Origin of the sequence: Kitasatospora sp. NPDC098663 (genome assembly GCF_044760075.1) — a bacterium.
Classification (GTDB): domain Bacteria; phylum Actinomycetota; class Actinomycetes; order Streptomycetales; family Streptomycetaceae; genus Kitasatospora.
Genome location: NZ_JBIWAP010000008.1, coordinates 167412 through 249999 on the forward strand (window position 1 = coordinate 167412; position 82588 = coordinate 249999).

Here is an 82588-nt window from a genome sequence, read left to right on the forward strand (position 1 = left end):
TGCCTTCATGATGACTGGCAATCGGATCGCCGATAGCCATCAGCACAAGTGCAGTTCAAGGCGCGATGGTCAGCGCGGTGGCCCTTGATTCAACGCAACGTCAGCCACCGTGTTCGTTGCATTGGATCGAGGGTGAACGCTAGGGTGAGGGCCTTCGGGGAAGCGTGGAGGGAGAATCGCGGTGCCGGGAGGCAGACTCACTCAGCAGGAGCGCCAGCAGATCGCGTCGGGGATGGCCGACGGCCTCGCCTACGCGGAGATCGCCAGGCGTCTCGACCGCCCCACCTCGACGGTCACGCGCGAGGTGATGCGCAACGGCGGCCCCACCGCCTACCGTGCCGACCTGGCCCACCGCGCCACCGAACGCCGCCGCGCCCAGCGGCGCGGGCCGGCCGCACCCCGGGGGCCGGAGGCGCGCCCGCAGGCCCACGGGCGCGACGCCGAGGCCGTGCGCGAGTACCAGGAGACGTACACCACCGTCCTGACGGCCTCCGGCATGCCCAGGATGGCGGCCCGGGTGCTGGCCTGCCTCACCCTCACCGACGGCGGCAGCCTCACCGCGTCCGAACTCGCCCAGCACCTCCAGGTCAGCCCGCCGTCGATCTCCAAGGCGATCGCGTTCCTCGACGGCCAGGGCCTCGTCCGCCGGGAGCGCGACGAGCGCCGCCGTGAGCGCTACGTCGTCGACGACGACGTCTGGTACCAGTCGATGATGGCCAGCGCCCGCGCCACCGCCCACCTCGTCGAGGTCGCGCGGCAGGGTGTCGGCGTCCTCGGCCCGCAGACCCCGGCCGCCACCCGCCTGGAGAACATCGCCCGCTTCGTCGACTTCGTCTCCGAGAGCATCGTCCGCGCGGCGGAGCAGGCCCGCGAGATCCTCCACACGAAGCCCGAGGCGACCCTGGCCGGACCGGCCGCTCCGCGTCCGGACCGCGGATAGCCGGCGGTCACCGGCAGGCGGCGCGGTAGGCGCGGCGCCACGGGTCCGGGTCCGCACCGAGGGCCTGGACGATGTCGGAGAGCAGTTCGACGTCCAGGCGTTGGCGCCCGCGCTGCGGAAGCAGTCGTAGACGGTGATCCGCCCGGGTGTGCGTTCCCCGGCCGAACGGGGGCGCCGGTCACCAGACGCGGCGGTCGGCGGGGGTGCCGAGGCCGGTGCGGAGGTGGCGGACGAGGCTGCGCCGCAGCTCGCGGTCCTGGTCGGTCTCGACGGGGAGGTCGAGCTGGACGATGTCCACGCCGGCCGAGCGGAGCAGGCCGATGCGGGCGGCGACGGTGGCCGGGGAGCCGGCGTAGGCGGCGGTGAGGGAGCGGCGGATGTAGGCGGCCACCTGCTCGTCGCCCCGGGACGGGTCGGAGCGGCCGCGCTCGCGGTCGCGGTCGAGCTGGACGGCCTCCGTCCAGGGCCCGCCGCCGCCGGAGGTGAGGCGGAGGGCGTCGCGGCGCAGCCGGCGGACCCGGTCGCGGGCCGCCTCGTCGGTGTCGGCGAGGACGACGGTGACGTGCCGCCAGATCCGCAGGCTCCGGCCGTGCGTGGCGGCGGCGGTGCGGACCTGGGCGATCCGCCGCCGGGTGTCCGGCAGCGGCAGCGGGCTGACGGCGTAGACCTCCGCGTAGCGGGCCGCCAGGTCGAGGCCCTGCGGTGACGAGCCGCCGAAGGAGAGCAGCTCGCCCCCGGGTCTGGGGTGCAGGCCGGGCCGGGCGGCGGAGACGGTGTAGAACTCGCCCTTGTGGTCGATGTCCTGGTCGGCGGCGAGGTAGCGGGTGAACAGGTCGAGGTACTCGTCGGCCCGGCGGTAGCGCTCCTGCTTGTCCAGGAGGTCGCCGTCGCGGGCCGTGTCGTGGTCGCTGGAGCCGATGATGACGTGGGCCGCCGCCCGCCCGCCGGAGAGGCGGTCCAGGGTCGCGAGGGAGCGGGCGGCGACGGTCGGCGCGGTGGTGCCGACCCGGTGGGCGACCGCGATGCGCAGCCGTGTGGTGGCGGCCAGGGCCCACGAGGCCACCAGCCACGGGTCGGGCCACGAACTGGACTGCACCACCAGGGCGCTGTCCAGCCCGTCCTCCTCGTTCTCCCGCGCGGTGCGGGCGACGTACGCGGGGTCGGCGGTGCGGTCGCGGCCGTCGGGGGCCCAGCGCAGGGCCTGGCGTTCCTGCGCGGTGTGGCCGGGGACGGGTGCGGCGCGGACCCCGCCGCGGATTTCGAGTGGCACGGCTCTCCTCCGGTCGTGAGCGTCGTGGGCGTCGTGGGCGTCGTGAGGGTGACAGGGGATGGGGACGGGTGCGGCCCGACGGTCAGAGGGCGGCCGGCCCGAGCCGGGCCAGGGTGTCGAGCAGCTTGGCGCGGCTGACGAACACCTCGGGCGGCAGCGACACGTACAGCTGGATGGTGGTGACCCCGGGGCGGTGGTAGGCGAGGATGCGCTCCCGGCACTCCTCCGGCGAGCCGCTGATGAACAGCCCGTCGACGACCTCGTCGGGCAGCGCCTTCTGGGCGCTCTCCGGGTCGCCGGCCGCCCAGAGCCGGTGGGTCTCGGCGAGGAGTTCGCCGTGGCCCAGCCACTCGTGGAACTTGCGGTACGGCTCGCGGTTGAGGATCCAGGCGAGGAACGGACGGCTGGCGCGGTGGGCGTAGTCGGTGTCCTCGGTGGGGCAGACGAAGACCTTGACGACCAGTTCCTTCCCGGGCGGCTGCGGGCCGACGGCGTCCAGGATCTTCGGCACGTCGTGCGGGAACAGCAGGTTGGTGATGGCGCCGTCGCCCTCGTTGAAGCCGAGCCGGAGCATGTTGGGCCGCAGCGCGCCCAGGATGACCTTGACCGGCTCGGTCGGCGGGTGCGGCAGCCGGTAGCCGGTGATGTCGAAGGTGTCGAACCCGCCGGTGACGTACTCGCCGCGCAGCGCCCGGGTGACGAAGCGCAGGACGTCCCTGGTCCGCTTGAACGGCTCGTCGAACGGGATGCCGTTGATGTCGGTGACGTGCGCGGGAACCGAGGCGCCGATGCCCAGCAGCAGTCGGCCCGGGGCGAGTTGGGCGAGCGTCGCGGCGGTCTGGGCGAGCACGGCCGGGCCGCGGGTGTGCACCGGGACGATGCCGGTGCCGATCCGCAGCGAGGGGGACCAGGCCGCCGTGGCGGCCAGCGGGGTGAAGGCGTCGGTGCCGCCGCCCTCGGCACTCCACACGTCGGTGTAGCCGAGGTCGGGCAGCCGCTCGACCAGGAACCGGTGCCGGTCGATGGTCAGGCCGGGCAGCGGGAGGGTGATGCCCCACTTGGGCGGCGCGGCGGGCGCGGGGGCGTGCGCGGAGCCGGGCGGGACGGTCCCGCTGTGGTGGTGCGGTCGGTGCGGGTCGGTCATCGGGATGGCCGTCCTTCCTGTGGTGCGCGGTGCTCTTCGGAGCCGGGGGAGAGGCGGTGTCCGCGGGTCAGCGGACCCACACGGTGGTCAGGTCGAGGAACCAGGACTGCGGCTGCACGAGCCCCTGGACCTTCGGCGAAAGGGCCCGCGGATTGCGGTCGTTGACCACGAACAGCCAGGGCGCGTCCTGGGTGACCAGGGCGAGCGCCTTGCGGTACCCGGCCTGCCGGGCGGTCTGGTCGGCATCGGCGGCCGAGGAGGCGAGCAGCTCGTCGACCTGCGGGTTGGCGTAGTGGCCGGTCCAGAACGGGCTCTTGGAGCCGATGAACAGCGGCAGCAGCGCCTCGGACTGGAACAGCGTGGTGGACTGGGCGACGGCGTCCGAGCCGAGTGCCACCTGACCCTTGGCCTCGGCGCCGATCAGCGTGGTCCAGTCGGTGGTGCGCAGCTCGACCTTGATGCCGACGGCGGCGAGATCCCGCTGGAGGGCCTCGGCGATCGGCACCGGCAGTAGGTTGCCGCTGCCGCCGGTGGGCACGGTGACGGAGGTGCTGAAGCCGTTCGGGACGCCGGCCTCGGCGAGCAACTGCCGGGCCTTGGCGGGGTCGTAGGAGTAGACGTCGCCGGCGGGGTCGTAGGCGGCGGTGGCGCGCGGCGCGGTCTGGTAGGCGGGGTCGGCGGTGCCGTGCAGCAGCTTCTCGGCGATGGCCTTGCGGTCGATCGCGTAGTTGGCGGCCCTGCGGACCAGCGGGTTGTCCCAGGGGGCCTTCGAGGTGTCCAGGATCCAGTACCAGAGGTGGTCGTAGCTGTTGGTGGCGAGCTGGACGCCGTCGGCCTTGAGGCTGTCGATGTCGTCCGGGTTCGGGTACTCGATCCAGTTCACGCCGCCGGAGCGCAGGGCGGCGGTGCGGGCCGCGGCGTCCGGCAGGGCCTTGATCACGAGCCGGTCGAGCTTGGGGGCGCCGCGCCAGTAGCTCTTGTTGGCGGCCAGCTCGATCTGCTGGCCCTCGGTCTGCGAGACGAACGAGAAGGGGCCGGTGCCGACCGGGTGCCGGGCGAAGTCGGCCGAGCCGGACTTGCGGACGGCGGTGGGGCTCGCGATCAGGACGTGCGCGAGGTCCTCGGGGAAGTGGCCGTTGGGGTCCTTGGTGACCAGCTCGACGTGGTCGGCGTCGGTCTTGCGGTACGAGGCGATGTCGCCCGCGTACTCGGCGGCGGCGGCGCCGAGGGCGTCGGTGTACTCGGGGCTCTTCTTGTCGAGGTAGCGGGCCAGGTTGAAGACCACGGCGTCGGCGTCGAACGGGGTGCCGTCCTGGAACGTGACGCCCTTGCGGAGGGTGAAGGTCCACGTCCTGGCGTCGGCGGCGACCTGCCAGTCGGTGGCCAGGGCGCCGGTGACGACCGGCGGCTTGTCGGTGTCCTTGAGCAGTTCGTACCGGGTGAGGCCCTCGTAGAGCTGGAAGGAGACCAGCCGCTTGCCCTCGAAGCCGGCGCCGCCGATCACGGTGTCGGGGTTGGGGAGTTTGCCGGTGGCGCCGATGACCAGGGTGCCGCCGCGGCCGTCACCGCCGCCCGCCCCCGCGGAGCCGCCGCCGTCGGAGCCGGCACAGCCGGCCGCCGCCGCGAGCAGAACGGCGGCGGCCGGCAGCGCGACGGCTCTGGAGCGGATACGGCTGGTGCGCGTCATGGTGATCCCTCGTCGGTTCGGTGGTGCGGAGGTTCGGTGGTGCGGGGGTTCGGTGGTGCGGGGGTTCGGTGGTGCGGGGGTTGGGTGGTGCGGGGGTGTGTCGGTACGGAGTTTCGGCGGCGGGTCACGCGACGCCGGTGGCGGCCTCCAGCAGCGCCCGGGTGTACGGGTGCGCGGGGGAGTCCCAGAGCAGGCCGGCCGGGCCCTCCTCGACCACCCGGCCGTGCCGCAGCACCAGCACCCGGTGGGCGAGGTGCCGGACGACGGCGAGGTCGTGGGAGATGAACAGGTAGGCCAGGCCGGTGCGTTCCTGGAGGTCGGTCAGCAGGTCGAGCAGGCGGGCCTGCACGCTGCGGTCGAGGGCGGAGGTCGGTTCGTCGCAGACGACCAGGTCCGGTCCGGTGGCCAGGGCCCGGGCGACGGCCACCCGTTGGAGCTGCCCGCCGGACAGCTCCCGGGGGTAGCGGTCGGCGAGCGCGGGCTCCAGACCGACCTGGGTGAAGAGCCGGGCGACGGCGGCGGCGCGTTCGGCGCGCGGCGTGCCGTGCAGGCGCAGCGCGAAGGCGACCGCCTCCCCGGCGCGCAGGCTGGGGTTGAGCGACCCGCGCGGGTCCTGCGGCACGAACTGGAGGCGGCCCCGCAGCGTCCGGTCGGCGCGGCCGCGCAGCCGGTACGGATCGCGGCCGGCGAAGCGGACGCTGCCGGCGTCGGGGGCCAGCACTCCGAGGGCGAGCCGGGCCAGGGTGGACTTTCCCGAGCCGGACTCGCCGACCAGGCCGACGGTCTCGCCCGGCGCGACGGTGAGGCTGACGGCGTCCAGGGCGGTCCGGTCGCCGTAGCGCTTGGTGACGGCGTCGGCGACCAGGAGCGGGCCCGGGCGGGTGCGGTCTGCGGCGTTCATCGGCGGGCTCCCGGTTCGGCGGCCACCAGGGCGGCGGTGAAGGCGTGTTCCGGGTCGCCCAGCACCCGTTCGGCGGGCCCGAGTTCGACGACCCGGCCGGCCCGCATGACGGCCACGGTGCCGCCGATCCGGCGGGCCGCCGCGAGGTCGTGGGTGACCAGCAGCAGGGCGATGCCGCAGTCGGCGCGCAGGGTGGTGAACAGGTCGAGGATCCGCCCGCGGATCAGCGCGTCGAGCGCGGTGGTCGGTTCGTCGGCGATCAGCAGTTCCGGGCCGCAGCAGATCGCGACGGCGATGGCGGCGCGCTGGCGCAGGCCGCCGGAGAGCTCGTGCGGGTAGGCCCGGGCGACGCGTTCCGGATCCGGGATGCCGGCGGTGGCGAGCAGCTTCGGGACGGCCGCGCGGGCGGCCCGGCGGTCGGCGGCGATGCCGTGCCGCCGCAGCACCTCGGCGAGCTGGGGGCCGATCCGGCGCAGCGGGTCGAGCGAGGCGGTCGGGTCCTGCGGCACGTAGCCGATCCGCCGGCCGCGGACGTCGGCCAGTTCGCGTTCGCCGAGCGCCCGCAGGTCGGTCCCGGCGAGCCGGACGCCTCCGGTGACGGCGGCGCCGTGGCCCGGCAGCCCGAGCACGGTGCGGGCGACGGTGGTCTTGCCGCTGCCGGATTCGCCGAGCAGCACCAGGGAGCGGCCGGCGGGCAGGGCGAGGGAGACGTCGTCGACGGCCCGGACCCCGCCGGGGTACTCGACGGTCAGGCCGTCGATCTCCAGCAGCGCGTTCATGCGCCCACCCGCTTCGCGGCCCGGGGCCGGGCCGAGCCGTCGGCGGAGCGGTCGGCCGCCCGGCCGGTGGACCGGCTCGCGGCGGCGGGGGCGGCGTGCGCCAGCAGGGCGGCGGTGTCGCCGACGCGGGTGCGCAGCGTCTCGCCGAGGGTGTTGAAGACGACCGAGACGGCGAGGATGACCAGGGCCGGCAGGACCGCCACCCAGGGGTGGGTGAGCAGCGAGGGCCGCAGCTCCTCCAGCATCGCGCCCCACTCGGCGGTGGGCGGGGCGACCCCGAGCCCGAGGAAGGACAGGCCTGCGGCGTACATGATGGCCAGCCCAACCAGCGAGGACGCGTACACCAGGACCACCGGCGCCACCACCGGGGCGACCTGGCGCAGGACCAGCGACCCCCAGCCGGCGCCGCTGACCCGGGCGGCCACCAGGTATTCGGCGGCCCGGACGCGCCGGGTCTCGGTGAACGCGACCCGCGCCACCGCGGGGGTGAGCACCACCGACAGCGCGAGCACGGTCGCACCCAGGCCGGGCGTGAGCAGCGAGGCGATGGCGATCGCCAGCAGCACCCCGGGGAAGGCGTAGAGCACGTCCAGCAGGCGCAGCAGGGCCTGTTCGGTGATCCGGCCGCCGAGCCCGGCCACGACGCCGAGCAGGGTGCCGGCGACGGCGGCCACCGCGACGGGGACGAGCCCGCCGGTGAGCGAGGCGCGCCCGGCCCAGATCAGCCGGCTGAGCAGGTCGCGGCCCTGGCCGTCGGTGCCGAGCGGGTGGCCGGGGCTGCCCGGGTCGAGCAGCCGGTCCGCCAGCCGCCCGGCGGCCGGGTCGTACGGGGCGACCAGCGGCGCGGCGAGCGCGAGCAGGACCAGCAGCGCGGCCAGCGCGGCGGGGACGGTCAGGCCGAGGTTCGCTCGGGCGAGGACACGTGACGTCACATCAGTTCCTTACTCGCGGGTCGATCGCCGCGTGCGCCGCGTCCACGAGGATGTTGACGCCGACGAACGCGACCGCCACCACCAGCACCCCGCCCTGCACCAGGGGCAGGTCGCGGGAGGTGAGGGCGTCGTACAGCAGTCGGCCGACGCCGGGCCAGGCGAACAGGGTCTCCACGAAGATCACCCCTTCCAGGAGGTAGGCGAGTTGCAGGCCGCCGATGGTCAGCAGCGCCGGCGAGGCGTTGTGCACGCAGTGCCGCAGCACGGTGGCCGGGCGCAGGCCGCGGGCGCGCAGCGAGTCGGCCAGCTCGCCGGCCAGCACGCCCCCCAGCGCGGCCCGGAACACCCGGGCGGTGAGTCCGAGCGGGACGAGCGCGGCGGCCACGGCCGGCAGGACCAGGTGGCGGGCCAGGTCGGGCAGGCCGCCGGAGCCGAACACGTCGTGGGTGCCCCCGGCGGGCAGCCAGCGCAGGCCCACGGCGAAGACGGCGATCAGCAGCAGGGCCACCGAGTACTGCGGGGCGGAGACCGCGAGGGCGGACAGCGCGCCGGAGATCCGCCCGCCGGGGCCGCGCGGGCGCAGCGCGCCGACGGCGCCGAGCGCCACCCCGCCGACCAGCACCAGCAGGAAGGCGGCCGCGGTCAGGGTCAGGGTCTGGCCGAGCGCCGGGAGCAGCAGGTCGGCGACCGGGCGCTGGCCGGAGACGGAGGTGCCGAGGTCGCCGGTGAGCGCGTGCCAGAGCCAGGAGGCGTAGCGGACGGGCAACGGCTGGTCCAGGCCGAGCCGTTCGGAGAGCTCGCGGCGGGCCTCGGGCGGTGCGCCCGGCCCGAGGAAGAGGGCCACCGGATCGCCGGGGACGAGCGTGACGGTCGCGAAGACGACGGCGGTGACGCCGAGCAGGGTCGGTACGGCCAGCAGGAGGCGGCGCAGCAGGAAGCGGGTCACCCGGCCCTCCGTGGCGTGGCGCCGGACTGGCCGGCGGCGGGCCGGTTGGGCGGGGCGGGCATGGGGCTGGTGGTCCTTCCGGGAGGGGCGGTTCGGGAGCGGGTCGGGACGGTCGCGGCGGTCACCGGCAGTCACCGGCGGCGTCCGGGGTGCCGGTGCGCCGGACCGGGGCCGTGGGACGGGCCGTTCGCCGGGGGCGGATGCCGCGTCCGGGCGGGATCGGGTGCCGGAGCACGGGTCGGGCGGTCCGTGGGACGGGGGACGTCGGTGCCGCTCCGGCAGCTGCGGCCGCTTGGAGGAGCGTTGCGGACCGGTGGCCCGGACAGCCAGTCAGCACTTGATGCTGTTACTCCTGGTCACAGCATCCGGAGTGTCAGGACCGCTACTGCCCAGGGTGCTGAGCCACGGTTCCGTCCTTGACCTGCACAAGGAACCGGACCTAGGGTTCCCCGCATGGCTATTCGGCGGACCGACATCACCCTGGTCGGGATCGGCGGCTCGTGGCACCGACGGTGTTTCGACGAGCTCTGTCGCCCGCGCGCTGCGCGCTGACCGCCCCCGTTCCCAGCCGCTGCGGTCGGCGCCCCTTCCCAGTCCCGGATTCCGCGGCCGACGCCCGTGCGCGTCCTCGACGGATCCTCGCCGCAGCACCCGTGCCCACCGGCCCGGCCCGCCACCAGCAAGGGGACCGTATCGCCATGTCGTACCTCAGACGCCCTGCCTCCGCCCCCGGGGGTGCGCGATGGCAGCAGTGAGCAAGCTCGCCGCCCCGGCCGGCCCGCGCGGCCGCCGGCTTCCCGCCCGACGCGGCGCCTGTGGCGGCGCCACCCTGGTGGACGCCCCCGCCGCGGGCGCGCCGCCGGTGCGCGCCGCACCCCCGGCGCAGGCCGAGATCGACAACCCGCTCGACCTGATCGCCGGTCACCAGCTGCTGGCGGAGACGGTGACGCCGCCACCCCCGGCGGGGCCGACCGCCACCGGGTGCGGGTGCGGCCATCCGATGTGCGTGGAGGAGGACCGCGACCGCACGGCCGACGCCCGGGTGTTCCTGGTCGAGCGGCACTCGGTGGCCAGCGCCGGGCTGCGCAGCGTGCTGACGACCGTGCCCGGACTGGCCGTGGTCGGGTCCACCGGCGACCCGCTGCGCGCGGTGGCCGCCGTGCGCCGGGTCGCCCCCGACGTCATCCTGCTCGGCCGGGGCGCGAGCCTGGAGGCCGACCTCGCCGTCGTGGTGGCGCTGCGCGGCCCGGACGCGGCGCCCGACGCCCGGGTGCTGCTGCTGCGCCGGGCCGAGTCGACCGCCGAGGCGAGCCGGATGCTGCTGGCCGGGGCCAGCGGCTGCTTCCCGCTCGACCTGGCCGAGGACCGGATCATCAGCGCCGTCCAACTCGCGGCGGCGGGCGGGTCGGTGTTCCTGCCGGCGCCGCCGCCGGCCCGCTCCCATGCGGCGGTGCCCCCGCAGCACGTCGGCGAACTGCCGCCGCAGCACGCCGGGCTGACGGAGCGTGAGCGCGAGGTGCTGGTCCAGCTCGGGCTCGGACTGAGCAACGCCGAGATCGGGCGGGAGCTCGCCCTGGCCGAGGCGACCGTGAAGAAGCACCTCACCCAGGCCATGCGCAAGATCGGGCAACCCGACCGGCTGCGCGCCGCGCTCTACGCCCACCGGCACGGCCTCGCCGGGTAGTTCGTCTCGGTACATCTTCGTCGCCACCCTCCGGAGGGCGGGCCCCGCAGCGCGCGGGGCCCGCCCTCCGTCGTGTTCCGGCCGCCTCCCGCGGGTGACCTTCGGAGCATGCGCGAGGCGACGATCGGCGCCCTGAGCGGCGCCGTTCGGGGCTACCGGGGCGCCTGGCCCGCTCCGTAGCGTGGCGGGAAACGACCACCACACGAGACGGTCCGAAGGATCGTCCAGCCGAAGGGAGATGGCCCGATGGGGGGTGTGTCCGACAGGACCGGGGGCCCGACCGGTTCCGCCGGTGCGGCGGGTGCCGACGCCGGCCCGCGCACGGCGGTGCTGGCCGCCGCGAGCCACCGGAGCCCCGGCGCGGAGCAGCCGAGGTCCCCGTACCGCGCGATGTCGGACGCCGAGCGGTCCGCGCTCTGGCGCCAGCGGCTGCACGAGGCCGAGGCGGGCCTGACGCGGTACCTGGTGTCGCGCGGGAACGGGCTGCACCTGACCGACTGGTTCGTGCTGCAGTCCGAGCTCTTCGCCGACCTCCCCGCGCCGGACGCCCCGGCCCCGGAGTGGCAGCGGGTGTTCTTCCGCGACCAGGCGCTGATGGAACGTTTCCTCGTGCGCCGCTACGGCGAGGAGGGGCTGGGGGACTGGGCCCGGTCCAACGCCGAGGTGCACCGCGAGGTCGAACCCGACCACGGCCGGGGCGCCGCCGACCCGATCCACCGGATCGCCCGGCAGGCCGAACTGTACGGCTCGGAGTACGAGTTCGACGACGAGGACCCGCCCGGCGCCGAGCACGCGGCGCTCACCATCACGCACTGTGCGATCTGGGACTACCGCGAGAAGGCCCGCCGCTCGGGCGTCCAGCTGACCCTCGCCTCGCCCTGCACCTACTGCACCGAGGCGCTGTCCGCCAACATCCGCGCCAAGGGCTACCGGCCCGCGCACCGCCTGACCAACGGCCCGACCGGCCACGGCTGCCGCTGGGAGTCGAGCGCCGCGGCCGGGCCCGCCGCCAACGACGAACCGGGGGAGTCCTGAGATGTGCGGTGTCACCGGCTGGATCGACTGGGACACCGACCTGCGCCACCAGGCGCGGACGGTCCGGGAGATGACCGCCACCCTGGCCTGCCGCGGCCCGGACGCGGACGGCGTCTGGCTCTCCCGGCACGCCGCGTTCGGCCACCGCCGGCTGTCCGTGATCGACCTGGACGGCGGGGCCCAGCCGCTCGCCGACCGACCGTGGCCCGACGCCGGCGCCGTCCTGTGCTACAACGGGGAGCTCTACAACCACCGCGAGCTGCGCGCGCAGCTGGAGGCCCTCGGGCACGTCTTCCGGAGCCGCTCGGACACCGAGGTGGTCCTGCGGGCCCACCTCCAGTGGGGCAAGGACGCGCCGACCAGGTTCAACGGCATCTTCGCCTACGCCCTGTGGGACGCCGCGCGCGAGGAACTGCTGCTGGTCCGCGACCACCTCGGGATCAAGCCGCTGTACTGGCACGCCCACGCCACCGGGGTGCTGTTCGGCTCCGAGCCCAAGGCGGTGCTCGCGAACCCGCTGTTCCGCGCCGAACTGGACGCCGAGGGCATCGCCGAACTGTTCGCGCTGCCCGCCGCGCCGAGCGCCGGCCACGGGCTGTTCCGCGGGCTGCACGAAGTCCGGCCCGGCCACCTGGTGGTCGTCGGCCGCGGCGCCACCCGCGAACTCCGCTACTGGCGGCTGGAGTCGGCCGAGCACCGGGACGACGCCGCGACCACCCGCGGCACCGTCCGGGACCTGCTCGCCGACGCCGTCGAACGGCAGCTGATCAGCGACGTGCCGCTGTGCACCCTGCTCTCCGGCGGCGTCGACTCCAGCGCCGTCACCGCGCTGGCCGCGGCCGCCCGCGAACGGGCCGGCCACGGGAAGATCGCCAGCTTCTCGGTGGACTTCCCCGGCAGCACCGACCGCACCCCGGACGCCTGGCGGACCACCCTCGACGCCCCGTACGTGCAGGCCGCCGCCGAGCACATCGGCACCCTGCACACCACCGTCCTGGTGCCCGACGACGACCTGCTGGACGCCCGGGACGCCGTCCTGCGCGCCCGGGACCGGCCCGGCTGGGGCGAGATGGACGCCTCGCTGCACCTGCTCTTCCGCGAGGTGCGGCGGCGCTCCACGGTCGCGCTCTCCGGCGAGGCCGCGGACGAGATCTTCGGCGGCTACCCGTACTTCCACGACGCGCGGGCCGTCGCCGCGCCCACCTTCCCGTGGCTGCACGGCAAGGCCGTGCCGGCGGACCTGCTGCGCCCGGACGTCCGGGCCGAGGTGCGCCCCGAGGAGTACACCGCCGCCGCCTACCACCGCTCGCTCGGCGAGGTGTCGCGCCTGCCCGGCGAGTCGGCCGCCGACGCGCGGATCCGCGAGGTCTTCCACCTCGCGCTCACCCGCTGGCTCCCCCCGCTGCTGGACCGGGTGGACCGGGTGTCGATGTCGGTCGGCCTGGAGGTACGGGTGCCGTTCTGCGACCACCGCCTGGTGGAGTACCTCTGGAACGTCCCGTGGGCGCTCAAGGCGCCGGACGGGCGGGCCAAGGGCCTGTTCCGGGACGCCGTCCGGGACCTCCTCCCGCCGCAGGTCACCGACCGGCCCAAGAGCGGCTACCCGTCCACCCCGGCCGTCCGCTACACCGAGGTGCTCACCGCCCGGGCGCACGAGCTGCTGGCCGACCCGAACGCGCCGGTCTTCGAGCTGGTGGACCGCGAGCTGGTCCGCCGGCTGCTCGCCGAGGGCCGCCCGCTGCCCAGCCCGCGCACCGCGCCGAACCCGGTCGGCGGCCTCGACCACCTGGTCCAGGTCGACGAGTGGCTACGCGCCTACCGGGTGGGGCTGCGATGAGCGGCCCCGCGGCGGCCGTGACCACGGCGAAGGCCACCGAGGAGGCCTTCCGGGCCGCCTCCCGAGGCTGGACCACCGGGGTCGCGGTGGTCACCACCCGCGCGGACGAGGAGGTCTTCGCCAAGACGGTCTCCTCCTTCAGCACCCTCTCCCTCGACCCGCTGCTGGTCACCGTCGCGGTCAGCCGCCACAGCCCGCTCGTGGCCGCGGCCCGCACCGCCGGACGGTTCGGCCTCTCGGTCCTGACGGACGGCCAGTCGGCGGTGGCCCGGCGCTTCGCCACCCCCGGGGCCGGGCGCGCGCTCGGCGGCTTCACCGCGGTGCCGATGCGGACGGCCGTCACCGGCGCCCCGCTCGTCGACGACGCCCTGGCCTGGTTCGACTGCCGGTTGCACGCCACCCTGCCCGGCGGCGACCACACCATCCTGGTCGGCCGGGTCGCCGCCGCGGACCGCGGCGACGGCGACCCGCTGCTCTACCACGACGGCCGGTACCGCGTGATCGACCCGAAACCCCTGAACCCTTGAACCCTTGACATCAAACGGAGTTGGCGCATGACACTGCTGGGCACCATCACCGGCCGCGGCGCACCCGCCACCGCCCGCGGCCTGCTGACCGGCGACCGGTACCGGGCCGAACTGGACGACGGCCGCGAGCTCTACCTCGACGGCAAGCGCATCGCGAACCCCGCCGAGCACCCCGCGTTCCGCCCGGCCGTGGACGAACTGGCCCGCCTGATCGACCTCCAGCACGACCCCGCCCACCGCGACCTGCTCACCTGGGAGGACCCGGACAGCGGCCTGCGGCTCGCCCGCGCCTACCAGCCCCCGCGCACCCTGGAGGACCTGCGGCTCCAGCGCCGCAGCGCCGAGCTGTGGCACGCCGAGGCACTGGGGCAGCAGGGCCGCTCACCCGCCTTCATGGCCTCGATCGCCGTCGGCGTCTACGACTTCCGGCACCGGCTGGCCGGGGCCGACCCGCGCTTCGGCGCCAACGCCGAGGCGTGGTACCGGCATTGCGCGAGCAACGACCTCGTCCTCTCGCACGCCCTCGGCGACCCGCAGATCGACCGCTCCGCCAACCCGCTGGACGACCCGGACCTCGCCCTGCGCGTCGTGGAGGAGAACGACCGGGGCATCGTGGTGCGCGGCGCCAAGCAGCTCACCACGCTCGCCCCGATCGCCCACGAGGTGCTGGTCTACCTCTCGGCGTCGTTCACCGAGGGCCGCGGCGAGCAGTTCGTGACCTGGTTCGCCCTGCCGCTCAACACCCCCGGCCTGATCACCCTCGCCCGCGAACCGCTCGGCAGCGCCTCCTGGGGGCACGCCCACCCGCTCGGCGCGCGGTTCGACGAGCAGGACGCGATGCTCTTCTTCGACGACGTCCTGGTGCCCTGGGACCGCGTCTTCCTGCTGCGCGACGCGAACCTGGCGCGCACCGGCCTCGGCCGGATCAACGCCTGGAGCGCCTACGTCGGCCACATCCGCTACCGCGAGCGGCTGCGGACCCTGCTGGCCGGCGCCACCCTGGTCGCCGAGTCGATCGGCGTGGACGGCTTCCGCAACATCCAGGAGGACCTGGGCCGCCTCGCCGGGTACGCCGAACTGACCGAGTACTTCCTCGACGCCGCCGAGGCGCGCGGCGGCCTCACCGACGGCGGACTGTTCGCCCCCGGCGACACGGCGGCCTCCCGGGTCTGGTCGGCCGAGGTGGCCGGCAGCGCGGTCGAGATCGTCCGCAGGATCGGCGCCTCCGGGCTGCTCATCCAGCCCACCGCCGGGGACCTCGCCAACCCCCGGCTGCGCCCGCACCTGGACCGCTACATGCGCGGCCGGGACATCGACGCCGAACGCAAGGCCCGGCTCTTCCGGATCGCCTGGGAGCTGACCGGCGACGGCTTCGGCCAGCGCCAGGACCTCTACGAGTACGTGCACCGGGGCGACCTGGCCCGCAACCGGATCAACCTCTTCAAGCGGTACGACCAGAGCGCCGCCCGCGAACGGCTGCTGCACCTGGTCGACCAGGGCGTCGCGGAGCAGCCCGCCGCCGCGGCGCAGCCGGCTGCCGACCGGCCGGCTGCCGACCGGCCGCCGACCGACCGGCCGCCGACCGAGCAGCCGCCGACCGACCAGCCGCCGACCGAGCAGTCGTCCACCGTGGAGGAGAACCAGCCGTGAGCACGTCCGCCGTCGAGATCCAGGCCCGTACCCTCGCGGGGTACGCCGACGCCAGCCGGCTGCGCCAGGTCCAGGACCGGGACTGGGTGCTCGACCAGGTCACCGGAGCCCCCGAGTCCCTGATCGACCTCGGCAGCGGGATCGGCCAGCTGCTCCAGGAGGCCCTGGAGCGCTTCCCCTCCCTGCGGCGCGCCGTCGGCCTGGAACGCTCCGAGCACCGCATCGCCGAGGCCGCCGCCCGGCTCCAGCCCTACGGCGAGCGGGTCGCCCTGCACCGGGCCGACCTCACCGTGCCCGAGCCGCTGCCGTTCCGGGCCGACGTGATCACCCAGACCTCGGTGCTGCACTGGCTGTACCCGGACGAGGAACGGATCTTCGCCTGGGCCGCCGCCCACCTCGCCCCCGGCGGCCGCTTCCTGCTCACCACCTACCACCCGGCCCGGGACGAGCGCGGCCTCGGCGGCGAGGACGAGCTGGTCCGCGACGCCCTGGTCGCCCTCGGCACCCCGTACGACGACGTGCCCGGCGTGCTGGAACGCGCCGGGGTGCTGCCGATCGCGACCCGGACCAGGACCGTCGACGAGCTCGCGGCGGTGGTGGGCCCGCACCTCGCGGTGGCCGGCCACCTGGAGCGCGACGCCGTGGTCACCGTCGACGGCGCCGCCCAGTACGAGCACTTCCACGCCGCCACCTTCGGCGACTACTACAGCCGTGCGGTGCCGGCGCAGCAGCGGCCCGCCTTCTTCCGGGCCGTCGGCGAGAGCGCCTGGCGCCGGCAGCAGGAGCGCGGCCACGTCAGCCACATGCCCGTCCGGCTGTGGCAGCTGACGTCTCGTTAACAACATGTGTAGCCCGCCGCTCACCCCTGGGGTGGGCGGCGGGCTGCGTCTACGCTGGTGGCAGCCCACACCCCCGCATTCGACGGCACCGACCAGGGCCGAGGAGCCAACCGTGTCAACTCCCCCCGCAGGCAGGGAACTCGGCGCCTTCCTGCGCGCCCATCGCGAGCTCCTCAAGCCCTCCGACGTCGGCCTCACCGCCACCACCCGGCGCCGCACCCCCGGTCTGCGCCGGGAGGAGGTCGCCTCCCTCTCCGGCGTCGGCCTGGCCTGGTACACCTGGGTCGAGCAGGGGCGGGTCACCGCCTCCCGGCAGGTGCTGGAGGCGATCGCCCGGGTGCTGCGGCTGGACGCGGCCGGGCTGCGGCACGCCATGCGCCTGGCCGGCTACCACGAGCCGACGGCGGCCGCCGCCTCGGAGGACGGCGCCGACCGGCTCGCCGAGGCCATCCGGCCGGTCCTGGACTCCTGGCCCACCAGCCCGGCCGTCCTGCTCGACCGGCACTTCGACCTGCTCGGCTGGAACGCCGCCTGGGTCGCGCTCTGGGGCTCGCCCGAGTTCGTCCCCGCGGACCGGCGCAACCTGATGTGGGTGATGGCCGCCGACCACCGGGTGCGGGCCGTGTTCCGCGACTGGGAGCCGCTCGCCATGAACGTCTTCCAGCAGTTCCGGGCGCAGGCCGGCCCCGCCCTGGCCGATCCGCGCACCGGCGAGGTCTACCGGCACCTGGACGAGGACGCGCCCGAGTTCCGGCACTGGTGGGGGTGCCACTCGGTGGCGGAGCTGACCGTCCGCACCGTCACCGTCGAGCCGGCCGGGCTCGGCCCGGTGCGGCTGACGCTGTCCTCCTTCCACCCGGTGGACGACCCGACCGCGACGGTGCTGCTGTTCACCCCGCACGGCGCCGCCGACCGGGCGCGGATGACCGAACTGGTCGATCATCCGTTGCGCGCGGTCGGCGGCGTGGAGGGGGAACGCCGGGTCGGCTGAGCCGCCGGCCCTGCCGGGCATCCCGGCCGTTCCGGCGGGGCCTCAGGCGCCCGACGCGGTGGACCGGCGCAGGCCGAGGCTGACCGCCAGCGCGCCCAGGGCGGCCACCAGCGCGAGCCCGGTGCCGATCAGCAGGGTGCCGTCCGCGACGTTGCCGAAGGTGCCGATCGCCCAGGCGCCGAGGCCGGTGCCCGCGTACATGGTCGAGGTCAGCCACGCGCTGGAGGTCGCCCGCAGCTCCGGGGCGATGGTGCCGGCCAGCGTCTGCTGGTCCGTCACGAAGCCGCCGGAGGCCAGGAACCACACCACCACGCCGGCCAGGGCGAGGACCAGACCGGGCCCCTTGGCCGCCAGCGCGACGCCCGCCGCCAGCAGCACGCCCCACAGCGGCAGCATCGGCAGGTCGGAGCGCCCGGCGGTCCTGGCCCGGTCCCCGAGCCGGCCGCCCAGCAGCGAGCCGACCAGGCTGCCCGCACCGACCAGCACGCCCACCAGGCCCAGGGCCTGCACCGACAGGTCGAAGCGCTGCACCAGCACCGCGCCGAGGAAGGTGTAGGCGCCCAGGTTGGCCGTGTTGAACACCGTGTTGACCAGCAGGGCGCGGCGCAGCGTCGGGTCGGCCCAGCCCGCCAGGATCGCCCGGACCGCCCCCACCTGCGGCGCGGCCGCCTGAGCCGAACGGCGCTGGACCTGGCTCAGCAGCAGCGGGACGGCCGCCGCGGTGCCGATGGTCAGCGCCCAGAACGCCGACCGCCAGCCGGCCAGTCCGGCGAGGAAGCCGCCGAGCGGCACGCCGATCACCTGGCCGCAGGAGAACAGCGCCATGCCCAGGCCGAGGGCCCGGCCGCGCACCGCATCCGGCGCGGTCTCGGCGATGTGCGCCCAGATCGCCGGCCCGGCCGCGGCCGCCGCCAGCCCGGCCACCGCGCGGGAGACGACCAGCAGCGTCAGCCCGGTGGAGAGGGCGGCCGCCGCGTTGGACACGACGAACAGCACGGTGCCCGCCACCAGGGTGCGGCGGCGGCCGAACCGGTCGCTCAGCAGCCCGAGGAAGGGCGCCGCGACGGCGTACACCAGCACGTAGGCGGTGACGCTGGAGGCGGCGGCCGCCTCGGTGGTGTGCACCGAGTCCGCGATGGTCGGCAGCAGCGGCGACACCAGGAAGGTCTCCGTGCCGAACAGGAACAGCAGGAGGAACACTCCCGCGTAGCGCCACCGTTCGAAGGCCTGGGCCGGCGCCAGGGGCGGGACGTCCTCGGCCTGTTCGGGTCGGGGCGGGTCGGAGATGCTGCTCACAGCGATCACCACCTTGTCGTGCGAGGGAGCGGCCGGGCCTTCGGACGGCAGGCGGAAGCGGCCGCGACGGGAGGGCAGGAGTCCGATGCGGCCATCCTGCGGACGGCCCCCGCGGCCAGCCAGACAGGCGGTCATCCTGTGACCCCAGGTCACAGGCTGCCGCCCTGGCCTGGCCGGTGACACGGTCGGTGACGCGGCCTGCCGGTGGTTTGTCGGTGGCCTGTCGGCGGTCTGGCGGTCGCTCGCCGGTCGTGTCAGCGTCCTGTGAGCGACCTGTCGGCCGCCGTGGCGAGACTGGCGGCACGACATCGACTCACGGGAGGTCCACCATGTCGAGCACCACGTCGAACAGCACCCGACCGCACCACTCGCGCACCACCTCGGTCCTGATCTCCGGCGCGGGGATCGCCGGCACCGCCCTCGCCTACTGGCTGGAGCGCTACGGCTTCCGCGTCACGGTCGTCGAGCGCGCCCCGGAACTGCGGGGCGGCGGACAGGCGGTGGACGTGCGGGGCAACGCCCTGGAGATCATCGACCGGATGGGCCTCCTGGAGGAGGTCCGGGCCCGCCGGACCGGACTGCGCGGCATGTCCCTCGTCGACGCGGACGGCCGCGAGCTCAAGCGCACCACCGAGTGGACGGCCACCGGGGGCGCCGTGGACGGCCCCGACGTGGAGATCCTGCGCGACGAACTGGCCGCCCTGCTGGCGGGGGCGGCCCGGCCCGGCGTCCGGTACCGCTTCGGCGAGTCGATCGACACCCTCGTGCAGCACGAGGAGGGCGTCCAGGTCCGCTTCACCAGCGGCGACGAGCAGTCCTTCGACCTCGTCGTGGGCGCCGACGGCCTGCACTCGAACACCCGCCGCCTGGTCTTCGGCCCCGAGGCCGACTACCTGCACCCGACCAGCATCTACATCGCCGGCTGGAGCGCCCCCAACCACCTCGGCCTCGACCGCTGGGAGGTCATCCACCAGCCCAACGGCCAGGCCGCCTGGGGCTGCATGGCGATGACCGTCCGGGACAACAGCGAGCTGCGCGTCTTCGCCGTCTTCATGTCCGACGAGCCGGTCGAGGACCTGCTGCCGCGCGACCTCGCGGAGCAGCGGCGGCTGGTGGCCGAGCGCTGCGCCGGGCTGCGCTGGGAGGTGCCGCAGTTCCTCAAGTCCCTGGGGGAGGGGGACGCCTTCCACTACGACGTGGTCGCGCAGATCCGGATGGACCGCTGGTCGCAGGGCCGGGTCGCGCTGCTCGGCGACGCCGGGTACTGCTGCTCCCCGGCCACCGGCCAGGGCACCAGCGTGGCCCTGACCGCCGCCTATGTGCTGGCCGGGGAACTGCACGCGTCCGACGGCGACCACGAGGCCGCCTACCAGGCCTACGAGCAGCGGCTGCGCGGGCATGTGGCGGCCAATCAGGCCATCCTCGACCACACCAGGGGCCGGTTCGAGACCACGGAGGCGGACCCCGAGGGGGTGGAGGGCTTCGACCGGCCCGGCCCCGAGCTGGACGAGGCCTTCCGCGCGGCCACGGTCTTCGATCTGGTCGACTACTGACGGCCCCCGTCGCCGCCGTCGCCCCGCAGGTGGTCGCGATCACCGGGGAAGTGAGGCTAGGCTAACCAAACTTGATGGATGGCCGAGGGTGAGGGCGGTGCCGGGGATGCACAGTCAGGGTGAGCCGGGGCGGGCGCGGACACGGGACGGCCGGGAGCTGTTCTACATGCGGCGGCCGGGGCCCGGCGGCGAGGGCGCGCCGACGGTCGTGCCGACGGTCGTGCTGGAGGGCGGGCTCGCCTCCAGCCGCTCGTACTGGGCGCCGGTGCAGCTCCGGCTGGACGGGGTCGCGGCGACGGTGGCGTACGACCGCAGCGGGCTCGGCCGCAGCGCGCCGGACCCGGCGCCGCGCCCGCTGAGTCGGCTCGCCGAGGACCTCGGCGACCTGCTCGACCACCTCGGCGGCCTCGGCCACGGGCCGTTCGTCCTGGTCGGGCACAGCTGGGGCGGGCCGATCGTCCGGCTCGCCGCGGCGGCCCGCCCCGAGCGGATCGCGGGCCTGGTGCTGGCCGACCCGACGGACGAGTCCTGCGACCTGGTGTTCGCGCCCTCGGTGCGCCGCCAGGAGCGGATCGGGCAGGCCGTCAGCATGCTGCTGGCCCGCACCGGCCTGCTGGCCCGGGCCTTCCGCCCGATGCTCGACGCCCTGCCGGCGGACGCCGCGGCCGAGATGCGCGAGGAGGGCTTCACCGTCTCCACCATTCGCACCCGGGGAGCCGAACTCGGCTCCGTCGTAGCGGACTTGACCGCCATGAAGGAGAATCCGCCGGCCCTCGGCGGCATCCCGCTCACGGTGGTCTCGGCCGTCCGGACCTCGGCCGGCATGGGTCCGAAGGTCCGGGAGGCCGTGAACGCCTCGCACGCCCACCGCGTCGGCCGGGCCGAGGTCGGCTGCCACGTACTGGCGGCCGACGCCGACCACATGGTGCCGACCAGCGACCCCGACGCCCTGGCGCGCGAGATCCGCCGGATCGTCGAGGGCCGCCCGCCCGCTTAGCTGGGGGTCTGATGAGGATCTTGAAAACGTGCCCGGCTTGCACCAGTTCGCCCCGATTGACATTTACCGGCAATCTGGGGTGAATCGGTCAGCCGAAGCAAGATCTTCAAGAGCCTTCTCGATGTCGGAAGGATGCTTCGTGGAGTTCGCCGCGACCACCGAGGTCTGACCAACCTCCGCTGTTCGACGGAACAGCGGTCAGCAGGTCTCGCGCACCATGGCCGTCATCCGCTCGGCGTGGTCGAAGGACATGGTGGGCCCGATCGGGGAGTAGCCCCAACTCTCGTACAACGCCTGCACCTTCGGGTGGTCGGTATCCACCAGGAGAGTGGCCCGCCGCTCCGGCCGGCCGGCGAGCAGTCCCTCGTGGATGCGCGCTGCCACGCCCCGCCCGCGCCACTGCGGGCTGACCACGAGGTCGGCGAGGGCGAAGGTCCGCAGGCCGGTCTCCTCGGTGAAGGCGGGGTCGGGCGGCGTCAGGAGGCAGCGCCACCAGGAGGTGCCGGGGGCCAGCGCCGCGCCGTGCGCGAAGCCGACCGGCACCTCTCCGTCGTAGCCGATGACGCACTCCCAACCCGCCTCCTGTGTCCAGGATTCGAGGAGCCAGGAGAAGCGGGCGCGCGGGTCGGGGCAGTTCGGGAACGCCGTCGGCGGGTGGCCGGCGTCGTGGAGGTCGAGCACGGTCCCGTGGATCCCGGCGGCGGAGTCGGGGCCGTAGCGGCGCAGCGTGATCGACACGGTTCAGGCGCTCCTTCCGGCCCCGGCCCCGACGGTGGCGAGTTGGATCAGGCTGCCCTGACCCTGGCCAGCACCGCGTCGTAGGACACCTCGGCGGCCTCGGTGGCCTGGATCTCGGTGCCGATCCCGACGAACTTCTTCCGGAGGGCGTCCTTCGCGCTGGTGGCGATCATCCGCCGCTGGACCTTGGCCCCCTCGGGCGTCCAGAGGAAGAAGAGGATCCTGTTGCGCTCCTCGCCGTCGGCCTTCGTGTAGTTGAAGTCGTACACCGCGTACCGGCATTCATCCTTGGGGAACTGGTCGGCGAAGCTCTTGTAGTCCGACTCCGTTCCGGTGCTCACCAGGATGACCTGCTTGAGATCAGCGCTCAGGCCGAAGAACGCGTAGCGGTACTTCTTGCCCAGCTTGAGTTCCTGGTAGACCTCGACGCACTTGTCGTCGATGCTGACGCCACTGGACATGTCGCAACTCCTCACGTCACCGGCGGGCCGAAGTGCCGCCGACCCCGGACAGACTGCCCAATCCCGCCGCTGCCACGCTCCGGTGACACGCTCGTTTTCCGGCCCATCCCGGTACTCACCTGTACTCGAACGCTTTTGCCGACAAGGCGACATGTGTGCGATCGAGGTCGCCCAACGCATCCTGGCCATGGCCGCGGGCAGCTGGCACAACAACAAGATCGGCGCACCAGTCACCCGCTCGCTGACCACATCGGATCTACTCGCCTAAGGATTGACTGACCGTCAGGTCTTGATGATCTCCAGACTGGCGACAGTGCCCGGAACGCCGCCGGGGTAGGTGTTGCCGCCGAGGTAGAAGGTGTGGCCGTCCGGGCCGAGCGCCAGGCCGGTGGCGAGTTCCACCTGCTGCGGGTTCACGGTCTCGGCGGGGACGAGCGCGTGGGCCTCGGTGTCGTAGGAAAGGATCGCGCTGTTGTAGTGGTAGCCGGGAGGGGTGGGCCCGCCCGGGGTGACGAAGACGGTCGACTTGGAGACGAAGTACAGGCGGCCCCCGTCCAGGCTGACGACCGGGAAGCCGAGGTTGGTGTTGCCCGGTGCGAAGTGGAAGTTCTCGGTGACGGTGTCGGTCTCGGTGTCGACGAGGTAATCGCTCTCGTAGCCGCCGATGCCGTACAGCGTGCTGCCGTCGGGGCTGAGCACCGCACCGCCGGAGGCGCCGTGCCCGGCGGTGAAGGTGCGGACGGTGGTGAGCGAGGTGGGCGTGGCGGCCAGGTGGACCAGGCCGGCTCCGGTGGTGACGTACAGGTCCTGGCCGTTGGGGCGCAGGACGATCGAACCGACGCTGAAGTCGGTGACGCCGACGGAGGCGGTGAAGGCGCCGGCGGCGTTCGAGTACGCGAGGACCCGGGCGGGCTGGAAGCCCCAGCGCTGCCGTGGCCCGTTCTGGGCCAGATAGACGCCGGCGCCGTCCGGGCTGACCACGAGGGAACTCGGCGAGCCGTCCATGTACCCGTCGGGGTGCGGCTGGACCGGGAGCGGGACGTCGGCGGCCACCGTGTCGCTGTCGGTGTCGATGGTGACCAGGTGCTGCGCCCCCACGGTCGCGTACAGCCGCGTGCCGTCGGGGCTCATCGCCAGCGCGCCGACGAAGGAGTTCGCGTCGGTGGAAAGGGTGAGTCGGGCGGTGATCGCGCCGGTCCGGGTGTCGACGACCTTGACCGCGGGCGTGCCGCGGGGGTCGTCGGTCACCCCGACGTAGGCCTTCGTGCCGTCCGGGGTGACGGCGGTCGTCGGGTACGCGTACCCCACTGGGACGACCTGGGGGGCCGTGGCGGTGGCGGGCTGTGCGGTGGCCGTCCCGGTCCCGGCGGTCAGCAGCAGGCCGACCGATGCGGCGGTGCCCAGCCAACGGGCCCTTGCCATGAGCGACTTCACAATATCCTCCCCTGTGACACACGATGCGTCCGCATCGGCGGGAGCCAGAGTATGGGGCGGGGAAGGCGAGTCGGGTGCCAATGACGCAGTCGACCATTCGGGGTAGACACCGCGCCGCCCATGCCTACGGCACATGACGGTGCGCGTGACGGGCCATCCGGCGTGGCGGCGTACGGCGGGGAGCGTGGCGGCCCGCCCGGGCCCTGGCCGGGGCCCGGGCGGGCCGGGGCGTCAGCGGCGCAGGGCGCCGTACCGGGAGGCATAGGTCGTCAGGCCGTCCGCCGTGTCCCCGGCCCAGCCCACGTATCCGTCGGGGCGGATGAGGAACACGCCGGTGCCGTAGGCCTCGTAGTCCGGGATGCGGACCACCGGGCAGGCGGCCCGCGGGAGCGGGGACTCGGTCCCGACCGCCAGCAGGGTCCAGTGCGGTCCGCGGAAGGCGTCGAAGAGCCGGACGCCGCCCCGGCGCCCGTCCGGTGCGCGGTCCCCGGCCCGCAGGGCGCCCTCCGGCAGGGTCGGGCGGGTCTCCTCGGCCAGCGACGACTCCCGGTAGCCGAGGCCGAGTTGCTGGGTCGCCCGGCCCCGGCGGGCCTCGCCGTGGTGGACCCGGGTCGACAGGTCCAGCATCGCCGCCGCAGTGGGGCGGCGCTCCTCCTCGTAGGTGTCGAGCAGGGCGTCCGGGGCCGCGCCGCCGAGCACGGCCGCCAGCTTCCAGCCCAGGTTGTAGGCGTCCTGGACGCTGGTGTTGAGGCCCTGCCCGCCGGCGGGGGAGTGTACGTGCGCGGCGTCGCCCGCGAGGAACACCCGGCCCGTGCGGAAGCGGTCGGCCAGGGCCGCCCGAGGCCGGAACTCGGAGGCCCACCGCACCCCGGTGACCTGCTCGGCGGCCAGGTGCGAGCGGGCGGCGACCACGTCGCGGATGCCGTCCAGGGACGCGTCGACGGCCGTGCCCTGCGGGTACTGCGCCACGAGCTGGAACTCGTCCGTGCCGGGCAGCGGGCACAGGGCCAGCAGGCCGCCGAGCGGTCCGCGCCCGGCGGCGCCGTCGCGAGGCGGGAAGACGTGCCAGTGGTCGCGGTCGAGGCCGGTGACCAGGACGTCCGCGACCAGCATCGGGTCCGGGTCGACGACCTGCCCGGTCATGCCGATGCCGAGCAGCCTGCGGACCGCCGACCGTCCGCCGTCGGCGGCGACCGCGTACCGCGCCCGGACCGGGGCGCCGGTGGCGAACTCGGCGGTGACGCCGTCCGCGTCCTGGGCCAGGCCGACCAGTTCGCGTCCGAAGGCGACCGAGCCGCCGAGGGCGCGCAGCCGGTCGTGCAGCACCTGCTGGGTCCGCCACTGCGGCAGCATCAGCGTCTCGGTGTGGGGCTCGGCCTCGGAGGGCTCGGTCGGTTCGTACATGCGGCGTTCGTCCTGCGGCTCGCCGTCGCGCCAGAACAGGTTCGGCGGGTAGTGCCCGGAGGCGGCGCGGATGTCGGCCAGTACCCCGAGGTCGTCCAGGACCTCCAGGGTGCGGGGCTGGAGGCCCTTGCCGCGGGAGCCGGGGAAGAGCCCGCTCTCGCGTTCGACGAGCAGTGCGGTGATGCCGCGCCGGGCGAGGTCGACGGCGAGGGCGAGGCCGGTCGGTCCGGCTCCGACGATCAGGACGTCGGTGTGCGGGTCGGTGGCGCGGGTGGCCATGAGCATCTCCTTAACGTTGTTAAGTGGTCGCTGCTGGAAGACTGCACTTAACGTCGTTAAGCTGTCAACCGTGACGCCGCAGAGAACCCCGAAGCTCGACCGCCGGACGGTCGTCGACACCGCACTGACACTCCTGAACGAGGTGGGCCTGGACGGCCTCACCCTGCGCGCCATCGCCGCCGCGCTGGAGGTCAAGGCACCGGCGCTGTACTGGCATTTCAAGGACAAGCAGGCGCTGCTCGACGAGATGGCGACCGAGATGATGCGGCGCGCGGCCGCCGGTCCGTCCCGGATCCCCCCGGCGGCGGACTGGCGGGAGGCCTACCTGGCGACGATGCGGGGGCTGCGGGCCGAACTGCTCCGCTACCGCGACGGGGCCAGGGTCTACAGCGGAGCCCGGTTCACCGACACCTCGTACGCGGCGGGGCTCGAAGCCGGGCTGCTCCTGCTCACGGGGGCGGGCTTCACCCCGCAGGCGGCGGCCCGCGCCTGGTACACGGCGTACAGCTACACGATCGGCTACGTCATCGAGGAGCAGGCCATGGGCCCCAACCCCTTCGACGGCGAGGAGGGCTACGACCTGGACGCCCGGGCCGAGCGGCTGGCCGCCCACCCGCTCGCCGCCGAAGCCGGCCGGGTGATGTTCCAGGACTTCGACCAGGGCTTCGAGCAGGGCCTGGCGGCCGTCCTGGCCGGCGTCGAGGCGACGCTGCTCGTGCGGTAGCCGCACCGACCGCGGAGCTCGGTGGCCGGGCCCGGGATCAGGGGGCGTCCGGCGCTTGCGCCGCGCAGGCGGCCAGGGCGGCCAGGCGGTCCACCTCGACCCATTCGTCGAGGTGGAGGCCGATCAGGTGGTGGCCCCGGCTCCACGGGTGGTCCGCGACGGGAGGGGCGGGCGGCAGCGCGGGGGAGTCGGCGTGGTGGAGGTACCAGGAGCTGAGGCGTTCCAGGGCGGCGCGGCGCTCGGCGGTGCCGGTCTCGGCGGTGCAGCGTTCGGCGGCGTAGAGGCGCAGGAGGTCGTTGAGCCGGTAGCGGTGGTGGTCCTCGTGGGTGAGCAGGTGGGCGGTGGCCAGGTGGTCGAGGACGGGCCGGACGGCGGCGGTGGGGGTGTCGGTCAGGGCGGCTGCCGCGCCGGAGCTGACGCCGACGGCCGGGGCCAGGGCGAGCAGCCGGAGCAGGGATCGGGCCTCGGCGGGGAGCGAGCGGTAGGAGAGGTCGAAGGCGGCGCGGACCGCCGAGGTGGCGTCGCCGTCGATCTGCAGGGCGCTCAACCGGTGCTCCGCGTCGAGGAGTTCGACGGCGTGGTCGGCGAGGCTGCGGCCCGGGAAGGCGGCGAGGCGGCTCGCGGTGATGGCCAGGGCGAGGGGCAACCGGCCGCAGGCGGCGGTGAGTTCGGCCGCGGCGTGCGGCTCGGCGCGGGTGCGGTGCTCGCCGGCGATGCGGGCCAGGAGGCGGAGGGCCTGATGGGCGGGCAGGACGTCGAGCACCAGGGGGTGGGCGCCGTTGCGGGCGGTCAGGCCGTCGAGTCGGGTGCGGCTGGTGACCACCGTGCGGCAGTCCGGGGCGCCCGGCAGCAGCGGGCGGACCTGCTCGGCGTCGCGGGCGTTGTCGAGGACCACGAGTAGCCGGCGGTCGGCCAGTAGGGAGCGGTAGAGCGCGGCCGCCTCGTCCGGTGCCGCGGGGATCCGGTCGCCGGGCACGCCGAGGGCGCGTAGGAAACGGGCGAGGACGGTGTGCGGGGTGAGGGGCGCGGCGACGGAGTAGCCGTGCAGGTCGGCGTAGAGCTGGCCGTCCGGGAACCGGTCCCGGGCGCGGTGGGCCCAGTCGACGGCCAGGGTGGTCTTGCCGACCCCGGCCGGGCCCGAGAGCGCGCACACGGGGACGGCCGCGCCGGTGGCACCGGTCGCGGGCGTCGTGAGCAGCGAGTCCAGGACGCGGAGCTCCGTGCCGCGTCCGACGAAGGTGGGCAGTGCGGGCGGGAGTTGGGCGGGTGGCGGCGGCGGTGTCTCCACCGGGGGTGCGGCTGCCGGGGGTGCGGCCGCCGGGGCCGCTGCGGGCGGCGCCGCTTCGGGGTGGACCGGTTCGGCGCGGGCCGGCTCGGTGGCCAGCAGTTCCAGGTGCAGCGCCCGCAGCTCCGGCCCGGGGTCGAGCCCGAGCTCGTCGGCCAGCCGCTCGGCGAACCGGCGGTAGGCGGTGAGCCCCTCGGGCGCGCGCCCGGAACCGTGCAGTGCGCGCATCAGCTGTCCGGTGAAGCGTTCCCGGAGCGGGTGGTCGACCACCAGCGCGGTCAGTTCGGGGACGGCCGCTCGGTGCCGGCCGAGGGAGAGCTCCAGATCGAGGCACTCCTCCCAGGCGGTCAGGCGCAGTTCGTCCAGCGCGACCGCGCCCGGGGCGTCCGCGTCCACGGCGAGTCCGTCCAGCGCGGGGCCGCGCCACAGGGCGAGTGCTTCGCGGAGCCCGTCGACCGCGGCCGGGGATCGTCCGGCGTCGGCCTCGCGGCGGGCGAGGGCGAGCCGGTCGGTGAAGGCGCGGGCGTCCAGGCGGTGGCCGGTGAGCGTGATGCGGTAGCCGCGGCCGTCGGTCAGCAGGACCGGCGGTGCGTCCGGGTCGGCCTCGGCGAAGCGGCGCCGCAGCACCCCGGCGAGGTTGCGGACCTGGCGGGTGGCGGTGGCCGGCGGCCGCTCGTCCCAGACGGCGTCCACCAGGCGGGCGACCGGGACGGAGATGTCCGCGTTGAGCAGCAGGGCGGCGAGCAGCCGCTCCTGCCGGGAGCCTTCGAAGGGGACGCGCCTCCCGTCGCCGGTCCACACCTCCAGCGAGCCGAGGATCCTGAACTCCAAGTGTCCCTCCCTGGGATCCGCGGGCCGGGCCGGACCGTCGCTGCGAGTGGATGGGCACGGGCGGTGATGGATCTATGACCAGATCATGCCAGTTGTGTGCGTCCGGTTGAGACCTTTGCTGTGCACCGGCCGAAACGAGCCGGTCGCCTGACGAGACGCCTCGAACCAGGAGCAGTTGATGAACCGTCTGAAGAAGGCCGTCGCCACCGCGACCGCCGTCGCCGCAGCCGCCCTGATCCCGCTGTCCGCGGCCCCGGCCGAGGCCGCCACCGGACCGGGCACCCACCTGGGGATGACCTGGTCCGTCGTCGCCTACGGCCCGGAGGGCACCGTCCAGGTCGGCGGCCCCGGCGGCAGCCCGAGCAACGCCTACAACGGCGACACCGCGCCGTCGGTCTCGCTGCCCGTGCTCTGCCTCAACGTCGACGGCAGCCCGGCCCCGTCCGGGATCAGCATCGGCTTCTACAACGGCTGGGCGCAGGGCACCGTCGCCCTCAGCCAGCCGGTCAAGGGCGCCCGACTCAACAGCCGGGCCGCGGCGGACAGCCTGTGCCAGGCCTCCTTCGGGGCCGGCTGGCGCGAGGCCGAGTTCCACGACGGCCACTTCGGGTCCGACCTGGCGCAGACCGGTGGCTGGACCTTCTGGGCCTACGGCAACATCCCCAACAACACCCGGTTCTGGACGGCCATCAACGACCAGGCGGCCAACCCCTGGAACTGACCGGCCCCTGGAACCTCCGGGCCTGCCGGTGGAAACCGGTGGAAAGGCGACGGCCCGCACCACGCGGTGCGGGCCGTCGCCTTGGGGTTCGCCCAGCCCAGCCCAGCCCGGCCAGGCCGTCCGGCCGCCGGTCGGCCGGGCCTCTCAGGCCTGCCGTCGTACGGCGATGACCGCCGCGCCCAGAACGCACGCGCCGGCGGCGGTGAGGTAGGCGAGGTGGTAGCCGGCGAGCTGGTCCGTGCTGGTCGCGGCGACCAGGACCATCACCGCGACGCCCGCACTCGCGCCGATCTGCTGCGCCACGACGTTCACCGCCCCGGCGACGGCGTGCTGCCGCGCCGGGACTCCGGTGAGCCCGGCGGACGTCATCGAGGGGAAGTTCAGCCCCTGGCCGATGCCGCTGAGCACCAGGCCGGGCAGCACGTACTGCACGTAGCCGCCGTCGTGCGGTGTGCCCAGCCACAGTGCGGCACCCCCGCCGATCAGGACCAGGCCGACCGCCATCAGCGTGCGCGGGGTGAACCGGGCCAGCAGGCGTCCGGTGGCGAAGTTGGCGGTGAGGAACACGGCCAGGGACATCGGCACCAGCGCGAGACCGGACTCGAAGGGGGAGTAGTCCAGCATCCCCTGGAGGTACAGCGGCGCGAAGAACAGCAGCCCGACCGATCCCATGTACTGGAGGAACGCCGCCAGGCTCGCGGCCCGGACCGACCTGATCCGGAAGAGGCCGAGCGGGAGCACGGGGTCGGCGGTGCGGTGCTCACGCACGACGAACAGCGCCAGGAAGGCCACCGCGGCGGCGAGGACGATCCACGCCGTCGCGCCGTCGCTGCTCGCGCCGACGACGAGCAGGGTGAGTCCGAGCGTGCCCGTGATCGCGCCGGGCAGGTCCAGCCGGCCGCTGTGCCCGACGCCACCGGGCAGTCCGGCGCGGGTCGCGGCCAGCACGGCGAGCCCCAGCAGCACCGAGAACCACAGCACCGAACGCCAGCCGAGGAACTGGGTCAGTACGCCGCCCAGCATCACCCCGCCGCTGAAGCTCGCGGCGCCGACCGCCGCGTACACGCTGAAGGCCCGGTTGCGGGCCGGACCGGCCGGAAACGTCTCGGTGAGCAGGGCCAGCGCCGCCGGGCCGGACAGGGCGGCGCCGATGCCCTGGACGGCGCGCGCACCCAGCAGCACCGCGGTGTCCGGGGCCAGCGCCCCGACCAGCGCGGACACGGTGAACAGGGCGACCCCGACCTCGAACACCCGCCGCCGGCCGAGGACGTCGGCCAGTCGGCCGCCCACCAGCAGGAAGCCGGCGAACGTGACGGCGTAGGCGGTCATGACCCACTGGAGCGTGGTCTCGTCCAGGTCGAAGCGCGCTCCGACGGACGGCAGGGCGGCGTTGAGGACTCCGAGACCGCTCACGTCCAGGGCGAGCGCCCCGGCCAGTACTCCGAGTGCCAGTCCCGGCCGGAGCGCCGGCTCGGCCGCTGTGCCGGGGGTGTCGGTGGTGCCGGTGGTGTCCGTGGCGTCCGTCATGCGGGCCTGCCGTCGACGTCGCGGCCGGTGAGCCCGGCTAAGGAACGGTCGGCATCGGACGACGCCGCATCAAGATTCTCAACTGCCATGGGGGTCAGCTTGCATGGGTCACTCAGCCGCTGTCTACCCCAGTCGCGCGCCGGTGGAGCGCGCCTTTCGCGGGGTCGTGCGCCTATCCCGCCCGGGGTGCGGTGACGGGGCGCGCCGCCGGGTCGAGGTGCCATTTCGGATCGCCGACGGCTCCCACTCGAACCGGACACTTGGAGATCAAATCTCGCCACTGCCTCAACCGGCCCTCGAATGGCGCTTGTCTCACCATTAACGAACTGGCACTCTGCTGTCCGCCGGTCGGATTAGCACTGACGCTCCATTTTGCCTCAATCAGCATACTCGTCGCGCTTGACCAAATGGACCTTGGAGCCCATCGACAGTAGCCGTGCAGGTGAGGATTCCGCGTACGCGATCCTGTCGTCGATGCACTCGCGGACCGGTGTGACCCGGAGAAGCCCGCGATTTCTCCCGCGATGGGAACGAGCCGCGCCGCCGGCTGAAACAGCGGTACACGAACGGGAGTTCTCGCCCGCCGTGAACGTGGGGATCGGAAACGCCGATCTCATCCGCACGCCAACCATCGGCCCCACCCAGGAACTTGATGCGGTGAAGGGGACCCTCCGCGTCATGAGCCGCCCCCTGTGTCCGGCTGCCCGGGTGCGGACCGAACCCCCCGGCCGGTCGGCCGTGAAGCTCCACCCGTCCATTCCATCCGCCCTGTTGAGGGAGTCGCCGTGCCCCGAGAGCGCGCAGCGCGAGACATTTCCGCCGTAACCGATTTCCTGCTTTCCCGTGTCGTCGAACTCTTGGACGTGTCCGCGGGCGCGGTGGACCGCTCGGCGCCGCTGCACCGGTACGGACTGGACTCGCTGAGATCGGTGACTCTCGCGGCCTCGCTGTCCGAGTTCCTCGGCTGGCAGGTCCCGGCCACCTGGATGTGGCAGTACCCGACCGTCGACGGGCTGGCGCGCGCGCTCGTCGACGGTCCGCGCGCCGCGGAGCCCGCTCCGGGCACCGAGCGCCGCCGACCGCCCTCGCACGAGCCCGTCGCGATCGTGGGCATCGGCTGCCGGTTCCCCGGCGGGCCGGACCCGTCGTCGTTCTGGCAGCTGCTGGTCGAGGGCGGCGACGCCGTCGGGCCGGTACCGGCCGCGCGGCGCGAGCTGCTGAACGACCGGGTGCGCTGGGGCGGCTTCATCGACGGCATCGACCGGTTCGATCCGCTGTTCTTCGGCATCTCGCCCCGCGAAGCCGTCCAGATGGACCCGCAGCAACGCCTGATCCTGGAGCTGTCCTGGGAGGCGCTGGAGGACGCGGGCATCGCGCCCCACAGCCTGGTCGACAGCGACACCGGCGTGTTCATGGCCTCCTGCTGGGGCGACTACGCCGCCCTGGCGCACTACCGCGGCCCCGACAGCCAGATCACCCCGCACACCGCGACCGGCATGCACGACGGCATCATCGCCAACCGGGTCTCCTACGTCCTCGGCCTCCAGGGCCCGAGCATGGCCATCGACGCCGCCTGCGCCGGATCGCTGGTCTCGGTGCACGTGGGCTGCCAGTCGATCTGGCTGGGCGAGAGCGACCTGGTGCTGGCCGGCGGCGTGAACCTGAGCTTCGTCTCCGACTACTACACCGCCATGGACGCGATGGGCGCGCTCGCCCCGGACGGCCGCTGCAAGTCCTTCGACGCCCGCGCCGACGGCTACGTCCGCGGTGAGGGCGCCGGCGTCGTCGTGCTCGCCCCGCTGAGCGTGGCGCTGGAGCGCGACCTGCCGGTGTACTGCCTGATCAAGGGCAGCTCCTCCAACAACGACGGCCTGAGCAACGGGATGACGGCGCCGAACCCCCAGGCGCAGGAGAAGATGCTCCGCACCGCGTACCAGCGGGCGGGCATCGCACCGCACCTCGTGGACTACATCGAGTGCCACGGCTCCGCGACGCCCCTCGGCGACCCGATCGAGGCCAACGCCATCGGCGCGGTGCTGGGCGGCGGCCGTACGGAGCCGCTGCGGCTCGGGTCCGTCAAGTCCAACGTCGGGCACCTGGAGGCGGCCGCCGGCATCGTCGGCCTGGTCAAGCTCGCGATGTCGATGCGCAACGGCGTGCTGCCGCCGAGCCTGCACTACAGCGCGCCGAACCCGCAGATCATGTTCGACGAGTACAACCTCACCGTCCAGGACCGGCTGACGCCGTGGCCGCGACGCTCCGACGCCCGCCGGGGCGGCGTCAGCTCGTTCGGGTTCGGCGGCGCGATCTGTCACGTCGCCGTCGAGGAACTGCCGCGCCCCGAGAGCTCGCTGCTCCTGCTGGCCGCGGACTCCCGGGAGGCGCTGGCCGAGCGGGCCCGGGTGCTGCGCGACGAGAGCGACCTGCGCGAGCTCTGCCGCCGGACGCCCGGCGACGGCCCGTTCCGGCTCGCGGCCACCGCCCGCGACATGCCCGAACTCCGCTCCCAGCTGGACGCCTTCGGCAGCGGGGCGAAGGCCGCCGGGCTCAGCGTCGGCGAGCGGACCGGACGCACGCCGCGGGTGGCCTTCCTGTTCTCGGGCAACGGCTCGCAGTGGGTGGGCATGGGCCGGCAACTGCTCGCCGCGATGCCCGTGTTCCGCCGGTCCATGATGAAGTCCGACCGGCGGATGCGGGAGCTGCTGGGCTTCTCGCTCGTCGAGCAGCTGATGTCCCCGGACGGCCGCATCGACGACATGGACGTCTTCCAGCCGCTGCTGTTCTCCCTCCAGGTCGCGCTGGCCGAAGCCTGGCGCTCGCTGGGGGTGGAGCCCGACGTCGTCGTGGGGCAGAGCGTCGGCGAGTTCGCCGCCTCCCACATCGCCGGCGCGCTCGACTTCGACGACGCCTCCCGCCTGGCCGCCCACCACGGCCGGCTCCTCCAGCAGCTCGCGGTGGGGCGCGGCGAGGGCATCGTGGTGATGACCGCCGCCGACGAGGTCGAGCCGTACCTGACCGGCCGGCTCACCGTCTCCGGCCGCAACGGCCTGAACTCCACCCTGGTCACCGGCACACCGCAGGAGATCGACGACCTCGTCCAGCGGCTGACCGCGGCGGGCGTCACCAACCACCGGGTCCGGATGGGCCACGCCCCGCACTCCCCGCTGGTCGACCACGTCCTCGCCCCGCTGAAGGTCGAACTCGACGGCATCAGGCCCCGGACCACCCGCATCCCGATGATCTCGACGGTCACCGGCGAGCGCGTCGACGGCGCCGAACTCGGGCCGGACTACTGGGCGGACAACCTGCGCCGGGAGATCCGGGTGGTCGACGCCCTGACGGAGCTGCGCGACCACGACGTCGACGCGGTGATCGAGATCAGCCCGCACCCCGTCCTGCTCAAGTCGGTGTCGGAGATCCTGACGGCGGCCACCCTGCCGTCGCTGCGCCGCGGCGCCGACGAGGCCTCGACCCTGCTCGGCTCGCTCGGCGCCCTGTACGCCGCCGGTCTCCCCGTCGCGGCCCACCCCTTCCTCGCGGGCGACCGCGGGCGGCACGTCACGCCCGGCCGCAGCGACGCCGCCGCCGACGAGCAGGTGCACCTCGTCCCCGTCACCGCCCGCACGGCCGGCGCGCTGGCCGACACCTGCCGCGAGCTGTCCAACCACGTCGAACGCGACGCGGGCCTGCGGGTCCGCGATCTCGCCTACACGCTCGCCGCCAGGCGCACCCACCACAACCACCGGATCGCCCTGTTCGCCCGCAACCGGCAGGACGTCCTGGACGGCCTCGCCCGGGTCGCCGCCGGCCAGCCGCACCCCGACGTCGTCACGGGCACGGTCTCCGGCAGCGTCGACCGGCGGGTCGCGCTGGTGTTCTCCGGCGGCGGCACCCAGTGGGTCGGCATGGGCCGCGAACTCCTGCGCTCGCACGCCGGTTTCCGCACCTGGATGAACGCCTGCGACGCCGCCGTGCGCGCGGCCGGCGGCTGCTCGGTGCTCGACCGGCTCGCCGCCCCGGCCGACGAGGCCAGGTACGAGGAGATGGACTTCCAGCAGCCCGTGCTGTTCGCCCTCCAGGTCTCGCTGGCGAAGGTGTGGCTCGGACTCGGCATCGAGCCGACCGCCGTCGTCGGGCACAGCCTGGGCGAGGTCGCGGCCGCCTGCGTGGCCGGTGCGCTGTCGCTGGAGGACGCCGCCCGCGTGGTGGTCGCCCGGTCGCACCTGCTGGAGCGCAAGGCCGCCGCGGGCGCCATGATCTCCGTCGACCTGCCGGAGGCGGAGCTGCTGCCGCGGCTGGCCCCCTACGCCGCGCACGCGGCCGTCGCCGTGGTCAACAGCCCCACCAGCGCGGCGGTCTCCGGCTCGCCCGAAGCCGTCGACGCCCTGGAGGCCGACCTCAAGCGGGACGGGATCTCGACCCGGCGGATCCGGGTCGAACGGCCGGTGCACAGCCCCGGGATGGATCCGCTGCTCCAGCCGCTGCGCGAGGGCATCGACGGCATCACCGCGCTGACGCCCGGCATCGACTTCCACTCCACGGCACTGGCCGACACGGTCAACCCGGTCGCCGACGTCGACTACTGGGTGCACAACCTGCGCAACCAGGTCCGGTTCGCCGAGACGATCGGCGCGCTGGTCGACCAGGGTGTCGGCACCTTCATCGAGATCGGCCCGCACGAGACGCTGCGCGGCGCGGTCGAGGAGATCGCGCTGACCCGTGGCGCCCGGGTGCACGCGATCAACTCCCTGCGGCGCGACGAGAGCGACGTCCGCTGCCTGCTGGGCGCCGCCGCGTCGCTGTACGTCAGGGGCCTGCCGCTGACCTTCGACCCGCTGTTCGGCGACGACGTCGAGGTCGTGGAGACGCCGCTCGTCCAGTGGCAGAAGGACCGCTACTGGATCGACACCGAGCCCCGCCCCGCCCAGGCGCCGGCCCCGGCCCCGGCTGTCGAAACCGCGGCTGTGCCCGTGGCCCGTGTGGTGGAGGAGGAGCAGCCGACGGAGATCCGGCCGGTGGCGGAGGCCGTCCTCGCCGAGCTCGCCGACGCGCTGGGCGTGCCGGTGAGCAGGTTCGACGTGAACGCCAGCATGCTCGACTTCGGCCTCGACTCGATGCTGGCGATCCGCCTCGTCAACAGGCTGCAGTCGCTGTTCGGGCACCGGGTGTCGCCGGTGGTGTTCCTGGACGGCCGGCCCATCTCCGAGGTCGTCGGCCACTTCGTCGAACTCACCGCCGGACCGGCCGCGCCCGCGACGGCACCGCCCGTACCGGCGGCCGCTCCCGTTCCCGCCCAGGCCCCCGAGGCCGAGCCGGACCGGACGTACCTCGACGAGCTGTCCGAACTGGACGCCGAGGAGCTGGTGGACGAACTGGACGCGCGCGGACTGCTGGAGGCCACCGACGCACCGGCCCTGGACCAGCTGCGCGCCGACGGCCTCGGCCTCGCCCTGGCACCGGCCTCGCACGGCCAGGCCTCGCTGTGGTTCATGCAGATGGTCGCGCCGGACGCCGTGCCCTACAACTTCATGGTGACCGCCCGGATCCGGACCGCCGTCGACGAGAAGGCCCTGGACCGCGCCGTCCGGGCCGTGATGGAGCGCCACCCCGCCCTGCGCACCCTCTTCGTGGAGGCGGGCGGCAGCCCCTACCAGGTCATCCTGGACGAACCGGTGTACGAGTTCGTCGTGGCGGACGGCACCGACCTGGACGACGAACAGGCCCGCGAGGAACTGGCCCGCTACGGGCACGAGCCGCTCGACCTGGACAACGGGCCGCTGGTGCGGATCGTCCTCATGACGCGCGGACCGGCGGACCACTACCTGCTGGTGCTCGTCCACCACATCGCGTCGGACGCGGCGTCGGCCGACGTCATGATCCGCGAACTCCAGGCGTACTACGAGGGCGCCGACCCCGCCGACAGCGCGCCGGTCGCCCCGTACACGGAGTTCGTCGCGTGGGAGCGGCAATGGCTGGCCGGCCCGGCGGCCGGCGCGGCCCTGGACTGGTGGTCGCGGAAGCTGGCCGACCCGCCCGCCCACCTCGACCTGTCCACCAAGGAGCGGCCGCCGGGCGTCACCTACGAGGGCCGCGACCTCGCCTTCCGCTGGAGCGCCGAAGAGACCCGCCTGCTGCGGGAGTTTGCGGTGCGCGAAGGCGTGTCGATCAGCACCGTCGTGCTGGCCGGGTTCTTCGCCGCGCTCAACCGCGCGGTCGGCACCGAGGACGCGGTGCTGGCCACCGCCATCGCCCAACGCGCCGAACCCGGCTGGGAATCCGCCGTCGGCTACTACCTCAACACCGTGCTGGTGCGGGCGAACCCCGCCGGTGACCGAAGCTTCCGCGACCTGCTGCGCGAGGTCCACGCCTTCTCGCTCGGCCTCCTGGAGCACATGAACTACCCCCTCGACCTGCTGGCCTCCCAGCTGCGCCCGCCGAGGGCCGAGGGCCGCTCCCCGTGGTTCGACGTGGTCGTCAACTGGCTCTCCTCGGACGCGTTCCCCCGGTCCGTCAAGCTCTTCCACGGCATCGGCGACACCATCACGCCCGACGGCGCGCTGCCGCTCGAACCGCTTCAGGTGCGCAGGCACCTCGCCAAGTTCGACCTCGAGATCTCGATGGCCGACATCGACGGCGAGGTCGCCGGCCACGTCCAGTTCAAACCGAGCTACCTGGAAAGGCAGACCGTGACGGCACTGCTCGCGCTGTACCGCACCGTGCTCTTCGACGCGATCGCCGGACCCGACCGGGCCCTCGGCGACCTCGCGCCGACCGGCCTCCCCGAGGAGACGGACCAGTGACCGAGACCCTGCACTCCGCGTTCGTCGAGCAGGCGCTCAAGAACCCCGACGCGACCGCCGTCTACTCCGACGCCGGCGTCCTGACCTACGGCGAACTGAACGAACGCTCAAGGGAGTTGGCCGAACGGCTGGTCGCCGACGGCGCGGGCCCCGGCGTCCCGGTCGGCATCTGCGTCGAGCGCACCCCCGACCTGCTCGTCGGCATCCTGGCGGCCCTGCGCGCCGGATCCTGCTACCTGCCGCTGGACCCGAACTACCCCGCCGACCGGCTGACCTTCATGGTCCAGGACAGCGGGACCCGCCTGCTGCTCACCACACCCGCGTCCCGGGCCAGTTGTCCGCCCGGACCGACCGTGGTCGTGCTCGGGGAGAACGTCACGACCGAGCCCGGCGCGAAGCCCGTCGCGGTCGTGCCCGGCGACACCGCGTACGTCATCTACACCTCGGGCTCCACCGGCAGGCCCAAGGGCGTGGCCGTCCGGCACGCCGGCTGCGTGGCGATGCTCGCCGAGATGGACCGGGTCCTCGACGGCTGCGACCTGAGCGGAGTCTCGGCGGCGAGCTCGGTCTGCTTCGACCTGTCCGTGATGGAGATCTTCAACGCGCTGTGCCGCGGCGGCGCCGTCGTGCTCGTCGAGAGCGCCGTGCACCTGCCGGAGAGCCGGTACGCCGACAGGATCACCCACCTGAACGTCGTCCCGTCGGTCATGAACAGCCTGCTCGACGCCGGAGCCCTGCCGCCGAACGTGCGCACGGTCGTGTTCGGCGGCGAGGCCCTGCGCCGCAAGCTGGTGGACCGCACCTACCGGGAGACCGGCGCCGACCGGGTCTTCAACGCCTACGGCCCCACCGAGGGGACGGTCTTCTGCTCGTTCGGGCCGGTGCCCGAGGACGGGACCGACGAGCCGACGATCGGCCCGCCGACCACCAGCGACCGGGTCTACGTGCTCGACGAGAACCTGGAGCCGCTCCCGGCCGGTGAGCCCGGCGAGCTCTACCTCGGCGGCGCCGGCCTCGCGCACGGCTACGTCAACCGGCCGCGCACCACGGCCGAACGCTTCGTGCCGGACCCGTTCCGCGACGGCGAGCGGATGTACCGCACCGGGGACGTCGTCAGGTTCACCGACGACGGCGAACTCCGCTTCCTCGGCCGCACCGACCACCAGGTCAAGCTGCGCGGCTACCGCATCGAGCTGGAGGAGGTCGAGGCCCGGCTGACCGGCTGCCCCGAAGTCCGGGAGGCCGCCGCCGTCGTCCGGGGCAACCGGCTCGTCGGCTACGTCGTGCCCGCCGCCGACGACGCGCCGCAAGGCGGCCCCCGGCTGGACGCCGCGCTCCAGAGCGCCGTCACCGGCAGGCTCGCCGTCGAACTGCCCGACTACATGGTGCCCGCGACGCTCGTGTTCCTGGCCGCCCTGCCGCTGGGGCCGGGCGGCAAGCTCGACCGCGACGCGCTGCCCGAGCCGCCGGCCGCCGACACCGGCGGGCCCCTGACGGCCGCCGGCACGCCGACCGAGGTCGCCCTGTCGGAGATCTGGGGCCAGCTGCTCGACCTCGAACCGTCGGGCATCGACGTGCAGTCCGCCTTCTACGACCTCGGCGGGGACTCCCTGCTGCTCATCCGCCTCGCCCGGCTGATGACCCGGCGCTTCGACCGCCGCGTCCGGGTGCCCGACCTCTTCAGCTTCCGCGACATCTCCTCCCTCGCCCGCTGGCTCGACGACGAGAGCGGCGCCACCCCCGAGGCGGTCCAGTCCGCCCGTGCGCGCGCCAACACCCGCCGGGCCGCGCTGCGCGGCCGCGGCGGCGCCACCGGCCGCTGAGCCGTCGGCGTACAGCGGCCGCTGAGTCACCCTCACTCGAAACGAAGCAGGAGCCTCCCCATGACCGACAACCCCGAGCAGGACTACGACCCGGGCGACGTGGCCGTCATCGGCATGTCCCTGCGGGCGCCCGGAGCCCGCACCAAGGAGCAGTTCTGGGACAACCTCGTCCACGGCCGGGAGTCCGTGTCGTTCCTGGCCAAGGACGACATCCACGTCGACGAGACCCTGATCCACAGCCCGTTCTACGTACGGGCCTGCGGCGTGCTCGACACGTACGACAAGTTCGACCCGTCGGTGTTCGGCATCAGCGACCGGATGGCCGCCGCGATGACCCCGGAGAACCGGCTGTTCCTGGAGAGCGCCTGGGAGACGCTGGAGGACGGCGGCTACGACCCGGACCGGCTCAGGGCCGAGATCGGCATGTACGGCGCCAACAACCCGCAGACCGCCGCGCTCTACAGCTCCCCGCCGGACCGGGTGTCGGTCGGCCCCGAGGCGATCGAGGCCAGCCTGGCGTGGTCGCCGGACACCATGACCTCCAACGCGCTCTACTACATGGGGCTCATCGGCGAGGCCGTCACCGTCGCCGCCGTCTGCGCGGGCTTCCACTACGCGGTGCACCTGGCCTGTCAGTCGCTGCTGCTCGGCCAGACCGACCTGGCGATCGCCGGCGGCGCGATGGTCCGCCTGCCGCACCCGCGCGGCCACCTGTGGGAGGAGAACCGCATCCTGTCGAAGGACGGCCACTGCCGCCCGTTCGACGCCAACGGCACCGGCACCGCGCTGTCCAGCGGGGTCGTCACCGTGCTGCTGAAGCCGCTGGGCCACGCCGTCGCCGACCGCGACCACATCTACGCCGTGGTCAAGGGCTCGGCCGTCAACAACAACGGCGTCAGCGCGATGGCGTACGGCCTGGCCCAGCCCGAGCGGCTGAGCGCCTGCATCGCCAACGCCATGGAGGTCGGCGGCGTCACCCCGGACACCGTGTCCATGTACGAGGCCAACGGTCTCGGCCTGCCGATGACCGACGAGCTCGAAGTGCACGCGGCGACCATGGCGTTCGGGAAGCAGACCGCGACCACCTCGATCGGCGGGGTCAAGGGCAACGTCGGCCACGGCGGCGTGGTCTCCGGCGGCTTCGGCGCGATCAAGGCCGCGCTGGCCCTGCACCACAGGACGCTCCCGGCGACGATCAACCTGACCGAGGTCAACCAGGACCTCGACTTCCCCAGCACCCCCTTCGTGCCGCAGATCGAAGGGGCAGCCTGGGAGCCGCAGGCCGGCATCCGCCGCGCGGGCATCACCTCGATCGGTGGCGGCGGCTACAACGCGCACCTGCTGCTGGAGGAGGCCCCGACGGCCGCCGGGCGCGCCCCCGAGGACGAGGGCCGGCCGCGGCTGGCCACCCTGTCCGCCCTGGACGACGACGCGCTGGCCCGGCAGCGTACGCGGCTCAAGGAGCGGCTGGAGGCCGACCCCGACCTGCGCCTGGACGACGTCTGCTTCAGCCTCAACCTCGGCCGCAAGGTGATGGCCCGCCGGTGGGCGGCCGTGGTCCGCAGCCGCGCGGAGCTGATCGCGGCGCTGTCCGACGACGCCGCCCGCGGCCCCGCCACCACGACCGCCGCCGCCCCGCAGACCGACCCGGGCTCCTTCTCCCGCTTCTCCCGCACCGACAACGGCATCGTGCCGTCCGGCCAGGACGCGCCGGCGCTGGCCGAACTGGCCGCCGCCTGGGTGACCGGCCAGCAGGTGGACTTCGAGGCCATGCACCTGGGGCAGGCCAGCCACCGGGTGCCGCTGCCCACCTACCCGTTCCAGCCGCGCCGGTTCTGGCGCACGGACTGGTGACCATGAGCACGCCGCCACCGGACACCGTGGACCTGGGCGACCCGGCCACCTTCGCGGACCACGACCTCGACGGGTTCTGGCGCACCCTGCGGGACACCGCCCCGATGCACTGGAACCCGCCCGTCGACGGCCGCCGGGGGTTCTGGGTGCTCTCCCGCCACGACGACATCATGGCCACCTACCGGGACAACGCGAACTTCACCTCCGAGCGCGGCAACGTGCTCGTCACGCTCCTGGAGGGCGGCGACGCCGGGGCCGGCCGGATGCTGGCCGTCACCGACGGGCCCCGGCACCACGAACTGCGCAAGATCCTCCAGCGGGTGCTCTCGCCGAGGGTGCTCGACGAGGTCGCGCGGACGGTCCGGGCCAACACCCGGCAGTGGATCCGCGAGGCCGTCGAGTCCGGCGGCTGCGAGTTCGCCGAGGAGATCGCGAGCCGGATCCCGATGACCACGATCTCGAACCTGCTCGGCGTGCCCGAGCAGGACCGGGACTACCTGCTCAGCCTGACCAAGACCGCGCTGTCGGCCGAGGACGAGGACGTCGACGCCGTCGACTCCGAGATGGCCCGCAACGAGATCCTGATGTACTTCCTGGACGTCGTCGAGGAACGGCGCGAGTCCCCGGGCGACGACGTGATCAGCATGCTGATCGCCAGCTCCATCGACGGCGTGCCGCTGTCCGACGAGGACGTCGTGCTCAACTGCTACAGCCTGATCATCGGCGGCGACGAGACCAGCCGGCTGACGATGATCGACTGCGTCCACACGCTCGCCGCCCGGCCCGAGCAGTGGCGGCGGTTCAAACGCGGCGAGGTCGCGGTCGAGACCGCCGTGGACGAGGTGCTGCGCTGGGCCTCGCCCACGATGCACTTCGGGCGCAGCGCCGTACGGGAGACCGAACTGCACGGCGTACGGCTGCGCCCGGGCGACATCGTCACGCTCTGGCACGCCTCCGGCAACCGGGACGAACGGGTCTTCGCGCGGCCCGGGGAGTTCGACCTCGGCCGCACCCCCAACAAGCACCTGGCCTTCGGCTACGGCCCGCACTTCTGCGTCGGCTCGTACCTGGCCAAGGTGGAGATCGCCGAACTGCTCACGGCCCTGCGGGACTTCACCACCGGGTTCGAGCAGACCGAGGAGGCGCTGCGGATCCGGTCCAACTTCCTGACCGGGTTCTCCACGATGCCGGTGCGGTTCGAGCCCGACCACCGCGGACTGAAAGAGGTCGACTGATCCGGATGAACATCTACATGTCAGGACAAGGGGGATTCGCGGTCGCGGTCGCGGAAGCCCTGCTGGACGACGGGCACAAGATCGTCGGCGCGGCCGCCCCCCGGCTGCGCAAGGGCAAGTCCGACGAGGGCGACGCGATGTGCTGGGACCGCCTGCGCTCCTGGGCGTACCACAAGGACGTCCCGTGGACGGACTCGGCCGAACTACGCGCGCGGCACATCCCGGACGGGGTCGACATCATCGTCGCCGCCCACTCGCACGCCTTCCTCGGCCGCCAGACCCGCGCCCGGGCCGCCGTCGCCACCATCGGCTACCACCCCAGCCTGCTGCCGCTGCACCGCGGCCGGGACGCCATCCGGTGGACGATCCGCGACGGCGACAAGGTGACCGGCGGAAGCGTCTACCACCTCACCGAACGCACCGACGCGGGCCCGCTCGCCGCCCAGGAGCACCTGTTCGTGCCCCCGGGCTCGACCGCGCAGAGCCTGTGGCGCGACCACCTGGCACCGCTCGGCGTGCGACTGCTCCTGAAGGTGGTCGCCGACCTCACCGCGGACCGGCGGATCGAGGTCCCGCAGGACGAGAAGCTGGCCACCTGGGAGCCCGCGATGGGCGCACCACCGCTGTTCAAACCCGAACTCATCGCGCTGCCCGGCACGGCGAAGGTCGACAGCAGCAAGTGGGCCCTGCACGAAGGGTGACGGCCGGGCTGTGCCGCCCGGGTGACCCTGGAGCCGGTGCCCCGCACACCACGCGTGTGCGGGGCACCGGACTGGACCGCCGAGCCCGTCGTCGGAACTCGACAGCGTGAACGTGTACACCGGGGACGGCGATTCCGAGCGCCCCCCGTGTACCTCTGCACCTTCACCGCGAAGGAGTCCCGACCATGCGGAAGTTCATCATCGACCTGGCCGAACGCACCGTCGCCACCTACGCCGTGGCGTTCCTCGGCCTGCTGCTGGCGGACGGATTCGACCTGACGTCGATCGGCGCGTTCAAGGCGGCGGCCGTGGCGGCACTGCCGGCCGCGCTGGCCGTGGTCAAGGGAGTGGCCGCGACCTTCGTCGGCGACCCGAACTCGGCCGCCCTGCTGGCCCGCCCCCACGACTGACCGGCCCGGCCCGGGTGCGCCAAGCCGGGAACTCCCCCTGGCGAACGGCCGCGGCGAAGGCGCCCCATGCGGCGGCGGGGAAGGCGACAAAGCCTGCCCGCTCCAGGTGCTGGACGTCCTCGCCGCCGAGCGTGACGGTCATGAAGTGCGGACTGGGCCGCTCGCTTCCCTGCACGGTCAACGACAGCATCCGCCGCTTGCGCGGGCGCTGGATCCGGGAGGCCACCGCTACCTCCACCGGGGACGGGACTTGAGCGTCACCGTGGTCATGCGACCACTGTCGGCGCGACGCTCTGCGCGAGACCACCGGTAAACTGACGCCCGATGCCGACAACCCGCCATACTTCACCGCTGCCCGCCGATGCAGACGAGGAGATCCTGAAAGGCGGTGGCTGGCTGCCGCACGGCTTTCAGCTCGATCCACACAGCCACGTCCACGGTCAGCTGGTCTACGCCGCCGCCGGCGCCTTGGTCACGGCGACGGAGCGCGGCACGTGGGTCGCCCCGGCGGACCGGATCACCTGGACGCCTCCGCGCTTTGCCCACTCGCACCGCTTCTACGGGCAGACCGACGTACGGCTGGTGTCCGTCCCACTCGACTTGTGCGCCGTGCTCATCGATCACCCCAGCGTCTTCGCGGTAAGCCCGTTGCTGCGCGAGGCCCTTCTGGCGCTCACCGACGAGCCGGAACGGCGGCCTGGCGCCCACCGGCGCCTGCTCGCCGTGATCGTGGACGAGTTGGCCGACGCCGCCGAGACCTCCCTCCACCTTCCCGAAGCGAGCGACGACCGGCTGCGCGCCGCCACCGACCTGCTGCGCGCGGACCCCGCCCGGCCTTCCACCCTGGCCGAGCTCGGCCAGGCGGTGGGAGCCAGCGAGCGCACGCTCAGCCGCCTGTTCCACGCCGAGCTGAGCATGAGCTTCCACCGCTGGCGGACCACCCTGCGCATCCACCACGCCTTGGCGCACCTGACCGACGGGATGACGGTGACGGAGACCACGGTCGCGTGCGGATGGTCCAATCCGTCCACCTTCATCGACGCCTTCACCGAAGTCGTCGGCCAGACCCCCGGCCGCTATCAGGCCGGCCTGCGCTTCCACGCGCGCTAGCCCCCACCCGGGCGGTTCGCGCTGGTCAGGTGCACAGCGCGCGACGCCAGAGCCAGCTTGGCGGGTTTCCGGTATCGGGTGTCGACTTACCAGTGGTTCGCGGCCCGCCGGGTCTTCCATAGTGGACAGCGAGCGAGCGCCGGCCCTCCGACCTCACGGCCGCCGCCGCGACGTACGCGCTCGGCGCGTACCGACCACTGCACGGATCATGAAGGGCTCGCACGCATGACTGAGACACACGACGACACGGCCGTCGTCATCATCGGGGCCGGCGTCGCCGGTCTGACTCTCGGCAACTTCCTGCTGCGCAACGGCGTCGACTGCGTCGTGCTGGAGAAGCACCCTCGCGCCTACGTCGAGAAGCGCCAGCGCGCCGGAACGATCGACACCTTCGGCGTGCGCCTCCTCCGCGAATGGGGCCTGGAGGAGGTCCTCGCAGGCGACCCCATCCCGTACAGCGAGGGCGGCTTCTACATCGACGGCCACGCGATGCCGATCGACGTGGACGAGGACGACAACGAGAGCCTGTACTGCCCGCAGCAGGTCCTGGTGCGCAACCTCACCGAGGTCTTCCTCCGCGAGGGCGGTGACCTGCGCTACGAAGCCGCAGACGTCACCCTGGAAAACCTCACCCAGGCCCAACCCGTGGTGCGCTACCGGGACGCCGACGGTGCGGCGCGAGCCATCGACTGCGACTTCATCGCCGGCTGCGACGGCTTCCACGGCGTCTCCCGCCGCTCCATCCCCGCCGCCGCGCTGACCGAGTACTCCCACGAGTACGGCTACTCCTGGCTCAGCGTCCTGGCCGCCACCGAGACCAAGCCCTCGGGCATGGCGATCCACGAACTGGGACTGGCCGGGATGATCCCCCGCGGCCCCGAAGCCAGCCGGATCTACCTGCAGTGCGCGGTCGACGACACCCCCGAGCAGTGGCCGGACGAGCGGATCTGGAGCGAGCTGGAGGCCCGCTTCGGCACGCCGCCCTCGCGCGGGCAGATCCTGTCCAAGCAGATCGTTCCGCTGCGCAGTGTGGTGTTCGACCCGATGAGCTACGGCAGCCTCTACCTCCTGGGCGACGCCGCGCACATCGTGCCGCCGATGAGCGCCAAGGGCATCCACCTCGCTCTGCACGACACCGAGGTCTTCGCCCGCGCAGTGATCCGCCACGCCAAGGAGGGCGACTCCGGCCTCCTCGACAGCTACTCGCAGACCTGCCTGCCACACATCTGGAACTACCAGGCGTTCGCGACGTGGATCACCGACACCATGCACAACGCGGGATTCACCGGCTACGAGGGCGAGTTCAAGAAGCAGATCGCCCGCGCCGAGCTCCAGCGCCAGTTCGCCTCCGAGTCGGCAAACAAACTGTTCAGCGAGCTGACCGCCGGCACCAACTAGGGCGTGAAGGTCCGGGTCGCGGGCGCGGGGGAGGAGCCGCGCGCCCGCGACACGCGGGGAACGCTACGTCGACGAACGGGCCCTTCCCGATAATGCAGGGGCCGCGCCCCCGGGCCGCGCACGTCCCCGTTCCCAGGAAGGCGCACGACCATGGAAGGCTCCTCCTCGACCGCGCTGGCCGACATCGCGACCATCCTGCTGATCGGACTCGCCCTGTCGCCGCTGCGCACCCGCCTGCGCCAACCGGTGGTGGTCGGCGAGATCGCGGTCGGGGTGATCCTGGGGCCGAGCGTCCTCGGACTGCTGCCGGGCGACCTCCCGCACGTCCTTTTCCCGCCCCAGGTCCGTGAGCACCTGTCGGTGATCGCCCAACTGGGCATCGCGCTCTTCATGTTCGCCGCCGGGTGGGAGCTCGACCTGAAGCAGCTGAACGGGCGGGTCCGCACCGTGGTGGCGGTCACCACGGCCTCCGTCGCCGTGCCCTTCGCCCTCGCGGTCGCCCTGGCGGCCGTCCTCGCGGCCAGGTGGCCCCGCCTCATCGGTACGGACGCGTCCCCCGTGCTGCTGGCCGTGTTCCTGGGCATCGCGCTGTCCGCCAGCGCGCTGTCGGTGCTCGCGCGCATCGTGGGGGAGAACCAGCTGCAGGCGACCCGTACCGGGGCCATGGCCACGGCCTGTGGGGCGCTCACCGAGATCGCCGCGTGGTGCGGCGTCGCCTGCATCGCCTCCGCGGCCCGCAGCGGCGGCTCGGACCACGTCCTCCTCGCGTTCGCCGAACTCGCCTGCTACGCGGCGGCCATGGCGTTCGTGGTCCGCCCGCTGCTGCGGCGCCTGCTGCGCCGGCCGACCCGCGCCGACGGACATCCCCTGCTCGTCCTGCTGACCCTCGGCAGCGGGATCCTGCTGTCCGCGTGGACCACCTCGTGGCTCGGCATGCACGCCGTGATCGGCGCCTTCGCCTTCGGGCTGGCCATGCCGCGCGACGCCGCCGAGGAACTGCGGCACGCCGTCGAGGCGCCGCTGCGCCACGCGGGGGCGCTGCTGGTGCCGGTCTTCTTCGCGCTCACCGGGCTGTCCGTGGACATCGGCGGGCTGGGCTTCGGAAGCCTGGTCGCGGTGGTGGTGTTCCTGGTCGTCACCTGGGGCGGCAAGTTCGCCGGCGCCAGACTGGGTGCCCGGCTGATCGGCGTGCCGCGCGGCGAGGCCACGACCGTGGCGGTCCTGCTCAACACCAAGGGCCTCAGCGAGGTCCTCATCCTGACCCTGGGCCGTGACCTGGGCATCATCGGCGACCGGCTGTTCACCGTTCTCCTCGTCACCGCCTTCGCCGCGACCCTGCCCGTCAACCCGCTCGTACGGCGCCTCATCCGCGCTCCTGGCGCCCGTTCCGGGACGGGGCCAGTCACTCTGCCCCGTCAACAGCAGGACGCCGCCGCGAGATCGGGCATCGAGGAGGCCAGCGGCGCGTGACGCACCGCGAGACCCTGAGCGCCGGCGGGGTGGAGACTCCCGGCGCCTGTCCGACCGGCACCACCGCCGAGACCACCTTCGGTGTCTCAATGAAGTCTCATTATTAACCGCTGCCTGGCGGCGGCCCTCGCGTCTCCGGCTACGTCCGCAGGTGGCGGTAGACCGTCGCCCGGGAGACTCCGAGCTCTGCCGCGATCTGCTCGGCGGTGCGGCCGGCCGCGTGCAGGCGCCGGGCGGTGTCGACCATCGCCGGGCTCATCGCGCTCGGCCGGCCGCGCCGTTCGCCGCCGACGCGCCCCGGGCCGGCCGCGGCGGGGGGTTCAGGGCCGTCCAGCAGCCGGTGCGCCCCGGCCAGGATGCAGGCGCGCAGGTCCTCGGGCGGGGCGTCGGCGAGCAGGATCACCGGGTCGGAGAGCATGGCGATCGTCTGGGCGGCGCGCACCCGGGCGACGAAGTCCGGGTGGGGCCCCGCCACCAGGACGTTCGCGCGCATCATCCCGTCGCGGAACCGCGTGAAGCCCGGGCCCGAGAGGCCCGGCGCCGCGTCGTACAGGCTCATCCGCAGCAGGGCGCGGTGGCGCAGCCAGACGTCGAGCAGCCCCTCGATCGCCGCCCAGCGGGCTGCGGCCGGATCCGGCGGGCCGGTGGGCGCCAGCGCGGCGTCCAGGTCGTCCAGCATCGGTTCGATCAGCGCGCCGAGGATGTCCGCCTTGCTGGGGAAGTGGTACAGCACCGCGGCCTTCGTCACGTCCACCCGCTCGGCGATCCCGCGTACCGAGGTGGCGTGGTAGCCGTGCGCGGCGAACTCCTCCAGGGCCACCGCAAGGATCCGTGCCCGGGTGTCGGGGTTCTCGGCAGTCATGGGGGGAGCTTAGGCCCTGTCCTGGTCGCCGCCCCTTGCCTGACCGGCGGTCAGGGCGTAGCGTCGAATTACTGACCGATGGTCAGTCCGGGAGCGCCGACGCGACCGCTGACCGGTGACGGCTGCCGCGAGTCGGCCCGACCGCGATCGGGCGATGACACGCGATCAGGCGATGACAGAAGGAGCGTCCGTGAACGCCTCGACCAAGACGGCCGATCGCACCGTGCTGATCTCCGGGGCCGGCATCGCCGGACCGACGCTCGCCTACTGGCTGGCCCGCCACGGCTTCCAGCCGACCGTGGTCGAGCGGGCCGCGGCCGTGCGCTCCAGCGGCAGCCCGGTCGATGTCGCCGGTCGCGCGATGGAGGTCGCCGAGCGGATGGGGATCGGGGACCGCCTCCGTGCGGCCGCCACCCAGGTGACCGGTGTGGGCTTCTACAACGCCGCGGGCCGCCGGGTGGGCAGGATCGACCTGCGCGGCCTGTCGGGCGCGGCCCGGGCCGACACGGTCGAGCTGCCGCGCGGCGATCTCGCCGCGATCGTCCACGAAGCGAGCCAGGACGGCGCCGAGTTCGTGTTCGGCGACTCGATCGCGAGCCTGAGCCAGGACGAGGCAGGTGTCGACGTCACCTTCGAGTACGGCCGCCCCCGCCGCTTCGCCCTGGTGGTCGGCGCCGACGGCCTGCACTCCGCCGTCCGCCGGCTGGCCTTCGGCCCGGAGCCCGGGTTCGTCCGCCACCTGGGGATGTACGTGGCCACCATGCCGCTGGCCGGGGCGGCGGGCGACCTGCGGGAAGTGGCGATCCACAACGCGCCGGGCCGCGCCCTCTGCGTGCATCCCGGATGCGGCAGGCCGCTGGCCGCGTTCATGGTCCGGTCCGCCGCCGTGCCGGACTTCGACCACCGCGACACCGAGCAGCACCGGCGACTGCTGACCGCCGCGTTCGCCGGGATGGGCTGGCGCGCGCCCGAGATGCTGGCGCAGGTGCGCGAGAGCGAGGAACTGTACTTCGACGCGGTGAGCCAGGTCCGGCTGCCACAGTGGTCGCGGGGCCGGGTCACGCTGCTCGGCGACGCCGCGTCCTGCGTGTCGCTCTTCGGCGGCGGCTCCAGCCTGGCCATGGCGGGCGCCTACAGCCTGGCCGATGCCCTGGCCGCCGATCCCGCCGACCACCGCGCGGCCCTGGCCCGCTACGAGGCCGCGCACCGGGGGCTGGTGGACCAGGCCCGGCAGTCCGTACGAGCGGCCTTCGCGCTGCTCGTCCCGGCCGGCCGCGGCGGCATCCTGGCCAGGAACCTGGCCACTCGGCTGTCGCCGGTCGTGCTCGCGACAGCCCGGGCCGGGAGTGTGCTCAAGTCCCGTGCCACGCACGGGGATCACTCGTGACCGGGCCCGGGCCTCCCTCCTCCGGCCGGCTGCGCACAGGAGGCATCGCAGGAGTGGACCTCGCCGGCCGCCCGGCCGTCGTCGACCACTTCAGGAACGCCATCACCACCGTGGCGGCAGTCGGTGTGAACCGTTCGTGGGCAGCCGGACGTATCCACCGGTGAGGTGACGAGCGGGCGGTGTCACCACGTCAGCTCCGGCCCCGTGTGGCCGTGTTGGTGGTGGGTGGCGGTGTCGCGGCACGGGACGGCGCGGTACTGCGCGTACGTCCCGTGCGGGAAAGCTCGCCACCGGCCCTCGCTGCCCGTCGATTTCGGAGAAACTCCCTTGCGCAACAGCAGGTTCACCTCGGTCCTCCTGGCCGGCGTCACGACGCTGGCGGCCCTCGCCGTCGGCGTCGGCCCGGCCGCCGCCGCCCCGTCCGAGCCGGTCGCCATCGCCGACTCCCCGGACGCCTTCCCGGGCGACCAGGACGTCGAGGTCTTCGCCGAGGACGGCGCCATCAGCCGGACCAAGGTCCCTGCGGCGTCCCCCTTCGTCGCCGAGCAATCCATGAGCGTGGCCGCCGCCGCGGCTGCCGCCGGGGACGGCGCCGTCACGAAGGTCGTCAACAACGGGAGCACGGACAGCAAGCTGGACGTGGTCATGATCGGCGACGGCTACACGGCCTCGGAGCAGGACAAGTTCCGCAAGGACGCCGCGGCGAAGTGGAAGGACATCAGCGCCGTCGAGCCCTACGCCACCTACCGCAAGCTGTTCAACGTGTGGGCCGTGGGCGCCGTCTCCGAACAGTCGGGCGTCTCCGGGGACCCGAAGCAGAACACCGTCCGCAAGACCGCCCTCGGCTCGCACTTCTGGTGCAACTCCATCGAGCGGCTGCTGTGCGTGGACACCAAGGCCGTCGACACCTACGCCGCCAAGGCCCCGCAGGCCGACCTCGTGATCGTCGTCGCCAACACCGCCAAGTACGGCGGCGCCGGCTACGGCAGCACCCAGTCGCCGCTCGGGTACGAGGGCATCGCCACCGTCGCGGGCGGCAACAGCGCGTCCGGCCAGATAGCGGTGCACGAGACCGGCCACTCGCTGGGCAAGCTCGCGGACGAGTACTGGGCCGACGGGGCGGGGCCCTACAAGGGCGCGGAGCCCGGGCAGCCCAACATCACCACCCTGAGCGCCGACCGGATGCGCCAGGACAAGACCAAGTGGTACCGCTGGCTCGGCAAGACCTCGCCCGACGGCGGCACCGTCGGCGCCTACCAGGGCGGCAGCAACTACCCGTCCGGCCTGAACCGGCCGACCGACAACTCGGTGATGCGCTCCCTCGGGCGGGAGTTCAACCTCCCCGGCCGCGAGGCGATGATCGCCGGCTTCTACCGGCACGCCTCCACCCTCTCCAGCGCCACGCCCGTCACCACCCGGCTGACCGCGACCGACCACCTCACCGTCGACCTCCCGGTCTCCGGCACCAAGCTGCGGTGGTACCTCGACGGCAAGGAGGTGACGGCCCTGCGCGACCGCAAGACGATCGCCGTCGCCGACCTCGGCCCCACCGGCCCCAAGCCCGCCGCCCACGAGCTCAAGGCCGTCGCGAACGACCCCACCTCGTCCGTCATCGACCCTGCCCTGACCCCGGCGCTCACCCGCAGCCTGGTCTGGAGCGTCACCCGCTGACCACGGGGCGTGGCCCCTCGCGTCCGGCCGGGACGGGAGGGGCCGCGCCCACGGCGGAAGCCGCACCGGCCGGAGATCGCCCCGGCCGGGCCCGTGCCGGCCGGGGCCTGTGCCGGCCAGGCCTGTGCCGGCCGGGGCCCGCGAGGCCCGGCCGGTGCTCGGCCCGACCCTCACGCCGACGGCGATCTACCATGGCTGGGAAGGCTTCGTCTCCAAGCCCGCGCCACAGCGGCAGGGAGGTCGGCATGGCGTTCGACACGACGGGGTTCGAGCAGGCGGAAAGCAACCGGTACCTGCCGATCTCCGAGCACGGCCTGATCGGCGACCTCCGGACGACCGCCCTGGTCGGCACGAACGGCACCATCGACTGGTACTGCTGCCCGCGCTTCGACGCGCCCAGCGTGTTCGGGGCCATCCTCGACGCGGACCGGGGCGGATCGTTCGAGCTGGCCGCGGACGTCCCGACCCGCACCCGGCAGTTCTACTTCCCCGACACGAACGTGCTGATCACGCGCTTCTTCGCCGCGGAAGGCGTGGCGGAGATCCAGGACTTCATGCCCGTGGCCGACGAGTCGCCCGAGGTGGCCCGGCACCGGCTGATCCGGCGGCTCATCTGCGTCCGGGGAGTCCTCCCGTTCCGGGCGCGGATCGCCCCGCGCTTCGGCTACGGTGCCGAGCTGCACACCGTGTCCCTCGAAGGCCACGTCGCGGTCTTCCGCTCCCCGTCGCTCACCCTCGCGCTGACCGCCACCGCGCCGCTGGAGACCGACGGACTGGACGTGTGGTCGCACTTCAAGCTCCTGGAGGGCGACTCCGTCGTGTTCGCCCTCGACCAGATCGGCGACGACGTCCCGGCCCGGTCGTGTCCGCGCGCCGAGGCGGAGGAGCAGTTCGAGGCGACCGTCCGGTTCTGGCGCCACTGGCTGGCCCGGTCGCGCTACCAGGGGCGGTGGCGGGAGATGGTCCACCGCTCCGCCCTGCTGCTCAAGCTGCTCACCTACGCGCCGACCGGCGCGATCGTCGCCGCACCCACCACCAGCCTGCCCGAACAGGTCGGCGGCGAGCGCAACTGGGACTACCGGTACATGTGGGTCCGCGACGCCGCCTTCTGCATCTACGCCATGCTGCGCCTCGGGTTCACCTCGGAGGCCAAGGCGTTCATGGGCTTCCTCTTCGAGCGCACGCGCGACACCGCCGCGAACGGCCCGTTGCAGATCATGTACGGCATCGACGGGCGCACCGAGCTGCCCGAGTACGCGCTGCCGCACCTGGAGGGCCACCTGGGATCCGCACCCGTGCGGATCGGCAACGCCGCCACCGGCCAGCTCCAGCTGGACATCTACGGAGCCGTGATCGACTCCATCTACCTGTACGACAAGTGGGGGCAGCCGATCAGCAGCGACGGCTGGGAGGACGTCGGCATGGTGGTGGACTGGCTCTGCGAGAACTGGGACCAGCCCGACGAGGGCATCTGGGAGACCCGCGGGGGCCGCAGGAACTACGTGTACTCGCGGCTGATGTGCTGGGTGGCGCTGGAACGCGCGATCCGGATGGCGAACCGCCGCGGCCTGCCGGCCGACCTGCCGCGCTGGCGGCAGACCCGGGACGCGATCTACCACCAGATCATGCGGCGCGGCTGGTCGAGCGAGCTGGGCGCGTTCGTCCAGTCCCTGGACGACGGCGAGCTGGACGCCTCGCTGCTGATGATGCCGATGGCCAAGTTCATCTCGCCCACCGACCCCAAGTGGCTCTCCACCCTGGACGCGCTCACCAAGGGCCTGGTCTCCGACTCCCTGGTCTACCGCTACAACCCGGCCACCAGCCCGGACGGCCTGAGCGGCTCCGAGGGCACCTTCTCGATCTGCTCCTTCTGGTACGTGGAGGCGCTGGCCCGCGCGGGCCGCCTGGAAGAGGCCCGGCTCGCCTTCGAGAAGATGCTCACCTACGCCAACCACCTCGGGCTGTTCGCCGAGGAGATCGGCCCGACCGGCGAGCAACTCGGCAACTTCCCGCAGGCCTTCACCCACCTCTCGCTGATCAGCGCGGCCTTCAACCTCGACCGCGCGCTGGGCTGAGATCGCGTCAATTCGGCCGAATCCGGCCCCTGTTCGGCTCCCATCCGGCTCCTTCCCGGCTCCTTTCCGGTTCCTGCCCGGCGGGAACGAGCAGGTCGCGGATGAGCTGAGGTGAATGGCGACATCTCGTCGGCCCACATCCGTTGACGGCCCCAGGCGGCACTGCAATGCTCATGACCAAACCTGCGCAACATCTGAGCAGTGCCATCACCCTGTCACCACGGAAAGGGCCCAACCCTCATGCGCCGTACCGCTGTTGTCATGATGACCACGCTGCTGGCCTCCGCCGCGGCACTCACCGTCCCCGCCGCCGCCCAGGCGGCGTCCACCGCAGCGCGCCAGGCCGCGCCCGTCACCGCCCAGGCGGAGCAGGCGAGTTCGAGCACCGCGCTGGCCGGCGGGTGCAACGCCCTGGCCGCCGGCGGCGGCCAGGTCATCGGAACCTGTTCGGGCATCAGCCCCCTGCAGATCTGGCGCGTGCAGGCGCAGTGCCAGTACTACGTCAACAACACCGGCCCGTACATGCGCATGGCGATCGGCGCCGCCGTCGTCGGCAGCGGGGTGAGCACCGCCATGTGCAACTTCGGCGACACCGTCACGTTCCCGCAGGTCGTCTTCCTCGGGACGGTGCCGCCGCCGGTCGCCGGGCCGCAGGGCCAGATCAGCGGCTACGCGAGCAAGTGCGTCGACGTCCAGGGCGGCGAGAACAAGAACGGCACCGCGGTCCAGATCTACGACTGCAACGGCACGAACGCCCAGAAGTGGACCGTCGGCGTGGACGGGACGCTCCGCGCCCTCGGCAAGTGCATGGACGTGCAGGGCGGCAACACCGCCAACCACACCATGGTCCAGCTCTACGACTGCAACGGCAGCGGCGCCCAGCAGTGGAAGGCCCAGGCCGACGGCTCGCTGCTCAACCCGCAGTCCGGCCGCTGCCTGGACGACCTGGGCTTCGCCACCAACAACGGCAACCAGCTCGGCATCTGGGACTGCAACGGCGCCGACAACCAGAAGTGGAACCTCCCGCACTGATCCCCCCGCATGATCGGCCCGGCCGTGAGCGCCCCCACGGCCGGCCCGACGGGCCCCGCGAATCCCACCTCCGGAGCCACGGGGTCCGGAGGTGGATTCCCGCCGGGGACATGACGGCTTCGGCAACCCGGCACGGGCTGTCGAAGAAGCCGTTCGAAGACCTGGACAACTCCGCAGAGATCACGCCGTGCTCCGGATCCGGGCCCGTGACTGACCGAGCGCCAGGACTAATGGGACGCGATGGCGTGATCCGACCAAGGACCACGCGGACGTGGCGCATTGGGTGGAGGAGAACCGCAAAGTCCTGGTCTTCACCGACGACGGCATCACCCTCACCACCAGGAGGGCCGGGAGCCGTCGCCCGGGAAGCGAGCCGACCAAGATCCTCCTGATGCTGGCAACCTCGCAGGCGCGGGGCCGACCCGCCCCCCTCACCGGGGGCGGGCCCTTTCGCAGAGCAATCCCCGCGAGCGCGGGGCCGACCTCTCCCAAGCCGTCCCCTTGGCCTTGTTCGGGGAGCAATCCCCGCGTGTGCGGGGCCGACACTGCGGCCTTCGCCTTGATGGTGCCGAAGGTGGAGCAATCCCCGCGAGCGTGGGCCGATCCGTGCCACCGAATCGGCACTGATGCTAGCGGAGAGCAGTCCCTGCGTGTGCGGGGCCGACTGCTGCTGAACGAGGAGACGCGCCGCATCACAGTTCTGCGGATCACCAGCTTGTCCTGACCGCTTGCGCAGCAGTGTCCTGGCCTGCGCGGGGAGGGCTTGGGCGGACGCGGCCGTCGGGTCGACAGGCCGGCACGGCCCCGAAGCGATGACGTGCGGCGGTCTGGTCTGTACCAATGATTGCAGCAGCCATTGCGGGCTTGGCTCGCCACTGCGCCCGGCGGTGCCCGATCGCCGTGTGGCCGCGATTGCGTTTCCGCAGGTCAGGGTACCTGTCATGGCTTCGCTGTCAGTGCGAGCCGCGCACTCACTCGGGCGGGTGAACCCCAGGTCACAACCTGGTCATGTCGATTGCGAGAATCGCAACGCGACTGTACGGTCGCAGCATGGATGCCGGACTGATTGAACGCGTGCGTCAGGTCATCGGCTCAACGGGTGAGACCCAGGCCGTCATGGCGGAGCGCATCGGAATCTCCCCAGACAAGCTGTCGAAGTCGCTTGGCGGGAAACGCCGCTTCACCTCCCTCGAACTAGCGCTGATCGCCGATTTCGGCGGCAGAACCGTTGACTGGCTGCTGCGCGGCGCTGAACCACGCACAGCGCTCGGTGCAGCCGCGCGGAAGGCGGGCGCCTGTGAGCACACCACCGACGAAGTGCGCACACTCCTGGGCCGGTACGAGCAGGTGATCGACGCCTTGGCGCGGATCGGGAGCGACCTGCCGAGGCGTGCCCACAACCGCCCAGAGGGAATCGGCGGCGCGCAGCTCGCCCAGGCCGCCCTGGCGGCAGTGGGAACCGACCCCTGGACTCTCTCGACCCAGAATCTCGCCTCAAGCTTCGAGCAGGCCTTCGGTGTGGAGATCGCGGGCGTCGATCTTCCCGACAAGCTGGACGGCCTGTCCTGGTCGACCGACAGCTTCGACCTCATCCTCGTTGCCAAAACCAATGTGTGGACACGCCAGCGGTTCACTCTTGCCCACGAACTCGGCCATATCCTCGCCGGCGACGCGCATGACGAGGCGGTCGTCGAGAAGGTGCAACCGGGCCGGTCGACCACCGCGATGGAAGTGCAGGCGAACGGGTTCGCCGCGGAGTTCCTCATGCCGCGTACCACCGTTCTGGCCGACGCTCGGGATCGAACGGTCGACGGTGACCTGGTGGCGGAGCTGGCCTGGAAGTACCGCGTGTCGCCGAGCGCGATGGCAACGCGGCTGAAGGTGCTGGGAGTCCTGACTGCTGATCAGCGCAGGCAATGGGGTGTGATGTTGACAGCTGACGGCGCCAGGATCGCCGGCGCAGCGGGGGCCCTGGAGCAACACATGGTCAACACCGAGCGCAGCCAACGTGGTTGGCATCCTCGACGACTAACAGAGCTGGCAATCAAGGCTTATGCTTCGGGTGATACGACAGTCCGGCCGCTGGCAGCCCTCCTGGACCGAGACCCGGACGTGCTCCTAGACCTCCTGGAGCCCGCCCAGCCCGAGCCCGAGCAGCAGCAGGTGGCACCGTCCGATCCCGGAACGGAGCTCGCGTTCAGCCCATGATCATCTGCTTTCCCGACAACACGGTCCTGTGCAACTTCGCGTCCGTCTCCAGGCTTGACATCCTGAAAGGCGTGCTGAGCGGCCGGGGCCGATGGACGGAAGCAGTGGCGTACGAAGCCAAGCGATCATCTCGATATCTGCCGGCCCTGGACCCACCCGACGTCTCCCGCTGGCTGGGGGATCCGATCGAAGTCGACGACCCCGAGGCCGTGGAGCGGATTCGACAGGGCGTGTTCTTCGGTAGCCCGTCGGATCCGCTCAGGCATCTCGGGGAGTCCGAGACCCTGCACATCATCAGCACCCGGGTGGAGTTCAAAGAGGCCACGTGGATCAGCGACGACAAGGCGTCGCTGGACCTGGCGCGACACAGAGGCATCCCGACGATGCGCACCAAAGACGTGATGGCGATGGCCTGCGTCGGGTTCATCATCTCGAAGCAGGAGGGGTTCGCTCTTCTCCAGCAAATGGTGATGAACGGTCAGTCCATACGACTGCCTGCCACCGCAGATGATCTGATGCGTTGAACATGCAGTTGCGCCCCACCCCGACTCTCCGGGGTGGGGCGCAGCTACGTCCGGCATTGTCACGCCGAACCCCTACTCGGATCGGTACGACAATGACTTCATAACCCCCCCGCGGGCCGCGGGGCTGACGAGCGCTGGCGGTCGCGATGCATCTCCGCCTGAGAGCAATCCCCGCGAGCGCGGGGCCGACGCGGAGGACCCCACGAACACCGAGGGGACGGAGGAGCAATCCCCGCGAGCGCGGGGCCGACGTGCAGCACGCCGGCGGGCTGAGGATCGCCTCGGAGCAATCCCCGCGAGCGCGGGGCCGACCGCGGCCCAACCCCCCACCGCCGTCACTTTGCGGAGCAATCCCCGCGAGCGCGGGGCCGACCCCATGCGGTCCGCGATGGCACGGTCGCGGTCGGAGCAATCCCCGCGAGCGCGGGGCCGACCAGCGGCTCCTACACTGCGCTGCAGCAGCTCGGGAGCAATCCCCGCGAGCGCGGGGCCGACACTTCCTGACCTGCGGTGATTCGTGTCAGGGGCTGTCAGTTGCTTCAGTTCGATTAGGTAGGCGGTGTGTGAAGGAGTTCATGTCTCTTCTTGCGCGTGGGGGAGTTGTCGGTGCTGTGTCTTGCTCGCGAAGCGTACTCGTGTGGGGAGGTTCGGGGCGATGCTTGGGGACGGTTGGTGCTGGTACCCGCCCGAGGTCAGGAGCTGGTTGGGCGGGCCGGGGATAGCCCGTTGCTGTTGTACATGCTGGACGCCACGGTGGTGGCGGAGGTCGGTTGGCATCACTTGCTGACGCCGGTGACGCCGGGGCGTTTGGACCCTCTCGTTAGGGTCGAGGTGCAGTGCCGAGCGGTAGATCCGCCGGCCGCCTCCCGTTCGCCAGTTCGCCACCTGCCGTCCCGGTGCCGGGTTCAGGGGTGTTGTCCGCTGTCCTGGAGGCTGTTGCGGTCGGTGGTGCAGGTGTCGAGTGTGGGGCATCGGTTGACGGTCCGGTGGACTCGACGGTGTGGCGGCGGGCGTCGGGTAGCACCGTGGTGTGTTACCAACGGCGCGGGCGCCGTGATCCGGGCGAGGGCGGTTTGGCACCGTCTTCGACAGACCCTGTCAGGCTCGTGTCCGCCTTGCTCGCACCCTCGATGAGACCAGCTCTCGGGGTCACCGGTGCGATGGGCTGGTCTCCTGAACCATCCCCGCGAGCACGGGGCCGACCTTTCCCAAGTCGTCCCCTTGGCCTTACTCGGGGAGCAATCCCCACACATGCGGGGCCGACAGCGCGGCCTTCGCCTTGATGGTGTCGAAGGTGGGGCAATCCCTGCGTCCGCGGGGCCGACGGCCAGTTGGACCCGCTTGCCTCTCGGGATGAGGAGCAATTCCCGCGAGCGCGGGGCCGACCCGGGGTGGACGCGGACGTCGCTGAGTCGGTCGGAGCAATCCCCGCGAGCGCGGGGCCGACACCCGGATGAAGGTCAAGGCGGCAAGCTACAAGGAGCAACCCCCGCGAGCGCGGGGCCGACGTGGGGTGGTCTGGTCAAGGCCCTGACCGGCGGGAGCAACCCCCGCGAGCGCGGGGCCGACGCGTACGGCGGGCGGGGCGGCCAGGCACATCGGGAGCAACCCCCGCGAGCGCGGGGCCGACTTCTGGCCTAGACAATCAGGACGGTACTCCGGAGAGCAACCCCCGCGAGCGCGGGGCCGACCCGGAAGGGTCGTTGCGGCAGTATGGCGAAACGGAGCAATCCCCGCGAGCGCGGGGCTGACGAGGCGTCCGCCGCTACCAGTGTGGCGGTCCAGGAGCAACCCCCGCGAGCGCGGGGCCGACAGCCGGCCGTCCTCGCCGAAAGGCCCGTGCATGGAGCAACCCCCGCGAGCGCGGGGCCGACGCAACGGTCCAATGGGACATCCCCTCTTGGGAGGAGCAACCCCCGCGAGCGCGGGGCCGACCAGGGGTGACGCAGGGGACGGGGAGGTCTCGGGGAGCAACCCCCGCGAGCGCGGGGCCGACCTCGTGCGGGACGGGGGAGGCGGGGCGGGCCATGAGCAACCCCCGCGAGCGCGGGGCCGACGCCTGCCGCAACAGGCTGCGGCGCTCGTGCTCGGAGCAACCCCCGCGAGCGCGGGGCCGACACTTCCTGACCTGCAGCGATTCTCCTCAGAGAGCGCCGATTGATTCAGTTCGATTTGGTAGGCGATCCGTAGCGGCGGTCATGTGGTGTCGTCGTCTCTTCTCACGGCCAAGTCCATTGTCGGTGCCGCGTTCTAGGCTCTTGAAGCGTACTCGCACATGGAGGTCGGGACGATGGCTGAGGACCGCTGGCAGTGGTACCCGCCCGAGGTCAGGGGCTGGCTGGGCGCGTTGTGGGGGAAGTCGGCCGGGCGGGCCGGGGGGTCTGCCAACCTCCTGCTGTCGCACATGTTGGACACTGCTGCGGTGGCGGAGGTCATCTGGGACCGCTACCTGCCGCCCGTGACAAAGCGGCGCCTGGACGCCGTCGCGGGCGGCCGGGGGAAGGGGCGGCGTCTGTTCGCCTGGCTGTGCGGGATCCATGACTACGGCAAGGCCGTCCCCGCCTTCCAACACATGGACTCCGACTTGGCGGACGCCGTTCGCCAAGCGGGCCTCTCATGGAACAAGTACGCGGTGAAATCCGAGTCCTGGCGGCACGACAAGGCCGGCGGTCTTTTGCTGCGGGCGGCGCTTGCCGACGCGGGGTGGGTGGAGGAACAGGTCGACTGGGTCTGGCCGTTGGTCGCCGGCCACCACGGTCGCTTCCCCACGCTGGGCCAGCTGCCTCCGAAGAAGGCGGACCTGCAAGGGAAGGGGCCGTCCTGGAAGCTGGCCCAGTCGGCGCTGGTGGAGGTGTTCTCCCGGGAGCTCGGCTTCGGGGGAGGGGCGCCGTTGGCCGCGGTGGAACCTGTCCTGGTGCCGGGTCGTGCGGTGCAGCTCCAGCTGTCCGGCTTCGTGGTGATGGCGGACTGGATCGCCAGCGACGAGCGGCACTTCGCCGGGGTGCCGGACCTGGCGGCGGTGACGATGCCGCAGGCGCGGCAGCGGGCCGCGGCGGCGTGGGCGCGGCTCGGTCTGCGGGGCGGGTGGGGAGCGCTGCCAGTACCCGGTCCGGAGGCGTTCCGGGACCGTTTCGGCCACGGGCCCAGGCCTTCGCAGGAGCTGGTCCTCGACGTGGTGCGCCGGATGGGCGGACCGGGACTGGTGATCGTTGAGGCGCCGATGGGGGAGGGCAAGACGAAATCCGCACTGGCTGCCGTCGAGTTGATGGCGGCGCAACACGGTGCGGACGGGGTGTTCCTGGGCATGCCGACCCAGGCGACCGCGGACCCGATGTTCACCCAGGTCCGTTCGTGGCTGCGTCAGGTCGGCGACGGGCTGGAGGACCAGGTCGCGCTGCTGCACGGCAAGCGGATGTTCAACAAGGAGTGGCGGGGCCTGCTTGAGGGCGCCGGTGAGTGGGGGCAGGACGCCGACGACTGCTTCGCATCAGTGGGCGAGGACGAGTACGGCCTGCCGGCCACCTACGCGGACGGATGCCAGGAGGCGGAGCGGAAGGTTCCCGCCGAATGGTTCCTCGGCCGTCGTCGCGGTCTGCTGAGCCCGTTCGCGGTCGGCACCGTCGACCAGCTCCTGTACGCGGCGACCCGCACCAAGCACGTGATGCTCCGGATGGCCGGCCTGGTCGGCAAGGCCGTGATCCTGGACGAGGTCCACGCCGCCGACGTCTACATGTCGCAGTTCCTCCTGGAGGGCCTGTGGTGGCTCGGGCAGGCTGGGGTGCCGGTGGTGCTGCTGTCGGCGACCCTCCCGCCCGAGCAACGCCGCCGCCTCGTCGCCGCATACCTGGCTGGTACGCGGTCCGCGGAGGTTTCGGAGGCACTGGAGCTGCCCGAGCCGCAGGGCTACCCGAGCGTGACGGCGGCCTGGACCGGGCGGGACAGCAGCACGGAGCTGTTGGTCGAGAGCACCGGGTCCTGGCGCGAGGACCTCCAGGTGCGGGTCGAGGTGCTCGACGAGCCGCCGGCACGTACCTCTTCCCACCAGGACCTGCAGCACGCACCGGAGCCGGCGGACGCCGCCGTGACCGACTACCTGCGGGAGCGACTGGCCGACGGCGGATGCGTGCTGATCATCCGCAACACCGTGGCCCGCGCCCAGAACACGTTCGACGCCCTCCGCAAGGAGTACGGCTCCGACGTCCGGCTCCTGCACGGCCGTCTGCACGCAGGCCACCGGGCGGACCGCACGCAGGAGGTGCTGCGCCTCCTCGGCCCGCCCGAGAAGGGTGTCGAGCGTCCCGGCAGGCTGATCGTGGTCGCCACCCAGCTCGCGGAGCAGTCCTTCGACGTCGACGCCGATCTGCTGATCACCGATCTCGCACCCATGGACCTGCTCCTCCAGCGCATCGGCCGCCTCCACCGCCACGACGGCGTCAAGCGCCCCCGCGCGCTGTCCCGGCCCACGGTTGTCGTTACCCGCACCGGCCTCGACGGCGAGAAGGTACCGTCCGTCCTGCGCGCCTCCGAGAAGATCTACGGCCGCTACCTTCTCCTGCGGACGGCCGCCGAGGTCGAGCGGGCGGCGGCCGCCGGAGGCGCGTGGAACATTCCGGGCCGGGTGCCGGACTTGGTCGCCCGGGTCTACGGCACGGTCCCGGTCGTTCCGGCGGCGTGGGCCGAGGCCGAGGCGCAGGGTCGGCAGGAGTGGGAGGAGCGGCAGGCCGAGCGTCGAGCGAAGGCGGCCGAGTACGTGCTGACCCGAGCGGGGGAGCACGGGTCGCCGACGCTGGCAGGGCTGCACTTCGGAGGTCACGGCACCCTCTCCGAGGGCCAGTTCGAAGCGCTCGTCCGGGACGCGGACCCCAGCGTGGAGGTGGTCCTGGTCCGGCGGGAGGAGGCGGACGACTTCCGGGCGGTGACGGGCCGCAGGCTCGGGCCGAACGGCGAAGTAGCTGCGGAGGTGGTCGACGACGTGCTCTCCGGGACGGTGCGCCTTCCCGCCCGGCTGACCGAGGCGGCGAAGCAAGCGCTCGGCCCCCTGCCGGGGTGGCGGGACCATCCGTGGCTGCGCTACAGCCTGGCCCTGGAGCTCGACGGACAGGGCGAAGCGGCCATCGGTGACTTCCGGCTGCGCTACGACGACCTGCTCGGCCTCGTGGTGAGCGGAGGAAGACCGACCCGGTAGCGGGGCGTGTGGGTGGAACAGACGGAGTGTCGCCCCGCCCACACGCCCCCAACCCCGCGAGCGCGGGGCCGACTTTCAGCCGGAACCGGCTCGAAGACAGAGCCAGGGGCCATCCCCGCGCACCAATCCTGCGGGGCCGAGGGGCAATTCAAGCATTCGCCCCACAACAGACCTTCGCCGATGCCACGATGAACCAGTAGCAAGCCAGACAAAGCCAGTTGGGAGATCGGCGCGTGCCTGGGTACAACCTTGTCGAGGAACCGTGGCTGACAGCGCGGCCCGTCGGCGGCGGCCCGCCCGTGGAGCTGGGGATCGCCGAGGCTCTGGCCCGGGCCCACGAGTTCGAGGGCCTCGTCGTCGAGTTCTCCACCCAGCTGCCGGCAGTCCTGCGCCAGGTCCTGCTGCCCGTCGTCGCCCACGCCACCGGCGCTCCCGGGACCCTGCGGGAGAAGGGTGACCGGCTCGCACAGAAGGACGGGTTCACGCAGGACGAGCTCGACAGGCTCCAGGCCTACCTCGACGAGCACCGTGCGAAGTTCGATCTCTTCGACCAGGTCGCCCCGTTCGCGCAGGTCGCCGACTTGCGGACGGCCAAGGGCGAGACGAAGGGCTCCGCTGCCCTGGTGGCGACGGCGGCGAGCGGCAACAACGTCCCGCTGTTCGCCAGCCGCAGCGACGCGGACCCGCTCGACCTGACGCCGGCCCAGGCCGCCCACTGGCTCGTGCACACGCACTGCTGGGACACCGCGGCGATCAAGACCGGTGTCGTCGGCGACGACCAGGTCAAAGCGGGCAAGACGACAGGGAACCCGACCGGCCCGCTCGGCCAGCTCGGCGTCATCATTCCCACCGGGCGCACCTTGTACGAGACCCTCCTGCTGAACCTGCCGGTCACCCCGGCCGGCGTCCTCGGAGCCCCGCAGTGGACAAGGGGTCCGCACGGCCCCGCCTGGACTCCGCGCCCGGCCGAGGGCCTGCTCGACCTGTGGACGTGGCAGGCCCGGCGGATCCGGCTCGTCCCGCATCAGGACGAGGCTGGTCGGCTGAAGGTCGCCCGGGTGGTCGTCAGCGCCGGTGACCGGCTCACGCTCCTGCCCGTGCAGGAGCCGCACACCGCCTGGACGTTCACCGCGCCCGCCAAGAAGTCCGCGTCGGCCGTGCCCGAACGCAGGCCGCGCCGGCACACCCAGGGCAAGGCCGCGTGGCGGGGACTGGACGCCCTCCTCACCCCGGCCCGCCAAGGCCCGGACGGCGTCTTCGAGACCAGCGTCCTGCTGGACGAGGCCAGTGCCCTGCGGGTACTCGGGAAGCTCGACGCCGACTACCCGCTGCAGGTCGAGACCTTCGGCATGGTCTACGGCACCCAGTCCTCCGTCGTCGAGGACGTCATCCACGACGTGATCCCGCTGCCGCTGCTCGCCCTCCACCAGGACAGCGAAGCCCACGAGCTCCTCCTGGACGTCGCCGAACAGGCAGAACGCCTCGCGAAAGCCGTCAACAACCTCTCCGCCGACCTGCGCCGAGCCGCTGGCACCGACCCCATCCCCTGGGACAAGGGTCAGCGCCCCGGCGACCTCCTCCTGCACACCCTCGACCCCCTGGTGCGCCGCCTGCTCGCCGGCGTCCGTGCCGCCGGTACCGACGACGACATCCTGGAGCGGGGCAGGCTCGCCTGGGAGGAACTCGCCCACCACCGTGCGCGGGGCACCGCGAACGAGCTCCTGCTGGCCGCCCCCGCCACCACCTTCGAGGGGCGCACCGTCAGCCCGGCCGGCAAGTCGGGCAAGCCGAAGGCCTACACGCTCGGCACAGCCGGTGCCAACTTCCGGAACCAGCTCCACGAAATCCTTCCCCGGTACGCCGACGCCCTCCGGGAAGCGGCCGCTGCCCGGGCCGCCGAGACCGGACCCGACCCCGACCCCGCCCCTGGAGCGGACCTTGACGACTGAACACACCACCCCCGCCAAACGGCGCCCGTACTGGGACGCATGCACCGCCCCCGACCACACCTGGCGCCTCGACCCCCGTAGCGGGCAACCGCGCCGCCCGCCCGGCGAAGACCTCGCGGCCCTGCGCTCCGGCCTCGGGCGCCCCGTCATGGACAGCCCCAAGATGTGGCCGCTCTACAGCTGCGAGGTCAACGACGTCCTCGCGCTGCGCGACGAGGTCTCCGACGAGCAGAAGGCCGAGCACGCCGCCCTCGCCCTCTACGGCCTGCACCAGCAGAGCCAGTCCACACCGATGCACCGCCGCGGTACCAAGCTCGGCGAAGCCCTGCGAGCCCTGCGCCGCAGCGGCAAGTTCAGCGAAGAGGCGCTCGACACCCGCGTCGCCCAACTCGCGGGCGCCACCAGCGTCTCCGCACTGCTCGTTCATCTGCGCGGCCTGATCATCCAGCTGCGCACCGTCGGGCAGCCGCTGGACTACAACCACCTGATGGCCGACATCCAGGCCTGGCACCACACCGACCGGCGCCCGCAGGTCCGCCTCAAGTGGGCCATCGGCTACCAGGCCTGGAAGGACAAGGCCCCCGCCGGCTGATCGCGCTTCGATCCACCCGGACTACCACCCATCTACGGAGTAGCGCATGACCGACCGCCTCTACATCGACGTGCACATCCTGCAGACCGTCCCGCCGGCGAACCTCAACCGGGACGACAACGGCAACCCGAAGGAGGCCTACTTCGGCGGCAAGCGCCGCTCGCGCGTCTCCTCCCAGGCCTGGAAGCGCGCCACCCGCATCCACTTCGCCGAGAGCCGCGACCGGCAGGACCTCGCCACCCGCACCAAGCGGATCGCCTCCCAGCTCGCCAAGGGCATCGCCGAGCGCACCGGCATCGAGGCCGAGGCCGCGCAGCGGATCGCCGGCGCCCTGATCAAGTCCACCGGCATCTCGGCGGGCAAGAAGGAGGGCGACACCGCTTACCTCCTCTTCTACGGGCGCCGCCAGCTGGACGGCATCGTCGACCTGGTCGCCGACACCGCCGCCGACCTCGCCGCCCTCGACGCCAAGGCCCTGGAAGAGGCGGTCAAGGCGCTGCCGGTCAAGGAACAGCTCCAGAGCGGCCACCCGGCGGACGTCGCACTCTTCGGACGCATGGTCGCGGACATCCCCGGCCTGAACGTGGATGCCGCGACGCAGGTCGCGCACGCCATCTCCACTCACGCCGCCGAGCTCGAGTTCGACTACTACACGGCCGTCGACGACGAGAACACCGCCGAGGAGACCGGCGCCGGCATGATCGGCACCATCGGCTTCAACTCCGCCACCCTCTACCGCTACGCGACCGTCGGTCTGCACCAGCTGCGCGGCAACCTCGGCGACGACAAGGCCGCCGTCGACGCGGTCGACCTGTTTGTCGACTCCTTCGCCCGCTCCATGCCCACCGGTTACGGCAACTCCTTCGCCCACCGCACCCGCCCGAGCCTGGTGGCCGTCGTCGTGCGCGCCGACCAGCCGGTGAACCTCGTCTCCGCGTACGAGAACCCGGTCCCGGCGAGCCGGGGCATCGTCGCGGAATCCGCGCGCCGCCTCGCCGGGGAGTTCGCCACCGCCACCGAGCAGTGGGGCGACACCCCGCTGTACGTCGGCATCTGCCACACCTTCACCGAAGGCGGCGACGAGACCAGGGAGGAGCTGACGAAGGCTTTCGGCGCGAACCGCACCTTCCCCGAGCTGCGCGAGGGACTGCGCACCGCCCTCACCGAGCGGGTGAACGACAACTGATGCCCGCCAACCCCACCCCCACGCAGGCCACGGCCGACGGGGAACAGGCGGTCCTCGTCCTGCGTCTGGCCGGCCCGCTCCAGTCCTGGGGCGACCGTAGCGCCTTCAACCGCCGCGACACCCCGCCCCAGCCGACCAAGTCCGGCGTCGTCGGCCTGCTCGCCGCCGCCGCCGGACTTGGTCGCGAAGCGGACATCACCGCCCTGGTCGGCCTGCGCCTGGGCGTGCGCATCGACCAGCCCGGCACGCTGCTGCGCGACTACCACACCGTCAGCGACTACCGGGGTCGGCCGCTTCCGCAGGCCGGCGTCAACGCCAAAGGCCTGCAGAAGCCGACCTCCCCGGCCAAGGACACCCACGTCACCCACCGCTACTACCTCCAGGACGCGGTGTTCGTCGCCGCCGTCCAGGGCCCGGCCGCCCTCGTCACGGCACTCGCCGAGGCGGTCCGCCGCCCCGCCTTCCCGCTCGCCCTCGGCCGGCGCTCCTGCGTCCCCACCCAGCCGATCGCCCTCGGCGAGGTGCGCGGCGGCACCGTGGAAGACGTCCTGGCCGAGGAGCCCTGGCAGGCGGGCCAGGCTGCCAAGAACGCCTACCGACGGCGGGCCGAGCGTGCCCCCGAGCCGTTCTCTCCCCACCGGATCGACCTGGCCGCGACCTTCGACGACCCGTCGGGCGGCGACACCTTCCAGGACGTCCCGCGCTCCTTCGACCCCCGCGAACGCGGCTTCTCCACACGGCGGATCCGCCACGCCTGGCTCGACGTCCCCAGCGGGCTCGACCCGATGACCACGCCCGCCGAACCGGCCGCCGCGGCCGACGGCCACGACCCGTTCGCCCTGCTGGGCTGGTGACCCGATGACCTACCTCTCCCGCGTCCGCATCAACCCCCTGCGCGCGGCCAGCCGCACCCTGCTCGCCAACCCCCGGGCCCTGCACGGCGCCGTCACGGCAGGCGTCCCCGACACCGCCCCTGGCGACCGGATCCTGTGGCGCCTGGACGCCGACCACCCGCGCCGCCCCGTGCTGCTCGTTCTCACCCCGTCCAAGCCGGACTGGACCCACATCGTCGAACAGGCCGGATGGCCCGACGCCGACGGCGAGCACTACGCGATCCGCGACTACAGCCCGCTGTTCGCCCAACTCGCCGTCGGCCGGGAGTTCGCCTTCCGCCTCAAAGCGAGCCCCGTCCAGAACACCTCCAAGCCCGACAAGGCGAGCGCGCACCGCACCAGGACCGCCGCCGAACTCCACCACCGCTCCTACCGCATGGCCCACCGCACCGCCGCCCAGCAGCTCACCTGGTTCCTGGACCGCACCGGCCGCTGGGGCTTCACCATCCCCGAGGCCCGCACCGACGGTCCGGCGCCGGGCCTCGAACCATCGGCCACCGACGCCCAGCCGGCCCGCGAGGTACGGATCACCGACCGCAGCCGCACCACCTTCACCAAGCCCGGCACCCGCACCGCCGTCACGCTCACCACCGCCACCTTCGAAGGCCGCCTGTCCATCACCGACCCGGGCCTCCTGCAGGCCGCCCTCCTCGGCGGCATCGGCCCCTCCAAGGCCTACGGCTGCGGCCTGCTCACCCTCGCCCCGCCCCCCGCCGGAGCCCGCTGACCGATGGCCGACATCTGGTGGAAAGCCCACCCCCACGACCTGCACCGCCTCGCCGACCGCGTCTCCAGCGTCTACGTGGAACGCAGCCACATCGACCGCGACGAGAACGCCGTCGTCGTCATCAACAAGCGCGAGACCGTCCGCATCCCCGCCGCCATGGTCGCCGTGATGCTGCTCGGCCCGGGCACCCGCATCACCCACGGCGCCGTCAACCTCCTCGCCGACTCCGGCACCACCGTGTGCTGGGTCGGCGAGCAGGGCGTGCGCATGTACGCGGCCGGACTCGGCCCCAGCCGTGGCGCGGGCCTGCTCAACCGGCAGGCCTGGCTGGTCAGTCGGACCAAGGAACGCCTCGCCGTCGCCCGGACCATGTACCGCATGCGGTTCCCCGGCGAGGACGTCAGCACGGCCACCATGCAGCAGCTGCGCGGCCGCGAGGGCGCCCGCATCCGCAAGCTCTACCAAGCCGAATCACGCCGAACCGGCGTCCCGTGGAACGGGCGCGTCTACAAGGCCGGCGACGCCCACGCCGCAGGCGACGACCTCAACCGCCTCCTGTCGGCGGCCAACGCCGCGCTCTACGGGATCTGTCACGCCGTCATCACCGGCCTCGGCGCCAGCCCCGGCCTCGGCTTCGTCCACACCGGACTGGCGACCTCGTTCGTCCTCGACATCGCGGACCTCTACAAGGCCGAATACACCATCCCCCTCGCCTTCGACCTCGCCAAGCAGGGCCACACCGAGGAACGCGACGCCCGCCTCGCCCTGCGCGACCGCATCGCCCAGGACAAGCTGCTGGGCCGAATCGTCCACGACGTCAAGACCCTCCTCAGCCCGGACGGCACCGACATGCCGGACGTCGAGGTCAACGAACTCTGGGACGAACGTGTCGGAACTGTCCAGGGCGGCGTCAACTGGTCGGGCACCGAAGGCCTGTCGGTGCCCGCCGCCTCCGACCCGGGAATGGGCGACGAACACCTGGCCATCATCGGCCCGGAGTTCACCCAGGACACGAGCAGCCCATGACCGTCATCATCCTCATCGCCGCCCCCGAAGGCCTGCGCGGCCACCTCACCCGCTGGATGGTCGAGGTCAACGCCGGCGTCTTCGTCGGCACCCCGAGCCGCCGCATCCGCGACCGCCTCTGGGACCTCCTCGCGACCCGCATCGGCGACGGCCAAGCCGTCCTCGTCGAACCCGCCACCAACGAACAAGGCTGGACGGTCCGCACCGCCGGCAAGGACCGCTGGAAGCCCGTCGACTTCGACGGACTGATCCTCTCGGCCCGCCCCCGCCGATAAACCAGCAGGTCACGAAGCATCGGCCCCGCACGCGCGGGGATGTTCCTAGGCGCGGGTCTTGTGCTCCAGCGGCTTGTCGATCGGCCCCGCACGCGCGGGGATGTTCCCTGACCTGACCTGCGGAAAAGGAGTCCGACATGATCGGCCCCGCACGCGCGGGGATGTTCCCCCCCGACCGGCCCGGACGCCTGGGACGCGCCCGATCGGCCCCGCACGCGCGGGGATGTTCCAGTCTGGACCGGGGGCATGGGCTTCTACGACCAATCGGCCCCGCACGCGCGGGGATGTTCCTCCGGAGTGGGACACCGAGGCAGTCGCCGCCGAGTCGGCCCCGCACGCGCGGGGATGTTCCCTCATAAGGCGTACGGCTGTTCTCTGCTACCCAGTCGGCCCCGCACGCGCGGGGATGTTCCCGAGCTGTAGGTGTCGCGCTCGACCCCCGGGAGATCGGCCCCGCACGCGCGGGGATGTTCCCCCGGAGCGCATCAACCCCCCGGATGTCGACCTATCGGCCCCGCACGCGCGGGGATGGTTGGTCCTGGAAGGGCGGGGATGTTCCCTAGGAACCGGTCCTTCGCCCGGGCTATGACGATGGAGACGTCCGGGCAGAGCTCCTGTCTTACTGGGGCCCTGCCCGTGGCGAGCTGTCAGAACTGGTGGTCGAAAGCCACGGTCACCGGCGCGTGGTCGCTCCAGCGTTCGGTGTAGGTCGATGCGCCGGCGGAACGACGCCTTTTCGAAAAAGGTCCACCCGTTCGGGCATGTGCTATTCGAGGGCGCCTGCTGGCCTGGGCGGTAGGGGACCTCCTGTGAGTGGCATGACAGCGTTGGCGCCGGTTCGGGTGGTCGTTGGTTCGTGTGTCATGCGGAAGCCGGGTTCCCGGGCGTTACGCGCGCCTGGGCGGCGAGAGCGGTCACTTCTACGCGCATTCCCTCGATGGCGAGTGCGGCGACTGCGACGCAACACCGCGCCGGATAGGGCCGTGGCACGATCTCGGCGTAGACCTCGTTGAAGATGCCGCGGTCCTCGATGTCGGTGAGGTAGATCGTCAGGTGCAGCAGTCGGCTCAGGTCGCTGTTCGCCCGCCTGAGTGCGTTGGCCAGGTTGGTGAGCGTCTGCCTGGTCTGCTCCCGCATGTCGCCCAGCTCGATCGAGCCGTCTTCGCGGTCTGGAATCTGCGTGGTGCACACAAGGCCGCCGAAGCCGGTGGCATCTGCGGACAGAGCGTCTTCGGATGCAACTGCTCCGGCCTCGGTGTGGCTGACGGTGCCAAAGCTCATGGTGTTCCGTTCGTGTCGGTACGAGTGGTGAGGAGATAGGTCGCGGTGTCAGTCCGGGCTGTTGCCGACACGGACGTTCAGGGTGTTTGGAGCGTGTGCCTGGCGCGCGGGTAGGCGTCGTTGGTCCCGGGAGCCAGGGCCGAGGTGCTCAGGGCCGAGGTGCTCAGGGCGTTGAGGGTGATATTGCCTGTGAAGGCGAGCGCGGTTGCCGTCTCGTCGCGCAGGATGTCGAGCACGGCGGTGACGCCGGCTTCGCCGGAGTGGACCAGTCCGTAGACGGCCGGCCGGCCGATCAGGCCGGCGGTCGCGCCGAGGGCCCGGACCTTGACGATGTCACTACCGCGCCGGATGCCGCCGTCGACCAACACTTCGGCCTGGCCGTCGACCGCCTGCACGATCTCGGGGAGTGCGCTGACGGTGGAGGGTTGTGCGTCGAACTGTCGGCCGCCATGGTTGGAGACGAAGATCGCGTCCACGCCGACGTCCACGGCCCTGCGGGCATCCTGCGCGGTCATCACACCCTTGATCGCGAGCTTTCCGCGCCAGCGCTTGCGGATCCGGATCACGTCGTCCCAGGTCACCGCGTCGTTCTCGGTCTCCATGAACTCGCCCATCTCGCGAATGTTCATTGCCCGGCCGTCGATGCTCTGATCGCCGAACGTAATCTTGGGGCCGAACAGGAAGTTGGCGACCCAGCGCGGCTTCGTCGCGGCGTTCAGCACACCCCGGAGCGCGGGGCGCGCCTGCATCGTGAAGCCGTTACGGAGGTCGCGTTCGCGCTTGCTGGACACGGCGACGTCGCCGGCCAGGACGAGGACCGGAACGTCGGCCTCCTCGGCGCGGTCGAGATGCTGGTCGACGAGTCGCTGGTCCGGCCAGATGGCGGCCTGGCACCAGACGGCGCCGGGAGCCGCGGCCGCCACCTTCTGCAACGGCGCGCCGGACCAGGCGCTGTGCACGAAGACGGTTCCCGCGGCACGGGCCGCTCTGGCGAGCGCGACGTCGGCGTCGCGGTGGAACAGGGACAGAAGGCCCATCGGTGAGATGAGCACCGGCGTTCTCAGGGTTTGCCCCAGGACGGTCGTGCTGAGGTCGATGCCGGAGACGTCACTCATGACGGACTGCCGCAGGCGCAGCGCAGCGAGGTCGGTGATGTTGCTGCGCAGCGTGATCTCGTCGAGTGCGCCGCCTTCGAGGAAGTCGAAGACGATCCGCGGCAGGCGGCGGCGGGTGGCGCGGCGGAAGTCGTCGATGTTGACGGGCAAGCTCATGATGCGGTGTTCCTGTCCTCGGAACCGATGGATGTGATGGCGTCCTGGGAGGCCTTGAAGTGGCTCATGAAGGTGGTGACCAGCGGATGCGTCGAGGTGAGCCACTCCTGCGGGCCGGCGTCGTAGGCGACCGTGCCGCCGTCCATGAGCACGATGCGGTCGGAGACATCGAGGGCGAAGCGCACCTCGTGGGTGACGATCACCATCGTCATGCCGCCCTCGGCGAGCTGACGGATGACACGGAGCACTTCGCCGACCAGGCCCGGGTCGAGGGCCGAGGTGGGCTCGTCGAAGAGCATGAGTTTGGGGTGCATGGCCATGGCCCGGGCAATCGCCACGCGCTGCTGCTGCCCGCCCGACAGCTGGCGCGGGTACGAGTCCGCCTGGTCGGCGAGGCCGACCTGGGCGAGGAGGTTCCGTGCCTCCTCCTCGACCTCACCGCGCCGCCGGCCGAGGACCTTCCGCGGGCCGATGGTCACGTTGTCCAGAGCGGTCAGGTGGCCGAAGAGGTTGAAGTGCTGGAACACCATGCCGATGTCCTGGCGCTGCCGGCACAGGACCGACTCCTTGACCTCGTGGAGGTCATTGCCCCGCCGGTCGTAGCCGACGAGTTGACCGTCGACGCTGATGGTTCCGGCGTCCACCGGTTCGAGATGGCTCACACAACGCATCAGGGTCGACTTGCCCGCTCCGGAGGAGCCCAGGATGCTGACCACCTCGCCGCGCTGGACGTCGAGTGTGGCGCCGCGCAGGATGGCGGCTTGGCCGTAGCTCTTCTTGACGTTCCTTACCGTGAGCATCGCTGTCATGACTTACCGTCCGAGGTGGGGGAGGGGGACCGCAGGGAGGCGAGGTGGTTCGCGGCGCGTGTGGTCCATGGCTGCTGCCGGACCCGGAGCACGACCTGAAGGCGGCGTTCCAGGTAGGCCTGGGCGAGGGAGGCGACGGTCGACAGTGCCAGGTACCAGATGCTGGCGACGATGAGCAGCTCGATGACCAGGTAGTTGACCGCGTACACCTGCTGGGACGCGGTCAGCAGTTCGTGGGCGGCGATGACGCTGACGAGCGAGGTGTTCTTGAGCATGTTGATCAGCTCGTTGCCCGTCGGCGGAACGATCGTGCGGAGCGCCTGCGGGAGGATCACGTGGCGCATGGCCTGGCCGCGGGTCATGCCCAGGGTGGTTGCCGCGTCGCTCTGCCCTTGCTCGACGGAGAGGAGACCGCCTCGCACGATCTCGGCCATGTAGGCGGCCTCGTTGAGGCCGAGCGCGACGATGGCCGCGGCCACCGGAGTGATGAGGGAGTTGGTCTCGACGCTGAAGCCGAACGATGTGAACGGAACGTGCAGGGCGACCGCGGGGAAGATCAGAGCGAGGTTGTACCAGAAGATGATCTGGATGAGCACCGGTGTCCCGCGGAAGATCCACAGGTAGAGTCCGCTGATCATCCTGAGGACGGGGTTTCTCGACCTTCGCATGACGGCGAGGACGACGCCGCCGACGATGCCGACACTCTGCGCCACGAGCGTGAGCAGAAGTGTGAGCCCGATGCCCTCGAGGATGGAGCGCGTGGTCAGGTAGGAACCGACCTCGCTCCACACGATGTTGGGGGAGCTTGCGAAAGCCCACACGATCCCGGTGCCGGCCGCCAGGGCGACGAGCGCGGAGACCCACCGCCACGGGTGGCGCCGCGCGATGGTGCGCAGCTCGTCCTGATCGGTGTTCGGTTCCGGAAGAGTCGAGTTGATCACTGAGTGTCTCCGTTGATGGTGGCTCTGGTGACCAGGGAGCCGCCGGTGATCCCGTACTTCGCACAGATCTCGGCGTAGGTGCCGTCGGCGATGAGGGAGTCGAGCGCCGTGGCGACCGCCTGGGCCAGAGCCGGATTGTTCTCGTCGACCGCGAAGCCGTAGAGGAAGTCCGGCGCGATGGTGCCGAGAACCTCGGCGTAGCGCTGGGGCTGGGTGCCGGCCAGGTGCTGAGCCACGACGCGGTCGACCAGGACCACGTCCACCCGCCCGCTCCGGACCGCCACCACGGCTTCCCTGTCGGTGGGGAAGACCTGCGCGGAGACCGCCTTGCCGCCGTCCTCCAGGCACCTCGCCGAGACGGTGTCCACCACGGCGACGGTTGCGGAGCCGTTCGCGACGCCGACCTTCCTGCCGCACAGGGCGGAGGGCTGCGGGTACCGGGACTCGTCCGCGGCCCGCGCGATGCCCGCGATGCCGCCCTTGAGCATGTCGACGAAGGTGACCTGCTTCCGGCGCTCGGGGAAGTCACCGAACGACGACGCCAGCATGTCGTGGCGGCCGGCCTTCAAGGCGGGGATCAGACCGTCCCAGGAAGCGTTGGAGAAGCTCGCCTTCAGCCCTAGACGCTCGGCCACCGCTGTGGCCAGGTCGATGTCGATACCCGCAAGGGTCGCCCCGTCCGGTGCGTAGAACTCCATCGGCACAAACGGCGCGTTGGTGCCGACGCGCAGTACCCCGGCCTGCTTGGCCAGGCTCGACGCGGTGCCGTTCGCGGACGTCGGCGACGTGCTCGCACCACCCTCCTGGTATCCGCACGCCGTGAGGAGAGTGGCTGACGTCGCGACGAGGACGGCGGCGACGCACCGCAAGGAAATAGACGTCAACGTGGGCTCCTGCGCCAGGGGGATTGTGGTCGCCAGGCCCCGTCGAAGGGGGCGGCGTGGGACCAGAGTAGGAGGGCGAACCTCCTATCGATACAGACCGATCTACAAAGAAGACGGCTGTCTGCTGATAAAATCTCCAAACATGGAGAGCAAAACCCCGGACCGGACCGCGTCGGCCATTGACGGCTTCCAACCGGCGTCTCTCTCGGAAGTGCTCGTGAACGTCGGAGCGGACCTGTGGCCGGCGCACCAGAATGACGACCCGCTCGTGCAGTCGATCGTGCTGCGCGAACCGACCGACGATGACGAGTACATCCCGCCGGGCGCGGTGCTCCTCGCGGTCGGCTTCCCTGCGCAGGGGCCCGCCTTCACCAGGCTGCTGGTCCGAGCCGGCGGAGCCCGGGCCGCCGCAGTGATCGTCAAGCCCGCCACGATCGACCCCGAGTCCCTGCGCGCGCTGGGCGAACTGCACAAGGTCAACACTGTGCTGGCACGCCAGTCCATCGATTGGCTGCAGCTGGCGACGCTCCTCAGGAGCAGTGTGTCCATCTCCGCGGCCGACGGTGTCGCGGGGGCGCGGCTCGGCGACCTGTTCACCTTCGCCAACGCCGTGGCCACCATGGCCGGCGGCGCCACCAGCATCGTCGACCCCGCGGGCCGGGTGCTCGGCTTCTCCAACCTCGCCGATCAGCCCATCGACGAGCAGCGCCGCAAGGTCACCCTCCTGATGAGCGAGGTCGATTCACCCTCGACCGACCCCGACTACCGTCTCATCTATGCCAGCCCCGGGTGCGTCTTCGTTCCCGGCTGCGCCGAGACCTACGGACGTGTCGCCGCCGCCGTCCGCAGCGAGGGCGAAGTGCTCGGCACCATCTGGGTCATCGTGACCGATCCGCAGCAATGCCACCACGTCATGCGAGCCCTGGAGGAGCTGCTGGACGCCGCCTCCCTCCACCTCCACCACGCACGCTCCTACGTCGACGTCAAACGGCGGCGCGAGGCCGACCTGCTCTCCAACCTCCTGCGCGATCCCCACCAGGCATCCGCATGCGCATTCGCGTTGGAAATCGCCGACAAGCAGTGGTATCGCCTTGCCACGCTCACCACGACCAACCCGCCCACACACACCGCTGAAGTCGTCTCCCACCGGCTCGTCCAACGTGTCTCGACCTGGCTGCACCTCATCCAGCCGAACGCGATCGTGGCGGAAGTCGACTCCCATCTCGTCATGCTCTTCAGCGGTCGGCACAGCCAGGAATGGACAACCCTCCAACACAACCTCGACGACTTCCTCCGCCGCGTCGAGCCCACCGCACCGTCACTGGCAGTCGTCGTGGGCCGTGAACTCCACGACACCCATGAGCTCAGCAACGACTACACCTACCTGCGCACCCTGGTGCGGCTGACCGCGTCCGGGCTCCTGACCCACCGCCCCAGCGGTGCCGTCGTGCTCATGGACGAGCACCTTCCCCGACTCGACCTGGCCACGATCGCCGACTGGTACCGCTCGACCAGCCAACTGCGCGTCCCTGTCCTCGAACGGATGAGGGAGATGGATCGTGAACGCGGCTCCGCGTACCTCGAAACTCTCAAGGCTTACATCGAAAGCAACAAGAGCATTCCCGCCACAGCGGCCGCCCTGAACGTCCACGTCAACTCGGTCCGCTACCGCATCGACAAGCTGCAGACGCTCTTCGATCTCGACCTGAACGATATCGACGTCTTCGCCTGGGTCCTCCTGCAATTCCGGTTCGCCGAATTCAATGCGCCGACAAGCCGCCCCGGCCCGGGATAGCCTCGATACTTCGTGACGGCGCATCAGGCCACTTGGCAGGCCGTCGTCGGATCCCGGGGCCGGCTCACCGAGATCCGCCATCCGACTGGGTGCACTGATTGGCGAGCTTCTTGGAGCCGGGGTTGTCCCACCCAGCATTGTGCTGCATCCACTCCAGGGCACGGCGCACCTCCGGAATCGCTGCCCGGATGTGGCCGCTGGTGATCAAGCGCTGGGCTTCGCGGAGGGCGAGTCCGGGCTCAGCGCGCCGAGACTCGTGAAGGGGGTACGGGACGGCCATCCCGAACGCTGCGGATGGCGCGGTCTGCTCCAACTGTTCCTCCCACCGACTTCTCGCGATGGAGATCTGGTCGGTGATGACCGCGGTGCCGGGATAACCCTCCGCCTGCGGAAGCGTTGCCGACACCTCCACCTCGAACCGGGCGTCGCCGGACCGGCCGGCCTCGATCGCGCGAAGCTGAGCCGTGGTCAGCGGGAATACCAGGGCTTGCCGATGAACGGTCACGGTCGGCCTGTGCGCCAGGTTCACCGTCACCCGCCCGACATCGAGCGGCACGGCGAGATGAACGTCGCGCTGGTGAGCGACACCCCTGGGGAGCAGCCGAACCTGCTGCTCTCCCTCCGTACCCGCGCAGAGCCCCCGGCCCCGGCGTCCGCGCCGCGTGCCGAGGTGAGCCCGACCGAGGCGCGGATCCTGGCTGCGGCCGCCCGGGGTGACACCACCGCCCAGATCGGCAGGGAGATCGGCCTGGCCGCGGACGGCGTCAACTACCACCTCGCCCGGCTGAGCCGCCGGTGGCACGTCCCCAACCGGACGGCGCTGGTGGGGCGGGCGTACGCGTTCGGCGTCCTCGTGGCGGAGGTGTGGCCGCCGGAGCCTGCCCGCCGCACGTGACGGCCATCAACTGGCCCGGCGCAGGTGTCGGGGCCCGGCCGGGCGGGGTTGCGGACAGCGTCGGCGGCGCCGACAGCACGGACCGCTCTCGCCGATCGCGGTCAACGGCAGGACCATCACGACCACCGCGGACGGCTGTTCGTCCACCTCCCCGGCGGCCGGTGTCTCGCGACGGCTCCGGTCCGGCTGATCGAGCCCGCTGCCGGGAACGGCTCGCGCGGCACGGAGAAACCATTCCAATCGCGAGCTCCCCAGGCCGAGCGCCTCCGCGAGCTGCTGGACGGAGCGGCGCTGCGGTCGGCGCACCCGGCCCCGCTCGATGTCGCTGATCGTCCTCACACTGACCTGGGAACGCCGGGCGAGTTCCTCATGCGTGAATCCCACTTCGCGGCGAAGCGTCCTCAGCATGCCCCCGAATGCCGAATCCCCTTGTTGTGCCTTCGACACGTCACCCCCAGAATCTTGGCGCGTGGGAGCGCTCCCACGCGCATCGAGAGCGTAGCAGCACCTCATGTCCAGGTCAGCCGCGACACGCGCCAGTGGCTCGTAAGGAACAACGGGATGTGACGGCCTCTCAGTTCGGAGCCGTCCGAGGCCGTCAGGCCGAGGCGCGGACCGTCAGCTCGGTCGGAAGGATCACCTGGCGACGCGGCCGCCCAGGTTCGGCGATCTCCTCGAGCAGCAGCTGAACCATCAACCGCCCCATCGCCTCGGTCGGTTGGCGAACACTGGTGAGGGGCGGCTCGGTGCTACGGGCGATGACGGAGTCGTCGAAGCCGACGACGGCCACGTCTCCCGGCACGCGCCGCCCGGCCTCGCGCAGCGCCCGGAACGCGCCCACGGCCATCAGGTCGGAGGCACAGAACACGGCATCGAGGGTGGGCAGTTCGGCCAGGAGCTCGCACATCGCCGCATAGCCGCCCGCCTCGGTGAAGTCGCCGTGGGCGACGAGCGCGTCCTCCGGGGCGAGGCCGGCCTCCGTGAGCGCCTCCCGGTACCCCGCCAGGCGTGCCCCGGCCGCCTCCATGGCGAGCGGCCCCGTGATGGTGGCCACTCTGGTGCGGCCGCGCCCGACCAGGTGCCGGACGGCCGCCCGGGCCCCGCCGGCGTTGTCGGCGTGGACGTAGCTCAGCGATTCGCGCTCGGACCGGCGACCGCCCAGTACGGCCGGCATCCCGAGCTGTTCGAGCAGGTCGGGCAACAGGTCGTCCTGGCGCACCGAGACCAGGAGCACCCCGTCGACCCGACGCGCGGTGAGGTAGCGGGTCAGGCGCTCGCGCTCGTCCTCGTTGCGGACCAGGGTCAGCAGCAACTGAAGGTCGGTCGAAGCGAGTTCGTCGGAGATCCCGGTGATGACGTCCGCGAAGTACGGCTCCGACCTCAGCCGTGCCAGGCTCTCCGGGACGACCAGGGCGACGACGTCGGTGCGCGAGGTCACCAGGGACCGTGCCGCCTGGTTGGGTACGTAGCCGAGCTCGGCGACGGCGTGCTCCACGGCTTCCCTCGCCCTGGCGCTCACCTTGGGCGAACCGTTGATGACCCGGGACACCGTTCCCCGGCCGACTCCCGCGCGGGCGGCCACGTCCTCCACCGTCGGTCGCGCGGCAGGCCGGGCGCTTCCGGGGCCCGGCCTGTCAGTTCGGGGCATGATCACACTCCGGTGTGGCTCACTCTCGGGAGTGGCCATCCTACACGGTGTGAGAGCGCTCCCACGGGCGCTCCCACGGGCGCTCCCGCGGGCCCGGCCCGTCGGCCGGTCGGGAGGGTGCCCGACCGGCCGACGGGACCGGCGGTCACAGGGGCATGCCCTGCCAGCCGCCGAGGTCGGTGGGCGTCGTGCCCGCGCGGTAGTAGACGCGGCCGTCCGTGCCGATGGCGAACACGTGGAGGACGCCGCCGCCGTCGACGAGCGCGGTCGGGTAGTCGAGGACGGTGCCGCCGAGGTCCTGCCAGGCGCCGTAGGCGGTGTTCGGGGCGGTCTGGGCGGTGGTGCTCACGCCGCTGCCGCCGTTGCGCTCGAACAGGACGACCCGTCCGCCGACGGTGGCCATCGCCGGCTCGCCCACGCCCTTGTGGCCGCCGATGTTGGCCGGGGACTGGCTCCACGGTCCGCCGGGCTGGGTCTGGTAGCTGACGAGCATGGCGCCGGTGCCGGCCTCGCGGTAGGCGAGTTCGATGCGGCCGTCCTGGTCGAGCGCGGCCTTGGGCGGGCTGGCCGGCCGGGAGTTCGGGATCGGGCCCGGGCCGTTGATGGCGTCGTTCGGAGCGGTCTGCCACCAGTTGACGACCCCGTCGCGGGTGCTTGCGAAGACCTCGATCCTCCCGACGCCGTTGCGGATCGCGGTGACCGGGTCCTGGATGTCGGTGCCGTGCAGGTCGTCCCAGGTGGTCGTCCAGGCGCCGTTCGGGCTGGTCTGCCGGATCGTGCTGAGGCCGCCGCCGCCGTTCTTGACGAAGAGCTCCAGCCGGCCGTCCTGGGAGGCGACCACCGCGGGCACGCCGACCTGGTCCGCGTTGTTGAGCCCGGCGTTGGGGTTGCCGAGGTCGGCCCAGCTGTCCCGCCACACGCCGTTGGGCGCGGTCTGCGGGACGGAGACGATGTGGTGGTCGGTCAGGCGGCGGGCGAAGACCTCCATCCGGCCGTCCGCGTTGGTGCCGACGGCTATGCCCGGCGCCAGCCGGCCGCCCGGGTCGGCGAACCGTGCCGGGCCGCCCCAACTGCCGTCGGAGTTGCGCCAGTACGTGTAGAGGGAGCCCGCCCGGACGACGAAGACCTGCGGCCGGCCGTCCTGGTTCAGCCCGGCCCAGGAGGTGCCCCGCGACCAGCGGTAGTACATCCGGGAGAACCAGGCGGTTTCGTAGCTGCCCGAGTGGTCGTGGCTGGCGTACTCGGAGACGAACACGCCCTTGGTGTCGACCGTCGCCGGGTCGAGGTTCACCGGGCAGTCGCTGATGTTGTAGTCCCGGTAGTTCACCTGGATCAGCGAGCCGCCGTACTGGCTCGCCGCCACGCCGGCGAACTTCGCGGCGGAGATGTGGTCCGAGTGGTCGCCCTTGTAGCGGGTGTCCGGGAGCTCGTCCTGGGCCCGGAGCACGGTCGGCCGGTACGTCACCATGATCTGCCGCAGCACCTCGACGACGTCCGCCGCCGTGTAGGTCGACGGCCCGGACAGCGGGCTGTCCTTCGGGACGACCGTGGTGTCGGTGCCGCCGTTCAGCACGTCGGCGAGCCCGGCGTCGTGCAGGTTGAGGAAGATCAGGTGCACCGACCGGTCCTTGAGCATGTACCGCTCGACCTGCTTGCCCCCGACCGTCCACGCCTCGACCGTCCAGTGCCCGACCTCGTCGGTCGCCGGATCGGTGTCGCCGACCCCGGCCATCCGGGAGTAGGCGTTGACGGCGCCCATCTGGCGGTTCCAGGTGCGCAGCGGGTCGCCGGCGGGGTCCCCGCAGCCCGAACACGGGTCACCGGTGATGTTCCCGGCGGTGACGAACACCGTGACGGACGGCGTGCCGTTGGCTATCGCGTTGGACAGGTCCGGGTTCATGAACAGGATGTCGTCGTCCTCGTGGGCGACGACCTGCATGAACAGCGGCCCGGGGCCGGCGGCCATACGCGCGGCCGTACCCGTACCCGTACCCGTACCCGTACCCGTGGCCGCGGAGGCGCGGGTCGCGCTCCCCTTGGCCAGGACGGGTGCGGCGAGGGCGGTCAGTGCGAGGGAGGTGAGGAGTTGCCGTCGTCCGATTGCCATGTGATTTTCCCTCATTCGAGATTCGAGGCAGGCAGGTGATCACGCCAGGAGGAGATTGGCGGATTGTCGATCAGGAAGTGCCCGAGACGGTATATCGCAAATCCCGTCAGGCGCGACAGTCAACTGACGTACGATCAAGCCAATCCGCCTGTTTCTCGCCGATCTTGCCTGTCCAGCGCGGTTTCTGCTGGAACTTCCCCATGGTTTCCGCCTGATGTTCCTCCTGGTGAAATCCGGGCCTGCGGTGATTGCATGGTGCATGGCGAGCGGGCTCCGAGATTTCTCGGCGCATTCTCGGACCTCCTCCTTCGGGAAACGGATCGCCGCCATTTCTTCGTCATCCGAGCCATGCGGGAAAAGGGTTTTCCGTACCCGGCGAAAGGACTCCTGTGCACGTCGCCCACCGCCCACCGCGGGGCCGCCTGTCCGCTATGACGGCAGCCGCCGCCGTCCTCGGCACGTTCGCCGCCCTGCCGCCCGCGGCCCCGGCGAACGCGGCCGCCGGCTGCGGGCCGGTCCCCGTCGCGCTCCCGTCAGGCCCGGGCGCACCGCGCCCCGAGTCCTCTGCCTGGACGGGGAGTTGGGGTACCGCCATGAGCTTGGCCGGACCATCCGCGTCCTCGGGCGTGACGGGGCAGCAGACCCTGCGCATGGTCGTCCACACCAGCATCGGCGGCAGCTCCGCCCGGATTCGCCTGGTGAATACCTTCAGTCCGGACCAGGTGACCATCGGGCACGTCACCATCGCGGCCCAGGACAGGATCGCAGCCCAGAACGGGAACCCGGCCGCGCCGGCGGCCACACCGGTCAACTTGACGTTCGGCGGGTCCGGCCAGGCCGTCATCCCGCCTGGCAGCGAAATCTACAGCGACCCCGTCGCCTTCCCGGTCACCGCAGACGAGAACCTGCTGGTCAGCCTTTGGCTGCCCAACGGGGTCACCACCGCGCCCTACCACCCTTACACGCTCACCACCTCCTACACCTCCGCGCCCGGCGACGGTGCCGACCGCACCCGGGACACGGGCGGCGCCAACCTCTCGACCCCGTACCCCTACTGGGCCTTCCTCAGCGGCCTGGACGTCACGGCCGCCGGCAGCGACGGGACGGTGGTCGCCATCGGCGACTCGCAGGTGGACGGCGGGCACACCGACCAGGACTCCAACACCCGCTGGGCCGACGACTACGGGCGCGCCCTCAGCGCCCGGCCGACGCCCGAGGGCATCGTCAACAAGGGCATCTCCGGCAACCGGATCCTCACCGACGGGACGGGAGGACGCGTCGGCTTCGGCCAGAGCGCGCTCAACCGCTTCGACCGGGACGTCCTCTCCCAGACCGGAGTGCGGAGCGTCGTGCTCTACGAGGGCATCAACGACATCACGATGGACGACGCCTCCGACTCCGCGCTCGAGTCGGGGATCCAGCAGCTGGCCTCACGCGCGCACGCGGCCGGGCTGCGCTTAACCGTTGCCACCATCCCCGCCTTCCAGGGCTACACCGACTACACCGCCGCCCGGGACCGGGTGCGCCAGTGCGTCAACGACTGGATCCGCACGACGACGGCTATCGACGGCTTCCACGACTTCGACCGGGCGACCCGCGACCCGCTCAACCCGAGCGCCGCGTTCGCCGGTTACGTCTCCTCCGACCACCTGCACTTCACCACCAATGGGAACACGGCCCTCGCCGAGGTCCTCGCCCCGCGGCCCGCCCCGACCAGCCTCTCCCACACCTTCTCCCAGACGACGGCCGGAGCCTTCCACGGCAAGGGCATCGGCGACCTCGTCGCCCGCGACGACTCGGACGGGCACCTGTACGAGTGGGCGGGGCTGGGAGACGGGTCTTTCACGGCCAGGACCGACCTGACGGCCGGCTGGGGCGCGTTCTCCCAGACCACCGCCGGCGATTTCCGGGGGACTGGTCACGCGGACCTGATGGCGAGGGAGGACGCGACGGGCAACCTGTACATGTGGCCCGGCAACGGGGACGGCACCTTCGCCGGCCGCGTGCTCGTCACCGACGGCTGGGGTCCGTTCTCGCAGACGGTCGCCGGTGACTTCCGGGGGACTGGTCACGCGGACCTGATGGCGAGGGAGGACGCGACGGGCAACCTGTACATGTGGCCCGGCAACGGGGACGGCACCTTCGCCGGCCG

Annotated in this window: 62 protein-coding genes and 3 CRISPR repeat arrays; of the genes, 38 read left to right on the forward strand and 24 right to left on the reverse strand. The window is 72.4% G+C overall.

Annotated features, from left to right (window positions below):
• The first annotated feature begins 181 nt into the window (after positions 1 to 181).
• Positions 182 to 940: a helix-turn-helix domain-containing protein gene (locus ACIQVZ_RS11445; protein WP_402448959.1), complete on the forward strand. Its 759-nt coding sequence runs from the start codon at positions 182 to 184 to the stop codon at positions 938 to 940.
• A gap of 178 nt (positions 941 to 1118) precedes the next feature.
• On the opposite strand, the gene ACIQVZ_RS11450 is transcribed toward ACIQVZ_RS11445, so the two are convergent.
• The 7 genes from ACIQVZ_RS11450 to ACIQVZ_RS11480 form a co-directional block, all read right to left on the reverse strand.
• Entirely contained in the window at positions 1119 to 2210 is a 1092-nt protein-coding gene (locus tag ACIQVZ_RS11450) for an LLM class flavin-dependent oxidoreductase (protein WP_402448961.1), read from the reverse strand.
• 82 nt (positions 2211 to 2292) lie between these two features.
• The gene (locus ACIQVZ_RS11455; protein WP_350880822.1) at positions 2293 to 3354 is read right to left on the reverse strand and encodes an LLM class F420-dependent oxidoreductase; all 1062 of its coding nucleotides are present in this window, start codon (positions 3352 to 3354) and stop codon (positions 2293 to 2295) included.
• A gap of 67 nt (positions 3355 to 3421) precedes the next feature.
• Positions 3422 to 5041, reverse strand: a complete 1620-nt coding sequence (locus tag ACIQVZ_RS11460; protein ID WP_402448964.1) for an ABC transporter substrate-binding protein — start codon at positions 5039 to 5041, stop codon at positions 3422 to 3424.
• A gap of 124 nt (positions 5042 to 5165) precedes the next feature.
• Positions 5166 to 5942 (reverse strand): ABC transporter ATP-binding protein, encoded by a 777-nt coding sequence (locus ACIQVZ_RS11465; protein WP_402448967.1) that lies wholly within the window; start codon positions 5940 to 5942, stop codon positions 5166 to 5168.
• Complete coding sequence (locus ACIQVZ_RS11470; protein WP_350880828.1) at positions 5939 to 6721, reverse strand: ABC transporter ATP-binding protein; 783 nt, start codon at positions 6719 to 6721, stop codon at positions 5939 to 5941. Before ACIQVZ_RS11470 ends, ACIQVZ_RS11465 begins: the two co-directional genes overlap by 4 nt.
• Positions 6718 to 7653, reverse strand: coding sequence for an ABC transporter permease (locus ACIQVZ_RS11475; protein ID WP_402448969.1), 936 nt, complete (start codon positions 7651 to 7653; stop codon positions 6718 to 6720). The genes ACIQVZ_RS11470 and ACIQVZ_RS11475 overlap by 4 nt, the downstream gene beginning before the upstream one ends.
• Position 7654: 1 nt before the next feature.
• Entirely contained in the window at positions 7655 to 8599 is a 945-nt protein-coding gene (locus ACIQVZ_RS11480) for an ABC transporter permease (protein ID WP_350880832.1), read from the reverse strand.
• A gap of 742 nt (positions 8600 to 9341) precedes the next feature.
• Between ACIQVZ_RS11480 and ACIQVZ_RS11485 the strand changes: the two genes are divergently transcribed.
• The 7 genes from ACIQVZ_RS11485 (at position 9342) to ACIQVZ_RS11515 (ending at position 17162) form a co-directional block, all read left to right on the forward strand.
• Entirely contained in the window at positions 9342 to 10283 is a 942-nt protein-coding gene (locus ACIQVZ_RS11485; RefSeq protein ID WP_350880835.1) for a response regulator transcription factor, read from the forward strand.
• Between the two features lie 255 nt (positions 10284 to 10538).
• Positions 10539 to 11318, forward strand: coding sequence for a hypothetical protein (locus tag ACIQVZ_RS11490; protein ID WP_350880837.1), 780 nt, complete (start codon positions 10539 to 10541; stop codon positions 11316 to 11318).
• A 1-nt stretch (position 11319) separates the two neighbouring features.
• The gene (gene asnB / locus ACIQVZ_RS11495; RefSeq protein WP_402448972.1) at positions 11320 to 13155 is read left to right on the forward strand and encodes an asparagine synthase (glutamine-hydrolyzing); all 1836 of its coding nucleotides are present in this window, start codon (positions 11320 to 11322) and stop codon (positions 13153 to 13155) included.
• The gene (locus ACIQVZ_RS11500) at positions 13152 to 13682 is read left to right on the forward strand and encodes a flavin reductase family protein (RefSeq protein ID WP_402448975.1); all 531 of its coding nucleotides are present in this window, start codon (positions 13152 to 13154) and stop codon (positions 13680 to 13682) included. Before asnB ends, ACIQVZ_RS11500 begins: the two co-directional genes overlap by 4 nt.
• 27 nt (positions 13683 to 13709) lie before the next feature.
• The gene (locus ACIQVZ_RS11505) at positions 13710 to 15332 is read left to right on the forward strand and encodes a 4-hydroxyphenylacetate 3-hydroxylase family protein (protein WP_402448978.1); all 1623 of its coding nucleotides are present in this window, start codon (positions 13710 to 13712) and stop codon (positions 15330 to 15332) included.
• Entirely contained in the window at positions 15329 to 16171 is an 843-nt protein-coding gene (locus ACIQVZ_RS11510; RefSeq protein WP_402448980.1) for a class I SAM-dependent methyltransferase, read from the forward strand. Before ACIQVZ_RS11505 ends, ACIQVZ_RS11510 begins: the two co-directional genes overlap by 4 nt.
• A gap of 112 nt (positions 16172 to 16283) precedes the next feature.
• On the forward strand, positions 16284 to 17162 hold the full coding sequence (locus ACIQVZ_RS11515; protein ID WP_244293271.1) for a helix-turn-helix domain-containing protein: 879 nt from the start codon (positions 16284 to 16286) through the stop codon (positions 17160 to 17162).
• A gap of 42 nt (positions 17163 to 17204) precedes the next feature.
• Here the strand turns inward: ACIQVZ_RS11515 and ACIQVZ_RS11520 are convergent, their stop codons facing one another.
• The gene (locus ACIQVZ_RS11520) at positions 17205 to 18458 is read right to left on the reverse strand and encodes an MFS transporter (RefSeq protein WP_350880847.1); all 1254 of its coding nucleotides are present in this window, start codon (positions 18456 to 18458) and stop codon (positions 17205 to 17207) included.
• Positions 18459 to 18787: 329 nt separating this feature from the next.
• Between ACIQVZ_RS11520 and ACIQVZ_RS11525 the strand changes: the two genes are divergently transcribed.
• Both ACIQVZ_RS11525 and ACIQVZ_RS11530 read left to right on the forward strand, forming a co-directional pair.
• Complete coding sequence (locus tag ACIQVZ_RS11525) at positions 18788 to 20011, forward strand: FAD-dependent monooxygenase (RefSeq protein WP_402448982.1); 1224 nt, start codon at positions 18788 to 18790, stop codon at positions 20009 to 20011.
• Between the two features lie 106 nt (positions 20012 to 20117).
• On the forward strand, positions 20118 to 21008 hold the full coding sequence (locus ACIQVZ_RS11530; protein WP_402448985.1) for an alpha/beta fold hydrolase: 891 nt from the start codon (positions 20118 to 20120) through the stop codon (positions 21006 to 21008).
• A gap of 198 nt (positions 21009 to 21206) precedes the next feature.
• On the opposite strand, the gene ACIQVZ_RS11535 is transcribed toward ACIQVZ_RS11530, so the two are convergent.
• The 4 genes from ACIQVZ_RS11535 to ACIQVZ_RS11550 all read right to left on the reverse strand — a co-directional run bounded on the left by ACIQVZ_RS11535 (position 21207) and on the right by ACIQVZ_RS11550 (position 25324).
• Positions 21207 to 21746 (reverse strand): GNAT family N-acetyltransferase, encoded by a 540-nt coding sequence (locus tag ACIQVZ_RS11535; RefSeq protein ID WP_402448987.1) that lies wholly within the window; start codon positions 21744 to 21746, stop codon positions 21207 to 21209.
• Positions 21747 to 21793: 47 nt separating this feature from the next.
• The gene (locus ACIQVZ_RS11540) at positions 21794 to 22207 is read right to left on the reverse strand and encodes an actin-binding ADF family protein (protein WP_402448988.1); all 414 of its coding nucleotides are present in this window, start codon (positions 22205 to 22207) and stop codon (positions 21794 to 21796) included.
• A gap of 282 nt (positions 22208 to 22489) precedes the next feature.
• The gene (locus ACIQVZ_RS11545) at positions 22490 to 23629 is read right to left on the reverse strand and encodes a YncE family protein (RefSeq protein WP_402448991.1); all 1140 of its coding nucleotides are present in this window, start codon (positions 23627 to 23629) and stop codon (positions 22490 to 22492) included.
• A 243-nt stretch (positions 23630 to 23872) separates the two neighbouring features.
• Positions 23873 to 25324, reverse strand: coding sequence for an FAD-dependent monooxygenase (locus ACIQVZ_RS11550; protein WP_402448993.1), 1452 nt, complete (start codon positions 25322 to 25324; stop codon positions 23873 to 23875).
• A 70-nt stretch (positions 25325 to 25394) separates the two neighbouring features.
• Between ACIQVZ_RS11550 and ACIQVZ_RS11555 the strand changes: the two genes are divergently transcribed.
• Positions 25395 to 26048, forward strand: a complete 654-nt coding sequence (locus tag ACIQVZ_RS11555) for a TetR/AcrR family transcriptional regulator C-terminal domain-containing protein (RefSeq protein WP_350880861.1) — start codon at positions 25395 to 25397, stop codon at positions 26046 to 26048.
• Positions 26049 to 26085: 37 nt separating this feature from the next.
• Here ACIQVZ_RS11555 and ACIQVZ_RS11560 read toward each other — a convergent pair whose 3' ends face one another.
• Positions 26086 to 28164, reverse strand: a complete 2079-nt coding sequence (locus ACIQVZ_RS11560) for a BTAD domain-containing putative transcriptional regulator (RefSeq protein WP_402448996.1) — start codon at positions 28162 to 28164, stop codon at positions 26086 to 26088.
• Positions 28165 to 28342: 178 nt separating this feature from the next.
• Here ACIQVZ_RS11560 and ACIQVZ_RS11565 point away from each other — a divergent pair, with 178 nt between their 5' ends.
• Positions 28343 to 28885, forward strand: a complete 543-nt coding sequence (locus ACIQVZ_RS11565; RefSeq protein WP_350880865.1) for a hypothetical protein — start codon at positions 28343 to 28345, stop codon at positions 28883 to 28885.
• A 144-nt stretch (positions 28886 to 29029) separates the two neighbouring features.
• On the opposite strand, the gene ACIQVZ_RS11570 is transcribed toward ACIQVZ_RS11565, so the two are convergent.
• Entirely contained in the window at positions 29030 to 30412 is a 1383-nt protein-coding gene (locus tag ACIQVZ_RS11570) for an MFS transporter (RefSeq protein WP_402448998.1), read from the reverse strand.
• A 785-nt stretch (positions 30413 to 31197) separates the two neighbouring features.
• Between ACIQVZ_RS11570 and ACIQVZ_RS11575 the strand changes: the two genes are divergently transcribed.
• From ACIQVZ_RS11575 to ACIQVZ_RS11615, 9 genes are all read left to right on the forward strand, one after another.
• Entirely contained in the window at positions 31198 to 37212 is a 6015-nt protein-coding gene (locus ACIQVZ_RS11575) for an acyltransferase domain-containing protein (RefSeq protein ID WP_402449000.1), read from the forward strand.
• Positions 37209 to 39035, forward strand: a complete 1827-nt coding sequence (locus ACIQVZ_RS11580; RefSeq protein ID WP_350880871.1) for a non-ribosomal peptide synthetase — start codon at positions 37209 to 37211, stop codon at positions 39033 to 39035. The genes ACIQVZ_RS11575 and ACIQVZ_RS11580 overlap by 4 nt, the downstream gene beginning before the upstream one ends.
• A 60-nt stretch (positions 39036 to 39095) precedes the next feature.
• The gene (locus ACIQVZ_RS11585) at positions 39096 to 40889 is read left to right on the forward strand and encodes a beta-ketoacyl synthase N-terminal-like domain-containing protein (RefSeq protein ID WP_402449002.1); all 1794 of its coding nucleotides are present in this window, start codon (positions 39096 to 39098) and stop codon (positions 40887 to 40889) included.
• Positions 40886 to 42124, forward strand: coding sequence for a cytochrome P450 (locus ACIQVZ_RS11590; protein WP_402449004.1), 1239 nt, complete (start codon positions 40886 to 40888; stop codon positions 42122 to 42124). Before ACIQVZ_RS11585 ends, ACIQVZ_RS11590 begins: the two co-directional genes overlap by 4 nt.
• A gap of 5 nt (positions 42125 to 42129) precedes the next feature.
• Complete coding sequence (locus ACIQVZ_RS11595; RefSeq protein WP_402449006.1) at positions 42130 to 42825, forward strand: formyltransferase family protein; 696 nt, start codon at positions 42130 to 42132, stop codon at positions 42823 to 42825.
• 185 nt (positions 42826 to 43010) lie between these two features.
• Complete coding sequence (locus ACIQVZ_RS11600) at positions 43011 to 43235, forward strand: holin (RefSeq protein ID WP_350880880.1); 225 nt, start codon at positions 43011 to 43013, stop codon at positions 43233 to 43235.
• Between the two features lie 324 nt (positions 43236 to 43559).
• On the forward strand, positions 43560 to 44345 hold the full coding sequence (locus ACIQVZ_RS11605; protein ID WP_402449008.1) for a helix-turn-helix domain-containing protein: 786 nt from the start codon (positions 43560 to 43562) through the stop codon (positions 44343 to 44345).
• 225 nt (positions 44346 to 44570) lie between these two features.
• Positions 44571 to 45743 (forward strand): 4-hydroxybenzoate 3-monooxygenase, encoded by a 1173-nt coding sequence (locus ACIQVZ_RS11610; RefSeq protein ID WP_402449010.1) that lies wholly within the window; start codon positions 44571 to 44573, stop codon positions 45741 to 45743.
• A 150-nt stretch (positions 45744 to 45893) separates the two neighbouring features.
• Positions 45894 to 47213, forward strand: a complete 1320-nt coding sequence (locus ACIQVZ_RS11615; protein WP_402449012.1) for a cation:proton antiporter — start codon at positions 45894 to 45896, stop codon at positions 47211 to 47213.
• A gap of 139 nt (positions 47214 to 47352) precedes the next feature.
• On the opposite strand, the gene ACIQVZ_RS11620 is transcribed toward ACIQVZ_RS11615, so the two are convergent.
• Positions 47353 to 48075: a TetR family transcriptional regulator gene (locus ACIQVZ_RS11620; protein ID WP_402449014.1), complete on the reverse strand. Its 723-nt coding sequence runs from the start codon at positions 48073 to 48075 to the stop codon at positions 47353 to 47355.
• Positions 48076 to 48265: 190 nt separating this feature from the next.
• Here ACIQVZ_RS11620 and ACIQVZ_RS11625 point away from each other — a divergent pair, with 190 nt between their 5' ends.
• From ACIQVZ_RS11625 to cas2e, 14 genes are all read left to right on the forward strand, one after another.
• Entirely contained in the window at positions 48266 to 49462 is a 1197-nt protein-coding gene (locus ACIQVZ_RS11625) for an FAD-dependent monooxygenase (RefSeq protein WP_402449016.1), read from the forward strand.
• A gap of 327 nt (positions 49463 to 49789) precedes the next feature.
• Positions 49790 to 51133: a M64 family metallopeptidase gene (locus tag ACIQVZ_RS11630; RefSeq protein WP_402449018.1), complete on the forward strand. Its 1344-nt coding sequence runs from the start codon at positions 49790 to 49792 to the stop codon at positions 51131 to 51133.
• Positions 51134 to 51378: 245 nt separating this feature from the next.
• Positions 51379 to 53208, forward strand: a complete 1830-nt coding sequence (locus ACIQVZ_RS11635; protein ID WP_402449020.1) for a glycoside hydrolase family 15 protein — start codon at positions 51379 to 51381, stop codon at positions 53206 to 53208.
• A 261-nt stretch (positions 53209 to 53469) separates the two neighbouring features.
• A complete protein-coding gene (locus ACIQVZ_RS11640; protein ID WP_402449023.1) occupies positions 53470 to 54240 on the forward strand; it encodes an RICIN domain-containing protein in 771 nt (256 codons plus the stop codon).
• Between the two features lie 1050 nt (positions 54241 to 55290).
• Positions 55291 to 56448, forward strand: coding sequence for a helix-turn-helix domain-containing protein (locus ACIQVZ_RS11645; RefSeq protein WP_402449025.1), 1158 nt, complete (start codon positions 55291 to 55293; stop codon positions 56446 to 56448).
• Entirely contained in the window at positions 56445 to 56972 is a 528-nt protein-coding gene (locus ACIQVZ_RS11650; RefSeq protein WP_402449028.1) for a hypothetical protein, read from the forward strand. The genes ACIQVZ_RS11645 and ACIQVZ_RS11650 overlap by 4 nt, the downstream gene beginning before the upstream one ends.
• Positions 56973 to 57073: 101 nt before the next feature.
• Positions 57074 to 57467: a CRISPR direct-repeat array (repeat unit 28 nt; unit sequence GAGCAATCCCCGCGAGCGCGGGGCCGAC).
• A gap of 687 nt (positions 57468 to 58154) precedes the next feature.
• Positions 58155 to 59090: a CRISPR direct-repeat array (repeat unit 21 nt; unit sequence CCCCGCGAGCGCGGGGCCGAC).
• A gap of 172 nt (positions 59091 to 59262) precedes the next feature.
• Positions 59263 to 62157: a CRISPR-associated helicase Cas3' gene (cas3, locus tag ACIQVZ_RS11655; protein ID WP_402449029.1), complete on the forward strand. Its 2895-nt coding sequence runs from the start codon at positions 59263 to 59265 to the stop codon at positions 62155 to 62157.
• Positions 62158 to 62390: 233 nt separating this feature from the next.
• The gene (gene casA / locus ACIQVZ_RS11660; RefSeq protein ID WP_402449031.1) at positions 62391 to 64106 is read left to right on the forward strand and encodes a type I-E CRISPR-associated protein Cse1/CasA; all 1716 of its coding nucleotides are present in this window, start codon (positions 62391 to 62393) and stop codon (positions 64104 to 64106) included.
• Positions 64096 to 64698, forward strand: coding sequence for a type I-E CRISPR-associated protein Cse2/CasB (casB, locus tag ACIQVZ_RS11665; RefSeq protein ID WP_402449033.1), 603 nt, complete (start codon positions 64096 to 64098; stop codon positions 64696 to 64698). The genes casA and casB overlap by 11 nt, the downstream gene beginning before the upstream one ends.
• Before the next feature lie 46 nt (positions 64699 to 64744).
• Positions 64745 to 65884, forward strand: a complete 1140-nt coding sequence (gene cas7e, locus ACIQVZ_RS11670; protein ID WP_402449035.1) for a type I-E CRISPR-associated protein Cas7/Cse4/CasC — start codon at positions 64745 to 64747, stop codon at positions 65882 to 65884.
• A complete protein-coding gene (gene cas5e / locus ACIQVZ_RS11675; protein ID WP_402449036.1) occupies positions 65884 to 66738 on the forward strand; it encodes a type I-E CRISPR-associated protein Cas5/CasD in 855 nt (284 codons plus the stop codon). Before cas7e ends, cas5e begins: the two co-directional genes overlap by 1 nt.
• 4 nt (positions 66739 to 66742) lie before the next feature.
• Positions 66743 to 67504, forward strand: coding sequence for a type I-E CRISPR-associated protein Cas6/Cse3/CasE (cas6e, locus tag ACIQVZ_RS11680; protein WP_402449038.1), 762 nt, complete (start codon positions 66743 to 66745; stop codon positions 67502 to 67504).
• 3 nt (positions 67505 to 67507) lie between these two features.
• The gene (cas1e, locus tag ACIQVZ_RS11685) at positions 67508 to 68530 is read left to right on the forward strand and encodes a type I-E CRISPR-associated endonuclease Cas1e (protein WP_402449040.1); all 1023 of its coding nucleotides are present in this window, start codon (positions 67508 to 67510) and stop codon (positions 68528 to 68530) included.
• A complete protein-coding gene (cas2e, locus tag ACIQVZ_RS11690) occupies positions 68527 to 68805 on the forward strand; it encodes a type I-E CRISPR-associated endoribonuclease Cas2e (RefSeq protein WP_350882445.1) in 279 nt (92 codons plus the stop codon). Before cas1e ends, cas2e begins: the two co-directional genes overlap by 4 nt.
• 18 nt (positions 68806 to 68823) lie before the next feature.
• Positions 68824 to 69340: a CRISPR direct-repeat array (repeat unit 27 nt; unit sequence TCGGCCCCGCACGCGCGGGGATGTTCC).
• A 326-nt stretch (positions 69341 to 69666) separates the two neighbouring features.
• Here cas2e and ACIQVZ_RS11695 read toward each other — a convergent pair.
• From ACIQVZ_RS11695 to ACIQVZ_RS11715, 5 genes are all read right to left on the reverse strand, one after another.
• Entirely contained in the window at positions 69667 to 70086 is a 420-nt protein-coding gene (locus ACIQVZ_RS11695) for a RidA family protein (protein ID WP_402449042.1), read from the reverse strand.
• A 77-nt stretch (positions 70087 to 70163) separates the two neighbouring features.
• The gene (locus tag ACIQVZ_RS11700; RefSeq protein WP_402449044.1) at positions 70164 to 71357 is read right to left on the reverse strand and encodes an alpha-hydroxy acid oxidase; all 1194 of its coding nucleotides are present in this window, start codon (positions 71355 to 71357) and stop codon (positions 70164 to 70166) included.
• Positions 71354 to 72166: an amino acid ABC transporter ATP-binding protein gene (locus ACIQVZ_RS11705; protein WP_402449046.1), complete on the reverse strand. Its 813-nt coding sequence runs from the start codon at positions 72164 to 72166 to the stop codon at positions 71354 to 71356. Before ACIQVZ_RS11705 ends, ACIQVZ_RS11700 begins: the two co-directional genes overlap by 4 nt.
• On the reverse strand, positions 72163 to 73107 hold the full coding sequence (locus ACIQVZ_RS11710; RefSeq protein WP_402449048.1) for an amino acid ABC transporter permease: 945 nt from the start codon (positions 73105 to 73107) through the stop codon (positions 72163 to 72165). Before ACIQVZ_RS11710 ends, ACIQVZ_RS11705 begins: the two co-directional genes overlap by 4 nt.
• Positions 73104 to 73991, reverse strand: coding sequence for an ABC transporter substrate-binding protein (locus tag ACIQVZ_RS11715; RefSeq protein WP_402449050.1), 888 nt, complete (start codon positions 73989 to 73991; stop codon positions 73104 to 73106). Before ACIQVZ_RS11715 ends, ACIQVZ_RS11710 begins: the two co-directional genes overlap by 4 nt.
• 142 nt (positions 73992 to 74133) lie before the next feature.
• Between ACIQVZ_RS11715 and ACIQVZ_RS11720 the strand changes: the two genes are divergently transcribed.
• Positions 74134 to 75786, forward strand: coding sequence for a PucR family transcriptional regulator (locus tag ACIQVZ_RS11720; RefSeq protein ID WP_402449052.1), 1653 nt, complete (start codon positions 74134 to 74136; stop codon positions 75784 to 75786).
• Between the two features lie 64 nt (positions 75787 to 75850).
• On the opposite strand, the gene ACIQVZ_RS11725 is transcribed toward ACIQVZ_RS11720, so the two are convergent.
• Complete coding sequence (locus ACIQVZ_RS11725; protein WP_402449053.1) at positions 75851 to 76342, reverse strand: hypothetical protein; 492 nt, start codon at positions 76340 to 76342, stop codon at positions 75851 to 75853.
• Between the two features lie 21 nt (positions 76343 to 76363).
• On the opposite strand from ACIQVZ_RS11725, the gene ACIQVZ_RS11730 reads away from it, so the two are divergent.
• The gene (locus ACIQVZ_RS11730) at positions 76364 to 76681 is read left to right on the forward strand and encodes a LuxR C-terminal-related transcriptional regulator (RefSeq protein ID WP_402449054.1); all 318 of its coding nucleotides are present in this window, start codon (positions 76364 to 76366) and stop codon (positions 76679 to 76681) included.
• Between the two features lie 6 nt (positions 76682 to 76687).
• Here the strand turns inward: ACIQVZ_RS11730 and ACIQVZ_RS11735 are convergent, their stop codons facing one another.
• The 3 genes from ACIQVZ_RS11735 to ACIQVZ_RS11745 all read right to left on the reverse strand — a co-directional run bounded on the left by ACIQVZ_RS11735 (position 76688) and on the right by ACIQVZ_RS11745 (position 80436).
• Positions 76688 to 77194, reverse strand: coding sequence for a helix-turn-helix domain-containing protein (locus ACIQVZ_RS11735; protein WP_402449055.1), 507 nt, complete (start codon positions 77192 to 77194; stop codon positions 76688 to 76690).
• 85 nt (positions 77195 to 77279) lie between these two features.
• Positions 77280 to 78329, reverse strand: a complete 1050-nt coding sequence (locus tag ACIQVZ_RS11740) for a LacI family DNA-binding transcriptional regulator (protein ID WP_350882406.1) — start codon at positions 78327 to 78329, stop codon at positions 77280 to 77282.
• Between the two features lie 145 nt (positions 78330 to 78474).
• Complete coding sequence (locus ACIQVZ_RS11745; protein ID WP_402449057.1) at positions 78475 to 80436, reverse strand: PIG-L family deacetylase; 1962 nt, start codon at positions 80434 to 80436, stop codon at positions 78475 to 78477.
• Between the two features lie 593 nt (positions 80437 to 81029).
• Between ACIQVZ_RS11745 and ACIQVZ_RS11750 the strand changes: the two genes are divergently transcribed.
• Positions 81030 to 82588: SGNH/GDSL hydrolase family protein (locus ACIQVZ_RS11750; RefSeq protein ID WP_402449059.1), on the forward strand; the 1559-nt coding region annotated here is incomplete at its 3' end.

What these genes read in the sequence shown, in the direction of transcription:
- asnB (WP_402448972.1), top strand. Translation starts at nt 11,320, where the DNA reads ATGTGCGGTGTCACCGGCTGGATCGACTGGGACACCGACCTGCGCCAC.
- ACIQVZ_RS11605 (WP_402449008.1), top strand. Translation starts at nt 43,560, where the DNA reads ATGCCGACAACCCGCCATACTTCACCGCTGCCCGCCGATGCAGACGAG.
- cas7e (WP_402449035.1), top strand. Translation starts at nt 64,745, where the DNA reads ATGACCGACCGCCTCTACATCGACGTGCACATCCTGCAGACCGTCCCG.
- cas6e (WP_402449038.1), top strand. Translation starts at nt 66,743, where the DNA reads ATGACCTACCTCTCCCGCGTCCGCATCAACCCCCTGCGCGCGGCCAGC.
- ACIQVZ_RS11615 (WP_402449012.1), top strand. Translation starts at nt 45,894, where the DNA reads ATGGAAGGCTCCTCCTCGACCGCGCTGGCCGACATCGCGACCATCCTG.
- ACIQVZ_RS11695 (WP_402449042.1), bottom strand. Translation starts at nt 70,086, where the DNA reads ATGAGCTTTGGCACCGTCAGCCACACCGAGGCCGGAGCAGTTGCATCC.
- ACIQVZ_RS11745 (WP_402449057.1), bottom strand. Translation starts at nt 80,436, where the DNA reads ATGGCAATCGGACGACGGCAACTCCTCACCTCCCTCGCACTGACCGCC.
- ACIQVZ_RS11455 (WP_350880822.1), bottom strand. Translation starts at nt 3,354, where the DNA reads ATGACCGACCCGCACCGACCGCACCACCACAGCGGGACCGTCCCGCCC.
- cas2e (WP_350882445.1), top strand. Translation starts at nt 68,527, where the DNA reads ATGACCGTCATCATCCTCATCGCCGCCCCCGAAGGCCTGCGCGGCCAC.
- ACIQVZ_RS11530 (WP_402448985.1), top strand. Translation starts at nt 20,118, where the DNA reads ATGCACAGTCAGGGTGAGCCGGGGCGGGCGCGGACACGGGACGGCCGG.
- ACIQVZ_RS11460 (WP_402448964.1), bottom strand. Translation starts at nt 5,041, where the DNA reads ATGACGCGCACCAGCCGTATCCGCTCCAGAGCCGTCGCGCTGCCGGCC.
- ACIQVZ_RS11570 (WP_402448998.1), bottom strand. Translation starts at nt 30,412, where the DNA reads ATGACGGACGCCACGGACACCACCGGCACCACCGACACCCCCGGCACA.
- ACIQVZ_RS11550 (WP_402448993.1), bottom strand. Translation starts at nt 25,324, where the DNA reads ATGGCCACCCGCGCCACCGACCCGCACACCGACGTCCTGATCGTCGGA.
- cas1e (WP_402449040.1), top strand. Translation starts at nt 67,508, where the DNA reads ATGGCCGACATCTGGTGGAAAGCCCACCCCCACGACCTGCACCGCCTC.
- ACIQVZ_RS11505 (WP_402448978.1), top strand. Translation starts at nt 13,710, where the DNA reads ATGACACTGCTGGGCACCATCACCGGCCGCGGCGCACCCGCCACCGCC.
- ACIQVZ_RS11645 (WP_402449025.1), top strand. Translation starts at nt 55,291, where the DNA reads ATGGATGCCGGACTGATTGAACGCGTGCGTCAGGTCATCGGCTCAACG.
- ACIQVZ_RS11525 (WP_402448982.1), top strand. Translation starts at nt 18,788, where the DNA reads ATGTCGAGCACCACGTCGAACAGCACCCGACCGCACCACTCGCGCACC.
- ACIQVZ_RS11600 (WP_350880880.1), top strand. Translation starts at nt 43,011, where the DNA reads ATGCGGAAGTTCATCATCGACCTGGCCGAACGCACCGTCGCCACCTAC.
- ACIQVZ_RS11465 (WP_402448967.1), bottom strand. Translation starts at nt 5,942, where the DNA reads ATGAACGCCGCAGACCGCACCCGCCCGGGCCCGCTCCTGGTCGCCGAC.
- ACIQVZ_RS11635 (WP_402449020.1), top strand. Translation starts at nt 51,379, where the DNA reads ATGGCGTTCGACACGACGGGGTTCGAGCAGGCGGAAAGCAACCGGTAC.
- ACIQVZ_RS11540 (WP_402448988.1), bottom strand. Translation starts at nt 22,207, where the DNA reads ATGTCCAGTGGCGTCAGCATCGACGACAAGTGCGTCGAGGTCTACCAG.
- ACIQVZ_RS11705 (WP_402449046.1), bottom strand. Translation starts at nt 72,166, where the DNA reads ATGACAGCGATGCTCACGGTAAGGAACGTCAAGAAGAGCTACGGCCAA.
- ACIQVZ_RS11640 (WP_402449023.1), top strand. Translation starts at nt 53,470, where the DNA reads ATGATGACCACGCTGCTGGCCTCCGCCGCGGCACTCACCGTCCCCGCC.
- ACIQVZ_RS11595 (WP_402449006.1), top strand. Translation starts at nt 42,130, where the DNA reads ATGAACATCTACATGTCAGGACAAGGGGGATTCGCGGTCGCGGTCGCG.
- cas3 (WP_402449029.1), top strand. Translation starts at nt 59,263, where the DNA reads ATGGCTGAGGACCGCTGGCAGTGGTACCCGCCCGAGGTCAGGGGCTGG.
- ACIQVZ_RS11545 (WP_402448991.1), bottom strand. Translation starts at nt 23,629, where the DNA reads ATGGCAAGGGCCCGTTGGCTGGGCACCGCCGCATCGGTCGGCCTGCTG.
- ACIQVZ_RS11740 (WP_350882406.1), bottom strand. Translation starts at nt 78,329, where the DNA reads ATGCCCCGAACTGACAGGCCGGGCCCCGGAAGCGCCCGGCCTGCCGCG.
- ACIQVZ_RS11650 (WP_402449028.1), top strand. Translation starts at nt 56,445, where the DNA reads ATGATCATCTGCTTTCCCGACAACACGGTCCTGTGCAACTTCGCGTCC.
- ACIQVZ_RS11470 (WP_350880828.1), bottom strand. Translation starts at nt 6,721, where the DNA reads ATGAACGCGCTGCTGGAGATCGACGGCCTGACCGTCGAGTACCCCGGC.
- ACIQVZ_RS11565 (WP_350880865.1), top strand. Translation starts at nt 28,343, where the DNA reads ATGAACCGTCTGAAGAAGGCCGTCGCCACCGCGACCGCCGTCGCCGCA.
- ACIQVZ_RS11620 (WP_402449014.1), bottom strand. Translation starts at nt 48,075, where the DNA reads ATGACTGCCGAGAACCCCGACACCCGGGCACGGATCCTTGCGGTGGCC.
- ACIQVZ_RS11485 (WP_350880835.1), top strand. Translation starts at nt 9,342, where the DNA reads ATGGCAGCAGTGAGCAAGCTCGCCGCCCCGGCCGGCCCGCGCGGCCGC.
- ACIQVZ_RS11585 (WP_402449002.1), top strand. Translation starts at nt 39,096, where the DNA reads ATGACCGACAACCCCGAGCAGGACTACGACCCGGGCGACGTGGCCGTC.
- ACIQVZ_RS11700 (WP_402449044.1), bottom strand. Translation starts at nt 71,357, where the DNA reads ATGAGCTTGCCCGTCAACATCGACGACTTCCGCCGCGCCACCCGCCGC.
- cas5e (WP_402449036.1), top strand. Translation starts at nt 65,884, where the DNA reads ATGCCCGCCAACCCCACCCCCACGCAGGCCACGGCCGACGGGGAACAG.
- ACIQVZ_RS11500 (WP_402448975.1), top strand. Translation starts at nt 13,152, where the DNA reads ATGAGCGGCCCCGCGGCGGCCGTGACCACGGCGAAGGCCACCGAGGAG.
- ACIQVZ_RS11735 (WP_402449055.1), bottom strand. Translation starts at nt 77,194, where the DNA reads ATGAGGTGCTGCTACGCTCTCGATGCGCGTGGGAGCGCTCCCACGCGC.
- ACIQVZ_RS11720 (WP_402449052.1), top strand. Translation starts at nt 74,134, where the DNA reads ATGGAGAGCAAAACCCCGGACCGGACCGCGTCGGCCATTGACGGCTTC.
- ACIQVZ_RS11610 (WP_402449010.1), top strand. Translation starts at nt 44,571, where the DNA reads ATGACTGAGACACACGACGACACGGCCGTCGTCATCATCGGGGCCGGC.